This is a genomic window from Streptococcus equinus (genome assembly GCF_049393805.1).
In the GTDB taxonomy this organism is placed as follows: domain Bacteria; phylum Bacillota; class Bacilli; order Lactobacillales; family Streptococcaceae; genus Streptococcus; species Streptococcus equinus.
In genome coordinates, this window is record NZ_CP185763.1 from 1,511,374 (window position 1) to 1,626,716 (window position 115,343).

Annotated in this window: 107 protein-coding genes and 4 riboswitches (2 of these 111 only partly in view); of the genes, 94 read left to right on the forward strand and 13 right to left on the reverse strand. The window is 37.7% G+C overall.

Going from position 1 to position 115,343, the window contains the following annotated elements:
- From ACN0NP_RS07590 to ACN0NP_RS07690, 21 genes are all read left to right on the forward strand, one after another.
- A protein-coding gene (locus ACN0NP_RS07590; RefSeq protein ID WP_021141871.1) for an amino acid ABC transporter permease crosses the window boundary here: on the forward strand, positions 1-377 show its 3' portion. It extends 310 nt beyond the left edge of the window; only the last 377 of its 687 coding nucleotides appear in the window; its start codon lies beyond the left edge, outside the window; its stop codon occupies positions 375-377.
- Positions 377-1,111: an amino acid ABC transporter ATP-binding protein gene (locus tag ACN0NP_RS07595; protein ID WP_004230766.1), complete on the forward strand. Its 735-nt coding sequence runs from the start codon at positions 377-379 to the stop codon at positions 1,109-1,111. The genes ACN0NP_RS07590 and ACN0NP_RS07595 overlap by 1 nt, the downstream gene beginning before the upstream one ends.
- Positions 1,112-1,471: 360 nt before the next feature.
- Positions 1,472-1,948 carry a FeoA family protein gene (locus ACN0NP_RS07600; RefSeq protein WP_045798142.1) on the forward strand — a complete coding sequence of 159 codons (477 nt, stop codon included), beginning with the start codon at positions 1,472-1,474 and terminating at the stop codon, positions 1,946-1,948.
- The gene (gene feoB, locus ACN0NP_RS07605) at positions 1,945-4,083 is read left to right on the forward strand and encodes a ferrous iron transport protein B (RefSeq protein ID WP_074669129.1); all 2,139 of its coding nucleotides are present in this window, start codon (positions 1,945-1,947) and stop codon (positions 4,081-4,083) included. Before ACN0NP_RS07600 ends, feoB begins: the two co-directional genes overlap by 4 nt.
- A gap of 4 nt (positions 4,084-4,087) precedes the next feature.
- Positions 4,088-4,219 (forward strand): FeoB-associated Cys-rich membrane protein, encoded by a 132-nt coding sequence (locus ACN0NP_RS07610; RefSeq protein ID WP_004230772.1) that lies wholly within the window; start codon positions 4,088-4,090, stop codon positions 4,217-4,219.
- 143 nt (positions 4,220-4,362) lie between these two features.
- Positions 4,363-5,217, forward strand: a complete 855-nt coding sequence (locus ACN0NP_RS07615) for a bifunctional methylenetetrahydrofolate dehydrogenase/methenyltetrahydrofolate cyclohydrolase (RefSeq protein ID WP_423217077.1) — start codon at positions 4,363-4,365, stop codon at positions 5,215-5,217.
- Entirely contained in the window at positions 5,214-6,047 is an 834-nt protein-coding gene (locus ACN0NP_RS07620) for an NAD(P)H-hydrate dehydratase (RefSeq protein ID WP_423217078.1), read from the forward strand. Before ACN0NP_RS07615 ends, ACN0NP_RS07620 begins: the two co-directional genes overlap by 4 nt.
- A 234-nt stretch (positions 6,048-6,281) precedes the next feature.
- A complete protein-coding gene (locus tag ACN0NP_RS07625; RefSeq protein ID WP_423217079.1) occupies positions 6,282-6,902 on the forward strand; it encodes a DUF6287 domain-containing protein in 621 nt (206 codons plus the stop codon).
- 210 nt (positions 6,903-7,112) lie between these two features.
- Positions 7,113-7,682, forward strand: coding sequence for a L,D-transpeptidase (locus ACN0NP_RS07630; protein WP_134775016.1), 570 nt, complete (start codon positions 7,113-7,115; stop codon positions 7,680-7,682).
- A gap of 189 nt (positions 7,683-7,871) precedes the next feature.
- The gene (xseA, locus tag ACN0NP_RS07635; protein ID WP_423217080.1) at positions 7,872-9,200 is read left to right on the forward strand and encodes an exodeoxyribonuclease VII large subunit; all 1,329 of its coding nucleotides are present in this window, start codon (positions 7,872-7,874) and stop codon (positions 9,198-9,200) included.
- Positions 9,190-9,405 carry an exodeoxyribonuclease VII small subunit gene (locus tag ACN0NP_RS07640; protein ID WP_021141880.1) on the forward strand — a complete coding sequence of 72 codons (216 nt, stop codon included), beginning with the start codon at positions 9,190-9,192 and terminating at the stop codon, positions 9,403-9,405. Before xseA ends, ACN0NP_RS07640 begins: the two co-directional genes overlap by 11 nt.
- Positions 9,405-10,274 carry a polyprenyl synthetase family protein gene (locus tag ACN0NP_RS07645; protein WP_423217081.1) on the forward strand — a complete coding sequence of 290 codons (870 nt, stop codon included), beginning with the start codon at positions 9,405-9,407 and terminating at the stop codon, positions 10,272-10,274. The genes ACN0NP_RS07640 and ACN0NP_RS07645 overlap by 1 nt, the downstream gene beginning before the upstream one ends.
- A complete protein-coding gene (locus ACN0NP_RS07650; RefSeq protein WP_021141883.1) occupies positions 10,267-11,091 on the forward strand; it encodes a TlyA family RNA methyltransferase in 825 nt (274 codons plus the stop codon). Before ACN0NP_RS07645 ends, ACN0NP_RS07650 begins: the two co-directional genes overlap by 8 nt.
- Positions 11,078-11,548, forward strand: a complete 471-nt coding sequence (locus ACN0NP_RS07655; protein WP_021141884.1) for an arginine repressor — start codon at positions 11,078-11,080, stop codon at positions 11,546-11,548. Before ACN0NP_RS07650 ends, ACN0NP_RS07655 begins: the two co-directional genes overlap by 14 nt.
- A 12-nt stretch (positions 11,549-11,560) precedes the next feature.
- Positions 11,561-13,219, forward strand: coding sequence for a DNA repair protein RecN (gene recN / locus ACN0NP_RS07660; RefSeq protein ID WP_423217082.1), 1,659 nt, complete (start codon positions 11,561-11,563; stop codon positions 13,217-13,219).
- A 124-nt stretch (positions 13,220-13,343) separates the two neighbouring features.
- The gene (locus tag ACN0NP_RS07665; RefSeq protein WP_004230806.1) at positions 13,344-14,186 is read left to right on the forward strand and encodes a DegV family protein; all 843 of its coding nucleotides are present in this window, start codon (positions 13,344-13,346) and stop codon (positions 14,184-14,186) included.
- The gene (locus ACN0NP_RS07670) at positions 14,179-15,027 is read left to right on the forward strand and encodes an SGNH/GDSL hydrolase family protein (RefSeq protein ID WP_074629783.1); all 849 of its coding nucleotides are present in this window, start codon (positions 14,179-14,181) and stop codon (positions 15,025-15,027) included. Before ACN0NP_RS07665 ends, ACN0NP_RS07670 begins: the two co-directional genes overlap by 8 nt.
- Positions 14,996-15,598: a YpmS family protein gene (locus ACN0NP_RS07675; protein WP_021141888.1), complete on the forward strand. Its 603-nt coding sequence runs from the start codon at positions 14,996-14,998 to the stop codon at positions 15,596-15,598. Before ACN0NP_RS07670 ends, ACN0NP_RS07675 begins: the two co-directional genes overlap by 32 nt.
- 94 nt (positions 15,599-15,692) lie before the next feature.
- Entirely contained in the window at positions 15,693-15,968 is a 276-nt protein-coding gene (locus ACN0NP_RS07680; RefSeq protein ID WP_009853724.1) for an HU family DNA-binding protein, read from the forward strand.
- A 149-nt stretch (positions 15,969-16,117) separates the two neighbouring features.
- On the forward strand, positions 16,118-16,318 hold the full coding sequence (locus ACN0NP_RS07685; RefSeq protein WP_423217083.1) for a hypothetical protein: 201 nt from the start codon (positions 16,118-16,120) through the stop codon (positions 16,316-16,318).
- 343 nt (positions 16,319-16,661) lie between these two features.
- Positions 16,662-18,152 carry a peptide MFS transporter gene (locus tag ACN0NP_RS07690; protein ID WP_074669167.1) on the forward strand — a complete coding sequence of 497 codons (1,491 nt, stop codon included), beginning with the start codon at positions 16,662-16,664 and terminating at the stop codon, positions 18,150-18,152.
- Between the two features lie 148 nt (positions 18,153-18,300).
- On the opposite strand, the gene ACN0NP_RS07695 is transcribed toward ACN0NP_RS07690, so the two are convergent.
- Positions 18,301-19,236 (reverse strand): dihydroorotate oxidase, encoded by a 936-nt coding sequence (locus tag ACN0NP_RS07695; protein ID WP_423217084.1) that lies wholly within the window; start codon positions 19,234-19,236, stop codon positions 18,301-18,303.
- Positions 19,237-19,551: 315 nt separating this feature from the next.
- On the opposite strand from ACN0NP_RS07695, the gene ACN0NP_RS07700 reads away from it, so the two are divergent.
- The 9 genes from ACN0NP_RS07700 to ACN0NP_RS07740 all read left to right on the forward strand — a co-directional run bounded on the left by ACN0NP_RS07700 (position 19,552) and on the right by ACN0NP_RS07740 (position 29,927).
- A complete protein-coding gene (locus ACN0NP_RS07700; RefSeq protein ID WP_074566264.1) occupies positions 19,552-19,866 on the forward strand; it encodes an ArsR/SmtB family transcription factor in 315 nt (104 codons plus the stop codon).
- Positions 19,867-19,868: 2 nt separating this feature from the next.
- Positions 19,869-21,752 carry a heavy metal translocating P-type ATPase gene (locus ACN0NP_RS07705; protein WP_423217085.1) on the forward strand — a complete coding sequence of 628 codons (1,884 nt, stop codon included), beginning with the start codon at positions 19,869-19,871 and terminating at the stop codon, positions 21,750-21,752.
- Positions 21,753-22,110: 358 nt separating this feature from the next.
- Positions 22,111-22,803, forward strand: a complete 693-nt coding sequence (locus tag ACN0NP_RS07710) for a phosphoglycerate mutase (RefSeq protein ID WP_021141894.1) — start codon at positions 22,111-22,113, stop codon at positions 22,801-22,803.
- Positions 22,804-22,991: 188 nt separating this feature from the next.
- Positions 22,992-23,513: a transcription repressor NadR gene (locus ACN0NP_RS07715; RefSeq protein WP_423217086.1), complete on the forward strand. Its 522-nt coding sequence runs from the start codon at positions 22,992-22,994 to the stop codon at positions 23,511-23,513.
- 180 nt (positions 23,514-23,693) lie between these two features.
- On the forward strand, positions 23,694-24,242 hold the full coding sequence (locus tag ACN0NP_RS07720; RefSeq protein ID WP_243603160.1) for a hypothetical protein: 549 nt from the start codon (positions 23,694-23,696) through the stop codon (positions 24,240-24,242).
- A gap of 171 nt (positions 24,243-24,413) precedes the next feature.
- Positions 24,414-26,492 carry a penicillin-binding protein PBP2B gene (gene pbp2b, locus ACN0NP_RS07725; RefSeq protein WP_423217087.1) on the forward strand — a complete coding sequence of 693 codons (2,079 nt, stop codon included), beginning with the start codon at positions 24,414-24,416 and terminating at the stop codon, positions 26,490-26,492.
- A gap of 60 nt (positions 26,493-26,552) precedes the next feature.
- Positions 26,553-27,149, forward strand: a complete 597-nt coding sequence (gene recR / locus ACN0NP_RS07730; RefSeq protein WP_021141898.1) for a recombination mediator RecR — start codon at positions 26,553-26,555, stop codon at positions 27,147-27,149.
- Between the two features lie 117 nt (positions 27,150-27,266).
- Entirely contained in the window at positions 27,267-28,613 is a 1,347-nt protein-coding gene (locus ACN0NP_RS07735; protein WP_423217088.1) for a DUF3329 domain-containing protein, read from the forward strand.
- A 267-nt stretch (positions 28,614-28,880) separates the two neighbouring features.
- A complete protein-coding gene (locus tag ACN0NP_RS07740) occupies positions 28,881-29,927 on the forward strand; it encodes a D-alanine--D-alanine ligase (RefSeq protein WP_423217089.1) in 1,047 nt (348 codons plus the stop codon).
- Between the two features lie 79 nt (positions 29,928-30,006).
- On the opposite strand, the gene ACN0NP_RS07745 is transcribed toward ACN0NP_RS07740, so the two are convergent.
- Positions 30,007-30,564 (reverse strand): folate family ECF transporter S component, encoded by a 558-nt coding sequence (locus ACN0NP_RS07745; RefSeq protein ID WP_024344263.1) that lies wholly within the window; start codon positions 30,562-30,564, stop codon positions 30,007-30,009.
- 41 nt (positions 30,565-30,605) lie between these two features.
- Positions 30,606-30,696, reverse strand: a riboswitch (THF riboswitch).
- Positions 30,697-30,810: 114 nt separating this feature from the next.
- Here ACN0NP_RS07745 and ACN0NP_RS07750 point away from each other — a divergent pair.
- The 4 genes from ACN0NP_RS07750 to ACN0NP_RS07765 all read left to right on the forward strand — a co-directional run bounded on the left by ACN0NP_RS07750 (position 30,811) and on the right by ACN0NP_RS07765 (position 36,957).
- Complete coding sequence (locus tag ACN0NP_RS07750; RefSeq protein WP_423217090.1) at positions 30,811-32,175, forward strand: UDP-N-acetylmuramoyl-tripeptide--D-alanyl-D-alanine ligase; 1,365 nt, start codon at positions 30,811-30,813, stop codon at positions 32,173-32,175.
- Positions 32,176-32,186: 11 nt separating this feature from the next.
- Positions 32,187-33,335 (forward strand): polymerase, encoded by a 1,149-nt coding sequence (locus tag ACN0NP_RS07755; RefSeq protein ID WP_423217091.1) that lies wholly within the window; start codon positions 32,187-32,189, stop codon positions 33,333-33,335.
- Positions 33,336-33,483: 148 nt separating this feature from the next.
- On the forward strand, positions 33,484-35,028 hold the full coding sequence (locus ACN0NP_RS07760; protein WP_024344266.1) for a peptide chain release factor 3: 1,545 nt from the start codon (positions 33,484-33,486) through the stop codon (positions 35,026-35,028).
- A 354-nt stretch (positions 35,029-35,382) separates the two neighbouring features.
- On the forward strand, positions 35,383-36,957 hold the full coding sequence (locus tag ACN0NP_RS07765) for a DEAD/DEAH box helicase (protein WP_423217092.1): 1,575 nt from the start codon (positions 35,383-35,385) through the stop codon (positions 36,955-36,957).
- Positions 36,958-37,033: 76 nt separating this feature from the next.
- Here ACN0NP_RS07765 and ACN0NP_RS07770 read toward each other — a convergent pair whose 3' ends face one another.
- Positions 37,034-37,924 (reverse strand): alpha/beta hydrolase, encoded by an 891-nt coding sequence (locus tag ACN0NP_RS07770; RefSeq protein ID WP_423217093.1) that lies wholly within the window; start codon positions 37,922-37,924, stop codon positions 37,034-37,036.
- Between the two features lie 260 nt (positions 37,925-38,184).
- On the opposite strand from ACN0NP_RS07770, the gene ACN0NP_RS07775 reads away from it, so the two are divergent.
- The 3 genes from ACN0NP_RS07775 to ACN0NP_RS07785 are packed head-to-tail and all read left to right on the forward strand — an operon-like array spanning position 38,185 to position 41,180.
- Positions 38,185-39,384: an MFS transporter gene (locus tag ACN0NP_RS07775; RefSeq protein WP_423217094.1), complete on the forward strand. Its 1,200-nt coding sequence runs from the start codon at positions 38,185-38,187 to the stop codon at positions 39,382-39,384.
- 29 nt (positions 39,385-39,413) lie between these two features.
- Positions 39,414-40,280, forward strand: coding sequence for a helix-turn-helix domain-containing protein (locus tag ACN0NP_RS07780; protein ID WP_423217095.1), 867 nt, complete (start codon positions 39,414-39,416; stop codon positions 40,278-40,280).
- A gap of 9 nt (positions 40,281-40,289) precedes the next feature.
- Positions 40,290-41,180 (forward strand): ROK family protein, encoded by an 891-nt coding sequence (locus ACN0NP_RS07785; RefSeq protein WP_423217096.1) that lies wholly within the window; start codon positions 40,290-40,292, stop codon positions 41,178-41,180.
- A gap of 13 nt (positions 41,181-41,193) precedes the next feature.
- On the opposite strand, the gene ACN0NP_RS07790 is transcribed toward ACN0NP_RS07785, so the two are convergent.
- Both ACN0NP_RS07790 and ACN0NP_RS07795 read right to left on the reverse strand, forming a co-directional pair.
- Positions 41,194-41,469 carry a GIY-YIG nuclease family protein gene (locus ACN0NP_RS07790; RefSeq protein ID WP_024344272.1) on the reverse strand — a complete coding sequence of 92 codons (276 nt, stop codon included), beginning with the start codon at positions 41,467-41,469 and terminating at the stop codon, positions 41,194-41,196.
- On the reverse strand, positions 41,444-42,205 hold the full coding sequence (locus ACN0NP_RS07795) for a tRNA1(Val) (adenine(37)-N6)-methyltransferase (protein WP_287181464.1): 762 nt from the start codon (positions 42,203-42,205) through the stop codon (positions 41,444-41,446). Before ACN0NP_RS07795 ends, ACN0NP_RS07790 begins: the two co-directional genes overlap by 26 nt.
- Positions 42,206-42,323: 118 nt before the next feature.
- On the opposite strand from ACN0NP_RS07795, the gene ACN0NP_RS07800 reads away from it, so the two are divergent.
- The 6 genes from ACN0NP_RS07800 (at position 42,324) to ACN0NP_RS07825 (ending at position 48,713) form a co-directional block, all read left to right on the forward strand.
- Complete coding sequence (locus ACN0NP_RS07800) at positions 42,324-43,070, forward strand: lysophospholipid acyltransferase family protein (RefSeq protein WP_024344274.1); 747 nt, start codon at positions 42,324-42,326, stop codon at positions 43,068-43,070.
- A 94-nt stretch (positions 43,071-43,164) separates the two neighbouring features.
- Entirely contained in the window at positions 43,165-43,845 is a 681-nt protein-coding gene (locus ACN0NP_RS07805; protein ID WP_423217097.1) for a helix-hairpin-helix domain-containing protein, read from the forward strand.
- Positions 43,838-46,069, forward strand: a complete 2,232-nt coding sequence (locus tag ACN0NP_RS07810; protein WP_423217098.1) for a DNA internalization-related competence protein ComEC/Rec2 — start codon at positions 43,838-43,840, stop codon at positions 46,067-46,069. Before ACN0NP_RS07805 ends, ACN0NP_RS07810 begins: the two co-directional genes overlap by 8 nt.
- 67 nt (positions 46,070-46,136) lie before the next feature.
- On the forward strand, positions 46,137-47,174 hold the full coding sequence (gene holA / locus ACN0NP_RS07815) for a DNA polymerase III subunit delta (protein ID WP_423217099.1): 1,038 nt from the start codon (positions 46,137-46,139) through the stop codon (positions 47,172-47,174).
- Between the two features lie 96 nt (positions 47,175-47,270).
- Positions 47,271-47,882, forward strand: a complete 612-nt coding sequence (sodA, locus tag ACN0NP_RS07820; RefSeq protein WP_423217100.1) for a superoxide dismutase SodA — start codon at positions 47,271-47,273, stop codon at positions 47,880-47,882.
- Positions 47,883-47,987: 105 nt separating this feature from the next.
- Positions 47,988-48,713 carry a YebC/PmpR family DNA-binding transcriptional regulator gene (locus ACN0NP_RS07825; RefSeq protein WP_423217101.1) on the forward strand — a complete coding sequence of 242 codons (726 nt, stop codon included), beginning with the start codon at positions 47,988-47,990 and terminating at the stop codon, positions 48,711-48,713.
- 47 nt (positions 48,714-48,760) lie between these two features.
- Here the strand turns inward: ACN0NP_RS07825 and queA are convergent, their stop codons facing one another.
- Positions 48,761-49,789: a tRNA preQ1(34) S-adenosylmethionine ribosyltransferase-isomerase QueA gene (gene queA / locus ACN0NP_RS07830; protein WP_423217102.1), complete on the reverse strand. Its 1,029-nt coding sequence runs from the start codon at positions 49,787-49,789 to the stop codon at positions 48,761-48,763.
- 159 nt (positions 49,790-49,948) lie between these two features.
- Between queA and ACN0NP_RS07835 the strand changes: the two genes are divergently transcribed.
- From ACN0NP_RS07835 to ribE, 24 genes are all read left to right on the forward strand, one after another.
- Positions 49,949-50,455 carry a VIT1/CCC1 transporter family protein gene (locus ACN0NP_RS07835; protein WP_033152227.1) on the forward strand — a complete coding sequence of 169 codons (507 nt, stop codon included), beginning with the start codon at positions 49,949-49,951 and terminating at the stop codon, positions 50,453-50,455.
- 134 nt (positions 50,456-50,589) lie between these two features.
- Positions 50,590-51,294, forward strand: a complete 705-nt coding sequence (nagB, locus tag ACN0NP_RS07840) for a glucosamine-6-phosphate deaminase (protein ID WP_423217103.1) — start codon at positions 50,590-50,592, stop codon at positions 51,292-51,294.
- 32 nt (positions 51,295-51,326) lie between these two features.
- Positions 51,327-52,043, forward strand: coding sequence for a pseudouridine synthase (locus ACN0NP_RS07845; protein WP_074566237.1), 717 nt, complete (start codon positions 51,327-51,329; stop codon positions 52,041-52,043).
- 49 nt (positions 52,044-52,092) lie between these two features.
- Positions 52,093-53,055 (forward strand): competence protein CoiA, encoded by a 963-nt coding sequence (locus ACN0NP_RS07850; protein ID WP_423217104.1) that lies wholly within the window; start codon positions 52,093-52,095, stop codon positions 53,053-53,055.
- The gene (gene pepF / locus ACN0NP_RS07855) at positions 53,055-54,857 is read left to right on the forward strand and encodes an oligoendopeptidase F (protein WP_423217105.1); all 1,803 of its coding nucleotides are present in this window, start codon (positions 53,055-53,057) and stop codon (positions 54,855-54,857) included. Before ACN0NP_RS07850 ends, pepF begins: the two co-directional genes overlap by 1 nt.
- A 69-nt stretch (positions 54,858-54,926) precedes the next feature.
- Entirely contained in the window at positions 54,927-55,442 is a 516-nt protein-coding gene (locus tag ACN0NP_RS07860) for a GNAT family N-acetyltransferase (RefSeq protein ID WP_423217106.1), read from the forward strand.
- Position 55,443: 1 nt separating this feature from the next.
- Positions 55,444-56,055 (forward strand): HAD-IA family hydrolase, encoded by a 612-nt coding sequence (locus ACN0NP_RS07865; RefSeq protein ID WP_423217107.1) that lies wholly within the window; start codon positions 55,444-55,446, stop codon positions 56,053-56,055.
- A gap of 51 nt (positions 56,056-56,106) precedes the next feature.
- Complete coding sequence (locus ACN0NP_RS07870; protein WP_004230901.1) at positions 56,107-56,808, forward strand: O-methyltransferase; 702 nt, start codon at positions 56,107-56,109, stop codon at positions 56,806-56,808.
- 68 nt (positions 56,809-56,876) lie between these two features.
- Positions 56,877-57,938, forward strand: coding sequence for a peptidyl-prolyl cis-trans isomerase (locus ACN0NP_RS07875; RefSeq protein ID WP_423217108.1), 1,062 nt, complete (start codon positions 56,877-56,879; stop codon positions 57,936-57,938).
- A 349-nt stretch (positions 57,939-58,287) separates the two neighbouring features.
- The gene (alaS, locus tag ACN0NP_RS07880) at positions 58,288-60,906 is read left to right on the forward strand and encodes an alanine--tRNA ligase (RefSeq protein WP_423217109.1); all 2,619 of its coding nucleotides are present in this window, start codon (positions 58,288-58,290) and stop codon (positions 60,904-60,906) included.
- A gap of 285 nt (positions 60,907-61,191) precedes the next feature.
- Positions 61,192-62,172, forward strand: a complete 981-nt coding sequence (locus ACN0NP_RS07885; RefSeq protein WP_423217110.1) for a hypothetical protein — start codon at positions 61,192-61,194, stop codon at positions 62,170-62,172.
- A gap of 156 nt (positions 62,173-62,328) precedes the next feature.
- Positions 62,329-63,111, forward strand: coding sequence for a carbon-nitrogen family hydrolase (locus ACN0NP_RS07890; protein ID WP_423217111.1), 783 nt, complete (start codon positions 62,329-62,331; stop codon positions 63,109-63,111).
- A gap of 12 nt (positions 63,112-63,123) precedes the next feature.
- The gene (locus tag ACN0NP_RS07895) at positions 63,124-64,296 is read left to right on the forward strand and encodes a pyridoxal phosphate-dependent aminotransferase (protein ID WP_423217112.1); all 1,173 of its coding nucleotides are present in this window, start codon (positions 63,124-63,126) and stop codon (positions 64,294-64,296) included.
- A 119-nt stretch (positions 64,297-64,415) separates the two neighbouring features.
- On the forward strand, positions 64,416-65,438 hold the full coding sequence (gene argC, locus ACN0NP_RS07900) for an N-acetyl-gamma-glutamyl-phosphate reductase (RefSeq protein WP_423217113.1): 1,023 nt from the start codon (positions 64,416-64,418) through the stop codon (positions 65,436-65,438).
- Between the two features lie 50 nt (positions 65,439-65,488).
- Complete coding sequence (argJ, locus tag ACN0NP_RS07905) at positions 65,489-66,682, forward strand: bifunctional ornithine acetyltransferase/N-acetylglutamate synthase (protein WP_287180731.1); 1,194 nt, start codon at positions 65,489-65,491, stop codon at positions 66,680-66,682.
- Between the two features lie 12 nt (positions 66,683-66,694).
- The gene (argB, locus tag ACN0NP_RS07910; RefSeq protein WP_074566218.1) at positions 66,695-67,429 is read left to right on the forward strand and encodes an acetylglutamate kinase; all 735 of its coding nucleotides are present in this window, start codon (positions 66,695-66,697) and stop codon (positions 67,427-67,429) included.
- Positions 67,430-67,445: 16 nt separating this feature from the next.
- Entirely contained in the window at positions 67,446-68,576 is a 1,131-nt protein-coding gene (locus ACN0NP_RS07915; RefSeq protein ID WP_423217114.1) for an acetylornithine transaminase, read from the forward strand.
- 94 nt (positions 68,577-68,670) lie between these two features.
- Entirely contained in the window at positions 68,671-69,228 is a 558-nt protein-coding gene (locus tag ACN0NP_RS07920) for an NAD(P)H-dependent oxidoreductase (RefSeq protein ID WP_423217115.1), read from the forward strand.
- A 124-nt stretch (positions 69,229-69,352) separates the two neighbouring features.
- Positions 69,353-69,718 carry a helix-turn-helix transcriptional regulator gene (locus tag ACN0NP_RS07925; RefSeq protein WP_423217116.1) on the forward strand — a complete coding sequence of 122 codons (366 nt, stop codon included), beginning with the start codon at positions 69,353-69,355 and terminating at the stop codon, positions 69,716-69,718.
- Positions 69,718-70,488, forward strand: a complete 771-nt coding sequence (locus ACN0NP_RS07930) for a DUF3169 family protein (protein WP_423217117.1) — start codon at positions 69,718-69,720, stop codon at positions 70,486-70,488. Before ACN0NP_RS07925 ends, ACN0NP_RS07930 begins: the two co-directional genes overlap by 1 nt.
- A gap of 52 nt (positions 70,489-70,540) precedes the next feature.
- Positions 70,541-70,758: riboswitch (FMN riboswitch) on the forward strand.
- A gap of 214 nt (positions 70,759-70,972) precedes the next feature.
- Positions 70,973-72,028 (forward strand): bifunctional diaminohydroxyphosphoribosylaminopyrimidine deaminase/5-amino-6-(5-phosphoribosylamino)uracil reductase RibD, encoded by a 1,056-nt coding sequence (gene ribD, locus ACN0NP_RS07935; RefSeq protein ID WP_423217118.1) that lies wholly within the window; start codon positions 70,973-70,975, stop codon positions 72,026-72,028.
- Positions 72,028-72,630 (forward strand): riboflavin synthase, encoded by a 603-nt coding sequence (locus ACN0NP_RS07940; RefSeq protein ID WP_423217119.1) that lies wholly within the window; start codon positions 72,028-72,030, stop codon positions 72,628-72,630. The genes ribD and ACN0NP_RS07940 overlap by 1 nt, the downstream gene beginning before the upstream one ends.
- A complete protein-coding gene (gene ribA, locus ACN0NP_RS07945; protein ID WP_423217120.1) occupies positions 72,631-73,809 on the forward strand; it encodes a GTP cyclohydrolase II in 1,179 nt (392 codons plus the stop codon).
- Positions 73,810-73,821: 12 nt separating this feature from the next.
- Entirely contained in the window at positions 73,822-74,283 is a 462-nt protein-coding gene (ribE, locus tag ACN0NP_RS07950) for a 6,7-dimethyl-8-ribityllumazine synthase (RefSeq protein WP_423217121.1), read from the forward strand.
- A gap of 63 nt (positions 74,284-74,346) precedes the next feature.
- Here the strand turns inward: ribE and thiT are convergent, their stop codons facing one another.
- The 4 genes from thiT to nrdH all read right to left on the reverse strand — a co-directional run bounded on the left by thiT (position 74,347) and on the right by nrdH (position 78,793).
- Complete coding sequence (thiT, locus tag ACN0NP_RS07955) at positions 74,347-74,913, reverse strand: energy-coupled thiamine transporter ThiT (RefSeq protein ID WP_074479802.1); 567 nt, start codon at positions 74,911-74,913, stop codon at positions 74,347-74,349.
- 76 nt (positions 74,914-74,989) lie between these two features.
- Positions 74,990-75,088, reverse strand: a riboswitch (TPP riboswitch).
- A 68-nt stretch (positions 75,089-75,156) separates the two neighbouring features.
- A complete protein-coding gene (nrdF, locus tag ACN0NP_RS07960) occupies positions 75,157-76,119 on the reverse strand; it encodes a class 1b ribonucleoside-diphosphate reductase subunit beta (protein ID WP_423217122.1) in 963 nt (320 codons plus the stop codon).
- Positions 76,120-76,345: 226 nt separating this feature from the next.
- Positions 76,346-78,505 carry a class 1b ribonucleoside-diphosphate reductase subunit alpha gene (nrdE, locus tag ACN0NP_RS07965; RefSeq protein WP_423217123.1) on the reverse strand — a complete coding sequence of 720 codons (2,160 nt, stop codon included), beginning with the start codon at positions 78,503-78,505 and terminating at the stop codon, positions 76,346-76,348.
- A gap of 60 nt (positions 78,506-78,565) precedes the next feature.
- Positions 78,566-78,793 (reverse strand): glutaredoxin-like protein NrdH, encoded by a 228-nt coding sequence (gene nrdH / locus ACN0NP_RS07970; RefSeq protein WP_024344308.1) that lies wholly within the window; start codon positions 78,791-78,793, stop codon positions 78,566-78,568.
- Positions 78,794-79,076: 283 nt separating this feature from the next.
- Here nrdH and acnA point away from each other — a divergent pair, with 283 nt between their 5' ends.
- From acnA to ACN0NP_RS08015, 9 genes are all read left to right on the forward strand, one after another.
- Positions 79,077-81,740 carry an aconitate hydratase AcnA gene (gene acnA / locus ACN0NP_RS07975; protein WP_423217124.1) on the forward strand — a complete coding sequence of 888 codons (2,664 nt, stop codon included), beginning with the start codon at positions 79,077-79,079 and terminating at the stop codon, positions 81,738-81,740.
- Between the two features lie 3 nt (positions 81,741-81,743).
- The gene (locus ACN0NP_RS07980) at positions 81,744-82,862 is read left to right on the forward strand and encodes a citrate synthase (RefSeq protein ID WP_074628835.1); all 1,119 of its coding nucleotides are present in this window, start codon (positions 81,744-81,746) and stop codon (positions 82,860-82,862) included.
- A gap of 23 nt (positions 82,863-82,885) precedes the next feature.
- On the forward strand, positions 82,886-84,061 hold the full coding sequence (gene icd / locus ACN0NP_RS07985) for an NADP-dependent isocitrate dehydrogenase (RefSeq protein ID WP_027967982.1): 1,176 nt from the start codon (positions 82,886-82,888) through the stop codon (positions 84,059-84,061).
- A 78-nt stretch (positions 84,062-84,139) separates the two neighbouring features.
- A complete protein-coding gene (locus ACN0NP_RS07990) occupies positions 84,140-84,943 on the forward strand; it encodes a putative ABC transporter permease (protein ID WP_423217125.1) in 804 nt (267 codons plus the stop codon).
- Between the two features lie 276 nt (positions 84,944-85,219).
- A complete protein-coding gene (locus ACN0NP_RS07995; protein WP_003064009.1) occupies positions 85,220-85,483 on the forward strand; it encodes a phosphocarrier protein HPr in 264 nt (87 codons plus the stop codon).
- A gap of 4 nt (positions 85,484-85,487) precedes the next feature.
- A complete protein-coding gene (gene ptsP / locus ACN0NP_RS08000; RefSeq protein WP_021141960.1) occupies positions 85,488-87,221 on the forward strand; it encodes a phosphoenolpyruvate--protein phosphotransferase in 1,734 nt (577 codons plus the stop codon).
- A 273-nt stretch (positions 87,222-87,494) separates the two neighbouring features.
- Positions 87,495-88,925, forward strand: coding sequence for an NADP-dependent glyceraldehyde-3-phosphate dehydrogenase (locus ACN0NP_RS08005; protein ID WP_021141961.1), 1,431 nt, complete (start codon positions 87,495-87,497; stop codon positions 88,923-88,925).
- A 174-nt stretch (positions 88,926-89,099) separates the two neighbouring features.
- On the forward strand, positions 89,100-90,743 hold the full coding sequence (locus ACN0NP_RS08010; protein ID WP_423217126.1) for a phosphoenolpyruvate carboxykinase (ATP): 1,644 nt from the start codon (positions 89,100-89,102) through the stop codon (positions 90,741-90,743).
- 203 nt (positions 90,744-90,946) lie between these two features.
- Positions 90,947-95,521, forward strand: a complete 4,575-nt coding sequence (locus ACN0NP_RS08015; protein WP_423217127.1) for a S8 family serine peptidase — start codon at positions 90,947-90,949, stop codon at positions 95,519-95,521.
- A 40-nt stretch (positions 95,522-95,561) separates the two neighbouring features.
- Here the strand turns inward: ACN0NP_RS08015 and ACN0NP_RS08020 are convergent, their stop codons facing one another.
- On the reverse strand, positions 95,562-96,647 hold the full coding sequence (locus ACN0NP_RS08020; RefSeq protein ID WP_423217128.1) for a DEAD/DEAH box helicase: 1,086 nt from the start codon (positions 96,645-96,647) through the stop codon (positions 95,562-95,564).
- Positions 96,648-96,801: 154 nt separating this feature from the next.
- Here ACN0NP_RS08020 and udk point away from each other — a divergent pair, with 154 nt between their 5' ends.
- The 9 genes from udk (at position 96,802) to ACN0NP_RS08065 (ending at position 105,256) form a co-directional block, all read left to right on the forward strand.
- Positions 96,802-97,434 carry a uridine kinase gene (udk, locus tag ACN0NP_RS08025; protein ID WP_004230980.1) on the forward strand — a complete coding sequence of 211 codons (633 nt, stop codon included), beginning with the start codon at positions 96,802-96,804 and terminating at the stop codon, positions 97,432-97,434.
- A gap of 305 nt (positions 97,435-97,739) precedes the next feature.
- Positions 97,740-99,305, forward strand: a complete 1,566-nt coding sequence (locus ACN0NP_RS08030; protein WP_074629692.1) for a 2-isopropylmalate synthase — start codon at positions 97,740-97,742, stop codon at positions 99,303-99,305.
- 47 nt (positions 99,306-99,352) lie between these two features.
- Positions 99,353-100,390, forward strand: a complete 1,038-nt coding sequence (leuB, locus tag ACN0NP_RS08035) for a 3-isopropylmalate dehydrogenase (protein WP_423217129.1) — start codon at positions 99,353-99,355, stop codon at positions 100,388-100,390.
- Positions 100,387-100,665, forward strand: coding sequence for a DUF1294 domain-containing protein (locus tag ACN0NP_RS08040; protein ID WP_039690982.1), 279 nt, complete (start codon positions 100,387-100,389; stop codon positions 100,663-100,665). The genes leuB and ACN0NP_RS08040 overlap by 4 nt, the downstream gene beginning before the upstream one ends.
- A 23-nt stretch (positions 100,666-100,688) precedes the next feature.
- Entirely contained in the window at positions 100,689-102,077 is a 1,389-nt protein-coding gene (gene leuC / locus ACN0NP_RS08045) for a 3-isopropylmalate dehydratase large subunit (RefSeq protein WP_024344318.1), read from the forward strand.
- Positions 102,078-102,089: 12 nt separating this feature from the next.
- Entirely contained in the window at positions 102,090-102,680 is a 591-nt protein-coding gene (leuD, locus tag ACN0NP_RS08050) for a 3-isopropylmalate dehydratase small subunit (protein ID WP_004230992.1), read from the forward strand.
- 119 nt (positions 102,681-102,799) lie between these two features.
- Positions 102,800-103,297, forward strand: coding sequence for a GAF domain-containing protein (locus ACN0NP_RS08055; protein WP_027967989.1), 498 nt, complete (start codon positions 102,800-102,802; stop codon positions 103,295-103,297).
- A complete protein-coding gene (gene dnaX, locus ACN0NP_RS08060) occupies positions 103,297-104,976 on the forward strand; it encodes a DNA polymerase III subunit gamma/tau (protein ID WP_423217130.1) in 1,680 nt (559 codons plus the stop codon). The genes ACN0NP_RS08055 and dnaX overlap by 1 nt, the downstream gene beginning before the upstream one ends.
- Positions 104,977-105,061: 85 nt before the next feature.
- Positions 105,062-105,256 (forward strand): DUF3272 family protein, encoded by a 195-nt coding sequence (locus ACN0NP_RS08065; protein ID WP_024344321.1) that lies wholly within the window; start codon positions 105,062-105,064, stop codon positions 105,254-105,256.
- On the opposite strand, the gene birA is transcribed toward ACN0NP_RS08065, so the two are convergent.
- Positions 105,234-106,169 (reverse strand): bifunctional biotin--[acetyl-CoA-carboxylase] ligase/biotin operon repressor BirA, encoded by a 936-nt coding sequence (gene birA, locus ACN0NP_RS08070; protein WP_423217131.1) that lies wholly within the window; start codon positions 106,167-106,169, stop codon positions 105,234-105,236. The genes ACN0NP_RS08065 and birA overlap by 23 nt on opposite strands.
- 446 nt (positions 106,170-106,615) lie before the next feature.
- Between birA and metK the strand changes: the two genes are divergently transcribed.
- The 7 genes from metK (at position 106,616) to ACN0NP_RS08105 (ending at position 114,139) form a co-directional block, all read left to right on the forward strand.
- A complete protein-coding gene (metK, locus tag ACN0NP_RS08075) occupies positions 106,616-107,806 on the forward strand; it encodes a methionine adenosyltransferase (protein WP_021141977.1) in 1,191 nt (396 codons plus the stop codon).
- A 122-nt stretch (positions 107,807-107,928) separates the two neighbouring features.
- Positions 107,929-108,768 (forward strand): AraC family transcriptional regulator, encoded by an 840-nt coding sequence (locus tag ACN0NP_RS08080; protein WP_423217132.1) that lies wholly within the window; start codon positions 107,929-107,931, stop codon positions 108,766-108,768.
- Between the two features lie 282 nt (positions 108,769-109,050).
- Positions 109,051-110,310, forward strand: coding sequence for a UDP-N-acetylglucosamine 1-carboxyvinyltransferase (locus ACN0NP_RS08085; RefSeq protein WP_024344324.1), 1,260 nt, complete (start codon positions 109,051-109,053; stop codon positions 110,308-110,310).
- Between the two features lie 88 nt (positions 110,311-110,398).
- The gene (locus ACN0NP_RS08090; protein WP_074533893.1) at positions 110,399-110,953 is read left to right on the forward strand and encodes a GNAT family N-acetyltransferase; all 555 of its coding nucleotides are present in this window, start codon (positions 110,399-110,401) and stop codon (positions 110,951-110,953) included.
- On the forward strand, positions 110,946-112,232 hold the full coding sequence (gene spxR, locus ACN0NP_RS08095) for a CBS-HotDog domain-containing transcription factor SpxR (protein WP_027967994.1): 1,287 nt from the start codon (positions 110,946-110,948) through the stop codon (positions 112,230-112,232). Before ACN0NP_RS08090 ends, spxR begins: the two co-directional genes overlap by 8 nt.
- Positions 112,233-112,357: 125 nt before the next feature.
- The gene (locus ACN0NP_RS08100; protein ID WP_134775075.1) at positions 112,358-113,218 is read left to right on the forward strand and encodes a methionyl aminopeptidase; all 861 of its coding nucleotides are present in this window, start codon (positions 112,358-112,360) and stop codon (positions 113,216-113,218) included.
- 3 nt (positions 113,219-113,221) lie between these two features.
- Positions 113,222-114,139: a YihY/virulence factor BrkB family protein gene (locus ACN0NP_RS08105; protein WP_074566175.1), complete on the forward strand. Its 918-nt coding sequence runs from the start codon at positions 113,222-113,224 to the stop codon at positions 114,137-114,139.
- A 12-nt stretch (positions 114,140-114,151) separates the two neighbouring features.
- Here the strand turns inward: ACN0NP_RS08105 and ACN0NP_RS08110 are convergent, their stop codons facing one another.
- Positions 114,152-114,577: a GtrA family protein gene (locus ACN0NP_RS08110; protein WP_024344328.1), complete on the reverse strand. Its 426-nt coding sequence runs from the start codon at positions 114,575-114,577 to the stop codon at positions 114,152-114,154.
- Positions 114,578-114,605: 28 nt separating this feature from the next.
- Positions 114,606-114,717: riboswitch (PreQ1 riboswitch) on the forward strand.
- Positions 114,718-114,720: 3 nt separating this feature from the next.
- Between ACN0NP_RS08110 and ACN0NP_RS08115 the strand changes: the two genes are divergently transcribed.
- Both ACN0NP_RS08115 and ligA read left to right on the forward strand, forming a co-directional pair.
- Entirely contained in the window at positions 114,721-115,230 is a 510-nt protein-coding gene (locus tag ACN0NP_RS08115) for a QueT transporter family protein (RefSeq protein WP_021141988.1), read from the forward strand.
- Between the two features lie 103 nt (positions 115,231-115,333).
- Positions 115,334-115,343: the beginning of an NAD-dependent DNA ligase LigA gene (gene ligA / locus ACN0NP_RS08120; protein ID WP_021141989.1), read on the forward strand. It continues 1,949 nt past the right edge of the window; the window shows 10 of its 1,959 coding nt (coding positions 1-10); it begins with the start codon at positions 115,334-115,336; its stop codon lies off the right edge, out of view.

Genomic DNA, 115,343 nt, shown 5'->3' on the forward strand with positions numbered 1-115,343 from the left:
CACTAAATAGCGGAGCCTATATTTCTGAAATTGTCAGAGCAGGTATTGAAGCAGTGCCAAAAGGTCAGCTTGAAGCAGCTTATTCATTAGGGATTCGTCCTGTGAATGCTATGCGCTACGTCATTTTGCCACAAGCACTTAAAAATATTTTGCCAGCCCTTGGGAATGAATTTATTACAATTATCAAAGATAGCTCACTTCTTCAAACAATTGGTGTTATGGAATTGTGGAATGGTGCTCAATCAGTTGTAACAGCAACTTACCTACCAATCACACCATTGCTATTTGCAGCTTTCTATTACTTAATGGTTACTACAGTTTTGTCATTTTTACTTAAAAAACTTGAAACTCGTATGGGAAATGGAGGCAATAACTAATGTCAGAAACACTAATTTCAATTAAGGGCCTTCATAAGTATTTCGGAAAAAATGAAGTTCTAAAAGGTATTGATCTTGATATAAAAGCAGGAGAAGTGGTTGTTATTATTGGACCTTCTGGTTCAGGGAAATCAACATTCCTTCGTACAATGAACTTGCTTGAAACACCAACAAAAGGTGTGATTACTTTTGAAGGTGTCGATATTACTGATAAGAAAAATGATATTTTCAAAATGCGTGAAAAAATGGGAATGGTTTTCCAACAATTTAACCTTTTCCCTAATATGACAGTCCTTGAAAATATTACTCTATCACCGATTAAGACTAAAGGTGTTCCGAAAGCAGAGGCAGAAGCTAAGGCTTATGATTTGCTTGATAAAGTTGGTCTTCGTGATAAAGCCAATGCTTATCCAACAAGTCTTTCTGGTGGTCAACAACAACGTATTGCTATTGCACGTGGACTTGCTATGGATCCAGATGTTCTTCTCTTTGATGAACCAACATCAGCTCTTGACCCAGAAATGGTTGGAGAAGTTCTTGGTGTTATGCAAGATTTGGCAAAATCAGGTATGACAATGGCTATTGTAACTCACGAAATGGGATTTGCGCGCGAAGTCGCTGACCGTGTTATTTTCATGGACGGTGGTGTCATTGTTGAGCAAGGTTCACCAAAAGACGTTTTTGAAAATACTAAAGAAGCTCGTACAAAAGATTTCTTGAGTAAGGTATTGTAATATTAAAAAATCTCAGTTGATTTTGAATTCAGCTGAGTTTTTTATATATAGTAGAAAAGTTAAATGTGGTTAAAAATAATAAGTATATTAGCAAAAAATGAGTCTATTTTATACATTAAGCACACTTAATTATTATAATTTAGTCATCTTTTTAAGGGTGCTTAAAAAGAAAACGATAGTGAAAACAGCTAGATTATAACGATTCTAAAATTAAGTATGCTTTATTTAGAATGATTACAATCAATGCATAAATAGAGAAAAAAATTAATTTTTATAGGTTTATCTGCTCATTTTTATGATATAATGAATCGGACGGAAGGTCAAATATTTTACCAAAAAAATTTGAGGAGGTCAAGAAATTTGATTTTGCAGAATGCTAAAGTTGGTATTCCTTATACTATTGTCAGTGTTGACTTGCCCGATGATAGTGCTAGACACTTGTCTGATTTGGGGTTAAAAGTCGGTGCTTCAGTTAAAGTTGTTTCGAAAACACCAACTAGTGCGATTGTTATGCTTAAATCAAGTCGTTTGGCTTTTGATCAATCGATTTTAAGCCAGATTGATGTCACAGAAGAAGAAGGTGCTCTTTTATCACTTCCTCTTTCAGAATTAAAAGTAGGTGACTACGCTTATGTTGATAGTATTTATGCTGTTAATGAAGCAAAACGCCGTCTCATGGATATGGGATTAACGCGTCACACAAAAGTTTACCTACGAAAAGTTGCTCCGTTAGGAGACCCAATTGAAATTAGCTTACGCGGTTACGAATTGACACTTCGTAAGTCTGAAGCGCAAATGATTAGTGTCGTAAAAGTAGATAGCGAGGAGGAAAAATGACAGAGATAGCCTTAATCGGTAATCCGAATAGTGGTAAAACAAGTCTTTTTAACTTATTGACTGGTACAAGTCAACGTGTTGGTAACTGGCCAGGTGTTACGGTTGAACGTAAAAGTGGTACGGTAAAAAAACATGCTGACTGGAAAGTTCAGGATTTACCAGGTATTTATTCAATGTCACCTTATACGCCTGAAGAAAAAGTTGCGCGTGATTATTTATTGAGTAATGACGCCGACAGCATTCTTAATGTTGTTGATGCGACAAACTTGGAACGTAACCTTTACTTGACAACTCAATTGATTGAAACTGGTATTCCAGTAACTGTTGCGCTTAATATGAGTGATGCGCTTAAAGCTCAAGGAAAAACAATCAATGTTGATAAATTGTCTTATCAATTAGGTGTTCCAGTTGTTTCAACAAGTGCTGTTAAAAATACTGGTGTTGATAAAGCTATCAAAAAAGTTGCTAACACAACAAAAGCTGATGTTGATTTGATTCAATACCCAACATATAGCAATCAATTTGAAGCAGCGATTAAACAAATCATTGACATCTTGGGGGATGTTGTCCCAGAACGTTCTGCACGTTTTTATGCTATTAAACTCTTTGAACGAGATGCCCTTGTTAAAGAAGAACTTGATTTGTCTGATTTCCAAAAAGGTGAAATTAACCAAGTCATTAAAATCACAGAAGAAATCTTCACAGAAGATTCAGAGTCAATTGTGATTAATGAGCGTTATGCCTTTATTGAAAAAGTTGCTAAAATGGCTCAAAACCAAACTAGCGACTTCAAGATGACAGTTTCTGATAAGATTGACCGAATTGTTACAAACCGTATCTTGGCTTTGCCAATTTTTGCAGTAGCTATGTTCTTGGTTTACTATCTTTCAATTCAAACTGTTGGTACAATGGGGACTGACTGGGTTAATGATGTGCTCTTTGGCGAATTGGTGCCTGGTTGGGTTCAATCTGGACTTGATGCTCTTCATGTTTCTGGTTGGCTTGAATCTCTTATCATTGATGGTATCGTGGCTGGTGTTGGTACAGTTCTTGGATTTTTGCCACAAATCTTTGTTCTATTCATCTGTTTAGGAATTTTGGAAGATATTGGTTACATGAGTCGTATCGCTTTTGTCATGGACCGTGTCTTCAGACGTTTTGGTTTGTCAGGTAAATCATTCATTCCAATGTTGATTGCTACTGGATGTGGTGTGCCAGCGGTTATGGCGAGTCGTACCATTGAAAATGAACGTGACCGTCGTATCACAATCATGACAGCGACATTTATGCCATGTTCTGCTAAGTTAGCTATTATCGCCTTGATTGCAGGTGCTTTCTTCCCAGATAATCCATTTGTTGCGCCATCAACATACTTCATCGGCGTTATTACTATTATTCTTTCAGGTATTGCTCTTAAGAAAACAAAATTACTTGGAAGTTATGTTAGTCCGTTTATCATGGAATTACCAGCTTATCACATGCCAAAAATCGCAAGTGTTCTTCGCTACGCTTTTGGTAAAGCCCTTAGCTTTGTGAAACGTGCTGGTACAGTTATCTTTAGCTTGACAGTTATCATTTGGTTCATGTCAACTTACAATTTTGCTTTCCAAGCAGTTGATACAGACAATTCAATCTTGGCTTCATTTGGTAAATTGATTTCTTGGATTTTTGCACCACTTGGATTTGGTAACTGGAAGGCGACTGTGGCTGCTGCAACAGGTCTTGCTGCCAAAGAAGCTGTTGTCGGAACATTTGGTATCTTGTACAACGACAGTACAACACGTGGCTTGTATCACGCATTGCAACTTGATTATTCAGCTCTTGCAGGATATTCATTCTTAATCTTTAACCTTCTTTGTGCACCATGTTTTGCAGCTATGGGAGCTATTAAACGTGAAATGGGTGACGCTAAGTGGACACTTGGTGCTATTGGATTCCAAACAGGTCTTGCTTACGTCGTTAGTTTGATTATTTATCAATTAGGTCTTGTTGTTTTATACGGTAAAGGTATCACTTTCTGGACAATCGTTGCAGTAGCGCTATTGATTGCAATTATTTACTTTATCGTTAGAAAACCAGCTCAAGAACCTGAAAAAGTGATTACTTTAGATAATCTAGGAGAAGTTGGAGAATAAGCCTATGGCTACAATTATAATTGCATTGTTGATTGCAGTTGGTGTTGTTATGGGATTGCGCAGCTATATCAAGGGCAAAGGCTCTTGTGGCGACTGCAATTGCTCATGCCCAGTCAAAGACAATCAACGTAAATAACAGTTTTCCCTTGCTTATGTGAGCAAGGGATTTTTGTTTTTTGAATATTTTTACAGAATATTCAGAAACTTACTTCAAAAATATTTTATTATGGAGTCGCTTTCTGATATAATAAAAGAAATATATTTTTTTTGGAGAGTAATATGGCAACACTTATAGATGGAAAAGCTTTAGCAGCTAAAATGCAAAGTCAACTAGTTGAGAAGGTTGAAAAATTAAAAGTTGAAGCTGGTATTGTGCCTGGACTTGTGGTGATTTTAGTTGGTGATGACCCAGCAAGCCAAGTCTATGTAAGAAATAAAGAACGCTCTGCTAAGAAAGCTGGTTTCTTGAGTGAAACAGTTCGTTTGTCAGAGTCAACAAGTGAAGAAGAGTTGATTCAAGTCATTGAACAATATAATAACGATGATCGTTTTCATGGTATTTTGGTGCAATTGCCATTGCCATCTCATATCAATGACAAACGTGTCATTTTAGCAATTGATCCTAAGAAAGACGTCGATGGTTTCCACCCAATTAACACAGGACACTTGTGGAATGGTCGCCCTATTATGGTGCCATGTACACCAGCTGGTATCATGGAGTTATTGGCTGAATATGATATCGAATTGGAAGGAAAAACTGCGGTTATCATTGGTCGTTCAAATATTGTCGGAAAACCAATGGCGCAATTGTTGCTTGATAAAAATGCTACAGTGACTTTGGCACACTCACGTACCCGTGATTTGGCGCGTGTGACAAAACAAGCAGATGTTTTGATTGTTGCAATCGGACAAGGTCACTTTGTAACCAAAGAATTCGTCAAAGAAGGCGCTGTGGTTATTGATGTCGGCATGAATCGTGATGAAAATGGCAAACTTATCGGAGATGTCAAGTTTGACGAAGTTGAACCATTAGCAAGTTATATCACCCCGGTTCCTGGTGGTGTTGGTCCAATGACGATTACGATGCTTTTGGAACAAACTTATCAATCTGCACTTAGAAGCGTGAAAGCATGATTATCGACGATAAATTAGCCAGAAAAGTTGTGACAAAGCGCAAGGCAGATTCTCATAAAGGAACCTACGGACGTGTGCTTTTGATTGGAGGATTTTATCCTTATGGAGGAGCAATCATCATGTCAGCTCTAGCAACAGTAAAAAGCGGTGCTGGTTTGGTGACAGTGGCGACAGAGCGTGACAATATCCCTGCCCTTCATGCACATCTCCCAGAAGCTATGGCGTTTGACTATGAGGATGAAGAATTACTGGCAGAAAATCTGGCTAAAGCAGATGTGGTTTTGATTGGCCCGGGTTTAGGGGAAAATAGCAAAGCTAAACATGTGTTTGATTTTGTACTTTCAGAAGTAGCTGAAAAGCAGATCTTGATTGTTGATGGCTCTGCTTTAAATTTACTTGCAAAAGCTATGCCGATTTCTATTAAGACGCGTCACCTTATTTTGACACCACACCAGAAAGAGTGGGAACGATTGTCTGGACTAGCAATTGCTGATCAAAGCCTAGAGAAAACTCAAACGGCGCTTGAAAAATTTTTAAACGGAACAATTTTAGTGGCTAAAAGTCATCACACAAAAATTTTACAAGGTAGCCAAGTTGCTGAACTAGCAGTTGGAGGTCCTTATCAAGCAACTGGTGGCATGGGAGATACTCTTTGTGGCATGATTGCAGGCTTTGTCGCTCAGTTCAAGGATAATCTTTTTGATACGGTTGCTGTAGCCACTTATTTGCACTCTGCAATTGCAGAGAAACTTAGCCAAGAGGCTTATGTTGTTTTGCCAACGACCATTAGTGCAGAATTGCCAAAAGTCATGAAACAATTATCAGAATAATGTCGTAAGGTACACTTTTCTTCTGGAAAAGTGTACCTTTTTAGTTCAAAGATCATGTATAAAATAAAATGTTTCAAAAATGTTACAAATATTACATTTTTGTGTTGACTTAACTGAAAAACTACTCTATAATATTTTCAGAATTGGCCGATTCTAAAAAAAAATAAAGTCAGATAAACGTTGAAAAATAAACGTTTATCTGATAAAAATATTTAATTGTCTGGGAGAATTTTTATGAAAAAGGGATGTAAAACAACTGTAATATTACTATCTTCACTCTTTTTACTAGGAGCATGTTCAAAAACTGAAAAAGAAACATCAGCAAGTAGTAGTCATGCTAAGGTGATTCAAACAAGTAATAGTACTGCTGCAAAGAAAGTTGTAAAATCTAGTGCTTCAAGCTATCAAGAATCAGTAGTCTCAACATCTTTTGTTACAGAAATCGAGCCTACAGTAGGTGTAGCTGAAGTGGTAGAGACTACACAAACATTGCCTAGTCAAAGTCAGTCAAGTTCAAATGAAGATAGGCTTGATTTAGAACAAATTGCATATGGTGATTTTTCTAGCCTTTCAGGTGCTTGGACAAACGATTTGGGAGAATCAATAACGCTAACACAAGATGGGCAAGTAAGTCTTTCGCAAAGTCAGGCGCTGTATCAAATCACGACAAACATCGTTAAAGATGATGTTTATTTTGGAACTATTTATAATCCTGACTCGATGACTGATAGCGCAGCATTTATTGCAGTTCCAAGGGGAGTTGCTGATCCGTTTCTAGGCGAGGTTGGAACGAATGATAGACTTATTGTTGGACAATGTGGGTCTGCATCTGAGCATCCATTTTTCAAACATTAAATTGGGATTTTAAGGGAGAGAAATTTTGAAAAAAGTATATTAAATTTGGGAGACTGCTAAGTAAAATGACATTTCATGAAGTTCACTATAATATGGGAAAATTTCGTATATTAGTTATGGTGGCATAAGACGTTATGTATTGTTAGATTAAAAGGAGAAGGGGCTTCTGCCAAGGGTTAAACTGGCAGAGGTAGGTTTTAGAAAAGGGAAATGCGAAAGAAGTTTTCAAAAAAAGTTCTTATCTTACTTTTGACTTTTGCTAACCTAGTGGTTGGCTATAGTCTTTGTCGACAATTAATGGTTATTCGTCAGGAATCTGATGTTAAGATTGATGTATATGCTTTTGGTAAAAATGTTAAAAAATCTCAGAAGAAAATTTATCCTGATTTGTCAGAGCTTGATCATTTGAGTATCTTGGTGTCTATTTCTCAACAAAAAATGATTGTATACTCAGGGAATAAAGTGATTTTTAAAACCAAGGTTTCGACTGGCGCCAAAGAGACGCCAACACCGACAGGCAAATTTGCTATTGAAGCAGAACGTGGTGAATTTTTGTATGATGATAGTTTGAATCGAGGTGCGTGTGATTGGGTATCTTTTAAAGATCATGGCGGTTATCGATTTGAAAGTCTTCCAACAGATTGGAAGGGGAAAATCTTAAAGGGAGAATCTAAAAAAATTGGAACGGCTTGTACAGATGGCAATGTCAGACTTTCAAAAGAAGATGCAAAATGGCTTTTTGAAAACATGCCAGAGGGAGTGATTGTGAGCATTCACTAGAACTGTCCACTGGACCTAACTCGCTTTTAGATTTCTGTGCTCGTGAAAAAACTGTCCACTGGACCTAACTCGCTTTTAGATTTCTGTGCTCGTGAAAAAACTGTCCACTGGACAGTTTTTTTCTGTTATAATAATAAGTGATATGCAAAATTTGTGTAAGGCAAGAAAAAACAAGGAAAGGGGCCTGTGATGTCAGATTATTTAAGTGTGTCAACCTTGACAAAATACCTTAAATTGAAGTTTGATCGCGATCCTTATTTGGAACGGGTTTATTTGGCTGGTCAGGTTTCTAATTTTCGTCGTCGTCCGACGCATCAATATTTTTCTTTAAAAGATGAAAATGCGGTAATTCAGGCGACTATGTGGGCTGGAACGTTTAAAAAACTTGGTTTTGAGCTGGAAGAAGGTATGAAAATCAACGTTGTGGGCCGTGTCCAACTCTATGAGCCTAGTGGGTCATATTCAATTATTATTGAAAAAGCAGAGCCAGACGGTATTGGGGCTTTAGCGGTTCAATTTGAACAGTTGAAGAAAAAACTAGCTGAGGCTGGGTATTTTGATGACCGTCATAAACGTCAATTGCCACAATTTGTTAAGAAAATTGGTGTGGTAACGAGCCCAAGTGGAGCGGTTATTCGAGATATTATCACAACCGTATCGCGTCGTTTCCCAGGTGTCGAGATTCTACTTTTCCCAACTAAGGTTCAGGGTGAGGGTGCTAGTCAAGAAGTAGCAGATAATATTGCGAAGGCAAATGAACGTGATGATTTAGACCTTCTGATTGTTGGTCGTGGTGGTGGTTCTATTGAAGACCTTTGGGCATTTAACGAAGAGATTGTTGTCCAAGCAATCTTTGAATCACGTTTGCCAGTTATTTCTAGTGTCGGACACGAGACAGATACGACATTAGCAGATTATGTTGCTGACCACAGAGCTGCTACCCCTACGGCAGCGGCTGAACTTGCAACGCCTGTAACAAAAGCTGATATTATTTCTTGGATTGCTGAGCGTGAAAATCGTATGTATCAAGCGAGTCTTCGTCGCATTAAACAAAATCAAGAACGTCTTGACAAGTTGGCAAATTCAGTTATTTTTAGGCAGCCAGAACGCTTGTACGATGGTTACGTTCAGAAGTTAGATCGTTTGACGATGTCTTTGACAAATACGATGCAAAATCAGTTTAGTCAAGCTAAGCAAAGTCATGCACTCTTGCATCAACGTTTGCTTGCGCTTGATTTTGAAAGTCAGATCAAGCACTATCAGGATAAATTGCAGAGTCTAGAGCGTTTGCTACTTTCAAATATGACTAGTCAGTATGATAGTAAGTTAGCACGATTTGAAAAAGCACAAGATGCGTTACTTTCTCTTGATACGAGCCGAATTATTGCCAGAGGCTATGCTATGGTGCAAAAAAATGAAAAAGTCATCTCAAGCGTGAGTGATGTAAAAGTGGGAGACCAGTTAACGATTCAATTGAAAGATGGTCAACTTGAAGCGGAGGTAAAAGATGCCAAGTAAGAAAACATTTGAAGAAAATTTACAAGATTTAGAAGCGATTGTGACAAAACTTGAAAACGGAGATGTGGCTTTAGAAGATGCCATCTCTGAATTCCAAAAAGGAATGGTTTTGTCAAAAGAACTGCAAAAAACATTGGATCAAGCAGAAAAAACACTTGTTAAAGTCATGCAAGATGATGGAGTAGAAACGGAATTAGATGCCTAATGGATAAAGTTAAAAAAATTGGTCAAGCCATTCATCGTTATTATGAACAAAAAGATATTGTGTCACCAGATTTAATTGAAGCTATTTTGTATTCGGTTGATGCAGGTGGTAAACGTGTTCGTCCTCTGATTTTCCTAGAATTGCTTGAAGGATTTGGAGTAGCACTGACAGATGCTCACTATGATGTGGCTGCTGCCCTTGAAATGATTCACACAGGAAGCTTGATTCACGATGATTTACCAGCTATGGATAATGATGACTATCGTCGTGGACGTTTGACAAACCACAAAAAATTTAATGAAGCGACGGCTATTCTAGCTGGAGATAGTCTCTTTTTAGACCCTTATGATTTGGTGGCAAATGCTGAGCTATCAGCTGAAGTGAAAGTTGCTTTGATTGCTGAATTGGCACATGCTTCAGGGACATATGGCATGGTCGGTGGCCAAATGCTCGATATGGAAGGTGAAGAGCGCAAGCTCAGCCTCTCAGAGTTACAATTGATTCACGCCAACAAAACAGGAAAATTACTGACTTTCCCTGTAGTTGCAGCTGGAATTGTTGCTGGACTAGCAGGCGAGGATATTAATAATTTACGTAAAGCAGGTAGTTTGATTGGAATTGCTTTCCAAGTGCGTGATGACATTTTAGATGTGACAGCAAGCTTTGAAGAAATCGGAAAAACACCGAAAAAAGACTTGTTGGCTGATAAAGCAACCTATCCAAGCTTGCTTGGTTTAGATAAATCTTATGATATTTTAAATGAGTCATTGGATGAAGCGTTAGCTATTTTCCAAAAACTCTCAGAGACTCAAGGATTACAGACAGAAAAAATTGCAGAAATGATAGAAAGGTTACGACTAAATGCCTAAGGAAAGAGTTGATGTACTTGCCTATAAACAAGGGCTTTTTGAAACACGCGAGCAGGCAAAGCGTGGTGTCATGGCAGGTTTGGTTGTTAATGTGATTAACGGCGAACGCTATGATAAACCAGGTGAAAAGATTGATGATGGAACAGAATTAAAACTAAAAGGCGAAAAATTGAAGTATGTTAGCCGAGGAGGGCTAAAACTTGAAAAAGCCTTGCAAGTTTTTGAGATTTCTGTTGATGGTCAAACAACAATTGACATCGGTGCCTCAACCGGTGGATTTACGGATGTTATGCTACAAAATGGTGCCAAATTGGTTTATGCTGTTGATGTTGGTACAAATCAATTGGTTTGGAAACTTCGCCAAGACGAACGTGTTCGTAGTATGGAACAATACAATTTCCGTTACGCTGAATTGGCTGATTTTACAGAAGGTCAACCAACTTTTGCTAGTATTGATGTGAGTTTTATTTCATTGAATCTCATTTTGCCAGCTCTTCACAATATTTTAGCTGAAAATGGTCAAGTCGTAGCTCTTATCAAGCCGCAATTTGAAGCTGGTCGTGACCAAATTGGTAAAAATGGAATTATTCGAGATAAAGCAGTTCATCAAAAAGTTTTGGAAACTGTGACAAGTTTTGCTGTCGATTACGGATTTACAGTTAAGGGGCTTGATTTTTCACCAATTCAAGGTGGACATGGTAACATTGAGTTTTTAGCACACTTGGAAAAATCAGCTAACGCTCAGAATTTGGTAGCGACTCTTATCCCAGAAATTGTAGAAAAAGCGCATAAGGAATTTAAAGATGAAAAAGAGTGAACGTTTAGAATTAATTAAAAAGATTGTTGCTGAAAATGCTGTTGAAACTCAGCATGATTTGTTGAAATTACTCGAAGCTGAAGGTTTGACTTTGACTCAAGCTACCATTTCACGTGACATGAATGAAATTGGTATCATCAAAGTTCCATCAGTTGATGGTCCGTATATTTACGGTCTTTCAAAAGATAAAACTAAAAAAGTGGGACAAGTTTCTGTTCCTATTAAAAGCACAGTCCTTGCGATTTCAGAGGAAACAGCAGGACTTGAAAATATGATTAATCTTGATGTTATTCCAGGAAATAGTCGCTTGATTAAACGTTATTTGCTAGAAGATTTCAAAGATAGTCTTTTTAGTGTTATTGCTGATGATGATAGTTTGTTAGTGGTCGCAAAGACAGCTGAAGCTGCTAATGCCATTCGCCAAGAAGTTCGTAAATGGATGACAGACCACAAATAAGAAAGGTCGCCTATGCTTTTAGAAATTTCCATTAAAAATTTTGCTATTATTGAGGAAATCTCCCTAACTTTTGAAAATGGTATGACTGTTTTGACTGGTGAAACAGGTGCCGGAAAATCGATTATTATTGATGCTATGAACCTTATGTTAGGAGCGCGCGCTAGTCTCGATGTTATTCGACATGGTGCCAAAAAAGCTGAGATTGAAGGACTTTTTTCGGTCGGTGAAAATGCTGCGCTGACACACATCTTGGAAGAAAATGGTATTGATATTTCTGATGAATTGATTATTCGTCGTGAGATTTTGCAAAATGGTCGTTCTATTAGCCGTATCAACGGTCAAATGGTTAATCTGACAACCCTTCGTGCGGTTGGACAGTACTTGGTTGATATTCACGGTCAACATGACCAAGAAGAATTAATGAAGCCAAACATGCACATCCGTATGCTTGATGAATTTGGGAATGAACATTTTTCAGCTGTCAAAAAACACTATCGAGAAATTTTTGAAAGTTACCGCACATTGCGTAAGCGTGTTTTGACTAAGCAAAAAAATGAACAAGAGCATAAAGCACGTATTGAAATGCTTGAATTTCAAATTGCTGAAATTGAGGCAGCGGCTCTAAAATCAGGCGAAGACCAAGCACTCAATCAAAAACGTGATAAGTTACTTAATCACAAACATATTGCTGACACTTTAACAAATGCTTACGTTATGCTTGATGATGAAGAGTTTTCTAGTCTGTCAAATATCCGCTCAGCTATGAATGATTTAATGAGTCTTGAAGAATTTGATCAAGATTATAAAGAAATGTCTGCCAATGTTTCGGAAGCTTATTATATCTTAGAGGAAGTTACCAAACATTTGGGTGATGTTATTGATGATCTTGATTTTGATGCGGGTAGTCTTCAACAAATTGAAGCTCGTTTAGAAGTGATTTACAGCATCACTCGTAAATATGGTGGCAGTGTCGATGACGTGTTAGACTACTATGAAAACATTACGAAAGAATATAATCTTTTAACTGGTAGTGATGAGTCATCTGACGATATGGAAAAAGAGCTTAAACATCTGGAAAAAGAATTAATTTTAGCTGCAGATGAGCTTGCTCAAGAACGTCACAAACTTGCCAAAGATTTAGAAGCAGAAATCAAGCAAGAATTAGCTGATTTGTATATGGAAAAAGCAGATTTTCAAGTGCAATTCACCAAAGGAAAATTTAACCGAGACGGAAATGAAGTTGTCGAATTTTACATTTCGACAAACCCTGGTGAAGGATTTAAACCGCTTGTTAAAGTAGCATCTGGTGGTGAAATTTCACGTCTTATGCTTGCCATTAAATCAGCCTTTTCACGCAAGGAAGATAAGACAAGTATCGTCTTTGACGAGGTTGATACAGGGGTTTCTGGTCGTGTGGCGCAAGCTATTGCCCAAAAAATCTACAAAATTGGAAGTCACGGACAGGTCCTTGCAATTTCACACTTGCCTCAAGTCATTGCGATTGCTGATTACCAATTCTTTATTGAAAAACGCAGTGATGAAAATACAACCGTATCAACAGTCCGTCTGTTGACTGAAGAAGAACGTGTCGAAGAAATTGCTAAAATGCTTGCAGGTAGTGATATTACTGAGATGGCGCGTGAACAAGCGCGTGAACTTTTGAAAAAATAAGAAGAAGCCAAAGTGGCTTCTTTTTGCTTGTTTAAGAAAATATCCCCGAACTGCTAAAAATTTGGTATAATGAATGTTAGAATAAAATTTGAAATAAAGTTTTGAAAGTATGATAGGATAAAAAATGAGTAAAATTAAAATTGTTACAGATTCATCTTTAACGATTGAACCAGAATTAGTTGAAAAATATGATATTACAGTAGTGCCATTGTCAGTTATGATTGACGGTGTTGTTTATTCTGATAACGACATGAAAGAAGAAGGTAAATTCCTTAATTTGATGCGTAATAGCAAGGAATTACCAAAAACAAGTCAACCGCCTGTAGGTGTTTTTGCAGAAGTTTATGAAAACTTGATGAAAGATGGTGCTGAGCATATTGTTTCTATCCATATTACTCACACTCTTTCAGGAACAGTTGAAGCAGCTCGTCAAGGAGCAAATCTTGCTGGTGCTGACGTGACTGTCATTGATTCAACATTCACTGACCAATGTCAAAAATTCCAAGTTGTCCAAGCTGCGAAATTAGCACAAGAAGGTGCAAGTCTTGAGGAAGTTATCGCTAAAGTTGAAGAAGTTCGCCAAAAATCTGAACTTTTTATCGGTGTGTCTACACTTGAAAATCTTGTTAAAGGCGGACGTATTGGACGTGTAACAGGTCTTCTTAGCTCATTACTTAATATTCGAGTAGTGATGGAAATGATTGATTGTGAGCTTAACACAGTTATCAAAGGGCGCGGTGTTAAGACATTTAACAAGTGGCTTGATAGCTTTATCGAACACGCTCAAGCTTCAGGTAAAAAAGTTGCTGAAATCGGTATTTCATACTGTGGAACTGCTGATATGGCAAATGGCTTTAAAGAAAAATTGGAAGTTTTGGGTGCTCCAATTGCTGTTTTAGAGACAGGTTCAATCATCCAAACGCATACTGGAGAAGACGCTTTTGCGGTTATGGTACGCTATGAGTAAAAAAAAGAATTTTTTAATCGGGTTTGCTTTCTTTTTAGCAAGCCTTCTTCTGTTTATCGTCGCTTTTAATCTCTTGATTCCAAAATCAGATCAAGAATTAACTAAAAAGGATTTTCTAGCTCAAGAAGCTAAGCATTTCAATTATGTAGCTGTTGGGGATTCTTTGACAGAAGGTGTTGGAGATACGACCAATCAAGGTGGTTTTGTTCCACTTTTGTCCCAAGCTATGACAGATACCTATAATTACCAAGTAACCTATAGCAATTATGGAATTTCTGGTAATACCAGCCAGCAAATCTTGTCACGCATGACAAAGCAAGAAGCTATTCAAAAATCTCTTGCTAAAGCTGATATGATGACGCTTACTGTCGGTGGTAACGATGTTATGGCGGTGATTCGAAAACATTTAACAAAACTATCTGTTTCAACTTTTAAAAAGCCAGCAACGGCTTATCAGAAACGCCTACGTCAGATTATTGAATTAGCTCGCTCAGAAAATGAAGACTTGCCAATTTATGTCTTGGGAATTTATAACCCTTTCTACTTGAATTTTCCAGAAATGACTGAAATGCAGGAAATCATTGACAATTGGAATGAATCGACTGAAAGTGTCACAGATGAGTATGACAATGTTTATTTCGTGCCAATTAATGATCAACTTTACAAAGGAATTGATGGCGAAGAAGGAATAGTGTCAACGTCTGGTGACCAAACGACAGTCATCAACGATGCTTTATTCAGTGGAGACCATTTTCACCCAAATAATATTGGCTATCAAATTATGTCAGATGTAACAATGGAGAAAATTAATGAAACTAAACAAGAATGGAACAAAGATTAATTGGTGGAAGTGGGGATTCCTTCTCATTTTAGCCATTAATGTTGCTTTTGTAGGAGTGATTGCCAGTCGCCTGATTCAAGTTAGAGAGCCTGCAGCTCAAAGTATAAGCTCTAAAAAGGCTGATAATGTCAAAGTTGGTACCATTTCAACCACACGTGAGCAATTAAATGATACGGTGGCATCATACTTGAAGGAGTACCAGACTAAAAAAACGTCTTACAGTGTTTATGCGACATCTTCAGCGATTATGTTTGAAGGAACGTATACATTTTTAGGGTATGAAGTGCCCTTGTACATTTATTTTCAACCAAGTCGCTTGGAATCAGGTGCTATTCAGTTGAAGATTACGTCGTTTTCAGTTGGAACTCTTACATTACCAGAATCTGAAGTTTTGAAGTATCTAAAATCAAGTATCAATCTGCCAGATTTTGTGGAAGTTTTGCCAAAAGAGTCTGTTATTAACATCAATATTCAGGACATAAAAAATGATGCAGATATCTTTTTGAAAGCGACAACAATTGACCTTGTCGGCGACCAATTTAACTTTGATATTTACAAGAAAAACAGCTAAAAAAACGTTTAATACTTGACCAGAATAGTATTTTTGGGTATCATAGAATTTGTTAAAGTGTTAACGCTTAGAAATTAATTGGAGGATTTGTTAAATGGCTAACAAACAAGATTTAATCGCTAAAGTTGCAGAAGCAACTGAGCTTACTAAAAAAGATTCAGCAGCAGCTGTAGATGCAGTATTCTCAGCAATCGAAAGCTTCCTTTCTGAAGGCGAAAAAGTTCAATTAATCGGTTTTGGTAACTTTGAAGTTCGCGAACGCGCAGCTCGTAAAGGTCGTAACCCACAAACTGGTGAAGAAATTGAAATTGCAGCTTCAAAAGTACCTGCATTCAAAGCTGGTAAAGCACTTAAAGACGCTGTAAAATAATTAAATAGAAAAGAACCTTGTCTATTGACTTCTGTTGATGTGACAGGGTTCTTTTTGCCATATAAGACAAATTTCGAGTGCTGACAAAAGTGTTTTGATGATTTATGTTATAATCAATTTACTGATGAAAAATAGAAAGAATTATAATTATGGATAAATCACTTTTGCTTGTTGTCATTTTTTTAGGAGCCTTTTCTTTATTCAAAGCCGCTATGTTAATTATGGTTGGCATGGCAATGAAACCAAAAGTTGGTGAAAATGGCAACATTGTGAAACCAGTGGAGGAAGAAGGCGAAGAGAAACAACCTTCAATTAACGAGGATGACAGCGATTTTTGGGATAATTGGTGATGAAAAAAAACGTCCAGAGGACGTTTTTTTCATGAGCCAAGAAATTCGAAAGCGAGTTGAGTCCAGTGGACGTTTTTTTCATGAGCTAAAATCGGGGTGCAATTGTATCCAGCTAACTTTTTACGCAATTCTAAGGCGATTGAAGAAAGTTAGTGATAAAATGCACGTTTGTGAAATTTTTCAAAACTTGTTTAATTATGCAGTAAGAAAAAAATGAATAGTTGATTACACTGGCAAAAAGGGCGAAAAATTGGGGATTTTCGGACCTTATTAATATAAAAATTTCAAATTATGTGAAAATTTTGTATTGCTAAACTAAACAAAGACCATTATAATGGATAGTATGGAAAATAATAAAATAGAACAAACTTTTTTTGGACAACCTAAAGCTTTGTTTACACTATTCCAAACAGAACTTTGGGAACGTTTTTCTTACTATGGCATGCGTGCCATCTTGATTTACTACTTGTATGCATCAGTTACTGCGCCGAACGCAGGTTTGGGACTTCCTAAACCACAAGCGATGGCGATTGTTAGTATCTATGGTGCATTAGTATATCTTTCAGGTATTATTGGTGGATGGTTCGCAGACCGTGTTCTGGGAGCATCTCAAACAATCTTCATCGGTGGTATTCTTATCACTCTTGGTCACATTGTTTTAGCCGTTCCTTTTGGATTAACATCTCTGTTTATCTCCCTTTTCTTCATTATCTTGGGAACTGGGATGTTGAAACCAAACATTTCAAATATGGTCGGTCACTTGTATGCTGCAGATGACCCACGTCGTGATACAGGATTTAACATCTTTGTTATTGGTATTAATATTGGTTCATTGCTTGCGCCGATTGTAGTAGGTACAGTTGGTCAAAGTATCAACTACCACCTAGGTTTCTCACTTGCTGCTATTGGTATGGTGCTTGCATTGTTCGTTTACTGGTTTGGTCGTATGAAACAATTCCCAGAATTGGGAAATAAACCATCAAACCCAATGACTTCAGCAGAAAAACGAGGATTATTAGTAAAATTAGCTATCGGTCTTGTTATCTGTGCTGTTGGTGGAACTTTCCTTTACCGAGCAAACCCATCTAATTTTGTTAATAATCTAGTAAATATTCTTTCAATGGCTGGTATTTTCATCCCATTCATTTACTTTGTCATGATGTTTACTTCTAAGAAAGTATCAAGCACTGAACGTAAACAATTGATGGCATACCTTCCATTGTTCTTATCTTCAATCATCTTCTGGTTGGTCGAAGAACAAAGTGCAACAGTTATCGCTGTTTGGGGTGAAACTCGTTCAAACTTACATCCAACTATCTTTGGAATGAACTTGTACATTGATCCATCATGGTATCAATTGCTTAACCCATTGTTCATCGTTGCTTTAACACCTGCCTTTGTATGGCTTTGGAACAAAATGGGTGAACGTCAACCTTCTCCAGTAATTAAATTTGGACTTGGTCTTTTGTTAACTGGTGTTTCATACTTGATTATGGCGTTGCCAGGTATCTTATACGGAACTGATAAACGTGTAAGCTTCATGTGGTTGGTTATCATGTTTGCTGTTCAAATGGCTGGTGAATTGCTTGTTTCTCCAGTTGGTCTATCTGTTTCAACTCGCCTTGCACCACTTGCTTTCCAATCTCAAATGGTTGCTCTTTGGTTCTTGGCAGACTCAACTTCACAAGCTGTGAACGCTTTGATTACACCATACTTCGCTAAAGAAACAGAAGTTGCATTCTTCGGTATTTTAGGTTTGGTTTGTCTTGCTGTAGGTGTTATGCTACTCTTCATCAACAAACCTGTATTGAAATTAATGCGTAACGATAAATAATAAAATAAAACAAAGAGGTTTTTGTCAATTAATAGGAGGTGACAATCAAAACCTCGAGCGAGAACAATTGTTCTCGCTTTTTTTATTGCTCGAAGTTAAGAATGTTCACTAAAACAGGTAGTACAAAATCTTTATGGCCTGTTTTTTATTAATCAATGTAATGTAATTTTCCGCGGAAGTCATCTAGTGTTTCATAGCCTTTTTCTTCCATGATAGCTTTCAATTCGTCAGTAATACGTGCAAAAGCAACAGGCCCTTCTTGGTGTAGAATTGTTCCGAGTTGAACCATGCTTGCTCCGCAAAGAATATGTTCAAATGCGTCTCGACCAGATTTGACACCACCAGTTCCGATGATTTGGATAGACGGATTTAAACGTTTGTAGAATGCATGAACGTTAGCTAGTGCAGTTGGTTTAACATAATCACCACCGATTCCACCAAAACCATTTTTAGGCTTGATAACAACAGTCTCGTCGTCAATGACTAAGCCGTTTCCAACTGAGTTAATGCAGTTAACAAAAGTAAGTGGGAATTTGTTAAAAATGGTAGCTGCTCGGTCAAAATGAGCAATATCAAAGTAAGGTGGAAGTTTGACACCAAGTGGTTTTGTAAAGTATGTGAAGATATCTGTTAAGATTCTTTCAGTGGTTTCAAAGTCGTAGGCGATTTGTGGTTTGCCAGGGACATTTGGACAAGAAAGGTTTAATTCAACTAGTCCTTGATAATCAGAAGCTTGGACAGCTTTCAAAATAGTATGAGTTTCTTCTTCTGACATACCAACAAGTGACAAAAAGTGATTTTTGCTTTCTGGGTTATTTTGGAGTTCTGTGACATAATCAAGATAATATTGATAGCCATGGTTTGGTAAGCCCATAGAATTAATTGAACCAAGTGCAGTATCAGCGTAACGTGGTTCAGGATTTCCTGGTCGTGCAACGAGCGTTCCTGTTTTTGTCACAAAAGAACCAGCAGCTGAATCTTCAATCTCAGCCAATTCTTCACGTGTCATACAATAAACGCCAGCGGCATTCATAAGGCAGTTATCAAAATCGAATGAACCGATTTTAGTAGCAGTTGAAACCATAAAGTCCTCCAAGATATATTAATGAAAGTGACAAATGTCCTAAATTATTACTGCAACTATTGTACTATTTTATAAATGTGAATTCAAGTGTTTTCCGAACGATATTTTGTAATATGCGTAAAAACAGAAAGATTTAGCGAACTGAATAGAATAAAAGATACTTTTATAGCAGAAAAATGGCATAAAAAAGGAATGAATAGAATTTTTGATGATATGAATGTAAGGACTTGCTAGCATTTTATAAAAGTGGTATATTAAATTTACTAGAACAATTGAGCAAATGTTCAAACGTTCTAGTGATAGAGGAGAAGAATAATGAAAGATAATAATAAATCACAAAACTTGCTACAGGGTGAATTGTTAAACAATGTTTCTAGTTTTTTTAAAGCACTTGGAAATACTACGCGTTTGCAAATCATTTGTTGCTTGAGTAAGGGAGAGCTGAAATCTAGCGAATTAGCAGAAATTCTTGGAATGACACCGTCAGCTGTTTCGCATCAGTTGAGTCTGCTTAAAAATCTCAAGATTGTTTCTGTTCGTCGTGATGGAAAAAATCAGATTTATGCCCTTGCTGATAGGCATATCAGTCAAGTTTTGGAGTCTGTTGTAGAGCATTATCAGGAGGACTAAAGATGTCAGATAAACATAAAAAATCCCTTTATCGGATTTTGCTAGCAACGCTAGTTTTTATTGTCGTTTTTATCATTGTGAAGGTTAGCCGTGCTAATCTAGTATTGCAGGCATTTCTGTATGCTATTCCATTTTTGATGGCTAGCTATGATGTTTTGAAAAAGGCTGTGCTGAAAATCAGTCAAGGTAAAGTTTTTAGTGAGCATTTTTTGATGTCTCTAGCGACGCTTGGGGCATTTGCACTTAGTTTTATGACGGGTGAGTCAGAATTTGCAGAAGCAGTATTTGTTATGATTTTCTATCAAGTCGGTGAATTCTTTGAGCACATCGCAGAAGGAAGTAGCGAGAAATCAATTTCAGAATTGTTAAACTTGCGACCAGATTTGGTTCATTTAGAAGTGGATGGCAATATCAGTGATGTTGAACCAAAAGGTGTACAAGAAGGTCAAGTAATTGTCATTCGACCTGGTGAAAAGGTGGCGATTGATGGTATTTTGATTTCGGGTGAATCATCTGTTGATACTGCAGCACTGACTGGAGAAAGTTTACCTCAAAGTGTTCAAGTTGGCGACCAAGTTCTTTCGGGGATGATTAACATGACTGGAGTCATTCGGGTCAAAGTTCTTCATACCGTTGAAAATTCAACCTTGAGCAAAATTTTGGACTTACTTGAAAATTCATCTGCCAATAAGTCAAAAAGTGAACGTTTCATGAGCAAGTTCGCAGCGATTTACACGCCGACGGTTGTGATTGCAGCTCTTGTTTTAGCATTTTTGCCACCATTATTGTCAGGAAATTTCTTGGCTAATTTTCCAGAGTGGCTAAGCCGAGCATTGACTTTCCTTGTGATTTCTTGTCCATGTGCTTTGGTGATTTCGATTCCACTAAGTTTCTTTGGAGGACTCGGAGCAAGTTCGAAGGCTGGTGTTTTAATTAAAGGGTCAAATTATCTTGAAAGTTTGGCTAATCTTGAAACTTTGTTGCTTGATAAAACAGGAACATTGACAGAAGGTGTTTTTGAAGTGACAGCTCTTCACCCAAATGACATCAAGAAAGAACACTTGTTGCATCTTGCAAGCCATGTTGAACGTTTTTCAAGTCATCCAATTGCTCAATCATTGCGTGAAGCTTATGAAAAAGAAGCTGATGATTGTTCGATTACTGATGTGGCTGAAAAATCTGGCTACGGTATTACTGCCAAAGTTAATGGACACGATGTTGCAGTTGGTAATACTAAGTTTATGGATAGCCTAGGTGCTGATTGGAAGACTTGTCATAAAGTAGGGACAATTGTCCATGTTGCTATTGATGGTAAATACGCTGGGCACATTGTTATTTCAGATTGTATCAAATCAGATACGAAAGAAGCTTTAGAGCATCTTCGAAAAGCTGGTGTTAAGAATTTAGTCATGTTGACAGGAGACCGTCACGAAGTTGCTGAGAAGGTGGCTGGTGAGCTTTCTATGACTGACTACAAAGCTGAGCTATTGCCAGCTGATAAAGTGACTGAACTTGAAAATTATTTAGCTCAAAAACATTCACGTTCGACAGTTGGTTTTGTTGGTGATGGGATTAATGATGCTCCAGTTTTGGCGCGTGCTGATGTTGGTATTGCAATGGGAGGACTTGGTAGTGATGTTGCCATTGAGGCAGCAGATGTTGTTGTGATGAATGACCGTTTATCAAAAATCGCGCAAGCTATTAAAATTGCACGAAGAACAATCACTATTGCTCGAGAAAATATTGTCTTTTCAATTGGAATTAAAGTTCTTGTCTTAATCCTAGCAAGTCTTGGCTTAGCTAATATGTGGGTTGCCATCTTTGCTGATGTTGGTGTAACAGTACTTGCTACGCTTAATGCTATGCGAACAATGAAATTGACATAAAAAATAATTTGAACTATAATAGCTTTAATCATATAGAAAGCTACACTTTCTTTTGAAAGTGGGAATGGCGATGACATCTTTTTCAGAATATCCTTTTTGGGATGAGAAATTGATGTTATCGTCGTTTTTTATTTAAAAGTAGTAGGACTCTTTAGAGAAAATTAGCAATAATACTAGCTTTTTTACAGCTTTTTGGGTAGAATAGTAAAGGTAAACGACTTATCGGTCGTAATAAAAATTGGTTAAAATGCTGAGCCAAAAATAGTTTAATTATGTATCTGTTTTCAGAAAAAGGTTAATATCTATTTTTCGCTGTGTATTTATAGCCTTTGGACTATTTTAAAGGAGACTTTATCTAATGGTAAAATTAGTGTTTGCACGCCACGGTCAATCTGAATGGAACAAAGCTAACCTTTTCACTGGTTGGGCTGACGTTGACCTTACAGAAGAAGGAACTAAACAAGCTACTGAAGCTGGTAAATTGATCAAAGAAGCAGGAATCGAATTCGATGTTGCTTTCACTTCAGTTCTTAAACGTGCTATCAAAACAACTAACCTTGCTCTTGAAGCTTCTGACCAACTTTGGGTTCCAGTTGAAAAATCATGGCGCTTGAACGAACGTCACTACGGTGGTTTGACTGGTCAAAACAAAGCTGATGCAGCTGAAAAATGGGGTGACGAACAAGTTCACATCTGGCGTCGTTCTTACGATGTATTGCCACCAGCTATGGCTAAAGATGACCAATACTCAGCACACACTGACCGTCGTTACGCTAACCTTGACGACAAAGTTGTTCCAGATGCTGAAAACTTGAAAGTTACTTTGGAACGCGCTCTTCCATTCTGGGAAGATAAAATCGCTCCAGCTCTTAAAGATGGTAAAAACGTCTTTGTAGGTGCTCACGGTAATTCAATCCGCGCTCTTGTAAAACACATCAAACAATTGTCAGATGACGAAATTATGGATGTTGAAATCCCTAACTTCCCACCACTTGTATTCGAATTCGACGAAAAATTGAACGTTACTAACGAATACTTCTTGGGTAAATAATCTGATATAAGATTATAAGGCTTAAAACCCTTGATATGAAAGCATTCTAGGCTATCCCCTAGAGTGCTTTTTTTGAATTTGTTTAGATTTTTATTACGAAAATATTTTATTAAGTCATACCCCTTCTATATTTTTAAGGTTTTATGGTATGATTAATAGTAAGTATTAAATTATTAAAGGGGGCTTTTATGAAAGCAGCAGAGCGCCGTCAAAAAATTATTGATATTTTAAGTCAGACACAAGTTCCCATTTCAGCCAGTACTTTAGCAAGCCAGCTTGGTGTTAGTCGTCAAATCATCGTTGGAGATGTTGCTTTACTTCGAGCAGCAAATCACGATGTGATTTCAACACCTAAAGGATATGTTTTGTCACAAGCACTTTATTCGCATCAATTTATTGGAAAGATTGCTTGTCAACACGGTCCAGAAAGAACGAAAGAAGAATTGGATTGTGTGGTTTCTAAAGGTGGTATTATGGTTGATGTGGAGGTTGAGCATCCGGTTTACGGGATGTTAACGGCACCACTTAATATTAAAAGCAAAGAAGATATTGATAATTTTGTAGACAAGGTTGAGCATTCTAATGCGACACTTTTATCATCTTTAACAGAAGGTATTCATACACATACATTGTCATGTTATTCAAAAGATGAATTTGAAGAAATCAAAGCACTTTTATCTGACAAAGGCATTCTTTTAAAATCAAATTAGAACAACTACAGGTGTCTTGACACCTGTTCTTTTTTTATTTATAATAGGCAAGGTCAATTAACTAATTTCAAAAAAACGTCAAATTGCCTTTGGTTAATTGATTAAAGCTATCTTCAGTACCTGGGTGATAATTGGGGATCATGCCAGGTATTATCATATATAAATAAAAGGAGTTACCATATGAGACGTCATCAAACTAAGTCTCTTGCTTTTACAGCAATTTTAGTTGCTTTTGGGATTTTGATTCCAATGATTATGCCTGTTAAGGTCGTTATTGGTCCAGCATCATTTACTTTGGCTAGTCATGTTCCAGTGTTTATGGCTATGTTTATTTCACCACAAGTAGCAGTATTAGTTGCACTTGGAACAAGTCTTGGATTCTTGTTAGCAGGTTTTCCGATTGTCATTGTTTTGCGAGCAGTGTCACACTTACTTTTTGCATTAGTTGGTGCAATTTTGGTCAAAAAACGTCCAGCTTTGCTTGAAAAACCAGCTTTGACATTTGGTTTAGCTTTGTTTCTAAATATTTTACACGGTTTAGCTGAATTTATTGTTGTTTTGGTCTTGACTGCTGGCGCACATACAGGAGCAGCCTATGTTTGGTCATTAGTTGGATTGATTGGTGTTGGTTCTCTTGTTCACGGTGCTATTGATTTTTATATTGCATACTTCCTTTGGAAATTCTTGCGTGATAAAGTTGGCGTTGATTTTTCAGTTGACGCAAAATAATTTTAAGTTGGTGAGGAATGGAATAATTCCTCACTTTTTTATATCTAAAATGAGCTGATTTTTTCTTGAAAAAAGGATATGTAAAAAAGTGAAACTTTTACATTTTGAGCCGCTCTCTTTTAAGTAAATTGTGATAAAATATAAAACGAAGCTTTTAATTGTGAGGAAAGAATGTCAGTTAAGAAGAGATTGGGCAAGATTAAAATTGTCAAAAAAAGAACTAGTATCACAAAGCGTATTTATTTGATTTTTGCGGTTATTGTTGTTTTATTTTCAATTATCGTTTTAAGATTAGCTCAGATGCAAATTTTGAATAAATCATTTTATGACACTAAGTTGAATTCATCAACTACCTACAAAGTAACTTCGTCAAGTCCGCGTGGACAGATTTTTGATGCGGCGGGAAACCTATTGGTTTCTAATAATGTTAAACAGGTCGTTGCTTTCACACGTAGCAATACCATTACCGCTGAAGAAATGAAAAAACTTGCTAAGACTTTGTCAACTTTGGTAGATTTCACAGAGACAAACGTTACTACTCGTCAGAAAAAAGACTATTATCTAGCTGATTCTGATACTTATGCTAAAGTGGTTAAGAGTTTGCCAGATAAAGAAAAATATGATAATTACGGTAATAATTTAACGGAATCTAAAGTCTATGCGAATGCTGTAAAAGCAGTGACCGATGATGAGATTAATTACTCTGAAGATGAATTGAAATTGGTATACATTTTTAGTCAAATGAACGCTGCCTCAACATTTAGCACGGTTAATTTGACAACAGGTGATTTAACAGACGAGCAAATTGCTTATATTACAGCAAATCGTTCAAAATTATCAGGTATTTCAATTGCGACTGATTGGGATCGTCAAACATCAGAAAGTTCATTGTCATCAGTCATTGGTACGGTTTCTTCAAAACAAGCAGGTTTACCAGCTGAAGAAGCAGAAGAATACCTTGCTAAAGGTTACTCTATGAATGACCGTGTCGGAACATCTTATCTTGAAAAAGCCTATGAAGACGAGCTTCAAGGTACACACACCGTTCGTAAAATTACTACAGATAAGACTGGTAGTGTGGTTTCAGATGATGTGACTAGCGAGGGAAAAGCTGGTAAAAACTTGAAATTGACGGTTAATTCAGAATTCCAATCTGGCGTTGAAAATATTTTAAATCAATATTATAGCGCTGAGATTGCTGCGGGCTATGCAACTTATTCAGAAGGTGCTTATGCGGTCGCTTTGAATCCTCAAACAGGTGCTATTCTAGCTATGGCTGGTCTTTCGCATGAGACAGGAGAAACAACAACAACATTAAATGCTCTTGGTGCTATTAATAGTATGTTTGTACCAGGGTCTGTTGTTAAAGCTGCGACAATTAGTTCAGGTTGGGAAAATAATGCTATTTCTGGAAATCAGGTTATTGCAGACCAATCAATCAACCTAGCTGGTTCACCAGCCATCAAATCTTGGTTCACTGGTAGTGGTGCAACGAATATTACTGCTGTCCAAGCACTTGAGTACTCTTCAAATACTTACATGGTTCAAGTTGCTCTTAAGATGATGGGACAAGAGTATTATTCTGGTATGGCACTTTCAACTGATGGTATGAAAGATGCGATGGAAGAACTTCGTGCGACATATGCTGAGTATGGTCTTGGTACAAGTACTGGTATCGACCTTCCTGAAACAACTACAGGTTACATTTCAGATGATTACTCTGCTGGTAATGTTTTGACAGAAGCTTTTGGTCAGTATGATTCATATACACCAATGCAATTGGCTCAGTATGCTGCAACAGTAGCAAATGGTGGTAAGCGTGTTGCCCCACACTTAGTTGATAGTATTTATGACAACGATGGAACAACAGGTCTAGGAACATTGTCTAAAACTATTGAAACTAATGTATTGAATAAAGTTAACATTTCAAATAGTGAGATGGCGCTTCTTCAACAAGGTTTCTACCAAGTAGTTAATAGTACAAGTGGTTATGCAACCGGTACTCACATGAGAGGAAATGTGACTATTGCTGGTAAAACTGGTACAGCCGAAACTTATGCGGTTGATAATGGTAACGTCATTACAACTGTTAACTTAAGTGTCCTTGCTTATGATTATTCAACAAATGATGATTCTAAAATTGCGGTAGCCGTAATCATTCCTCACTTGACAAGTGATGAAAGTCACCCTAACCAATTAATTGCGCGTGACATTATTAATCTATACATGTCAACTTACGCAAATCAATAATAAAATAAGTGCGAGTCGGCCTATGTCGGTCGGCTCGTGACTTTATCGAAAGGAGAAGTTATGCTTTATCCAGCACCTATTGCAAAATTAATTGATAGTTTTACAAAACTACCTGGAATCGGGATTAAAACGGCAACTCGCTTAGCTTTCTATACTATTGGAATGTCTGATGAAGATGTGAATGAATTTGCTAAAAATTTGTTATCAGCTAAGCGTGAATTGACTTATTGTTCTGTCTGTGGCAATCTAACTGATGACGACCCTTGCAGTATTTGTACTGATAAAACACGAAAACGTTCAGTGATTTTGGTCGTTGAAGATTCAAAAGATGTTTCTGCCATGGAAAAAATTCAAGAATATCATGGGCTTTACCACGTTTTACATGGATTGATTTCACCGATGAACGGCGTTGGACCTGATGATATTAATTTGAAATCATTAATCACACGTTTGATGGACAGTGAAGTGAGCGAAGTCATCATTGCAACTAATGCAACAGCAGACGGCGAAGCAACAGCTATGTATATTTCGCGTGTCTTAAAACCAGCAGGTATTAAAGTGACACGCTTAGCACGTGGGCTAGCTGTTGGGTCTGATATTGAATACGCCGATGAAGTTACCCTACTTCGTGCCATCGAAAACCGAACAGAATTGTAAACTAAGAAAGCAGCGATTTGCTGCTTTTTTTGATAATAGTTAGTTTCAAGTTTGAATGAATGTGCTATAATAAAAAACGTGAGAAGCTTTTATTAGAAAGGTATTGGGCTAGCGATTTTGAATAATGGTGATAGTCAGCCAAAGTTGAATTCTAAAAGAAATCGATATTTTTGGTTTTTAGGGCTTAGTGCTATTTTTGCATTACTAATTTTCCACTTAAATCGTCTGACATTATTTACATCGGATGATTATACATATCATTTTGTTTATCAGGGGTATTTGCCAACCGCTCATCCTAAGCGTATTAACGGGTTGTTTTCAATTGTGAAATCTCAAATTAATCATTGGCAATTGTGGAATGGTCGTTTTGTAGCGCACTCAATAGTGCAATTCTTTTTACAATTTAAAAAAGTATACTTTGATGTTTTTAATACATTGGCTTATTTAACACTGATGTTCCTCTTGCTTTCTATCAGTAAAGTAAAAGAAGTTGTTAAAATCACTCCAGTTTCCTACCTATTGTTATTTATATTTTTATGGTTTTATCTTCCAGAAATAGGGAAATCTGTTCTATGGGTTTCTGGTTCAGGAAATTATTTATGGACTAGTGTTATTTATCTCACTTACTTTAAATGTATTATATCAATAGCTAATAGAGAAATTTCCAATTTAAAAGGAATTGGAATTATGATTTTGGGATTTTTAGCTGGAGCGTGCAATGAAAATTCATCGCCGGCAATTTTATTAATGGCATTTCTGTACTTGATTATTCACTATCCTTATAAAAGTAAAGGAACAATATTTGGATTAGGAAGCTTATTTACTGGTGGATTAGGATTCTTATTGATGATAAAATCTCCGGGGTCACAGAAACGTGGTGGAATGGCACTGAATTTTGATGTCTTAAAAAATAATTTTAGACTAATTTTAGATAGCTTAATTCAGAATTATTGGTTAATTTATATTTTAATAATTATTTTACTTATTATATTAGTTATTAAAAAAGTACAGCTCTCTATAGAAACTGTCAGCTTATTAAGTATATTAGTTATTGGGCATTTTGCATCGACTTTTGCATTAGTCTTATCTCCAGAAACCCCAAAAAGAACATTTTTTGGTGCGGTATTATTTATTGGAATTGTTTTATTTAGCTTAATAAATATCTTAAATCAGAGAATTAGGAAATCTGTATTTGTTATTTCACTACTTTTGACGATTCTATTTGTTCAAAGTTACTTGAGTGTGAATAATGATTTAACAAAATCATTTAAGGAAGTATCCAATCAGTATAGTATATTATATGGTGCGTCCCAAAATAGTGATGTAATGCTGCCCTTGTTAAGTACTCCTAAAACAGATTATAATGCTTATCAATTAACGTCCAATGTAAAAACAGATCCAAATGATTGGTTCAATAGATGGATGGCAGTTTATTTTGAGAAAAAGACTATTACTGGATATTGATGATTCAGAGTATATATTGGTCAATAATTAAGGTTTAGAAAGCAGCGATTTGCTGCTTTTTTGTTTGTCAAATTTTCTATCATCAAAACACTTAAGGTGATTTGAAAGGTGGCTTTATTTGTGGTATCATAAGTAGGAAATTGTAATAGAAAAGGAATTGAACTTGAACCGAGTTTTAGCTTATTTGGTGGAGTTGCTCGGTTTGATGAGAAATGTATTGAGCGTTGGTCAAGCTTGGTATGTTTTCTGTTCAGGTAGTTAAAGTTTATGGCAAAAGAAACGCTTGTTTTACTTTATGGTGGACGTTCTGCAGAACGTGAAGTATCTGTTTTATCAGCTGAAAGCGTCATGCATGCGATTAATTATGACAAATTTTTTGTGAAAACTTATTTCATCACAAAATCTGGTGATTTTATCAAAACACAAGAATTTTCAAGCAAACCTGCTGACGATGAAAAATTGATGACTAACGACACTGTTGTTGAAAGTCAAAAAATTAAACCGAGTGATATTTATGAAGAAGGAGCAGTTGTTTTCCCTGTTCTTCACGGTCCAATGGGAGAAGATGGTTCTGTTCAAGGTTTCTTAGAAGTTCTTAAAATGCCTTATGTTGGAACTAACATTTTGTCATCAAGTGTTGCAATGGATAAGATTGCTACAAAACACGTTCTTGAATCTGCTGGTGTGCCACTTGTTCCTTACGTGACATATGTTGAAGGTTCAGATCTTGATGCAGCTGTAGCAGAAGTAAATGACAAATTAACTTACCCAGTCTTTGTTAAACCAGCTAACATGGGTTCTTCAGTAGGTATCTCAAAAGCTGAAGATGATGCAGCACTTCGCTCTGCAATTGACTTTGCCCTTAAATATGATAGCCGTATTCTTATTGAAACTGGTGTCAATGCCCGTGAAATCGAAGTTGGTATTTTAGGAAATACTGACGTGAAAACAACTCTTCCAGGTGAAGTTGTTAAAGACGTTGCTTTCTACGATTACGACGCTAAATACATCGATAACAAAATTACTATGGATATTCCAGCGCATATTGATAGCAAAATTATGGAAGAAATGCGTGGCTACGCTGAAACAGCTTTCCGTGCTATTGGTGGCTGTGGTTTGTCACGTTGTGATTTCTTTTTGACAGAAGATGGACATGTTTACCTCAACGAATTGAATACAATGCCTGGTTTCACACAATGGTCAATGTATCCACTTCTTTGGGAAAACATGGGGCTTGCTTACACAGATCTAGTTGAAAAACTAGTTGAGCTTGCTAAAGAAATGTTTGAAAAACGTGAAAGTCATTTGATTTAAAAAAGAAAGCACCCTTGAGGTGCTTTTTTACTGTACAAAAATAACCTCAGAGATGGGATAACTCTCTGAGATTTTTTGTTTATAGATTTGCAAGCTTGCGTAGTTCTGGGATGCGCTGCAGTCTCGGAACAACAAGCATTGTAATGATAATACGAAGTGGAATTTCAAAGATTTTTAACCAACGTCCAGCGACATATTGTGCCCAAAATGGAACACCAAAATAAATCTGAATGAGCAGTGGTGTAAAAATAAAGGTTCCAATTAGCATGGTTATAAGTGTCGCGATTGTGACATGAAGCCAATCTTTTTTGCTTGACCAGCGTAATTCTCTACCATAAAAGAAAAATCCATAGAAAAATCCCTGTACAGCTTCCATCAATGTCCACCAAATGATGAAGTTTCCTTCGCCACTTGAGAGATTATCAACGACATCAAGAATTGCCAAACTGATAAATCCCCAAATAGGACCTGCAATCATTCCGATAATGGTATTGACGATAAATGTCAAACTAACCACTAATTGTTGTGGAATGATTGGAATTGAAAATTTTCCAACAATGAAAGCAAGCGCAATCAGCATAGCTAAGCTGACTAAACGCTTAGGGGTAGGTTTAGGTGTTTGAAAAATGTTTTTCATGATTGCTCCTTTTAAACATAAAACTGGAGCTGTTAAAAAATAACAGCGGATGCAACGATTCACCGCGCAAATAGCTTCGTTGTGTGACGACATCCCATTCACACACACTTAACGCGAATCATCTACTCTGTGCAAAACAAGCTTTGCAGTTACATTGTATCATAAAAATCGCTGCATGATTAACAAAATGTGGTATAATAAAAAGCGTTAACACTAGATTTTTTAAAAAATTAAAAAGGATTGAAAATGAAATTAACATTGCATGAAGTCGCCAAAGTTGTTGGCGCTAAAAATACTATTTCGGAGTTTGATGACGTTCCCCTGCGACAAATTGAGTTTGACAGTCGCAAGATTGAAAAAGGCGATTTGTTCTTACCTCTAAAGGGTGCGCGTGATGGACATGACTTTATTGAAACAGCTTTTGAAAATGGTGCTGTTGCTACTTTCTCAGAACGCAAAGTAGAAGGTCATCCTTATATTTTAGTTGATGATTGTTTGCAGGCTTTCCAAGAGTTAGCAAGCTATTATCTTGAAAAACAACGTGTTGATGTCATCGCAGTTACTGGTTCAAACGGTAAAACAACAACAAAAGATATGATTGCGGCTGTTTTATCAACAGAATACAAAACTTACAAGACTCAAGGAAACTATAACAATGAGATTGGTTTGCCTTACACAGCTCTTCACATGCCTGACGATACTGAGAAGATTGTCCTTGAAATGGGACAAGATCACATGGGCGATATTCATCTTCTATCAGAACTTGCTAAACCACATATCGGTGTTGTGACATTGATTGGTGAAGCTCACTTAGAGTTTTTCGGTAGTCGTGATAAGATTGCAAAAGGTAAACTTCAAATCGTTGATGGTATGGATTCAGATGGTATTTTGATTGCACCGGCAGATTCAATTGTAGATCCTTACTTGCCAGAAGGTCAAATGGTTATTCGATTTGGTGATGGTGCAGAGATTTCTGTGAATGACTTGCAAGAAAGAAAGGATTCTTTGACTTTTACAACAAATGTCATCAATCGACCAATTACACTTCCTGTACCAGGAAAATACAACGCTACAAATGCAATGGTAGCAGCCTATGTTGGTAAATTACTAGCGATTTCTGACGATGATATCGTTGAGGCTCTTGAAAATATCGAATTGACTCGTAACCGTACGGAATGGAAAAAAGCAGCAAATGGAGCTGACATTCTTTCAGATGTGTACAATGCCAACCCGACAGCTATGCGTTTGATTTTAGAAACATTTTCTAAAATTCCTGCTAATGAAGGTGGTAAAAAAATTGCTGTACTTGCTGATATGAAAGAACTTGGTGAACAATCTGTTGAACTTCATAAGCGTATGATTATGAGCTTGTCACCAGATGTACTTGATACGCTCATTTTCTACGGAGAAGATATTGCAGAGCTTGCTCAACTAGCTAGTCAAATGTTCCCACTTGGAAAAGTTTATTACTTCAAGAAAACAGCTGACGAAGACCAATTTGACGACATGCTAAAAACGGTTCAAACAGTTTTGCAACCGGCTGACCAAATCTTACTAAAAGGAAGTAATTCAATGCATCTTGCTAAAGTAGTCGAAGCATTGGAGAAATAGGATAGTAGGAGATGGTAAAGAAAGTATTTAGGGAAAAAAATGAAGAGTGGCTTCTCGCTTATCGAGTGCTGTACTTCATCGAATATTGTATCTTATTTCTAGCGTGGTTTTTAAAACGTTATCCGTTTCCACAACCGTTTTTCTTGTTTTTGTCTAGCGTGTCAATTATCGGTGGTTTTGCAATTTATTTATGGAATCTACGTCGAACAGGCTTTTCAATTGAGAAAATTTTAGCTGGAATTTTTGCACTTGCTTTTCTGATTTTATTGCCAACATCAGACTATCTCGACACGGCAGTAGATGATTTGAATATGATTCTCTTCTTTTTACTGTCCGTAAGTGTTGATAGAGATGACGATAAGTTAATCAAAGCGCTATTTTATTTCAAGATGGTTGTAGGTATCTTGGTATTGTTTGCTTATAATGGGCATGTTATTCAGGATGTTTCTGGAATAAGACCTCATACAGATATTGTAAGACATTCTTATGGCTTTATGCATCCAAATTCTCTGGGCATGTTTTTCATTGGTTTAGTTTTTGATTTTTCATTGATTAAGAAATCATATAACTTTACGGGTGGATTAGTCATGTTGCTAGCGGCCTTGCTTGTTTTTGCAGTCACTGATTCAAGAACCTCATTCTTTATTGCTTTAGCAATTATTTTGTGCTATTTCTTGAAGCCGATTTTATCAAATGTCAAGGTTTCAGGTTATGCTATTATGCCATTTGTGGTAGGAATGTTTGCGCTTGGTCTTGCTTTGCCACGATATTTTACGCCAGATAATCCTATCTTTGTTACATTAAATCACTTATTTACCGGACGAACAGGAATTGGGCATGCGTATTTGGAACAATTCGGTTTGAATTGGATGCCAAGAAATATTCCAACTTTTACAGAAATTAATGGTATTCCAATGTACGATGATAGTTTCTATGTCGATTCACTTTTGCGTCAAGGTATTATACTGTTTTGTTTGTATCCAATCTTTTTATTGGTTCAGTTAAAGGGTAAAAAATTCACGCTTTTCCATAGCTTACTTTTCTTGTTAACGTTCTTTATCAATACGATGGAACATTATGGTGCAACTGTTCAAATTTGTAGCATCTTATTGCTAAATTATTTTGCGCTTTCTGAGGATAAGCTAGAGGACAAATATTGAAATAGCGGCTAATTTTCGTTATAATAATAGAGTTATGGAGTCCCATGACTCTATTTTTCTATTGCAAAAAGGAGTGGACCAATGTAGCCACTAATTAAAACTGTGATATCGTAATTTAAGAATTTACTAAAAGTGATAAGGAAATAAAATGACAATTCAAGATGACATTAAAAAACGTCGTACATTTGCCATCATCAGTCACCCGGATGCTGGTAAAACGACAATTACAGAACAATTACTTTATTTTGGTGGAGAAATCCGTGAAGCTGGTACTGTTAAAGGTAAAAAAACAGGTAACTTCGCGAAATCTGACTGGATGGATATCGAAAAACAACGTGGTATCTCTGTAACATCATCAGTGATGCAATTTGACTACGCTGGTAAACGTGTTAATATCCTTGATACGCCAGGGCACGAGGACTTCTCTGAAGATACTTACCGTACACTTATGGCCGTCGATGCCGCAGTCATGGTTGTTGACTCTGCCAAAGGTATCGAAGCACAAACGAAAAAACTTTTCGAAGTTGTAAAACACCGCAATATTCCAGTTTTCACTTTCATCAACAAACTTGACCGTGATGGTCGTGAACCACTTGATCTTTTGGAAGAATTGGAAGAAGTGCTTGGTATCGCAAGTTATCCAATGAACTGGCCAATTGGTATGGGGAAATCATTTGAAGGGCTTTATGATTTGTACAACAAACGTTTGGAACTTTACAAAGGTGATGAACGTTTTGCAGCGCTTGAAGATGGTGACAAATTATTTGCTAACAACCCATTCTACCAACAAGTCTTGGAAGATGTTGAGTTGCTAGAAGAAGCAGGAAATGAATTCTCAGAAGAAGCTATTTTATCAGGTGATTTGACACCAGTTTTCTTCGGTTCTGCCCTTACAAACTTTGGTGTGCAAACTTTCCTTGATACATTCTTGCAATTTGCACCAGAACCTCATGGTCACAAAACAACTGAAGGTAATGAAATCGATCCTTATGATAAAGATTTCTCAGGATTTGTTTTCAAAATCCAAGCTAACATGGACCCTCGTCACCGTGACCGTATTGCCTTTGTGCGTATCGTCTCAGGTGAATTTGAACGTGGTATGAGCGTGAATCTTGCTCGTACGAAAAAATCAGTTAAATTGTCAAACGTGACACAGTTTATGGCAGAATCACGTGAAAATGTTGAAAATGCCGTTGCTGGTGATATTATCGGTGTTTACGATACAGGAACTTACCAAGTAGGTGATACATTGACAGTTGGTAAAAATAAATTTGAATTTGAACCACTACCAACCTTCACACCAGAATTGTTCATGAAAGTTGCTGCTAAAAACGTCATGAAACAAAAATCATTCCACAAAGGTATCGAACAATTGGTGCAAGAAGGAGCAATCCAATTGTACAAGAACTATCAAACTGGTGATTACATGCTTGGTGCTGTTGGTCAGTTGCAGTTTGAAGTGTTCAAACACCGTATGGAAAATGAATACAATTCTGAAGTTATCATGACTCCAATGGGTAAAAAGACTGTTCGTTGGATTAAACCAGAAGATCTTGACGAACGCATGTCATCAAGCCGAAATATTTTGGCTAAAGACCGCTTTGATCAACCTGTTTTCCTTTTCGAAAATGATTTTGCTCTTCGTTGGTTCGCAGATAAATACCCTGAAGTTGAACTAGAAGAAAAAATGTAATAAATAAAAAAGTCTGAGTCTAGCTCAGGCTTTTTTCTAGTTAAGATTTGACATAAAAAAACAGCCCTGACGAATCAGAACTGTTTTCTTGAGATTATGAAAAAGAAAAGTTTTAGGATGTTTATATTGTATCTATCAATCCTTAAAGAAACCTTAAAATTCTTTCAAAAACTGTCAAAAACATTTTTTACAGAAAATTTAAAATTGTTAGATTTATGAAAGCGTGTTAATGATTTAAATGGACCTGTTTCCTATCTTTTTGTTCTAGAATATGTTACACTAGAAAAGTTGTTAAACAACGAAATTAAAGTTTAATAAGGCAGCTTCGCACTGCCTTTTAGAAAAGAGAAAAATTTGAAATTTACAGAACTTAACTTATCGGAAGCAATCCTTGCTGCTGTTGAAAAAGCAGGCTTTGTTGAGCCATCACCAATCCAAGAGTTGACAATCCCTTTGGCATTGGAAGGTAAGGATGTTATCGGACAAGCGCAAACTGGTACTGGGAAGACAGCAGCTTTTGGTCTTCCAACTTTAGATAAAATCGATACAAGTCGCAATCTTGTTCAAGCTTTGGTGATTGCGCCAACACGTGAATTAGCGGTTCAAGGTCAAGAAGAATTGTTCCGTTTTGGTCGTGAAAAAGGAGTTAAAGTCCGTTCAGTTTACGGCGGTTCAAGCATTGAAAAACAAATTAAAGCCCTTCGCTCAGGTGCACATATCGTTGTTGGTACACCAGGACGTTTGCTTGATTTGATTAAACGTAAAGCTTTGAAACTTGAACATGTTGAAACATTGATTCTTGATGAAGCAGATGAAATGCTTAACATGGGATTCTTAGAAGATATTGAAGCTATTATCAGCCGTGTACCAGAAACACGTCAGACGCTTCTTTTCTCAGCTACAATGCCAGAAGCAATCAAACGTATCGGGGTTAAATTCATGCAAAATCCTGAACACGTTAAAGTGGCTGCTAAAGAATTAACAACTGACCTTGTTGATCAGTACTATATCCGTGTTAAAGAACAAGATAAATTTGATACTATGACTCGTCTTATGGACGTTGACCAACCAGAATTGTCAATTGTCTTTGGACGTACAAAACGTCGTGTCGATGAATTGACACGTGGTTTGAAATTGCGTGGCTACCGTGCTGAAGGAATTCACGGTGACCTTGACCAAGGTAAACGTCTTCGTGTCCTTCGTGATTTTAAAAACGATAATATCGACATCTTGGTTGCGACTGACGTTGCAGCTCGTGGACTTGATATTTCAGGTGTGACACACGTTTATAACTACGATATTCCACAAGACCCAGAAAGCTATGTTCACCGTATTGGACGTACTGGACGTGCAGGTAAACATGGTCAATCTATCACTTTTGTAGCACCAAACGAAATGGGTTACTTGTCAATTATCGAAAAATTGACGAAAAAACGCATGAAAGGTTTGAAACCAGCTACAGCTGACGAAGCCTTTAAAGCTAAGAAAAAAGTTGCTCTTAAGAAAATTGAACGTGATTTTTCTGATGAAAAAATCCGTAATAGCTTTGATAAATTCAAAGGTGATGCGGTTAAATTGGCAGCAGAATTCACACCAGAAGAGTTAGCTCTTTACATTTTGAGCTTAACAGTGAAAGACCCTGAAACTCTTCCAAAAGTTGAAATTGCGCGTGAAAAACCATTACCATTTAAACCTTCAGGTGGTGGATTTAACAACCGTAAAGGTGGACGCAATAACGGTCGTGGTCGTGATAATCGTCGTGGTGGACGTGACCATAAACGTGATGACCGTGATAACGGCTACCGCGATTTCAAACGTACATCATCTAAGAACAAACGTGATTTTCAAAATAAAGATAACAAACGCCCACACCGCACATCAAGTGAAAAGAAACCTGGATTTGTTATCCGAAATAAAGGTGAAAGATAATAACTGAGACACTCTGCTTAAGCAGGGTGTTTTTTGTATGAAAAAAGCTTCTGCAAATCAGCAGAAGCGGTTGATATTAAGCAAGATATTGCTTGAAGAAGTCTAAAATTTCTAAGTTACATTTTGTTGCTACAGGGTCTTTGACATTGTAGTTAAAGACATGAGCTTTAGGTTCTTCGGGTGTACCATAACTACGAAAAACATGATTGATGCGCTTAGCAGTTAAGAAACCATCTAGTCGAACAGTACAATCACGAATGAAATCTTGGTTTGCTGTTGTGAGCAGAAGCGGTGGAATATCTTGTGTGATATATTCTTCTGTTTCAAGCATATCCTTTTTAGTTTCTAACACATTGTCTGTAAAGTAAGCTTGCGGTGCTCCTTCAATCATACCTGGAAGATTAAGGAAAGCTGCGCCACAATTGATTGCAGCAGCTCGAACGATAAAGTTAGGCTTTTCATATCCAAATTTTTGACGGAAGTCATCATTTGTAAGGATTGTTAAGTATTGCATAGCCATCTGTCCACCAGCGCTATCTCCAATGATAAAAATATTATCTAAATCCAAATGATACTCACTGCCGTGTTTTGCTACCCAGTGCATGGCACGGTTGACATCATCGAGTTCACCAGGAAATTCAACTTCGGGAGCTAGCTGATAGTTAAAGTTAACAAAAGCAAATCCGTTTTTAGCTAAACTGAGTCCAAAGAATTGGTAGGTTTCTTTTATTCCATAAACCCAACCTCCACCGTGGATACTGATAATGGTTGGAACTTTTTCACCTCTTTTTCTAGGAAGGTAGACATCCAACAAGTTCCATTTTTCCTTTGGACCATAAGCAATATCATCAAAACGTTCCACTTCAGGAATATCATGTGGCAAGCCTGCGTCACGTTTGTCATCGTTTTCTTTGCACATAGCATTCATAGCTTTAGCAGCTTTTAAAATATTTTCTTTAACTACCATTTTGAGGCCTCGTTTCTATTTTTATAATTTGATTTTAAGTTAAAAAAGGTGGAAAATCTAGTACTATCTTATCTAAAAATAGGCGCCTAGTGACCTAATTATTAAATGAATGTGTTTAAAAAGGTTACTGAGCGCCTTTTTATGGTAACTATTGCTATTTTAACAAAAGCTTTAAGCGACTATAATAAAACTGTAAATCATTTAATAGCGCTTGCAAGGCTCTTGAATAAGGAAGATTTGTACTTTAGGAGGATTTTGCTATGAAACCAGTGAAAGATCGATTATCTTTTAAAATATCTTTGCTTTCTATTTCTCTCTTTTTGATGATAGCACCGCAGATTTCAGCGGCTTTGCCACTAATGTATAATGCGTTTCCGGGAGTTAGCCAGAGCGGTGTTGAAACTTTGGCGACCGTTCCGAATTTTGGAATCATGGTTGGTTTGTTTATCAGCCCATTTTTGATTCGCATTTTAGGGCAAAAATCGACAGTTTTGGCAGGTTTGGTAATTACTTTACTAGCTGGAACTTTTCCAATGTACGCAACAGCTTTTACGCCGATTTTGATTTCACGTTTTTTACTTGGGGCAGGGATTGGTTTGTTTAATTCTTTGGCAGTTAGTTTGATTCCTCAATTTTACGATGACAATGAAGAAGAGCGCGCAACCATGCTTGGTTTTCAAAATGTTATGAGTAGTATTGGTGCAGCAATTTCTTCTTTCTTGGTAGGATACCTAGTCACAATTAGTTGGCATGCTGCTTTTGTGATTTATTTCCTTGTTATTCCAGCTTTGATTCTGTTCACTTTGTTTGTACCATTGAAAAAAGAAAGTGGGCAAGCAGTACAAAATGATAGCACTCAAAAACAATCTGTTAATGGTAAGGTAATTCTTATAGCCGTTTTGATGTTCTTTATTTTCATGTTTTATTTGCCAATGAGCTATAAATTGCCAAACATGATTATCGAAAATGGTATCGGGACAAGTTCGACAGCAGCCATGGTCGCAGGTTTTTCAACTTTAGTCGGAATTCCAATTGGGGCATCATTTGGATATTTCTTTAAGAAATTGCGAGATAAAATTTTTCCAATTGGCTTTTTGCTAGTGACTTTAGGATTCTTTTTGACAGCGATTTCTCATAATCTCGTTGTTTTGCTTCTGTCTATGGTTATTAGTGGTATTGGTTTTGGATTTGCGGTACCATATATGTATAATTGGCTTGGTTGGGCAGCTCCTCAAAATTCTGTTAACTTGGCAACAACAATTGTTCTTGTCATGGTAAATGTTGGTTGTTTCTTGTCACCAAGTATTATGGGACTTCTTTCAAGTTTTTTAGGCACAGCAGCAAGCAATACTTTGCTGATTTCAGCAATTGGTTTTGCATTTATTACAATTTATGCTGTCGCTCATTACGTGAGAGTGCATAAACTTCACGTTAGTAATGTCAAAGAAGAAAAAATCTGAGAGTGAATTCTTTTATCAGGAGGTATTTTTTGGAACAAAGTCAGCATGAAGTTATCAATCCCAACCAAGGACTACTTTCTTTTTTAATCGTTCATGATAATCAGGATTCAACTTATATTTCGCCACATTGGCATAGGGCAGTTGAGCTGAGTTATACCTTAAAAGGTTCGATTGACCAGTTTTATGTTGCAGGTGAAAATTTTCAAACGCATTCTGGTCAGATTTTAGTGATTAACACGCAAGAGGCTCATAGTATCCGTGTTTTAAAGCACAAGGAAGAGTCTAATTTGGCTCTGACAATAACTTATCCTTATCCTTTTTTGATTGGGCAGTGTGAAAAAATTGCTTATAGTCGTTTTGATATTAATCATCCAGAACAATTTTCAGCAGAACAAAAAAGGGCGTATAAGGAACTTCAAGAGATTCTAGAAAAAATAGTTTTAGATTGTCATTCTGACAGGTCTGATAAAAATTTAAAATTAAATCTTGGAATTTTAAAAGCCTTAGAAATATTAATCGACTTTTTCTTGGTGGAGGATTTTTCTGCGACTCGTAGGGATAATCGACTGCAAGTTGCTGAGCGCACTAAAGAGATTGACGAATATTTGCAGCAGCATTACCAAGACGATATCCATTTGGAAGATTTGGCAGCATATTGCCATCTTTCACGTTCTTATATGGCTCGATTTTTAAAAAAACATCTTGGAGTCACTTTAGGAGAATATTTGAGAAATATTCGTGCTCAGCGGGCGCGTGATAGTTTGATAGAAACGAATGATAGTTTTACAAGTATTGCTTTAGAGCATGGATTTAGTGGCTTAAGGTCGATGAATCGCGCTTTGGAAGCAAGTTTTGGGCAAAATGCTAGACAAATTCGAAATAATACAAATAGTTGAGGAGAGAAAATGGCTACATTTTTGAGCTTTGATGTTGGTGGAACACGCATAAAATACGCATTGATTACTGATAAAAGAGACATAATAGAAAAGAATTCTACGCACACACCTGACAACGGCCAAGAGTTTTGGCAAAAGATTGATGAAATTATTGAATCTTATAAGTCTACTATCAGTGGCATAGCCTTTAGTGTCCCTGGTCGTGTCGATACCGAAAAAGGAATTATTTATATCGGCGGTGCTTTACCTTATCTGAAAGATATTCATATCAAAGACGTGTTCTTTGAAAAGTACGACTTGCCTGTAGCAGTTGTTAATGATGCAAAAGCAGCAGCTCTTGCCGAAGTGTGGCATGGCAGTCTAAAAGGAATCAGAGATGGTGCAGTTATTGTTCTAGGAACTGGTGTTGGTGGCGGTTTGATTTTAGATGGCAAACTCCGAAATGGTTCACATTTTCAAGCTGGCGAGTTGAGTTTTTTGGCACTAAATCTCACAAACAAAGGCTTTGAGCGTACTAGTGGTTGCTTGGGCTCGGCAGTCAGAATGGTTTCTGCTGTTAACAAAGCAATTGGGAATCCTGATGAAAAAGACGGCAAGAAAGCTTTCTCTGCTATCAATGACAATCATCCGAAGGCTCGGGTGATTTTTGAAAGTTACTGTCGAACAATTGCTCAGATTATCTTGAATGTCCACACGACGTTGGATTTAGAATGTTTTGCAATTGGAGGTGGTATCAGTTCCCAACCAATTCTTGTTGATGAAATTAATCGTCAGTATGATTTACTTTTAGATGAGGACGAAGTGACTAAACACGTTTTGACACGTCCTAAAATTGTGCCGACAACCTTTAAAAATGACGCCAATCTTCTTGGGGCTCTTTACCAATTATTACATTCATAAAAAAGCACACTTTTTATAAAGTGTGTTCTTTTATATACTCTAATTTTTGTTTTCGTGTTTTCTGTTTGAAATAACTTTCGGCAGACATGGCGGCTTCTTTGCTATCAAAACTTTCTTGATAAATGAGCTTTACTGGTCGTCTAGCTCGAGTGTACTTGGCACCTTTGCCGCTATTATGAGTCTTTATACGATGCTCGACATCTGTTGTATAACCAGTGTAAAGAGTGCCATCTGAACACTCAACCACATACATGTAAGCTTTTTTAGTCTTTTTTGCCGTTTTTTCCATAATAAATTTCAAAAATTTCGTCAGTGTAGTCGCCGTTTTCTTTGTGAACAAAGAGTGGCGGAAGAATTTTAAGTCCGTCAGTTGAGCCATCTTTTATAGCTTCAACGAGGAGTAAGTTGGCATCTTTTCCAACTTTTGGGTAAACAAATTGAATGCGTTTTGGAGCCAGATTGTATTGACGTAGTGTGTCAATGATGTCTAAAAATCTATCAGGGCGGTGTACGAGTGCTAGACGTCCATTTGATTTGAGAGCATGGCGTGCAATGTCACAAATTTCTTCAAGGTTGGTTGTGATTTCATGCCTTGCAAGCAAGTAATGTTCAGAGAGATTCTTCTTTGATGTCTCTGAAACTTTGAAATACGGCGGGTTGCACAGAATCAAATCAACACCAGTTCGTGGCACATGATTAAGAAGATTTTTCAAGTCATCGTTAATCATCTGAACTTGTTTACCGAGGTCATTTAACTGGATTGAACGCTCTGCCATGTCTGCTAAACGCTCTTGAATCTCTACCTCAATGATAGGCGCTTTGGTACGAGTACTGGCAAAAAGTCCAACGGCACCGTTACCAGAACAAAGGTCAACGATTAAGCCGCGTGATGGGATTTTTGGAAATCGTGACAAAAGCACGCTATCGATAGAATAACTGAATACTTCTCTATTTTGAATAATTTTTACGTCTGTCGAAAAGAGCTGATCAATACGCTCGCCTTCTTTTAAAATTGATTTAGTCATGACAATTATTATAGCAGATTTTGCTTGTTCTCACTAGCGAGCCAGCTAATTTTTACTTTCTAAAACCGCTTAAGAATGGTACAATGTTATGGAATGATTGAAAAAAAGGAGTAAATCTGTGTTTTATACTTATTTACGCGGGCTAGTGGTTTTCCTACTTTGGATTATCAACGGTAATGCTCACTATCACAATGAAGACAAAATCTTGAGTAAAGATGAAAATTATATTTTGGTTGCCCCTCACCGTACATGGTGGGATCCCGTTTACATGGCATTTGCTGCGCGACCAAAACAATTTATTTTTATGGCTAAAAAAGAATTGTTTGAAAATCGTATTTTTGGTTGGTGGATTCGCATGTGTGGTGCCTTCCCAATCGACCGTGAAAATCCTGGTCAAAAAGCCATTAAATACCCTATCAATATGTTACGAAAAAGCAATCGCTCACTTGTCATGTTTCCAAGTGGTAGCCGCCATTCTACAGACGTTAAAGGTGGCGTAGCTGTTATTGCTAAAATGGCTAAGGTTAAAATCATGCCTGTTGTTTACGCAGGACCAATGCAATTAAAAGGTCTTTTGACTGGTGAACGTGTGGATATGAACTTCGGTAATCCAATCGATATTTCTGATATCAAACGCATGAACGATGAAGGTATCGAAGAAGTAGCTAACCGCATTCAAACTGAATTTGACCGTTTGGATGCTGAAAATGCAACTTTCCACATCAATAAAAAACCAAATCCACTAACTTATATTTATCGTATCCCACTTGGGCTAGTTGCTATTGTTGTTGTGCTTTTGACACTTCTCTTTAGTTACATTGCAAGTTTTGTTTGGGATCCAGATAAACATCGTAAAATGAAATAATTTATAAAAGCTCAGCGATTTTGCTGGGCTTTTTCGAATAAATAAGTAAAGGCTCACATGAGTCTTTTTTAGTGCCAAAAAGTGAGGTAGTGAGATGATTGAAGAGATGAAAGAAAAAATTTTAGAGCATAAAACTGTGGCATCAGTTTTGGGGACAGTTCTTGTTATGCTAGTGATGTTTTTGGCTTGGTCTAGTATGGAAAGTCACAAAGCTGAAGTGCAAAATGATTTACCAGCATTGAGCACTAGCTTTTCAACAAGTAGGGCAGAAACATCTCAGCCAAAAACAGTAGCATCTGCTTCAAAGTCGGAATCAGATAAGATTTTCGTTGATATTAAAGGTGCCGTCAGAAAAGAAGGCGTTTATGAATTGACATCAGGTAGTCGTGTGACAGATGTGGTTAAATTAGCTGGCGGATTTACAGATGATGCGGATAAGAAATCTGTTAATTTAGCTGAAAAAGTAGCGGACGAAGCAGTGATTTACGTGGCAAGAGTTGGTGAAGAGGTCACACCAGCAAGTACCCTGTCTCAAACTAAAAATACAGCAGCAAGTGGAGCGCAGCAAGATGCAGACTCAGCACAAATCAATCTTAATACTGCGACTTTAGAAGAACTTCAGACGATTTCTGGCATCGGTGCCAAACGTGCTCAAGACATTATCGATTATCGTGATAACAACGGTGGATTTTCGTCAGTTGATGATTTGAAAAATGTGTCAGGTATTGGTGAGAAGACCTTAGAAAAACTAAAAGCTGAGGTGACAGTTGATTAAACATTTTCCCATTAAGCCAATTCAATTGGCTTTTTTGCTCACTCTCGTTTATTATTTTTGCTTATTGAAGGTCCTTTGGTGCATAGTCCTCCTTTTATTGGCCCTCGTCTGCTTATGGAAAAACTACGGTTCTAAAAAATTGTGTCAAACCTTGATAGTGCTGATGTGCTTTGCCAGTTTTTTTAGTCTTAAAAATCAGCAAGCAGAGCAAGCTGACAAAGTAGCGCCAGCTCATTTATCAAAAATCCAGATGATTCCAGACACGATTTCGGTCAATGGTGACTTGCTGTCTTTTCGAGGAAAGGAGGCTGGACAGACTTATCAGGTCTTTTATACTTTGAAGTCAGAAAAGGAGCAGCAATTTTTTAAAAGTCTTAATCAAACGCTTGTCTTGTCTGGTGAGATTGACTTGGAGAAAGCAACGCCTCAGCGTAATTTTGGTGGATTTGACTATCGGACTTACTTGAAACATGAAGGTATTTATCGCATTGGGAATCTTTCTTCAATTGTTGGGATGAGACGTCAAACTTCTTTGACTTTGGTTGAGCGACTGCATGATTTGCGACGAAAAGCAATTGTTAGCATCCAGCAAAACTTTCCAGCACCCATGCAGCATTATATGACGGGGCTTTTGTTTGGTTATCTGGATAAATCTTTTGATGAGATGAGCGATATTTACACGAGTTTAGGAATTATTCATCTCTTTGCTCTTTCCGGTATGCAGGTTGGCTTTTTTGTCGGTGTTTTTCGCTATTTCTTTTTGCGACTAGGCTTAAGGCGTGATTATGTTGACATTCTTCAAATCCCTTTTTCGCTTGTCTATGCTGGTTTGACAGGATTTTCAGTGTCTGTTGTCCGAAGTCTCATTCAGTCAGGTTTAGGCAATATTGGCGTTAAGCGACTTGATAATTTTGCTTTGACCATGATGATTCTTTTCTGCATTATGCCTAATTTCCTGCTGACAACGGGAGGCATTTTGTCATTTACTTATGCCTTTATTCTAAGTTTTATTGATTTTGAGGAACTTGAAAGTTATCAGAAGGAAATTGTAGAATGTTTGGCAATTTCATTAGGTAGCTTACCAATTTTGATTTACTTTTTTTCAGTTTTTCAACCGATGTCCATTCTTTTGACAGCTATTTTTTCATTAGCATTTGATACGCTTATGTTGCCAGTTCTGTCAGTGGTTTTCTTGATTTCGCCACTCGTGAGATTATCAATTTTTAATAGCTTTTTTATCGTTTTAGAAGATGTGATAAAGCTGACTATGAATTTCCTTGGTGGTCCGATTGTTTTTGGCAAACAAAGTATTGGTATTTTGGTATTCCTATTATTTAGCTTGGGTGTTCTTTATGATTACAGGCAGAAAAGGAAAGTTGTGATTTTTCTTGTCAGCTTAGTAGCTCTGCTATTTTTCCAAATCAAGCATCCGCTGGAAAACGAAGTGACGGTGGTTGACATTGGGCAGGGAGATAGTATTTTTGTGCGTGATGTTAAAGGGCATACGCTGTTAATTGATGTCGGAGGAAAAGTAAGTTTTAGCCAAAAAGAAGGCTGGCAGGAGCGTTTGTCTGACAGCAATGCAGATCGAACCTTGATTCCTTATCTCAATAGCCGTGGCGTTGGAAAAATTGACCAGTTAGTTCTGACGCACACGGATACTGACCACATGGGAGATATGCTGGAAGTAGCAAAGCAGGTGAAAATTGGTGAAGTTTTGGTTAGTCAAGGAAGTTTGACAAAGCCAGATTTTGTGGCAAAATTACAAGCCATGAAAACCAAGGTTCGCACAGTTTCTGCTGGAGATAGTCTGCCGATTATGGGAAGTAGCTTGCAGGTGCTGTATCCTATTAGAGTTGGCGATGGTTCTAATAATGATTCGGTGGTGTTGTATGGCAAGCTTCTTGGTAAAAATTTTCTGTTTACAGGAGATTTGGAAGAAGAAGGTGAGCGTGAGGTGATGGCGGCTTATCCTAATCTGCCAGTTGATGTTTTAAAAGCAGGACACCATGGTTCAAAAGGGTCATCAAGCTCGGCATTTCTAGCTCATATTTCACCGCAAATTGCTTTGATTTCTGCTGGACAAAATAACCGCTACAAACATCCTCACCAAGAAACGCTTGAACGCTTCCGAGCACAAAACATGACCATTTACCGCACAGACGAACAAGGCGCCATCCGCTTTCGAGGCTTAAACCACTGGAAAATTGAGACGGTGAGGTGAGCTTGTTTTTTGCAAACTTTCTTTGGTGATTGTGTTAAAAAGAAAGCAGTTTTGGTATAATATTCCTATGATTGCAATCGAAGAAATTGATAAATTACGAAAAGAAAATCTTAGCTTGATTACGGTGGTGACGGGTGAGGATTTGGGACAATTTTCTCAGCTGAAAGAACGCATGGTGGAGCGTGTTGGCTATGATAAGGATGATTTGACTTATTCTTACTTTGATATGGCTGAGGTTGATTATCAGGATGCGGAAATGGACCTTGAAAGTCTGCCGTTTTTTGCTGACCAAAAGGTAGTTATTTTTGATAATCTACTCGACATCACGACAGCTAAGAAGTCTTATTTGGATGAAAAGGCGCTTAAACGTTTTGAGGCATATCTTGAAAATCCTTTGGACACGACACGTTTGATTATTTTTGCACCAGGTAAATTAGATGGTAAACGTCGTTTGGTCAAAATTCTTAAGCGAGATGCCAAGATTTTTGAAGCGAGTGAATTAAAAGAAGCAGAGCTAAAAACATATTTCCAAAAATTAGCACACAAAGAAAATCTTACCTTTGATTCAGGTGTTTTTGAGGCTTTGCTTTTAAAATCAAATTATGATTTCAGCGAGATTTTGAAAAACATTGCCTTTTTGAAATCTTATAAAAAAGACGGACACATCACAGCAGAAGACATCAATCAAGCCATTCCAAAAACACTTCAAGATAATATTTTTGATTTAACACAGTTTGTTTTGAGTGGCAAAATCGATGAGGCGCGTGAGCTGATTCGCGATTTACGTCTTCAAGGTGAAGATGAAATCAAGCTCATTGCCATTATGCTTGGTCAATTCCGCACATTTTTACAAGTCAGCATTTTAGCCAGCCAAGGAAAAACAGAACAGCAGATGGTTGTTAGCCTGTCTGATTATCTTGGACGCCGTGTCAATCCTTATCAAGTTAAGTTCGCTGTGCGTGATTCGCGGACTCTTTCTATGACTTTCTTGAAAAATGCTATTGCTATTTTGATTGAGACGGACTATGCTATAAAAACTGGAACTTACGATAAAGATTATCTCTTTGATGTGGCTATTTTAAAAATCGCTCACGAGCATCGCTAAAGGAATTAAAAAAATAACGGTCAAATAATTTGCTAGCTTTGCCATTTTTCTATAGAATGATGATAACAAATAACAAAGAGAAAGAAGGTAACTAGCATGGCTATTATTTTACCAGAACTACCATACGCATACGATGCTCTTGAACCATATATCGATGCAGAAACAATGACATTACACCATGATAAACATCACGCAACTTACGTAGCAAACGCTAATGCGGCTCTTGAAAAGCATCCTGAACTTGGAGATGATTTGGAAGTTATCTTGGCAGATGTTGACAAGATTCCAGCCGATATTCGTCAAGCAGTGATTAACAACGGTGGAGGTGCTCTCAACCACTCACTTTTCTGGGAATTCTTATCTCCAGAAAAACAAGAACCAACAGCAGATGTCCTAGCCGCGATTGAGGCTACATTTGGTTCATTTGATAATTTTAAAGCTGAGTTTACAAAAGCTGCAACAACACGTTTTGGTTCAGGTTGGGCTTGGCTTGTGGTTAACAAAGAAGGCAAACTTGAAGTGACTTCAACAGCTAACCAAGATAACCCAATCTCAGAAGGTAAGAAACCAATTCTTGCTCTTGATGTTTGGGAACATGCTTACTATCTCAAATACCGCAACGTTCGTCCAGATTATATCAAAGCTTTCTTTGACATTATTAACTGGACAAAAGTTGCTGAATTGTATCAAGCAGCAGTTGCTGATTAAGTATCATTATTATAGCACTCTCTAATCTACGAGGATAGGCACAGCTCTATCCTCTTTTTATGTCGCAAATATGATATAATAGCAAGGAATAGGGAGGAATTTTGCATGTCAGGACATAATAAATGGAGCAAAATTAAAAACAAAAAAGGTGAAGCAGATGCTAAACGCGGAGCAATTTTCAATAAATTGTCACGTGAAATTTTTGTAGCTGCTAAAGCTGGTGGTGGCGATCCATCAATGAACGCTAGCCTTCGCATGGTTTTGGATAAAGCGCGTGCGGCTAACATGCCAAAAGACAACATTAATCGTGCTATCAAAAAGGCAACTGATGTTGGCGATACAACAAACTATGATGAAATCACTTATGAAGGCTATGGACCTGGTGGAGTAGCTATTCTCGTTCACACACTAACTGACAATAAAAAACGTACAGATGCGAACATGCACACTATTTTCACACGTAATGGTGGTAACATGGGTTCAACTGGTTCAGTTGCTTACATGTTTGACCGTAAAGGTTACATTGTCATTGACCGTGAAAATTTGGACTTGGACGAAGACAGCATGCTTGAGTTGATTTTGGATGCCGGGGCAGAAGATTTGAAAACATCAGATGATGCCTTTGAAATCTTCACTGAATCAAAAGAATTTCCAGCTGTTAAAGAAGCTTTGCAAGCACAAAATCTTGAATTTGCACAAGCTCAACTTAGCATGATTCCACAAAACTACGTTAGCCTTGATGCAGAACAAGCAGACATTTTGGAAACTCTCGTTGATAAACTTGAAGATGATGATGACGTCCAAGATGTTTACACAAACATGGCAGATTAAGAGTAAAAAAAGAACTTCGAAAAATCGAAGTTCTTTTTTTACAGTTATTATTTTACAAACATAGCATCGCCGAAACTAAAGAAACGATAGCGTTCGTCGATAGCGTGTTGGTAAGCTTCAAGGACAAATTCACGTCCTGCAAATGCTGAAACAAGCATGACAAGAGTTGATTTTGGTAAGTGGAAGTTTGTTGAAAAGGCATCAACTACTTTGAATTCGTAACCAGGTTTGATGAAGATGTTTGTCCAACCGCTGTCAGCTTTAATTTCGCCGTTGAATTTTGAACCAATTGTTTCAAGTGTACGGATAGAAGTTGTTCCGACAGCAACGATACGACCGCCAGCAGCTTTTACGTCGCGAAGGGTTTGGGCAGCTTCTTCAGACAGACGATAGAATTCTGAATGCATTTCGTGTTCTTCAACATTGTCAACAGAAACTGGACGGAATGTTCCAAGTCCGACGTGCAAAGTGACGTAGACAAGTTTTACACCTTTTGCTTGAATTTTTTCAAGCAATTCTTTGGTGAAGTGAAGTCCAGCAGTTGGGGCAGCAGCAGAGCCATTTTCTTTGGCATAAACAGTTTGGTAACGATCTGGGTCATCCAATTTTTCGTGAATGTACGGTGGAAGTGGCATTTCACCAAGGCTTTCCAAAACTTCAAGGAAGATGCCGTCGTAATCAAACTCAACAATACGACCACCGTGATCCAATTCTTCGATGACAGTAGCAGTCAAACGTCCATCACCGAAAGAAACTTTAGCTCCGACACGAAGACGCTTTGCTGGTTTTGCAAGAACTTCCCATTTATCCCCTTCAGTATTTTTCAAAAGAAGAAGTTCAACGTGTCCGTGTGTTTCAGGTTTTTCACCATAAAGACGAGCTGGAAGTACGCGAGTATTGTTCATGACAAGTGCATCACCTGGGTTTAGCTCATCAAGAATGTGGTCAAAATGCGCATCGACCATTTCGTGAGTATTGCGGTCAATAACCAAAAGTTTAGAACTGTCTCGTTTTTCAAGAGGAGTTTGTGCGATTAACTCCTCTGGTAAATTAAAATCAAAATCGTTGGTATTCATAATATGTCCTTAATAATTATATTCTCAACTTTACATTATAACACGAGAAATCTTTTCCGTCATCTGGTCGAGTTTTAATTGTAACTATTCTAAAGAGATGTTATAATGAAAGCAATTAGGGAAAACGCTTAAAAATTTATGGAAAGTGATGAAAAATAGATGAAAGAAAAATTTGGAGATTACGCAAAATCCATCGTCTATGGTGGTATGGATGGTATTGTAACAACCTTTGCGGTTGTTGCTGGTGCGGTCGGTGGAAATCTTGGTATCACACCAATTGTTATACTTGGTTTTTCAAATCTACTAGCTGATGGTTTTTCAATGGCTGTTGGTGATTATCTGAGCTCGACGACTGAAGAATCAGTGGTTAAGGGTAAAGCCATAAAAAATGCAGGTGCAACATTTGTTTCATTTATCTTTTTTGGTTTGATTCCTCTTTTGTCTTATCTTTTGATTAACGTCTTTAGTATTTTCAAAGTTCACACTTTCATGATGGCTTGTATTTTAGTATCGCTAGCGCTAACCTTACTTGGATTTGTCAAAGCTTTGATAACAAAGAAAAGCAAATTCAAAGAAATTTTTAGAACGCTACTGATTGGCTTAATTGCTGCGCTGTTTGCTTATTATGTTGGTGACTTTTTAGGGCAGTTAGCTGGAACTAGATAAAAAATCAAAGTCTGAGATTTGTTCTCAGGCTTTTTTTAGAACATTTTTCTTGACAACAATTGGTATATACCATATAATAGTTTTAGATAAGTGGTATATACCAAAAAAACAAAAAGTAAGAATGGGGAAGTGTCATGAAAGTAATTCGTGTTAATAATCAAGTTGAAGGTGGAAAAAAAGCTTTTGAACTGTTGAAAGCGGAAATGGAAAATGGTATTAAGACACTTGGTCTTGCGACTGGTAGCACACCTTTGTCATTTTATAATGAGCTAGCAAATAGTGGCCTTGATTTTTCAGAAATGACAAGCATTAATCTTGATGAATATGTCGGCTTAGCAGCAGATAACGCACAAAGTTATCACCATTTTATGCAGGAAAATCTTTTCCAATATAAACCTTTCAAGGAAAGTTTTTTGCCAAATGGTTTAGCTACAGACTTGCAAGCAGAAGCTAAGCATTATGACCAAATTATTGCTGAGCATCCGATTGATTTTCAAATTTTAGGAATTGGGCGAAATGGTCATATTGGATTTAACGAGCCAGGGACTCCGTTTGACATGACAACACATATCGTTGATTTAACGCAGGATACGATTGAAGCAAATAGTCGTTTCTTTGACAGCATGGAAGAAGTGCCAAAACAAGCTATTTCAATGGGAATTCACTCAATCATGCAATCCAAAATGGTTGTTTTAATGGCTTATGGCAAGGATAAAGCTGACGCTATCAATCAAATGATTAATGGTCCAATCAGCGCAGATTTGCCAGCAAGCGTTCTTCAAAATCATCCAAATGTTGTAGTAATTGTTGATGAGGCTGCAGCGAGTGAATTAGACTAAAAAATTGCTTCAGAACATGGTAAAATAGGAGCATGCGTTTAGATAAATTATTAGGACAAGCGGGATTTGGCTCTCGAAATCAAGTCAAAAAGCTCATCAGAAGTCGTCAAGTTTATGTGGATGGCAGGCTAGCTGAGGCAGACAATTTGAATGTTGAGCCAAGTCTGCAAGAGATAACTGTTTCGGGCAAACAGGTTACACTATCTACAGAAAAATATTTCATTTTAAATAAGCCAGCGGGTGTTGTTTCTGCGGTTTCTGATAAGGAACATCAGACGGTGATTGATTTGATTGCAGAATCCGACCGAGTGCCAAAACTCTATCCAGTTGGAAGATTAGACCGCGACACGGAAGGCTTTCTTCTGATTACTAATAACGGTCCACTTGGCTACCGCATGCTTCATCCAAAATACCATGTCACAAAGACTTATTACGTCGAAGTTAATGGACGCTTAGCAGATGATGCGCCAGCATTTTTTGAAAATGGGGTTACCTTTAATGATGGAACGATTTGTAAACCTGCTAAACTTGAGATTACCGAATCAAGTTCTGAAAAAAGCTCTGCTTATATCACGATTGCAGAAGGAAAATTTCATCAGGTTAAGAAAATGTTTTTAGCTTATGGCGTCAAGGTGACCTACCTCAAACGAATGACCTTTGGTGAATTTGAACTTGGCGATTTACCAACAGGAAACTATCGTGAACTAACTATAAATGAAAAAGAAATCCTGAAAAATTATTTGGATTAATCCAAAGTTTTTCAGGATTTTTTTCGAATAGTAAAATAGGAGGTTTACTATGCTGTCTGCGCTTGATGAAAATGGAAAATTAGTGTTTTCGTTAGATGAAGTCCCAAAACAGCAAGATTTTTGCTGTCCAGCTTGTTACTCACCAGTTCGTCTCAAAAATGGTACGGTCATGCGGGCTCATTTTGCTCATGTCTCTTTAGAAAATTGTGATTTTTACAGTGAAAATGAAAGCAGCGAGCACCTAGGGTTAAAAGCGGAGCTGTATCGCAGTATTTCTCGAACAGATGAAGTTGTTATTGAAAAGATTTTGCCTGAACTAGGGCAGGTGGCAGATTTATTTGTGAATGATAAGCTAGCTCTTGAGGTGCAGTGCTCACGTTTATCCGAAAAACGACTTAGACAACGAACGATTTCATATCAAAATGCAGGCTATTCTGTCCTCTGGCTTTTAGGTGAGAAATTATGGCTTCGTCATCATTTAACGCCGTTACATCGCCAGTTCCTTTATTTTTCGCAGAATATGGGCTTTCACATGTGGGAATTAGATTTAAAGAAATCGGAGATACGGCTTAATTATCTTATTTATGAGGATTTGCATGGGCAGGTTCATTATTTGACAAAGTCGTGTGCTTTTTCGGCTGATGTCATGGCATTTTTACGACTTCCTTATCAAAGACAAACTTTGTCTGCATATCAAGTCACTCAAGATTCAAAGATAACGTCTTACATTCAAAAGCAGCTCATCGCTCGAAATTCTCGTTGGTTAAAACGTCAAGAAGAGGCTTATCTAAAGGGAAAAAATCTCCTTACTCAATCTTTGTCGGAATTTTATCCGCAAGTGAAACCACCTGAATTTAAGGAAGGATTTTGTCAGATTAAGCAAGATTTGACAGCATTTTACAAGACTTTTGAGACTTATTATCAAAATCAAGGACAAAAACGAATTCAAACGCTTTACCCACCAGCATATTATGGTAGAATGGTTAATAATGCCCAGAAAAGGAGAAAATGATGTCAGATAATCGTAGTCATATTGATGAAAAGTATAAATGGGATTTGAGTACTGTCTTTGCAACAGATGATGCTTGGGAAGAAGCACTAGCTGAGCTTGATTCAGATTTAGAAGATGCTAAAAAATTTAAAGGGCACTTGATTGAATCAAGTAAGACTTTGCTCGATATCACTGAAAGTTATCTTGAATTGTCACGCCGCTTGGAAAAAGTTTATGTCTATGCGTCAATGAAAAATGACCAAGATACAACAGTTGCTAAATACCAAGAATTTGAAGCAAAGGCAACAACACTTTATGCCAAATACAGCGAAGTTTTTGCATTTTATGAACCAGAATTGATGCAATTATCTCAAGATGATTTCGCCAAATTCGTGGCTGAAACACCAGAGCTTTCAGCTTATGCTCATTTCTTTGAAAAACTTTTCAAACGTCAAGAACACGTTTTGTCACAAAAAGAAGAAGAGCTGCTAGCAGGTGCTCACGAAATCTTTGGTGCAGCTGGAGAGACTTTTGAAATTTTAGATAATGCTGACATTGTCTTTCCTGTTGTTTTGGATGATGAGGGCAATGAAGTTCAACTAACACATGGTAACTTCATCAGTCTTTTGGAATCAAAAAATCGCGATGTTCGAAAAGCGGCTTACGAGGCTATGTATGCTACGTATGAACAATATCAACATACTTATGCCAAAACACTTCAAACAAATGTAAAAGTTCATAACTTTGATGCTCGTGTTCACCATTTCAAATCAGCGCGTGAAGCAGCACTTTCAGCAAACTTCATTCCTGAATCTGTCTACGATACTTTGATTGAACGCGTGAATGCACACTTGCCATTGCTTCATCGTTATGTGGAACTTCGTAAGAAAGTTCTTAAACTTGATGATTTGAAAATGTATGATATTCACACACCTTTGTCTGAAATGGATATGAGTTTCACTTACGAGGAAGCTTTAAAAAAAGCAGAAGAGGTTTTGTCTGTCTTTGGTAAAGATTATTCAGAACGTGTTCATCGAGCTTTCACAGAACGTTGGATTGACGTTCATGTCAACAAAGGAAAACGTTCAGGAGCTTATTCTGGTGGGGCTTATGATACAAATGCCTTTATGCTATTGAACTGGCAAGATACACTTGATAATCTTTTCACTTTGGTACACGAAACAGGGCACAGCCTTCATTCGACTTTTACGCGTGAAACTCAGCCATACGTTTACGGTGATTACAGTATTTTCTTGGCTGAAATTGCTTCAACGACGAATGAAAATATCTTAACAGAAACACTCTTAAAAGAAGTTGATGATGACAAAGCACGCTTTGCAATTTTGAATCACTACTTGGATGGTTTCAAAGGGACTATTTTCCGTCAAGCACAATTCGCTGAATTTGAAGATATTATCCATAAAGCTGACCAAAATGGTGAAGTCTTGACGAGTGAATACCTCAATGGCATTTATGCTGACTTAAATGAAAAATACTACGGACTCAGCAAAGAAGATAATCCAGAAATTCAATACGAATGGGCACGCATTCCGCATTTCTACTATAATTACTATGTTTATCAATATGCGACAGGTTTTGCGGCAGCAAGTTATCTAGCTGACAAAGTAGTTCACGGTACATCAGATGACATTAACCGCTATCTTGACTATCTCAAGGCTGGTAATTCTGATTATCCGTTAAATGTGATTAAAAAAGCTGGTGTGGACATGACAAGCAGTGATTATTTGGATGCTGCATTCAAGATTTTTGAAGAACGTCTAAATGAATTAGAAACTTTGGTTGAAAAAGGTCTACATTTATAAAAAGACTGATGAGGTTGGATAAAATCCAACCTCATTATGTTATAATGGAAAAAATTTGGAGGTGCTGTTATGGAAATTCGACCAATTGACTTTTGTGATGAAGAAACTTATCGTTCTTTTCTAGCGTCTTTTAAAAATGATGATAATCCTTTTGTCTCTCCTGAGACAACGCGCGAAGTTACTGATTTTAAGGCGTTTGTGGAAAATAGCAGAGTTCAAGAAAGAAAAGCAGCTCACCCAGATTATTCGACAGTGACCACTTATTATGCGTTTGTAGATGGTAGCATTGCTGCGCGAATTGCTTGTCGTTGGCAACTTGAAAAAGGAAATCTATCGACTGTTGGTGGACATATCGGCTATCAAACCTCACCAAAATTTAGACGACAAGGTATTATGACAAAACTTCTTAACTTTGCCCTTGAAGAATATGCTAAACGTGGCATCAGTTCGGTACTCATCACAGCACGAGAGGACAATACTGCCAGTCGCAAAACCATTGAAAAAGCTGGTGGCATTTTAGAAAAAGTGATTGATTTAGAAAATGGGCATCGTTTGGCTCGTTATTGGATTAGATTGGAGAAATAGTTTGACAACATTTATTTGGGACTTTGATGGGACTTTGGTTGATTCTTATGAGGCAATCGGCGAGGCTCTGAAGGTTACTTATGCGCATTATGGCTTAACTTTTGATGAAGAATGGGTGATGGATTTTATTATCAAAGAATCTGTAAAAGCTCTCTTGTATCAAGTGGCAGCACAGGAGCAGTTGAATTTTGAAGAGTTATCAAGTTTCTTTAAAAAAGAACAAGAAGCGCGTGACCATATGATTAAGCCTATGCCTAACTTAGCTTGTGTGCTTGAGACAACGTGGGAAAAAGGAATTCAGCATTTTGTTTACACGCATAAGGGTATAACGGCAAATAATGTTTTAGAGAGACTAGGTGTTCGAAAATATTTCACAGAAGTAGTGACCTCAGCAAATGGCTTTGCTCGCAAACCACAGCCAGAAGCGATTGATTATCTTGTGGAAAAATATGGTTTAGACAAAGCAAGTACTTATTATGTCGGCGACCGCCGTATTGATGTGGAAGCAGCTGAAAATGCAGGTGTCAAGTCAATCAATCTTGGTCAGCCAGATTCAAAAAATAATCAGAAGATAGCTAACCTATCAGAACTTACCACACTTTTTAAGGCGTAAAAGAAAAGCTAAGTATTCACATCGACTTTATTTTGCTATATAATAAGAGTTATGGTTAAATCATATTCAAAAACAGCAAATCACAATATGCGACGCCCCGTTGTTAAAGAGGGAATTTTGCGTTACATGCGAACACGTCAAAAACAAAACGATGGCTTTTTAGCTGAATTAGAAGCTTTTGCGCATCAAGAAAATATTCCAATTATTCAGCACGAAGTTGTGGCTTATTTCCGATTTTTAATGCAAACAATGCAACCTAAGAATATTTTGGAAATCGGTACAGCAATTGGATTTTCAGCATTATTGATGGCAGAAAATGCACCAGAAGCTAAAATTACTACTCTAGACCGCAACCCAGAAATGATTGCTTTTGCGAAAGAAAATTTTGCAAAATACGATACACGTAATCAGATTACTTTGGTTGAAGGGGACGCGGTTGACACATTGTCAACACTTGAAGATGAGTACGATTTTGTTTTCATGGATTCAGCAAAATCAAAATATATCGTTTTCTTGCCAGAAGTATTAAAACGCTTAAAAGTTGGTGGTGTCGTCGTCTTTGATGATGTCTTCCAAGGTGGAGACATTGTCAAACCTATCGAAGAAGTGCGCCGCGGTCAGCGAACAATTTATCGTGGTCTTCAACATCTTTTTGATTCAACATTAGACAATCCAAACTTGACAGCAACCTTGTTGCCACTTAGCGATGGTTTGCTAATGCTTCGAAAAAATGCAGAAGACGTAGAACTGTAAAATTAAGCAATATTTAAGTTAATGTGATATACTAATGGGGTTAAAGACAAATTAAGGAGTTAATATCAATGGCCAACAAAGAAAAATCAGGATTTACAAAAATGATCCAAAGCAAGGCTTTTAAAGGTGTTTCTATTGCCGTAGCATCAGCTCTTATCGGTGCAGGCGTTACTTACCTTGCTACAAACAGCAACTCTGAAACAAAAGCTCTAGTTACAATGAAAGGTAACACAATCACTGTATCAGACTTTTACAGTGCTGCAAAAAGTTCAACATCTTCACAACAAACAATGTTGAATTTGATTTTGGCACGTGTATTTGAAGACCAATATGGAAGCAAAGTTTCAGATAAAGAAGTGACTGAAGCTTACAACAAAACTGCTTCATCATATGGTTCATCATTCTCAAGTGCACTTCAAGCTGCTGGTTTGACAACAGATACTTACAAACAACAAATTCGCACTTCAATGTTAGTGGAATATGCTGTTAAAGAAGCTGCCAAAGATAAATTGACAACTAAAAACTACAAAGAAGCTTACAAAGATTACACCCCTGACACAACAGCTACAGTTATTGCTTTGAGCGACGAAGACAAAGCTAACTCAGTTCACGACCAAGCAACTGCAGATGGCGCTGATTTTGATAAAATCGCTAAAGAAAACACAACAGCTAAGAAAACTGAATACACATTTGACTCAGCAGATACAAAACTTCCAACAGATGTTATGGATGCTGCATTCAAACAAGATGAAGGTTCAGTTTCAGATGTTATCAAAGTAATGAATTCTTCAACATATTCATACACTTACTACATCGTTAAGACAACTAAGAAAACAGATAAAAACTCTGATTGGAAGACATACAAAAAACGTTTGAAGAAAGCTATCATGGCTAAATATCAAAACGACACAAACTTCCAAAATCAAGTTATTGCTAAAGCTCTTGATAAAGCTAACGTGAAGATTAAAGATAACAGCTTTGCAAGCATTCTTTCACAATATGCAACAAGCTCATCATCAAGTTCTTCAGCTTCATCATCAAAAGCTTCATCAACTTCTTCTGAAGCAAGCTCATCAAGTTCAACAGAAGAATCATCAACAACTGAATCATCTACAGATTCAGCTGAATAAGCTACTTGACCAGAAGCTTAAAATACAGTACAATTAAAAAGATTGAGAATCGTTTTTAAAAATTCAGATTCAGAAAAGTGGCGGTTGCTGCGAGCCATGGATGAAGTTAAAAATGTGCTACTCATGATTTCTGATTGTAAGTTTGTAACGTGGTTTATAAACGTTGATTTAAGAAAAACAATTTAACAGATAAATGAAGAATGACAGGTTCATTGAAAAGAGGTGGTACCGTGGCTAACGTCACCCTCTATGAGATGAACTTGTCGTTTTTTGTTAAATTGCAGTAGTAAAAATGATGTCAATCTATGGCAAGCGATTATCGCTTAGTAACAAGAAAAGGAAAGATGTAATGAAACAATTAACTAGTGCGCAAGTCCGCCAAATGTGGTTAGACTTTTGGAAATCAAAAGGTCACTCTGTTGAGCCTTCAGCAAACTTGGTTCCTGTAAACGACCCAACTCTTCTTTGGATTAACTCAGGTGTTGCCACACTTAAAAAATATTTCGATGGTTCAGTAGTTCCTGAAAATCCACGTATTACAAATGCTCAAAAAGCTATTCGTACAAACGATATTGAAAACGTTGGTAAGACTGCACGTCACCACACAATGTTTGAAATGTTGGGTAACTTCTCAGTTGGTGATTACTTCCGTGATGAAGCTATCACTTGGGGATTTGAACTTTTGACAAGTCCAGAATGGTTTGATTTCCCTAAAGACAAACTTTACATGACTTACTACCCAGATGATAAAGATACTTACAACCGTTGGATTTCACTTGGTGTTGAACCAAGTCACTTGATTCCAATCGAAGATAACTTCTGGGAAATTGGTGCTGGACCTTCGGGACCAGATACTGAAATCTTCTTTGACCGAGGTGAAGAATTCGACCCAGATCACGTTGGTATTAAACTTCTTGCTGAAGATATCGAAAACGATCGTTATATCGAAATTTGGAACATCGTATTGTCACAATTTAACGCTGACCCAGCTGTTCCACGTTCAGAATACAAAGAACTTCCACACAAAAACATTGATACTGGTGCTGGTTTGGAACGTTTGGTTGCTGTTATGCAAGGGGCTAAAACAAACTTTGAAACTGACCTCTTCATGCCAATCATTCGTGAAATCGAAAAATTATCTGGTAAAACTTATGATCCAGATGGCGACAACATGAGCTTTAAAGTCATCGCTGACCACATCCGTTCACTTTCATTTGCAATCGGTGATGGTGCTCTTCCAGGTAACGAAGGTCGCGGATACGTTCTTCGTCGTTTGCTTCGCCGTGCTGTTATGCATGGTCGTCGCCTTGGTATCAATGAAACATTCTTGTACAAATTGGTTCCAACTGTTGGTAAAATTATGGAATCATACTACCCAGAAGTACTTGAAAAACGTGAATTTATCGAAAAAATTGTCAAACGTGAAGAAGAAACTTTTGCACGTACAATTGATGCTGGTTCAAACATGCTTGACCAATTGTTGGCTGATTTGAAAGCTGCAGGTAAAGACACTGTTGAAGGTAAAGATATCTTCAAATTGTATGATACATACGGATTCCCAGTTGAATTGACTGAAGAATTGGCTGAAGATAAAGGATTCAAGATTGACCACGCTGGCTTTGAAGCTGCCATGAAAGAACAACAAGAACGCGCTCGCGCAAGCGTTGTTAAAGGTGGTTCAATGGGGATGCAAAATGAAACATTGTCAAACATCACTGAAGAATCAGTCTTTAGCTACGAAGAAGAAGTTCTTGACTCTACATTGTCAGTAATCATTGCTGATAACGAACGTACTGAAGCTGTTTCAGAAGGTCAAGCATTGCTTGTCTTTGCTAAAACACCATTCTACGCTGAAATGGGTGGACAAGTGGCTGACCACGGTGTTATCAAAAACGATAAAGGTGACATCGTTGCTCGTGTGACTGATGTTCAAAAAGCACCAAACGGTCAAGCACTTCACACAGTTGAAGTTCTTGCAAGCTTGTCTGTTGGTACAACATATACACTTGAAATTGATAGCAAACGTCGTCACAGTGTTATTAAAAACCACACAGCTACTCACTTGCTTCACGCTGCACTTCACAACGTTATCGGTGAACACGCTACTCAAGCTGGTTCTCTTAACGAAGAAGGCTTCTTGCGTTTTGACTTCACTCACTTTGAAGCTGTAACTGCTGATGAATTGCGTCAAATCGAAGAAGAAGTTAACCAACAAATCTGGAATGCTATCCCAGTTGTTACTGTTGAAACTGATATTGATACAGCTAAATCAATGGGTGCTATGGCATTGTTCGGTGAAAAATATGGTAAAAACGTACGTGTTGTAACAATCGGTGACTATTCAATCGAACTTTGTGGTGGTACACACGTTTCAAATACAGCTGAAATCGGAATCTTCAAGATTGTTAAAGAAGAAGGTATCGGTTCAGGAACTCGTCGTATCCTTGCTGTAACTGGTAAAGAAGCCTTTGAAGCATACCGTCAAGAAGAAGAAGACCTTAAAGCAATCGCTGAAACTCTTAAAGTACCTCAACTTAAAGAAGTTACTAAGAAAGTTGTAAGCTTGCAAGAACAATTGCACAAATTGCAAAAAGAAAATGCTGAGTTGAAGGAAAAAGCAGCAGCAGCTCAAGCTGGTGACGTCTTCAAAGATGTTAAAGAATCAAATGGTCTTCGCTTTATTGCTAGCCAAGTAACTGTTTCTGACGCTGGAGCTCTTCGTACATTTGCTGATAACTGGAAACAAAAAGATTACTCTGATGTTCTTGTATTGGCAGCAGCTATCGGCGAAAAAGTAAATGTCCTTGTTGCAAGCAAATCTAAAGATGTTCATGCTGGTAACTTGATTAAAGCTTTGGCACCAATCGTATCAGGTCGTGGTGGTGGTAAACCAGACATGGCTATGGCCGGTGGTTCAGACGCTGCTAAAATCGCTGACCTTCTTGCAGCAGTAGCAGAAAATCTATAAGATGACATCAAAAAATATCTTTCTAAAACTTGCAATTGCCCTAATCAGTGCAACTATAGTCATTCTAACTTGCGTACTTATTTTAAATAGCATTCAAGGAAGAGTAAATTGGGTACTTATTGTCATTCTCTTTGCAGAAGCAAGCCTACTCAGTAGCCTGATTAAAACCTTGCAAGAAAGAAAATAATGAAAGCTCACCAAACGGTGGGCTTTTTGTTATAGTTTTATAATCTTGTGGTAGAATATTAGTATATTTTCAGGAATTTGGGAAATGGAGATTTAGGAATGAAAAAACTATTTTCACCGGCTTGTGGAACAATTTTAGGTTTATTTTTGGTGATGATAATATTTCCAGCAGCACGAGAGACGTTTGTACTAGGTTATCTCGGTATTATGCTGGCGGTTGGCACTCACGAGTTTGGTCATTTTTTAGCTGGTTATGTTAACGGTATAAAGCCATTGTACCTTATTGTTGGTTTTATCAAGTTTAATTTTGAAAATGGTTTTCATATTCAGTTTAATAATGATTGGATGTACTATGGTGGTATTTATCGTTATAAGATAGCAAATTATCTAGGCAAGGCAGTGCTAAGCTTGCTGGTTGGAGGTCCTTTAATCAGCTTATTTGGTTCATTTGCCTTGCTTTTTAAAATTGATTTTTTCACAATATTTGGTTATTCTAGTTTATTGTTGTTTGTAGCAACAGTAATTCCAGTGAATTTTTTTGGCTTATGCAGTGATGGTTTTAAAATATATAAATTGTTAGTGAAAGATGAATTATTTCTTTTATGGCAAAAGATGTCCAATCAATTGTTACAAGATTATAATGAAATGACTTTTGAGGATGTTTCACGAATTTGTGATACTATAGAATGTCAAGTAGTTCCTAGCTATATGATAAATACTTGTTTGCTATATTTGATTTATGCCTGTGTTATTGAAGGAGAAATACGAAAAGTTAGAAATAGTTATCAAAAATTAACTAGGATGATACCAATTGATAGTTTTAATAAAAATTACTACTATAGTCTATTGATTACTTTAGAAGTAGTATTGTATAAAAGGATGTCTAGCGACTTATTTGCTAAAGTTAATTTGAAAAAATTGGATAAAATTAGTCAAAAACGTTTAGAGTATTTATCCTGCCTTTATTTGAAAAATGGACAGCATGTGGTAGCAAGTAGGTCTGCTTTTCAAAATGTTTTATCATCATATGGCGATAAAACGTCACTTTTAGTTCAAGCCGAAAAACAATTTTTAGTATAAAGCATGCAAAGCTCACCAAACGGTGGGCTTTTTGTTATAGTTTTTAACTATTGACTTTATTTAAAATAACTATTTTACGGGGAAAGTTCAGGCTGCTATAATAGAAAATAAGATTTCAGAAAATTTTCACAGTTTAGAGATAGAATGGAGAAAATGATGAAAAATTCACTTATTCAGATGTCAATTCGCGAAGCGGAGCCAGATAAAAATGCAAGGAAAGTTCTTGCTTTGTTAGAAAAAGCGATGCTTGATAAACCTGATGTAATTGTATTGCCTGAGATGTGGAACACTGGCTATGCTTTGGAGCAAATGGCTGAGCTTTCTGATAAGGATGGTCAGCAAACGAAAGATTTGTTAGGAAAGTTTGCCAAAGAAAATCAGGTTAATATTGTAGCTGGTTCGGTCGCGACAGCAAAGAAAAATCAATTTTTTAATACTACTTATGTTTTTAATCGAGCTGGTCAGGTGATTGCAGATTATGATAAAGTTCATCTTTTTGGCTTGATGGGAGAAGATCGTTTTTTGCAGGGTGGGCATCGTGAAAGTACTTTTGAGCTTGATGGTGTCAAGGCAGCTAGTGCCATTTGCTATGATATTCGATTTCCAGAATGGGTGAGAACCTTGATGGCGACTGGGGGTAAGGTTTTATTTGTCGTAGCTGAGTGGCCAAAAAAACGTGTGCCACAGTGGGAGATTTTGCTGCGTGCGCGTGCAGTTGAAAATCAAGCTTTTGTAGTGGCTGTCAACCGTGTTGGTCAAGGAGTGTTGGACGATTTTTCTGGGCATTCATTGGTTATTGACCCGCTAGGAAATGTTATTTTGCAAGCGCCAGATAATCAAGAAGGTGTTTTTTCGGTAGATATTGACTTATCAGAGGTTGAAAAAGTTCGTGGGCATATTCCTGTTTTTGCTGACCGAAAGCCAGAGTTGTATCATTAAGGGGGAGTTAGGATGTTTTCACAATCAGATATTTTACAAACATTACCAAAACAATTTTTTGCAAATCTTGTTGCTAAGGTCAATGCTAAAGTGACACAAGGTTATGATGTGATAAATCTTGGGCAGGGAAATCCTGATCAGCCGACCTACGATTATATCGTTGATGCCTTGATTGAATCTGCTAAAAATCCTGCTTCGCATAAATACTCGCAATTTCGTGGAAATGCTAATTTTAAAGAGGCAGCAAGTCAATTTTATAAGGACAATTATCAAGTAGACCTTGATAGCGAGAAAGAGATTTGTGTCCTTGGTGGTGCAAAGATTGGTCTGGTAGAATTTCCAGTAGCCACCATGAATCCTGGTGATTTGCTTTTGCTGCCTGACCCTGGTTATCCAGATTATTTATCAAGCGTTTCTCTTGGAAAAATTGAGTTTGAAACTTTTCCTTTAAAAGCAGAAAATGATTTTTTGCCTGATTTGTCAGCGATTCCTGAAGATGTGGCGAAGCGCGCAAAATTTATCTATATCAATTACCCTAACAATCCTACCGGAGCAGTGGCAACGGCAGCATTTTATGAAGAATTAGTTGCTTGGGCGAAAAAATTTGACGTTGGTGTGGTCAGTGACTTTGCCTATGGTGCCTTGGGAGCGGATGGTTTTAAAAATCCAAGTTTTCTATCAACGCCAGGTGCAAAAGAAGTTGGCATTGAACTCTATACATTTTCTAAAACTTTTAACATGGCAGGTTGGCGTTTGGCTTTTGCGGCGGGAAATGCGGAGTTGATTGAGGCGCTTAACTTATTACAAGACCACCTTTTTGTCAGCATTTTCCCAGCTATCCAAGACGCTGGCGCAGTAGCTCTTTTAGATGAGCGCGCTAAAGCGGCAATCGCAGAGCTAAATCACAAATATGACGAGCGACGCCACGCTTTTGTCAAAGCTGCTGCTAAAATCGGTTGGCACGCCTTTGAGTCAAAAGGTTCGTTTTATGCTTGGATGCCGGTGCCAGAAGGTTATAACAGTGAAAGCTTCGCTGATTTACTCTTAAATGAAGCTCACGTCGCAGTCGCACCGGGAAAAGGATTTGGGGAACAAGGTGGCAGTTACGTCAGAATTGGACTCTTGGTCGAACCAGAGCGTTTGATTGAGGCGGTCGAGAGAATAGGAAAATTAGGGGTGTTTTAAAAAATACCGAAAGTACGAATGAAAATTCGTACTTTTTTAATAATTTATGCAAAAAATGCTTGACTTATGAATAAATATACTATAAAATTGAATACATATTTATTCAAGAGGTGTATATTATGAGAGTGTCGATTGTTGGTATCACTGGATACAGCGGGCTAGAATTAGTTAAATTATTGAATAATCATAAAAAAGTTACGATTGCTTCGATTCACGCTACTAAGGAAATCGGTCGACGATTGTCAGAGTTATACCCTTACTTAGTTGGTGTGTGTGACTTGGTCATCGAAGAGTTTGACGCAGAGAAAATCATGGCAAAATCAGACTTGGTCTTCTTTGCGACACCAAGTGGTGTAGCTAGCAAATTAGCAGAGCCATTTGTTGAAGCTGATTTTCCTGTGATTGACTTATCAGGTGACCATCGCTTACCAGCCTATCTTTATGAAAAATGGTATAAAAAAACACCAGCTAGTGATAAGATTTTGAATAAATTTACATATTCTTTGGCTGAATTTACGGATGTTAAGGACAAAAAATTCATTTCTAACCCAGGTTGCTATGCGACAGCGACAGAGTTAGCTTTGATTCCTTTACTAAAAGCTGATGTTGTTGAAGAAGATTCTATCATTGTTGATGCTAAAAGTGGTTTGACAGGTGCTGGTAAAGCTCTTTCTGAATCAAGTCATTTCGTTAACGTGCATGATAATTACGTGACTTACAAATTGAATCGTCACCAGCATATTCCAGAAATTGTACAAGAGTTGAAACTTTTCAATGACCAGGTTCATCATATTCAATTTTCAACATCACTTTTGCCAGTTAATCGTGGCATCATGTCAACGGTTTATGTGAAATTGAAAAAGCCCCTAACAGCAGCAAATCTCTTTGCCATTTATGAAGATTCTTACAAGGACACACCGTTTGTTCGTGTGCAGGATGATTTGCCAGAGTTGCACAATGTGATTGGGTCAAATTTTACAGATATCGGTTTTCTATACAACAAGGTGACAAATGTTTTAACGATTGTCTCGGTTATTGATAATTTGATTAAAGGTGCTGCTGGTCAAGCCATCCAAAATCTCAATCTGATGAACGGCTGGGATGAGACAGAAGGATTATTGATTTCACCAAATTATTTGTAATTTAGAAAGGGAATAGCACTTAAAAGATTTAAGTGTTTCAGGTATGAGATATGAAAGTAATTAAAGGAAATGTTGCCAGTCCGCTTGGTTTTTCAGCTGATGGCTTGCATGCAGGATTTAAGAAAAGAAAACTTGATTTTGGTTGGATTGTCTCAGAAGTTCCAGCTAGCGTAGCGGGAGTTTATACGACAAATAAAGTTATTGCAGCGCCATTGATTGTGACGCGTCAGTCAGTCAAAAAAGCACAAAAAATGAAAGCTATCGTTGTCAATTCTGGTGTTGCCAATTCTTGTACAGGTGTGCAAGGGATGGAAGATGCCTACACTATGCAAAAGTGGACAGCTGAAAAGCTTGGCGTCGAACCTGATTTGGTCGGCGTTGCCTCAACTGGTGTCATTGGTGATTTATTACCAATGGATACTTTAAAAACAGGTCTTTCTAAACTTGTGGTTAATGGCAATTCAGATGATTTTTCAAAAGCAATTTTGACAACTGATACCATGGTTAAAACTGTTGCAGTGACAGAAAAATTTGGTCGTGACGAGGTAACCATGGCGGGTGTTGCAAAGGGGTCAGGCATGATTCACCCAAATATGGCGACAATGCTAGCTTTTATCACTTGTGATGCTAATATTTCAAGTGAAACCTTGCAACTTGCGTTAAGTCAGAACGTTGAAACGACTTTCAATCAAATCACGGTTGATGGTGATACTTCAACGAATGATATGGTTCTTGTCATGTCAAATGGTTGCACTTTGAATGAAGAAATTTTGCCAAATACACCTGAATTTGATAAATTCTCAAGCATGCTTAACTATGTCATGCAAGAATTAGCTAAAATGATTGCAAAAGACGGTGAAGGTGCAAGCAAACTTATTGAAGTCAATGTCAAAAATGCTCCAAATGCACTTGATGCGCGTATGATGGCAAAAAGTGTTGTCGGGTCAAGTCTTGTTAAGACAGCGATTTTTGGTGAAGACCCTAATTGGGGACGCATTTTAGCAGCTGTAGGCTATGCAGGTGTCGATGTACCAGTTGATAATATTGATATTTTCCTTGGAGATGTTCCAGTGATGTTGAAATCAAGTCCAGTTGATTTTGAAACAGAAGAAATGCAAGACGTCATGCATGAAGATGAGATTACCATTACAGTTGATTTGCACGCGGGGGAAGCGCAAGGAAAAGCATGGGGCTGCGATTTGTCATATGATTATGTCAAAATCAATGCTCTTTATCGTACGTAAAGGGATAAGATAATGAAAGATACAATTGTGATTAAAATCGGAGGCGTTGCTAGTCAAAACCTCACACAACAGTTTATTAATCAAGTCAAAATTTGGAAAGAATCTGGAAAAAAACTTGTGATTGTGCACGGCGGAGGCTTTGCTATTAATAAACTAATGGAAGACAATCATGTTCCTGTTAAAAAAATCAATGGTCTTCGTGTGACAAATAAATCTGACATGCGATTAGTCAGCTACGCTCTTTTAAACATGGTCGGTCACAATCTGACTAAAAAGTTGAATCAGTCGTCAGTCGATAGTATCCAGCTTTTGTCAGGTTTAAAAAGGGTGGTCAAAGCAGATTTCCTTGATAAAGGAACTTACGGTTACGTTGGTGATGTGGCGCAAATTCAAACACCAGTTTTGGAGCAAATGCTTGATAATAACATGTTGCCAGTTCTTGCATCGCTCGGCTATTCTAAAGATGGTGAGCTTTTAAACATCAACGCAGATTATTTGGCAACAGCGGTCGCTGTCGCTTTAGAGGCTGAAAAGTTAGTCCTAATGACTGATGTTAAAGGCGTTTTGGAAAATGGAGCTGTGCTTGATAGCTTAACATCGACAGAATTTCAAGAGAAAATTGATCAAGGAATTATCACTGGCGGCATGATTCCAAAAATCGAATCAGCAGTGAACACTGTTTTAGCAGGTGTGGGTGAAGTATTGATTGGCGACAATCTTGTAACAGGAACTTCAATCATCTGCTAACGTAAAGGAGCGACGAATGACAAAACTATTTCAAAATTATAAACGTGCAGCTATCGAATTTGTTAAAGCGGAAGGTAATTATCTTTTTGACCAGGACGGCAAAAAATACCTTGATTTTTCATCTGGTATTGGTGTAACTAATCTTGGTTTTCACCCACAAGTCAAAGCAGCTTTGCTTAAGCAGGCTGAGGAGATTTGGCACATGCCAAATTTGTACCACAATTCCTTGCAAGAAGAAGTAGCAGGTAAATTAATCGGGGATAAAGATTATCTTGCTTTCTTTGCAAATAGCGGTGCGGAAGCTAATGAAGCTGCGATTAAGATTGCTCGTAAGGCGACTGGCAAGCAAGAAATTATCACTTTTGTGAATTCTTTTCACGGTCGTACCTTTGGGTCAATGTCTGCGACTGGTCAGGACAAAATTAAAGCTGGTTTTGGTGATGTTGTCCCACATTTTAGCTATGCGACATATAATGATTTGGATAGTGTTAAAGCCTTGGTGACTGCGGATACTGCAGCGGTCATGTTAGAATTGGTTCAAGGGGAGTCAGGAGTTCGCCCAGCAGATAAAACTTTTGTAACAGCCTTGAGCGAATTTTGTCAAAATACAGGGATTTTGCTTATTGTCGATGAAGTCCAAACAGGTATGGGACGTACTGGGAAACTCTTTTCATTTGAACATTATGGCATTGAGCCAGACATTTTTACTTTAGCAAAAGGTCTTGGAAATGGCGTACCAGTTGGTGCAATGATTGCAAAAGAAAAACTTGGTTCAGCTTTTTCTTACGGCAGTCATGGGTCAACCTTTGGTGGCAATAAACTTGTCATGTCAGCAGCCTCAAGCGTACTAGATATTATGCTTACTGACGGTTTCTTGCCCCAAGCTCTTGACAATGGTAATTATTTGCAAACAGAGTTGAAAAAAGCTTTAGCTGGTAATCCAAAAGTAACTGAAGTTCGTGGGCTTGGTTACATGATTGGTATTGAAACAACTGAAAATCTTGTTGACTTGGTTGAGAAGGCGCGTGCCAAAGGTCTTGTTGTTTTAACTGCAGGAACAAATGTTATTCGTCTCTTGCCACCATTGACTTTGACAAAAGAGCAAATCGATCAAGGCGTTGCTATTTTGAAAGACGTTTTTGCCTAAGATAAAAGGACTTCTCTAGCGAGAGGTTCTTTTTCAAGTTGACAAATTGCCTTTAATTGTATAGAATTTTCTAAAAATAGGAGGAGTGACAAAATTGGCTAAAAAAGTTCTTGTTGTTTCAGGGCATCCTGATTTGAAAAATGATTCACTTGCAAATAAAACGATTTTAAAGGAAATTAAAAAGCTTTATCCAGAAGTTGAATTGGATATTTTGAGTAATTTATATCCTGATTATCAGATTAATGTGGCAGCTGAGCAGGAAAAATTACGTCGAGCTGATGTTATTGTTTTTCAGTATCCACTTTACTGGTACATGACACCATCTTTGATGAATAAATGGATTGAAAAAGTTTTTGTGCATGGTTTTTCACACGGTTCAAATGGTAATGCCTTGAAAAATAAAGTTTTGATTGCTTCTTTGACGACTGGCGCAGGAGAAGCAGCTTATAGCGCAGAAACAGGCACAACGATTGACGAGCTTTTGGCACCGATTCGTTTGACAGCAAAATTGACTCAGCTGAATTTTGCAGGCCATGTTGTGACACACGGCGTTTCTTATTCACTTCGAAACGACGCTGAAAAAGCCCAAGAAATGATTGCAAAATCACAAACCCATGCCAAGAAATTGGTTGAAATGATTGAAAGATTGTAGGAAATAAAGACTCGGTTTTATTAACCGGGTCTTTTTTTGACAAAAATTATGTTCTTTTTGACAAATATAATTGTCATTTTTAGAAGGTAGTGCTATAATCAATTCATCGAAGGGAGGAGATTAGATGTCTTCTAAAGATGATTGGATTTTTATTTTTCTTGCTATCTTTGGTGCTTATCTTACATCAGAAACTCCCAATCCTAGGAGAGATGAATTATTAAGAAGACGTTTTTTGAAAAAGAAACATCTTTTATCAATTACTAGAATGGAGGAAAATTTGGTATTAAAAAATCGTCTGAAAGAATTACGTGCGCGTGATGGTTTGAATCAGACACAGTTAGCCAAATTGGCGAAAGTTTCTAGACAAACGATTAGTCTTTTGGAACGTAATGAGTATACGCCATCGGTGATTATTGCGCTGCGCATCGCACACATATTTAATGAACCTGTCGAAAATGTTTTTAGTCTTGATGAAGAGGGAGAAGAATAATGAATAAGACAAAACAATTAACAACAAAACAACGTGTTTTATTTTATCTAGGAATTGTTATTGTTAGTGCTCTTGTCGGAGGAGTAACTGGTGTCTTAGGTTTAGGATTTGATGGCAAGATTTTAAAATTTAATTTTGATAGTCTAGTCTTTTTAGTTCGTGGACTTGCAATAATTTCTGTTCTGCTTAACTTGTGGTTCATATACCAAGCAAATCATTATTATAATCGCAAGGAACAGTTGGATGATAATCTTGATGAAGAGGTAAGTTATGATACTTATCGTAAAACGTTTAAGAACTTAGAATTTGCGAATATTTTTTATAATATTTCTTCTGCTTTGGTTCTTTTTCTATTGCTTGGATGTTTGCTTAAATTTCACGATGCTATTGTAAGTGAAGGGCATATGTTTTGGAAAATTCAAATTGTTGATATTGCCTTATTTATTTTGATGGTAGTTCTTCAAATTATTATTTTTAAACTGAATCAAAAAATTCGTCGCTATAAGATTTCGACATTCCCAACCATTGCTGAAGTAAAAGAATTTTTATATTCTTACGATGAAGGTGAGTTGCAAGCTAATTATGAACAATCTTTCTTGATTGTTTTCAATCTCAATTATCGCATCATTCCAGCTATTTACGTTATTTTGTATTTATTAGCTTTCTTCACATCATTGAATGTTGTGTCAGGAATTATAGTCGTAGTGGCACTTCATATCTATATCAACCTTGCTAACATTCATTTTGTGAATAAATATTTCAGAAAATAATAAAAAAATTGACAGCTTTTTCAATTCGTGATAATCTTAAGAAGAATTGAATAGTTTTCTTCGGGGCAGGGTGAAATTCCCGACCGACGGTGTTGTTGTCTCGTTGATTGTTACTTGCTTTTATTTCTCGCTGATATTTCGCTATGTCTGTGAGGAGAAGCAATTACTAATCAACTTTATTTGAAAAATGAGAGAGCTAAGTCCGTGAGCGTAAGCTGATCTGGTGTGATTCCAGAGCCGACAGTAGAGTCTGGATGGGAGAAGAATTGATAGAGTGTCAAAAAGCATACTCTTGCTTTTTGAATTACTTTTTTAGTTGTCTTTAATCGCCTCGTAGTGTAATGCTACGGGGATTTTTGTTTTTGGTATATTTTATGTGTCAGAAAATTCAGATAACTACAGTGGTACCCGATGAAAATGACTGATTAGTGCAAGCTAGTCGGATAATTTTTGTCGGGATTTTTTTATTTGAAAGGAGGAAGATATGGATAAAAACTATATGTTGCAAGCGATAGAAGAAGCTAAGCGTGGCTTTAGGCAAACTTACACCAATCCTTTAGTTGGTGCGGTGATTGTCAAAGGTAATCATGTAATTGCTCGTGGTGCACACCTGCAGTATGGTCATGAGCATGCTGAAAAGAACGCGATTTTACATTGTCAAACTCCGGAAGAACTATTTAATTCAACTCTTTATGTGACCTTGGAACCTTGTCATCATAGGGGAAAACAGCCACCCTGTACCCAAGCGATTGTTGAGGCAGGTATCAAAAAGGTAGTTGTTGGCCAGCTTGACCCCAATCCTTTAGTAGCAGGAAAAGGTGTGGCTTTCTTAAAAGAGCAAGGAATAGAAGTAGTCACTCATGTTTTGGAAGAAGAGGCACGCGCACTCAACAAGCACTACAATGTTTACTATGAGCGCAAGCGTCCTTATGTTGTTTTGAAACAAGCAGTTAGTCTGGATGGAAAGATTGCTGTGCTTGGCAAACGAACGGCTTTGACTGATGACGAGACAAATCGTTTTGTTCACGATGAACGTGATGATTTTCATGCGATATTGGTTGGTGCTGATACGGTCTTGATTGACAATCCACGTTTGCTGGGTAGTGGGACAAGCTTTTGTCCGCCAGTGCGTGTGATTTTGGATGAAAAGGGGCGTGTTTTTGACCAGTTAGATTTACAGATTTTTAAAGATAATTCGGCTCCAGTTTATATTTTTAGTGGTCGGAAGGTTTCGGATTTACCAAAGCATGTCACAGTAATTGATTTGCCAGAGTTTTCGATTGCTAATATTTTGCAGGTGCTTTATGAGAAGAAGTTGCAGTCTGTTTATGTTGAGGGCGGAGCTGGTGTTCATGATGCTTTTCTGGAGAGTGGGCTTTGGGATGAAATCATTTCTTATGTGACTCCTAAGCTTATTGGTGGTAATAGCAAAGCAGCCATGTCGAGTTTTCGTCTGGTTAGTCAAGCCTTAGAATTAGACGATTTTGCTTGCCAGAAAATCGGAAATAATATTAGGCTTTCGGCTAGAAGGAGGGTGTGATGTTTACCGGATTAATTCAAGAACAAGGTCGTATTAGCCGGATTGTCAAACACCAGCACAATATCAAATTAACTTGCAAGGCTTCACGAAAGTTGTTAGCTGATTATAAAATTGGCGATAGTATGGCAATCAATGGTATCTGCTTGACTTGCGTGGCTAAAGCAGGGGATGCATTTACAGTGGATGTCATGCCAGAAACCTTTAGGCGAACGATTTTTTCAGAGAGTCGTGTCGGTGATTTGGTGAATCTTGAGTTAGCTATGTTAGCCCATGCTCGCTTTGAAGGGCATCTTGTGACTGGGCACGTGGATAGTGTGGCAAGGCTTGTCAAAAAAGAAAGTGATGAAAATGCACTTGTACTTAGCTTTGCTTTTCCAAAAGAACTTGAAGGGCAGATTGTTGGGCAAGGCTCAATCGCGGTCAACGGTGTTAGTCTGACGGTGGTATCCGCTGAGAAGGGGCAATTTAGCGTGTCGTTGATTCCACATACGGCAAAAGAGACTAACCTGGCAAGGCTCAAAACAGGTGACAAAGTCAATATTGAGACGGATATTTTAGCAAAATACATGCAAAAACAGCTAAGAATGATGAAAGGAGACTAGATGTTTAAGGATGTTGAAAAGGCAATTTCTGATTTGAAAGCAGGAAAATTAATCGTAGTTGTCGACGATGATGACCGTGAGGCAGAAGGAGATTTGGTTGGTCTTGCGGAGTTAGCGAGTCCTGAAAATGTGAATTTCATGACTAAATACGCGCGTGGTTTGATTTGTGCGCCAGTGTCTGAGAAAATCGCAGAACGTTTGGAACTTGTTCCTATGTCAGAAGAAAATACAGATGCACATGGCACAGCATTTACTATTAGTGTAGACCACAAGACGACTTCAACAGGTATTTCAGCATTTGACCGTGCTAAAACCATTCAAGAATTAGCCTCACAAAGTAGTAAAGCAAGTGATTTTCATTGTCCAGGTCATATGTTTCCTTTGGTTGGACGAAGTGGTGGCGTTCTTAAACGTCGTGGACATACAGAAGCAAGTCTTGAATTGGCACGCTTGGCGGGGAGTCGAGAAGCAACTTATATTTGTGAGATTTTAAAAAATGACGGCACAATGGCACGAAAAAGTGATCTCAGGGAATTTGCTCAAAAATGGGATTTGACCATGATTGAAGTTGGTGATATCGCACGTTACGTCAGTTTTCAAGATAGTCCCAAGGTGAAATTGCCATCGAGTTATGGTGATTTTGACCTTCGTTTATTTGAAGATGAGTTTCATCGTGAGCACATCTTGTTGTCAAAAGGTGAGTTGACATCTGCTGAACCGCTTTTGCTTCGTCTGCATTCAGAATGTTTGACAGGGGATATTTTTGGGTCATATCGTTGTGATTGTGGGGAACAGCTGCACGCTGCCATGAAGAAAATCAATGAAATTGGTCGTGGAGCAATTTTGTATCTTCGCCAAGAAGGACGTGGCATCGGACTAAAGAACAAGCTCAAAGCTTATCAGCTGCAAGAAAATGGTTTTGATACTTATGATGCCAATGTTGAGTTGGGTTTTGCACCTGATGAGCGTGATTATCAGATTGCTGCAGATATTTTATCATTTTTGAAAATCCAACAAATCAGGCTTTTGACAAATAATCCTGATAAGCTGGAACAACTTACGGCTGCTGGCATTGAGATTGTTGAACGCTTGCCTTTACAGGTGCCGGCTCACCAAGAAAATCGAGCTTACCTACAAACCAAACAAGAAAAATTTCATCATTTATTACACATTATTTAAGGAGTGACTATCATGACAACATTTGAAGGAAAATTTATTGGAAAAAATGTCAAAATTGCTATCGTCGTCGCACGTTTTAACGAATTTATCACCTCAAAATTATTGGGTGGAGCAATGGACGGCTTGATTCGTAATGAAGTGTCTGAAGAAGACATTGATGTTTACTGGGTTCCAGGTGCTTTTGAAATTCCATTTATGACGAAAAAAATTGTGGCGAGTGGAAAATATGACGGTGTCATCACACTTGGTAGTGTCATCCGTGGGTCAACCAGCCACTACGACCTTGTCTGTAACGAAGTGGCTAAGGGTGTTGGTCAGATTAATCTTACTAGTGACATTCCAGTTATGTTTGGCGTGATTACGACTGAAGATATTGAGCAAGCTATCGAACGTTCAGGCTCAAAAGCTGGAAATAAAGGCAGCGAATGTGCGCAAGGTGTGCTTGAAATGATTGACTTAGCAAGACAACTTTAAGTTGAAAACGAGAAAAAGCTAGGAAGTTGTCCTAGCTTTTTAGTATTAAACAAAAAGAAGAGATTATCTCTTAACTAAAAACATTTTTCCTTGTGTCGGAATGATAATGGCTAGTGCTAAAATGACGAAAACCAAAGTTAGAAGACCAGCTGTGCCATTGACCGTAAACGAATATAAGTAAGGTGACATACCTTTTGGAGCGTAGCTTCCCCAGAAGATAAAACCAGCTACAAAGTGCCAAAAATAGCGGACAAAGACAGCTAATAGAGCACCACCTGTTGCGTAAAATAAAGCGCGTCCTTTATTGTCTTTTGAAAGAGCATTTTGAAACGGAACTGACAAAAATCCTGCTAACCCCATTGAGACAAAAGCGATGATGTATTCGATGATAACTTGCGATAAAGCCAAATACCAAACTTTACCTAAAATGAAATGAAGTAATCCCCAGATAAGTCCGGCTAAAGTACCATATTTTGGACCACGGCGAAGTGCAAAGAGTACTAGGGGGATAGCTCCAAACGAAGGTGTGAACCAGCTAGCAAAATCTGGAATATAAGATAAAGCCATGGCTAGTGCAGCAACAAGGGCAGTCTCAATCAAAGCAGACAGTTGAGAATTTTTCGACGACATAAAAAGCTCCTTCTAATACAAAGGAGCTTTCTTTTTATCTGATAATTGTACAAGGCGATTTCAAATCATCGTTTTAAAAAAGTCATGTCACAATCCCTACGCTCGTACTAACGAGATCAGGTTATCAGGATTTCGCGTCATGCGATCTCAGCCAGAAGCACTCCTTTGTGAAATTTTAATTACCTATAGTCTAGCACTTTTAAAAATGACTTGTCAAGAACTTTTTAATCGCTTTCAAGAAAATTAAAGCCCGTAATTGTAGTCACCGTCTTTCATGGCTTCAACCGAACCAAGAAGATAACCATTCCCGACCTGACTAAAGAAGTCGTGGTTGGAAGTTCCAGTTGAAATACCATTCATGACAATTGGATTAACATCATTAGCGGTGTCTGGGAAAAGAGGGTCTTGTCCCAAATTCATAAGAGCTTTGTTGGCATTGTAGCGTAAGAAGGTCATGACTTCTTCAGTCCAGCCAACTTCATCGTAAAGTGATTTGGTATAATTTTCTTCATTTTCATAAAGCTGGTAAAGTAAATCGTACATCCAATCACGCAGCTCATCTTGCTTGTCTTCTGGTAATTCATTAAAGCCTAGCTGGAATTTATAACCAATGTAAGTTCCGTGGACAGACTCATCGCGGATAATCAGTTTAATGATTTCAGCGACGTTAGCTAGTTTGTTATTGCCAAGGTAATAAAGCGGGGTAAAAAAGCCTGAATAGAAGAGAAAGGTTTCTAGAAAAGTTGAGGCAACTTTCTTTTGCAGGGCATCGCCGTTTTCATAAATATCGTTGATGATTTTTGCTTTTTTCTGTAAAAATTCATTCTTGTTTGTCCATTCGAAAATGGCTTCAATTTCTGATTTGGTGTTAAGCGTTGAAAAAATTGAAGAATAAGATTTGGCGTGGACAGATTCCATGAATTGAATATTGTTAAGAACAGCTTCCTCATGCGGTGTACGGACGTCAGCGCGAATAGCTTCAACGCCGGATTCTGATTGCATGGTATCAAGCAGCGTCAAACCGCCGAAGACTTTGCCAACCAGGTCTTTTTCCTGGTCAGAGAGTTTGCGCCAGTCATCGAGGTCGTTCGACAGTGGAATACGAGTATCAAGCCAAAATTGTTCAGTCAACTTTTCCCAAGTTGACTTATCGATGACATCCTCAATCTCGTTCCAATTGATGGCTTTATAATATATTTGTGACATCTATTTTCTCCTAATGGATTTGAGTAAAGTTAATAAATGAATAACATAGTGTTTAACGTCTTGTTATTAGGTCCTTTAGGACCAAAGTAAGTTTGCAAGAGTTACGACACGTAATCAATCGGCTCGATACTAGTCGATTGATGAAGTTAGTAAGTGAACTAGGCAAGCCGCCCTAGCGGTTGCCGTCTCGTTATTAGGTCCTTTAGGACCAATAACAAGTGTTCAGTTAGATTACACAGCTTTCGCATTGGTTTGAGCCGACTTCGTCCCCGTCATCTGTAAAGGTACGAATGTAGTAGATTGATTTAATACCTTTGTTAAAAGCATAGTGACGAAGGATTGATAAATCTCGTGTGGTTTGCTTGCTTTGCGTTTTCCATTCGTAGAGCCCTTCTGGAATATCGCTGCGTAAAAACAATGTGAGTGACAAACCTTGGTCAACGTGTTCAGTTGCTGCTGCGTAGACGTCGATGACTTTTCGCATATCCATGTCATAGGCAGAAGTGTAATACGGGATAGTCTCAGTTGAAAGCCCTGCCGCTGGGTAGTAAATTTTTCCGATTTTCTTTTCTTGACGCTCTTCGATACGTTGCGTAATTGGGTGCAGCGAAGCAGACACATCATTGATGTAAGAAATTGACCCGTTTGGAGCAACAGCTAATCGGTTTTGATGATAAAGCCCATCTCTCATGACAGCATCACGAAGCACAAGCCAGTCTTTTCCGCTTGGAATGAAATGCTTAGCAAATAATTCTTTGATTCGGTCTGATTTTGGAACATAATCACCCGTAATATATTTATCAAAATATGAGCCATCAGCGTAGCTTGATTTTTCAAATCCAACAAAAGTTTGTTTGCGTTCACGAGCGATATTATTTGACTCCACCAAAGTCCAGTAATTCAATAACATGAAATAAATATTGGTAAATTCAATGGATTCAGGACCGCCGTACTGAATATGATTTTGGGCTAAGAAGGTGTGAAGTCCCATAGCACCAAGTCCAAAAGTGTGAGCTTGCTCATTACCGTGCTTGATTGTTGGAACGGATTCGATAGAAGATGTATCAGACACGAATGTCAAGGCACGTGTCATAGCCTTGATAGAGCGACCAAAATCAGGTGAAGTCATCATGTTAACAACGTTTGTTGAACCAAGATTACATGAGATATCTGTTCCCATTTTGGTGAATTCCTGAGCATCGTTAATTACGCTAGGTGTCTGTACTTGTAATACTTCTGAACAAAGGTTTGACATGATGATTTTGCCATCGATAGGATTTGTACGATTTGCAGTGTCGATATTTACCACATAAGGATAACCAGATTCTTGTTGTAATTTTGAAATCTCAGTTTCCAAATCACGCGCTTTAATCTTCGTTTTAACGATATTTGGATTGGCTACCATGTTGTCGTATTCAGCTGTGATGTCGACATAGCTGTAAGGAACACCGTACTCACGTTCAACACTAAACGGGCTAAAGAGATACATGTCTTCGTTGTTACGAGTCAATTCGTAAAATTTATCGGGAACGGTAATACCAAGTGAGAGTGTTTTGACGCGGACTTTCTCATCGGCGTTTTCTTTTTTTGTTGATAAGAAAGCTAGGATATCTGGGTGAAAGACATCAAGATAAACGGCACCGGCTCCCTGACGTTGTCCAAGTTGATTTGAATATGAAAAGCTGTCTTCAAATAACTTCATAACTGGAACAACACCTGATGCTGCGCCTTCGTATCCTTTGATTGGAGCGCCAGCTTCGCGAAGATTTGACAAATTAATGCCGACCCCTCCACCAATACGAGACAATTGTAGTGCTGAGTTGATTGAACGACCGATTGAATTCATATCATCTGTCATGGAAATCAAGAAACATGACACAAATTCGCCACGTCGACTGCGACCAGCATTTAAAAACGAAGGAGTAGCAGGCTGATATCGCTGATTAATCATTTCAGTAGCTAAATCTTTTGCCAAGTCTTCATTGCCGTCAGCAAAATAAAGGGCATTAAATAATATTCGGTCCTCGATGCTTTCAAGATACTGGCTCCCGTCGTTAGTCTTTAAGGCGTATTGCTGGTAAAACTTGTAGGCTGCCATGAAAGATTTGAAACGAAAACGGTGAGCGTGTAGGTCTCTTGATAAGCTTTCGATAAATTTAGGGGAGTAGCTACGAATGAAAGCTTCTTCGAGGTAATCATGTTCAATCAGATAGTTGATTTTATCGGTGATGGAATCAAAGGTCATCGTATTTGGAATAACATTTTCTAAAAAGAAAGCCTGAAGCGCTTCTTTGTCTTTATTTAGAGGGATTTGACCATTGATTGGACGGTTAATTTCGTTATTTAGGCGAAAGTATGAAACGTCGCCGAGATTATTGAGGCTCATAAAGTTAGTTACCACTTTATTATCGATGTGGTAATTCCTTTCTAATTTTGAATTTTTTATCTAGATAATCTCTTTTAGTTTGCTTGGTTGAAAACCTGAAAAAGAAATGTCGCCAGCCTTAATAACTGGAGCAGAAGTAAAGCCGAGGCTTTTAACGTAGTCGACCATATCAGGCTGCTCATCGATATTAATTTCTTGGTAATTGGCACCTTCTTTGTCTAAAAGTTTTTTGGTCATTTTACATTGCATGCAATTATTTTTTGAAAAAAGTGTAATTTTATTAGTCATGAGGATTTCCTCCATAATTCGTTATATTTTTTTAAATCAATGTTTAATTAGAATATCCAAAAAATACTAAAAAGGCAAATGATATAGCTTACAAAACCACAACATCTTGTACCAAAGTACTTAAAACTGCACAAAATATAGTGTTTGCGTACTTTTCGCTAGCTCAATTAGCGACGTCACATGACATGTTATATAATCTGACACAGAACTGTAAATTAATGTTGACATAATTTTCTGAATTTTGTATAATTAAAACACTAAAATTATATTCGGGGGTCCGTACATGACAGAATTTTTATCAAAATTTTCTTTCAAAGAGAATGACTATTCTTATTTCAATCTTGAAGAAGTCGTTTCTCATTATGGAGGAAATATCAAAAGAATCCCTTATACAATTCGTATATTACTTGAAAGTTTACTCAGAAAGTATGATGGCGTAGATGTTACAAAAAGTAACATTGAAAATTTAGCAACTTATAATCCTAAAAAAATCCATGGCGAAGTACCATTCAAACCAAGTCGTGTTATTTTGCAAGACTTTACTGGTGTGCCAGTTGTCGTTGATTTGGCATCAATGCGTGATGCGATTGTTGCAAACGGTGGAGATGCTGAATTGATTAACCCTGAAATTCCGGTTGATTTGGTAATCGACCATAGTGTTCAAGTTGATTTCTTTGGCTGTGACACAGCTCTAGAAGACAACATTAACATGGAGTTTAAACGTAATAATGAGCGCTACGAATTCTTGAAATGGGCTGAAAAATCATTTGATAATTATCGTGCGGTCCCACCAGCAACAGGAATTATTCACCAAGTTAATATCGAGTATCTCAGTGATGTGGTCATTGAAAAAGACGGTGTTCTTTATCCTGATTCAATGTTTGGTACAGATAGTCACACAACAATGATTAATGGTATTGGTGTTCTTGGTTGGGGCGTTGGAGGAATCGAAGCAGAAGCTGCTATGCTTGGTGAGGCTTCGTTCTTCCCAATTCCAGAAGTTATTGGTGTTCGTTTGACTGGTAAATTACCTAAGATTGCGACGGCAACTGACTTGGCACTTAAAGTGACACAGGTGCTTCGTCAAGAAAAAGTTGTCGGCAAATTCGTTGAGTACTTTGGTGATGGTCTTTCAAACCTTAGTCTTGCTGAACGTGCAACTATTGCTAATATGGCACCTGAGTACGGGGCAACATGCGGATATTTCCCAATCGATGACGAAACGCTTAATTACATGCGCTTGACTAATCGTGATGAAGACCATATTGCGCTAACAAAAGAATATGCTAAACACAATAATCTTTTCTACGATCCAGAGCACCAAGCAGAATACACTAAAGTGGTTGAAATTGATTTATCTACCATTTCGCCAAGCATTTCTGGGCCAAAACGTCCGCAAGATTTGATTGATTTGACACAAGCTAAGCAAACCTTCCAAGAAAGTTTAACACGTGAAGCCGGTGTTCAAGGATTTGGCTTGGGGGCTGATGAGATTAACAAAACAGCAACCGTTCATTTTGAAGACAAAGATGTCGAAATCAAGACTGGACATGTTGCTATTGCAGCTATCACATCATGTACGAATACTTCAAATCCTTACGTGCTCATGTCAGCTGGACTACTTGCTAAAAAAGCTGTTGAAAAAGGGCTGCGCGTAGCTCCAACGGTCAAAACGTCGCTTGCTCCAGGTTCAAAAGTAGTAACAGGCTATCTTCGTAATTCTGGTTTGCAAGATTATCTTGATACGCTTGGCTTTAACATTGTTGGATATGGTTGTACGACATGTATCGGTAACTCAGGTAGCCTTCGTCCAGAAGTTGCAAAAGCTATTACTGACACTGACTTGCTAGCATCAGCTGTTTTGTCAGGTAACCGTAACTTTGAAGGTCGTGTTAATCCACTCGTCAAAGCAAACTTCCTTGCTAGTCCACCGCTAGTTGTGGCTTATGCGCTTGCTGGAAATACGAATATTGATTTGACAACTGAGCCGCTTGGTTTCGACCAAAATAATGAGCCTGTGTACCTTAAAGACATCATGCCAACAAATGACGAAGTTGCCAAATACGTTGATAAATTTGTCACTCGTGAATTGTTTGAACATGAGTATGAACATGTCTTTACTGATAGTGAAAAATGGAATCAAATTCCAACTGAAGAAAGCCAGATTTATCACTGGAATGAAGCGTCAACTTACATTCAAAATCCGCCATATTTTGACCATTTAGGTGATGATTTGGTTATCAAACCGCTTAAAAATTTGAAACCTTTAGCAAAATTTGGTGATAGTGTGACAACAGACCACATTTCTCCAGCAGGTAACATTGCTAGAAATAGCCCTGCTGCTAACTATTTGACAGAACACGGTGTTGATTATCTTGATTTCAACTCATATGGTAGCCGTCGCGGTAATCACGAAGTCATGATGCGAGGCACATTTGCGAATATTCGTATCCAAAACCAATTGGCTGATGGAAAAATTGGTGGATACACAAAATATAAAGGCGAGCTTATGCCAATTTACGATGCAGCTATGCATTATAAGGAAGATAATGTTGGCACATTAGTGATTGCTGGTAAAGATTATGGTATGGGGTCAAGTCGTGACTGGGCAGCAAAAGGTTCAAACCTTCTTGGTGTCAAAGCTGTGCTTGCTGAAAGTTTTGAACGTATTCATCGCTCAAACCTTGTAATGATGGGCGTTTTGCCGCTTCAATTATTAGAAGGAGATACCGCTGTAAGTCTTGGCTTAACAGGCTACGAAACTTATGATATTAACCTTTCAGAAAATCCTGGCATTCACGATATTGTTGATATCGTTGCACGTGATGAGTCAGGTGAAAAACACTTTAAAGCCATGGTACGTTTTGATGCTGATGCTGACATCCGCTATTACAAAAACGGTGGTATTCTACCAATGGTTGTTAGAAAGAAATTAGGGGGTGCTTAATATATGACAGGAGCAAGTGGATTAAAAGATTTAATTGCCTGCAATACCCGTATTAGTTCAATTATTGATGATAATTTATCTTATGCAGGTTACAATATTTCAGAATTAATGGATAACGATGCTAGCTTTGAAGAAGTCATTTACCTTCTTTGGAATTTGCATTTGCCAAATAAAACAGAACTTGATGATTTTGTAAAATTGCTACGCGATAACTATGAAATCAGCGATGCCGTTGTGCAATGTATTATGATTCAATCACGTAATCATTTGCATCCAATGAGTGTACTTCGCTCAACTGTCAGTCTCCTTGGTGTTTATAATATCAATGCCGAAGATAACTCTGAAGAAGCAACATACGAACAATCTATTCAATTGATGGCAAAGATGCCAACAATTATCGCTACTTTTGCACGCTTACGTGAAGGCAAAACACCAGTGGCACCGCGTAAAGATTTGTGCTTTGCAGCTAATTTCCTTTACATGTTAAATGGAGAAGAACCAACCGATTTACAAGTTAAAGCCCTTAATCGTGCTTTGGTTTTACATGCTGACCATGAATTAAATGCTTCAACATTTGCAGCGCGCGTGTGTGCCTCAACTTTAGCTGATATTTATTCTTGTGTGACGACAGCGATTGGTACACTAAAAGGACCACTTCATGGTGGAGCTAATGAACGTGTCTTTGACATGCTCAAAGAAATTCGTGAAATGGGTGATACCAAAGCTTATCTTAAGGAAAAACTTGATTCACAAGAAAAAATCATGGGATTTGGTCACCGTGTTTATAAAACACAAGACCCTCGTGAAAAATACCTTCGTGAAATGGCAAAGGCTTTGACAGAAGGCACAGAAAACGAAGTTTGGTATAACTTGTCACGCGAAATTGAAGACTACATGAAGCATACCAAGGGTCTTATTCCAAATGTCGATTTTTATTCAGCAACGGTTTATCATGTGCTTGGCATTGATAGTTCAATCTTCACACTTATCTTTGCGATGAGTCGTGTGTCAGGTTGGATTGCTCACATCCAAGAACAACAAAAACACAACAAACTTATTCGACCTCGTTCACGTTACAAAGGTGAACTTGGTTTGAAGTATGTACCGCTTGACGAACGTTAAAAGATAGGAAAGGAAAATGAATTATGGCAGATAAAATCACTTTAGAAAATGGTCAGTTGGCTGTTTCTAATCATCCGATTATCCCTTTCATCGAAGGTGATGGTGTAGGTCGTGATATTTGGAAAAATGCGCGTGCAGTCTTTGATGCAGCGGTTGAAAAAGCTTATCAAGGTGAGAAAAAAGTTGCGTGGCATGAGCTTTTAGCTGGTAAAAAAGCACATGAAGTAACTGGTGAATGGTTGCCTAAAGAAACACTTGATACTATTAAAGAAGATTTGATTGCTATCAAAGGACCTCTTGAAACGCCTGTTGGTGGTGGGATTCGCTCACTTAATGTGACCCTTCGTCAAGAATTAGATTTATATGCATGTGTTCGTCCAGTTCGCTATTTTAAAGGAATTGAAAGTCCGCTTAAAGAACCTGAAAAGACAAGTATTACTATTTTCCGTGAAAATACTGAAGATATTTACGCTGGTATTGAATGGGAAGCCGGCACAGCAGAAGTGAAAAAAGTCATTGAGTTCTTGCAAAATGAAATGTCTGTCAAGAAGATTCGTTTCCCTGAAACAAGTAGTATCGGTATTAAACCCATTTCAAAAGAAGGTAGCGAACGTCTTATCCGTTCCGCTATCGAGTATGCTTTAACAAACGGTTTGACTCATGTGACAATCGTTCATAAAGGAAATATTCAAAAATTCACTGAAGGTGGTTTCCGTAAATGGGGTTATGAACTTGCTGAACGTGAATACGCTGATGAGTTGGCAAATGGAAAATTAATTATCAACGATATTATTGCTGATAATTTCCTTCAACAAATTCTGCTTAATCCTGAAAAATTTGACGTTGTTGCTTTGACAAACTTAAATGGAGATTATGCCAGTGATGCGCTTGCTGCTCAAGTTGGAGGTATCGGTATCTCGCCAGGTGCTAATATCAACTATGTTACTGGTCATGCGATTTTCGAAGCGACACACGGAACGGCTCCTGACATTGCTGGTAAAGACATTGCAAATCCATGTTCTGTTCTTTTGTCAGGTTGTATGTTGTTTGATTATATCGGATGGACAGAAGTAGCTTCGCTGATTACAAAAGCTATTGAAACAACTTTTGCTAAGGGGCAATTTACTGCTGATTTAGCACAAGGAAAACAAGCGTATTCAACAAGTGATTTTGCAGCAAAACTAATCGAAAATATGTAAAAGCTAACCTAGAACAAGTCTTGTTCTAGGTTTTTTGTTATAATAAAAATAGTTTTTATTTTTAGAGGTTGGAATGTTATGGGGTATTCAGTAACGGATATTGTATTCCTTTTTTTTATTTACTCATTTGTCGGATGGCTTTGGGAGACAGTTTACTGTTCGATTAGGGATAAAAAATTTGCTTATCGTGGTTTTTTGGTCGGACCTTATTGTCCTGTTTATGGGTTTGCGGTCACGACCGTTTTACTAGCAACGGAGCCGTTTCAAAGTAATCTTTTATGGCTGTTCTTAAGCGGCATGCTCATTGCGACCCTTTTTGAGTTTATTGCTGGCTGGTTTTTAGAGTACTTTTTCCATATGAAACTTTGGGATTATAGTCACTTATGGGGAAATATCAGAGGATGGATTGCTCCGAAGATTTCGTTATTCTGGGGCTTTAGTATTCTTATCTTGGTAAAATGGGTTCAGCCAGTTGTCATGTCAATCATTGAGCGGTTAAATATCTGGTATGCTCTTGGAATTGTCAGCATGATGACGGCTGACTTGATTTGGACTGTCATGGATACCGTAAAATTCCAACAAGCAGCAGCAACGTTTGAAAACTATGTTCGAACAGAGCAAGCAAAAATGTTAAAATCTGTCAGAGAAGAATTCAATGATTGGACAAAACAAAAAGAAGTATTCGCTAAGCGTTTGGAAAATCTTCGTTTGCGTTTAAATGAAAATTTAAAAATCAAGGGTGTTCAACCTTTTCGTTTCAACCAACGTCGTATGCTTAGAAACTATAGTCAATTTAGTTTGACAACAGCGCCATTCTTCAATGAAATTCGAAAACAAACACAAGCTTTGAAGAAGAAAAAGGCAGAAAAGAAAAACCATTAATTAATTCATCAAAAGTCTGAAATCAAATTGTTTCAGGCTTGTTTTATTTACAAAATAATGTTATGTTGAATTATTTAAACCTATTTGCAAATTTATTTTCCAGAAAAACAAAAAATTTGCATGTTAAAAGTGCTGATTTTCCTTATTTTTTCAAAAATGAAAGCACATACAGAGCGTGAAACTATTGAAATAAAAAAGTGTTTATGCTATAATTATGGCTTGTAAGGGTTATCATAAGATAATCCGAAAAAACACAAATAAAAGGAGAACCATAATATGGCTTCAAAAGATTTTCACATTGTTGCAGAAACAGGTATTCACGCACGTCCAGCTACTTTGCTTGTTCAAACAGCTAGCAAATTTGCTTCAGACATCACTCTTGACTACAAAGGTAAAGCAGTAAACCTTAAATCAATCATGGGTGTTATGAGCCTTGGTGTTGGTCAAGGTGCTGACGTTACTATCTCAGCTGAAGGTGCAGACGCTGATGACGCACTTGCAGCAATCGAAGAAACAATGACAAAAGAAGGATTGGCTTAAGAAAATGACAGAAATGCTTAAAGGAATTGCCGCATCTGATGGTGTTGCTGTTGCTAAAGCGTATCTACTCGTTCAACCTGATTTGTCATTTGAAACTGTTACAGTTGAAGATACAAGTGCAGAGGAAGCTCGCCTAGATGCAGCATTGAAAGCATCTCAAGACGAGCTTTCTATTATACGTGAAAAAGCAGTAGAAACACTTGGCGAAGAAGCAGCTGCCGTATTTGACGCACATTTAATGGTTCTTGCTGACCCAGAAATGATCAGCCAAATTAAAGAAACTATTCGTGCAAAACAAGTTAACGCAGAAGCAGGACTTAAAGAAGTGACTGACATGTTCATCACTATCTTTGAAGGAATGGAAGACAACCCATACATGCAAGAACGTGCCGCAGATATCCGCGACGTTGCTAAACGTGTATTGGCTCACCTTATCGGTGCTAAACTTCCAAACCCTGCAACAATTGATGAAGAATCAATCGTTATTGCACACGATTTGACACCTTCTGATACTGCCCAATTGAACAAACAATTTGTTAAAGCCTTTGTTACTAACATTGGTGGACGTACAAGTCACTCAGCTATCATGGCTCGTACTCTTGAAATTGCCGCTGTTCTTGGTACAAATGATATCACTAGCCGTGTTAAAGATGGCGATATCGTTGCTGTAAACGGTATCACAGGTGATGTTATCATTAACCCAACAGATGAAGAAATTGCTGAATTTAAAGCTGCTGGTGAAGCATATGCTAAACAAAAAGCTGAATGGGCTCTTCTTAAAGACGCTGAAACAGTGACAGCAGATGGTAAACACTTCGAATTGGCAGCTAACATTGGTACACCTAAAGACGTTGAAGGTGTAAACGCTAATGGTGCTGAAGCAGTTGGTCTTTACCGTACAGAATTCTTGTACATGGATTCACAAGATTTCCCAACTGAAGATGAACAATATGAAGCATACAAAGCAGTTCTTGAAGGCATGAACGGTAAACCAGTTGTCGTTCGTACAATGGATATCGGTGGAGACAAAGAACTTCCATACTTTGATCTTCCAAACGAAATGAACCCATTCCTTGGATTCCGTGCACTTCGTATTTCTATCTCAGAAACAGGAAATGCAATGTTCCGTACACAAATCCGTGCACTTCTTCGTGCATCTGTACACGGACAACTTCGTATCATGTTCCCAATGGTTGCACTTCTTAAAGAATTCCGTGCTGCTAAAGCAATCTTTGATGAAGAAAAAGCTAACCTTAAAGCTGAAGGTGTTGCCGTTTCAGATGATATCCAAGTTGGTATCATGATTGAAATCCCAGCTGCAGCTATGCTTGCTGACCAATTTGCGAAAGAAGTTGACTTCTTCTCAATCGGAACAAACGACCTTATCCAATACACAATGGCTGCTGACCGTATGAACGAACAAGTTTCATACCTTTACCAACCATATAACCCATCAATCCTTCGTTTGATTAACAACGTTATCAAAGCAGCTCACGCTGAAGGTAAATGGGCTGGTATGTGTGGTGAAATGGCTGGTGACCAAAAAGCTGTTCCACTTCTTGTCGGAATGGGACTTGACGAGTTCTCTATGTCAGCTACATCAATTCTTCGTACTCGTAGCTTGATGAAGAAACTTGACACAGCTAAAATGCAAGAATACGCTAACCGTGCTCTTACAGAATGTTCAACAATGGAAGAAGTTCTTGAACTTAGCAAAGAATACGTTAACGTTGACTAATAACATATAAAGAATCTGAGAATTATCTCAGGTTCTTTTTTATAATTGTTATAAAAGTGTTAAAAAATACTTGACTTGGAGTCGACTTTAAGGTGTATTATTTTTTTGGAAGAAGGTTTTATCGCTAGTAAACTTTATTCAGTAATTTTATAAATATGAAAATTTGAAGGTACAAAGTATTTGTCAAAATTTTCAGAATTTTTTTGTGTTAAAATATTGAAAAAAGTTAAAAAAGTGATAAAATGGAATTATCACATTTAAAGGAGATATCACTTGACTAAACAGTATAAAAATTACGTCAACGGTGAGTGGAAACTTTCTAAAGAAGAAATTAAAATTTACGCTCCCGCAACTGGTGAAGAGCTTGGTTCTGTTCCTTCAATGAGCCACGAAGAAGTTGATTACGTTTATGCTTCTGCAAAAGCAGCTCAAAAAGCATGGCGTGCACTTTCATATGTAGAACGTGCAGAATACCTTCACAAAGCAGCAGATATTTTGATGCGTGATGCTGAAAAAATCGGTGCAGTACTTTCAAAAGAAATTGCGAAAGGTTACAAATCAGCTGTAGGTGAAGTTATCCGTACTGCTGAAATCATCAACTACGCAGCTGAAGAAGGAGTTCGTCTTGAAGGTGAAGTCCTTGAAGGTGGCAGCTTTGACCCAGCAAGCAAGAAAAAAATCGCTATTGTTCGTCGCGAACCAGTAGGTTTGGTACTTGCTATCTCACCATTTAACTATCCAATTAACCTTGCAGGTTCTAAGATTGCTCCTGCCCTTATTTCAGGGAACGTAGTTGCCCTTAAACCACCTACGCAAGGTTCAATCTCAGGTCTTCTTTTGGCTGAAGCATTTGCTGAAGCTGGACTTCCTGCAGGTGTATTTAACACAATCACTGGACGTGGTTCAGTAATTGGTGACTACATTGTAGAACACGAAGCTGTTAACTACATCAACTTTACAGGTTCAACTCCAGTTGGTGAACACATTGGTCGCTTGGCTGGTATGCGTCCAATCATGCTTGAACTTGGTGGTAAAGACTCAGCTATCATTCTTGAAGATGCTGACCTTGACTTGGCTGCTAAAAATATCGTAGCTGGTGCTTACGGTTATTCAGGTCAACGTTGTACTGCCGTAAAACGTGTTCTTGTTATGGATAGCATTGCTGATAAATTGGTTGAAAAAGTTTCTGCTCTTGTTAAAAACTTGACTGTTGGTATGCCAGAAGACAATGCCGACATTACACCACTTATCGATACAAAAGCTGCTGATTATGTTGAAGGCCTTATCAAAGACGCTCAAGATAAAGGAGCAACAGAAGTTATCTCATTCAAACGCGAAGGTAACCTTATCAGCCCAGTATTGTTTGACAATGTAACAACTGATATGCGTTTGGCTTGGGAAGAACCATTTGGTCCAGTCCTTCCATTTATCCGTGTAAACTCAGTTGAAGAAGCAATTGAAATCTCAAACAAATCTGAATACGGTCTTCAAGCTTCTGTATTTACAAATAACTTCCCATTGGCATTCAAGATTGCTGAACAACTTGAAGTGGGTACTGTTCACATCAACAACAAAACTCAACGTGGTACAGATAACTTCCCATTCCTTGGTGCTAAGAAATCTGGTGCTGGAACACAAGGTGTGAAATACTCTATTGAAGCTATGACAACTGTTAAATCTACTGTATTTGACATTGCCAAATAATAGATATTAATAGAAAGGTTGGAACATTTGTTCTGACCTTTTTTTTGTTTTTTAAAATGCGATTTATTGAATTTTTAGAAAATATATTTATTTTCTAATGTTTTTACGTTTTTGATTATGAAAACGCATACTTTTTTGGTAGAATGAAAGTAACCATAAAATAGGAGGTAGAAAATGGTAACACGTAATCAATTTTCAACGTCAGAAATGCGAAAAAGTAGTCCGTATTTCTCTCCATTAAAAACGATTGTCGAAACTGCATTTTATGAAAATCAGGTTCATCCAATAAAAACTTTAGAAGAGGCCTATCAATTAGCTTCAGTGGCAGCTGGAACTGTGATTTTGGACATGCCAGTTATCCATACTAAGGAGCTTGGTTTGCCTTCTTATGCTCGAGTTTTATTGACAAATTCGGGTGCTATAGTTGGACGTACAGCAAAAGCCCGTCGTATTTACGGACAGGATGACGAGGAAGATGAGCGTTTGTTATCCATTGTCAGAAGTGCTATTTATCAGGCACACCGTCGCCAATTTTACAAAGCAGATGCTATTGTAGGTTTGGACGAAAAATTTATGGTTCGAGCACATCTGATGGTGCCAGAAGAAGAAATCAATAATCTCTATTCATGGTTGCTAAATTTCCAAATTTTGGACGAAGAGTTTAAGAATCGTTTGAAAGAGTCTAAAGCTTACGACGAAGATGATATCTTTGTTTTCTTTAATCCTAGATGGTCTCACCCTGACTATCCAGATGGACTTGTTTATTTTGATACAAATCACAATTGTGTGGCTATTTTAGGGCTTAATTATTTTGGTGAATTGAAGAAGGCAACTTTGACGCTTGCTTGGGGTACAGCAGCTCGTAATGGTTATGTATCTTGTCATGGTGGATTGAAAATCTTCCAAGGTAAAGGTGACCGAAATGATTTTGTTGCCTCATTCTTCGGTCTTTCAGGTTCTGGAAAATCAACGCTTACTCACGCTAAGCATAATGGAAAATATGATATCAAAGTTTTGCACGATGATGCCTTTGTCATTTCTGAAAAGGACGGTTCATCAATTGCACTTGAACCATCATATTTTGATAAAACAAATGATTACCCAACAGGTCATCCTGAACAAGATTTCTTTGTGACAGTTCAAAACTGTGGTGTGACTTTGGACGAAAATGGTCGTAAGAAATTGATGACTGAAGATATCCGAAATGGAAATGGTCGTACAGTTAAATCACGTTTTGCCACACCAAATCGTGTTGATCACATTGAAGAGCCTATCAATGCCATTTTCTGGATTATGAAAGATGATTCCCTACCTCCATTGATTAAGGTAAATGACCCATTAATGGCAGCGACAATGGGTTGTACTTTGATGACAAAACGTTCAAGCGCTGAAAATATCGAAGGTAATAAACAAACACTTGTTATCGAACCGTTTGCAAATCCATTTAGGGTCTACCCATTAGTTGAAGATTATCAAAAATTCCGTTCTTTATTTGAAGGCGATGTTGATTGTTACATCATCAATACTGGTACTTACATGGGACAAAGAATTCCGAAAGAAGTTTCTTTAGGTATTATTGAAAAGTTAGTTGATGGTGATGCTGAGTTTAAAGATTTTGGACCAATCGAAGGTTTCCAATATTTGGATTTGGCAGAATACCCTGTTCATTATTTTGACAGCAAGTATAAACAACTGATTCGTTCTCGCATGCAGTTCCGTTTGAATTATCTATTGTCATTTAACCAAAATAATCCAAAACTTGCTTTGCCAGTTGAAGCTATTTCACGTTTGGAAAAAGTCATTAATAATTTGAAATAATTTTTAAATCCTTGAGAGAAATCTCAAGGATTTTTTATGTTTTTGAGTGAGGTATAGAACTTACTTATATATACTTATAACAATAAAAAATATCATAAGATATAGAATTTTCAGAAAATATCTTGAATTTATTTTTTGTTTGTGCTTTAATGTGTTTTATATTGGTTGAACCAGTATGCAAAACTTTTTTTGGAGGTTTATTTATGGGTAAAAAAGAACGTTTCTCGTTGAGAAAGTACAAGGTCGGATTGGTTTCTGTGTTGATTGGAGCAGTCTTCTTAGCGGGGCATGTAGCAGCTGATGAGGTTAATTCTACGGTACAACTTAATCAGGTGGGAACAGAGCAAGTTGTTCAAGTAGTTGATAGCAGTCAGGCGGTAGATGAAACTCAAGTTGGGCTTGCTACAGAACAAACATCAGAAGTTTCGTCTCAGACTGTTAATCAAGGTGATGTCACTTTGTCTGACAATCAAGAAGCAAGTCTTCCTGCAGAAAATGAAGTGACTGACAACACTCAAGATAAAATCAGTACTGTCAGCAATCAAACACTTGACACGACACCACAGCAAGAAGAAAGTCAAGCTAAACAACCAGAAACTCCACAAAGTATTGATACAGATGAGCAAATCAAAGTTCCAGAGGTTTGGGAGAGCGGCTATAAAGGTCAAGGAACTGTTGTAGCAATCATTGATTCAGGTTTGGATGTTGATCATGATGTTTTGCACATCACAGATCCATCAAAAGCAAAATACAAGAGTCAAGAGGAAATGGATGCGGCTAAGGCTGCTGCAGGCATTACTTACGGAAAATGGTTTAATGACAAGGTTATTTTCGGTTATAACTACGTTGATGGAAATACCAATTTGAAAGAGGGAATTGAAGATTCTCATGGTATGCACGTTACAGGGATTGCAACTGGTAACCCAACTCAAAAAGCTGGAGATGAGTATATCTATGGTGTGGCACCAGAAGCTCAAGTCATTTTCTTGCGAGTCTTTTCAGATTTGAAAAATACAACTGGTCCGGCATTGTATGTTAGAGCAATCGAAGACGCTGTTAAGCTTGGAGCTGATTCTATTAATCTAAGCCTCGGTAGTACCACGGGTTCAACAGCAAATATTGAAGAGAGCCTGCTTGAGGCTATTGAAGCAGCCCAACGAGCAGGTGTAACGGTTGTTATTTCAGCAGGGAACGATGGGGCATTTGGTGATGGTCAAAAACCTTTTGCTGAAAATATTGATTATGGCTTAGTTGGCAATCCTTCAACAGCAAAAGGAGCCATTTCTGTTGCGTCTTATAATAGCGATTATACCAGAGGTCAAGCCATTACATTTGTTGGAATGGAGAATAATGCGGACTTAAACTACGGAAGATGCCCATTTTCTGACCCAAATAAAAGTGAAAAGAAATTTGAAATTGGCAGAGATTATGACTATGTCTACGTAGGCACAGGTACATCAGAAGAAGTGCAAGGGGTTGATTTAACAGGAAAAATCGCTCTTATTAAGCGTGGTGGTTTAACCTTTTCTGAAAAAATTGCTAACGCTATTGCTCAAGGAGCCGAAGGTGTTGTTATTTTTAATAACGACCCTCAAGGAGCAAACATCAGTATGTCTCTTGATGATACAGCTGTTGCTATTCCAGCCGTATTTATTCCATATAAATTTGGTAATGCTCTTGCAAACGGTAATTATAAAATTCGTTTCAATGGTAATCTTGAAAAATTTGATAATATTGAAGCTGGGCGTTTTTCAAGCTTTAGTAGCTGGGGATTGACGAGTGATGGTGAGTTAAAACCTGATGTTTCAGCACCCGGAGGAAGCATTTATTCATCGTTTAATGATGGTCAATACGGTTTGATGAGTGGTACAAGTATGGCTGCTCCTCACGTAACAGGTGTTGTAGCTTTGGTTAAGCAGTACCTCAAGGAAAAATACCCAGAAAAATCAGATGCTGAAATAGCTTACTTGGTAAAAGCTTTGATTATGAGCAATGCTAAGGCGCATTATGATGAACAAGCAGGTGAATTTAGTTCGCCACGCCAACAAGGAGCAGGGCTAGTTGATACAGCATCAGCTATTAGTTCTGGTTTATATCTGACAGGTGATGACGGTTACGGCAGTATCACTCTAGGAAATGTTGGAGATACTTTTAATTTTGATGTAACTATTCATAACATTAGCGATCAAGATAAGACATTAACCTATGAAACAAATCTTCAAACAGATGCTGTCGAGGATGGTAAGATTACTTTATCACCACGACACTTGGCAACTATCGCTGGTAGAACCGTTACTGTGAAGGCTAATAGTTCTGAGAAAGTAACGATTACTGTTGATGCACGTCAGTTTGCTGAGCTATTAACAAAAGAAATGCCAAATGGTTATTATCTTGAAGGTTTTGTTCGTTTCTTGGATTCGGTTGATTTTGCTGAAGTTGTCAGCCTTCCGTTTGTTGGATTTAGAGGTGATTTCCAAAATCTAGCTGTTGTGGAAGATCCTGTCTACAAATTGGTAGCAGATGGTAAAGAAGGATTTTATCTAGAAATTGATGGTGACCATATTGTTTCTGGTTCTGATAATACGACTGCTTTGCTAACAAATTCGACTGATAGTTCAAAACCAATCGTTCTCGGTACTTATGCCAACAATGCTGGAGACTTTGTCTTGCACGTGGATGAAAATGGCACAACGCGACTTGCTATCTCACCAAATAATGACGGCAAGCAAGATTTCGTAGCTTTCAAAGGTGTCTTTTTAAGAAATTATACTGATGCTAGCGCTGCGGTGTATGCAGCAGATGATGTCAATTTTGAGCATCCTTTATGGCAAAGTGAGACTTTTTCTGGAGTTAAAAATTATAAGAGCGAAAAAGGTTCAACAGCTCTTTCATCAACGATTTGGTATGGTGATAATCTGGACGGTAAGGACTTGTCAGATGGTTCATACAAGTATGTCTTGACTTACTATCCAACCGTTATTGGTGCACAAGCTCAACATTTAGCATTTGATATTATTGTCGATCGTAAAAATCCAGTTATCACAACTGCAACTTATGATGCAGCTAGCAAAAACTTTAATCCTAGAAAAGCTTTAGATGATGGTTCAGGCGTTTTACGTGGACGTGTTTATTATATTGATGACCATTACACCCCTGTTTATCTTAAACAAAATCCAGATGGCTCGTTTACTTTGCCGCTTGATGCTGCTTCGCTAGAAGATTTTTACTATGTGGTAGAAGATTTTGCTGGCAATACGGAAACGGCTAAAGTTAGTGATTTGGTCAATGTCGGAAATGAAAGTGGGCGCGTTACAATCAACCTTCTTGATGGTCAGACAAATGTTGCAAGTTATGTTGATTATACGTTTATTGTCAAAGATCATGATGGTAATGTTATCACTGATTTGAAGTATTATGGCAATGATTTATCTACAGTTAATTTGCCATTTGGTGATTATACTGTAGAACTTGCACTTTATGATACAGATGCTGCCGAATTAGCTGGTCCAACTAGCCAAATTATTAAGCTTTCAGATGCGGATAGTTACAAAACGGTGAATTTCTATGTTCATACGCGTAATCAGGCAGCATTGGTACTTGATTTTGATAAGGAACTTCCAAAAGGTACAACAGTTTCTATTTCAAATAAAAATGGCAAACTGACAGTTATTCCAGCAGCAAGATATGCTAAAAAAGATTATGGTAAAAACGTATATGTTGGAGACTACACATTAGAATTGCCACTTCCAGTTGGTTATGAGCTTTATGAGGATCCACATTTCACAGTTGTTTATGGAAAACAAAATCATATTGCTTTTAGTATTATTGATAAAACTGCTTTGATTGCGGCGACACAAGCAACAAATGGTATTGAAAATGAAGCGCGTTATTATAATGCCTCACTAGAAAAACTCTTAGCTTATCGAGATGCATTGACAAGCGCGCAAGCCATTTTGTTAGGAAAATACACACAAGTAGAAGTTGATGCAGCACTTCAAGTATTACAAGACGCTATTGAAGCTTTAGATGGCAAAACGACAGACTTTAAGGCATTGACTGAAGAAGATAGTCAGTTTCAAGCAGAACAAGAAGACCCAGCTTATTACAATGCTGGAGTCGCAGCCCGTACCACTTATGACACTCAGCATCGTAAAGCGAATTTAGTGCTTGTAAAAGGTTCAGCAACCCAAGAAGAAGTTGATGCGACATTGGGAAATTTGAAATCTGCGCGTGAAGCTCTTGACGGAAAGGCAACAGATTTCCGAGCACTTTCAAATCTTTCAAACAAATCAAAAGTCTTGAAAGTCACATCAGCTAAATATAAAAATGCAAGTGAACCAGCAAAAACAGCCTATAATCAAGCTTTAGTCGAAGCGCAAGCTGTTTTGAGCAACTCAGAAGCAACTCAAGGTGAGGTCGATGCTGCCTTAGCTAACCTAAAAGCGGCAGAAGCTGAGCTTGATGGAAAAGAAAATCAAACCACATCTACTCAAACTGAGCTTAATGATTTCATTCCAAAAGAGGTTATTAAGAGTGAAACACCACCACAATCGATGAGAACTCAAAGTGCCAGTGAGAAAGGAGGAGAGGTAGTAGCCCTAGGGGTGAATAAACGAGGTTTAGCAGGAAAGTCTGCTTTGCCACTTAAACAATCCAAAGAGACTGCTTATCTTCCTACGACATCTAGTCAATCAGAATCATTCTTAGTTTCATTAGGATTTATAATCTTAGCAGGTGTTTCTCTTATCTGGAAAAAACGAAAACACGTACAAGAATAAAAAATAATGCATAGCCTAGATGGCTATGCATTTTTAGATATTATTTTTTCAAATGAAGTTCTTGTTTTTTAAGATAAACTTCTGAGACATCAGCGAATTTTTTTAGTTTTTTCAAGTCTTCTTTGTGGCTGACAAATGTGATAACAACACCAGATTTGCCCATGCGTCCAGTTCGTCCAGCACGGTGTGTGTAGGTTTCCTTATCACGAGCAACTTCAAAATTGATGACATATTCAAGGTTATCAATATCAATACCACGTGCCACCAAATCTGTTCCTAAAAGAAGTGAGATATCATGATTCTTGAATTTTTCAAGGATGACTTTACGGAATTTTACGTTGATATCTGAGGCTAAAGAAATAGCAGATGCACGGTTGAACTGTAAGCGTTCCTCAGCTGCACCGAGGTCTGAAAGACTATTGAAGAAGACGAGACCACGAAAATCAGGAATGTTTGCGAATTTACGAAGCAATTCAACACGGTCACGCTTGTCAACTGAAATGTAGTAGTGAGCAATCTGGTCAAGTTTTTGGTCAGAAAGATCGATAGTAATCGTATTTTCAGCTAAAACTTCAGGATCAACTTTATCTGTTGCGCTCATGTAAATCATTTGATGGTCGCGCGGAACACGGTGAATGATATTTTCAACAAAATGATATTGAGAGTCACTTAATAATTCATCAAATTCATCTAGGATGATAGTGTCAACATTCATCATTTTGATTTTCTTGAGTTTGACAAGTTCAAAGACACGACCTGGTGTTCCAATTAAAATTTCAGGACCTTTTTTCAAACGTTCGATTTGGCGTTTTTGGCTAGAACCTGAAATGAAAAGTTGTGTTGATAGATTTAAAGGCTCAGCCCATGTTTTGGTAACGTCAAAGATTTGTCCAGCTAGCTCAGTATTTGGCGCTAAAATAAGTAATTGTTGTGATTTTTTAGGTTTTAATTTTAGCAATGCTGGAAATAGGTAAGCTAATGTTTTACCTGTACCTGTTGGGCTAATACCAAGAAGGTTATCTCCTTGTGAAATTGGTTCAAAGACTTGTTTTTGAATGTCTGTTAGTTCAGAAAAGCCTGCTTCTTTTAGTTGGTCTTGCCATACTTGTGGAAATTGTGAAATCATAGTTTTCCTTTTCTTTGTATAAGTTCTTTACCCCATTATAACATATAAAAAGTCAACTTTTTTCAAATAAAAGACAAGTAAGGGATTACAATATTTGAAAAATTTAAAAAAAGTAGTAGAATAGATAGGAAATATTTTTTATTTGGAGTAATAAATGCGTAAAAAACCTATTATTATTGGTGTTACTGGTGGATCTGGTGGCGGAAAAACCAGCGTTTCTAAAGCAATTTTGGCTAACTTCCAAGATCAAAAAATTGCAATGATTCAACACGATTCTTACTACAAAGATCAAAGTCATTTGACTTTTGAAGAACGTGCTACAACTAACTATGACCACCCACTTGCTTTTGATACTGATTTGATGATTGAACACATCAACGAATTGATTGCAGGTCGTCCAGTTGATATTCCAATTTATGACTACACATTGCACACACGTAGTGATAAAACATACCGTCAAGAACCTCAAGACGTTATTATCGTTGAAGGTATCATGGTTCTTGAAGACAAACGTCTTCGTGACTTGATGGATATCAAACTTTTCGTTGACACTGATGATGATATTCGTATTATCCGTCGTATTAAACGCGATATGGAAGAACGTGGACGTAGCCTTGATAGTGTTATTGAACAATACACTTCAGTGGTTAAACCAATGTTCCACCAATTTATCGAACCAACAAAACGTTATGCTGACATCATCATTCCTGAGGGTGCTTCAAACGTTGTTGCGATTGACCTTATCAACACTAAGATTGCAGCGATTTTGAAAGAAAACGAAGAATAAGAGGGGGCTGGTTGCACCAGCTCTTTTACTTTTTGCAACTATTTTCAGAAAATTTATTTTATTTTGATTATTCTGTTGACTTTTAATTAATAAAAGAGTATTATGTAAAAAAACGAAAAACATCGAAGGGAAAAAAAGTCAATGACATTCACAACAATGACAGTCTTGCTATTGCGTGATGAGGGCTAGTGCATAAGAGCATTAGTCCTGTTTGGCTTACCAAGCGGGATGAAAACATCTCGCTTAACCGTGAGATGTTTTTATTTTTATCTTAATGTTTTTGCTAGAATTAGAAAGAGGTTACTATGCGTAAAGTTGAATTTCTTGATACCACTCTTCGTGACGGTGAACAGACCCCAGGCGTGAATTTTTCTGTGAAAGAAAAAGTTGCTATTGCTAAGCAGCTTGAAAAATGGGGAATCGCATCTATTGAAGCTGGTTTTCCAGCAGCAAGTCCAGATTCATTTGAAGCAGTTCGTCAAATTTCAGAAGCAATGACAACAACTGCAGTGTCTGGTTTAGCACGTTCTGTTAAGTCAGATATTGATGCGTGTTATGAAGCATTGAAAGATGCCAAATACCCACAATGTCATGTCTTCATTGCTACAAGTCCTATTCACCGCGAATATAAATTGAAAAAGACAAAAGAAGAAATTCTTGATATCATCAAAGAGCATGTAACTTATGCGCGTAGTAAATTTGATGTGGTTGAATTTTCACCAGAAGATGCTACACGTACTGAACTTGATTATCTGCTTGAGGTAGTTCAAACAGCAGTTGATGCAGGTGCTACTTACATCAATATTCCTGATACTGTTGGCTTTACGACACCAGAAGAGTTCGGAAATATCTTTAAATACCTTATTGAAAATGTAACATCTGACCATGAGATTATTTTTAGTCCGCACTGCCACGATGACCTTGGTATGGCAACAGCTAATACGCTAGCAGCTATTAAAAATGGAGCTGGTCGTGTTGAAGGTACGGTAAATGGAATCGGAGAACGAGCTGGTAACGTAGCACTCGAAGAAATTGCTGTTGCTCTTAACATTCGCGAAGACTACTACCAAGCAACCTCTGATATTGTTCTTAACGAAACGGTTAACACTTCAGAATTGATTTCTCGCTTTTCAGGAATTCCAATTCCTAAAAATAAAGCAGTGGTCGGAGGCAATGCCTTCTCACACGAATCAGGTATTCACCAAGATGGTGTGCTTAAAAATCCTCTTACCTATGAAATCATTACACCAGAACTTGTCGGTGTTAAGCATAACTCACTTCCTCTTGGAAAACTTTCAGGACGACATGCCTTTGTTGAAAAATTAAAAGAACTAGAGCTTGCTTTTGAAGAAACAGAAATCAAACCACTCTTTAGCAAATTCAAAAAATTGGCTGATAAGAAAACAGAAATCACAGATGCTGATATCAGAGCTTTGGTTGCTGGTACAGAGATTGAAAATCCAGAAGGCTTCCATTTTGGAGATTTGAAACTCACATCTAACGCTGATGAAACCGTCACTGCAGAAGTTAGCATGGTGAATGCTGAGGGAGAAGAGGTTGAAGTTCTAGCTGATGGTAAAGGTTCTGTTGAAGCAGTCTACAATGCGGTTGATAAATTCTTTAATCAAAAAGTTCGTCTTCTCAGCTATACAATGGATGCTGTGACTGATGGCATTGATTCTCAAGCTCGCGTGTCTGTTTCAGTTGAAAACAGTGATTCAGGTACGATTTTTAATGCTTCAGGTATTGATTTTGATGTGTTAAAAGCTGGTGCGATTGCTTACGTGAATGCAAATGCGCTTGTTCAAAAAGAAAATGCGGGAGAAATTGGCAAATCTGTTTCATTTCGTGATGTGCCAACAAATGACTAAGAAAGGAAGTCGCGTGAGAATTTGACTATTTCACGCAAGGGATAAAGATGACTAAAAAAATTGTAACGTTAGCAGGAGACGGAATTGGTCCAGAGATTATGGCAGCAGGTCTTGAAGTTCTCGAAGCTGTCGCTAATAAAATTGGTTTTGATTATGATATTGATGCTAAACCTTTTGGTGGTGCGGGAATTGATGCTAGTGGGCATCCTCTGCCAAAAGACACTTTAGATGCTGCTAAAGCAGCGGATGCTATTTTGTTGGCAGCAATCGGTGGACCAAAATATGACAATGCGACAGTTCGACCAGAACAAGGTCTTCTTGCCATCCGTAAAGAATTGAATCTTTTTGCCAATATTCGTCCTGTTCGAATTTTTGATGCGCTAAAACACTTGTCACCATTAAAACCTGAACGCATTGAAGGTGTCGATTTTGTGGTAGTGCGTGAATTGACAGGAGGCATTTATTTTGGTGAACACAAATTAGAAGATGAAGCTGCGCGTGACATCAACGATTATTCGGCCCAAGAAATCCGTCGTATCATCCGTAAAGCTTTTGAACTAGCCCAAGTCCGTGACAAGAAAGTCACTAGCATCGATAAACAAAATGTTTTGGCAACGTCAAAATTATGGCGTAAAGTTGCTGAAGAAGTTGCTCTAGAATTTCCTGATGTGACTTTGGAGCATCAATTGGTTGATAGCGCGGCTATGATTATGATCACTAACCCAGCTCGTTTTGATGTTATCGTCACTGAGAACTTATTCGGTGATATTTTGTCAGATGAGTCAAGTGTCCTTCCTGGTACGCTTGGTGTGATGCCATCGGCTAGCCATTCAGAAAATGGTCCAAGCCTTTATGAGCCTATCCATGGTTCTGCCCCAGATATTGCTGGAAAAGGCATTGCAAACCCAGTCAGCATGATTTTGTCTGTAGCGATGATGCTTCGTGAAAGTTTTGGAGAATTAGCTGGTGCTGAAATGATTGAAGAAGCAGTTGATAAGACTTTTAACCAAGGCATTTTGACACGAGATTTAGGAGGTCAGGCAACTACAGCTGAAATGACAGCAGCCATTATTGCAAATCTATGAGTATAAAACAGTATGTCGTCTTTGTTTTCATTTTATGGAATGTTTTTGTCTTTATCACATATGGTGTTGATAAGATTAAGGCTATCAAGGGAAAATGGCGAATTCCAGAGAAAACCTTATTATGGGAGAGCATCTTATTTGGCGGTTTAGGTGCTTTTCTGGGCGGTAATTTTTTCCATCATAAAACCTTAAAATGGTATTTTAGAGCTTGTTGGTATCTTGGAATTATCATCAATGTTGTTTTTGCCTATTGGTGTTTCATGATGTGGAAATGATGACAAGGACAGTGGAGGAAAATATGAGCGGAAAATCGATTTTTGATAAGCTTTGGGAGCGTCATGTGATTACAGGTGAAGAAGGCGAACCTCAGCTTATGTATGTTGACCAGCATTATATTCATGAAGTGACAAGTCCACAAGCCTTTCAAGGCCTTCGTGATGCTGGACGAAAGGTACGTCGACCTGAGTTAACATTTGGTACAACAGACCACAATGTGCCGACGGTAGATATTTTTAATATCCGTGATTTGATTTCTAAAAATCAAATTGATACGCTTGCTAGAAATGTCGAAGAATTTGGCATTGATGCTGCAACGCATGGGACTGAGCGTCAAGGAATTGTTCATATGGTTGGTCCAGAAACAGGACGCAGTCAACCTGGAAAATTTATTGTCTGCGGGGACAGCCATACAGCAACACACGGTGCTTTTGGGGCGATTGCCTTTGGTATCGGTACTTCAGAAGTTGAGCATGTGTTTGCGACACAATGTATCTGGCAAGTGAAACCTAAAAAAATGAAAGTTGAATTTGTTGGGAAACCACAAAAAGGTGTGTATTCAAAAGACTTTATCCTTGCTTTGATTGCCAAATACGGTGTTGATGCTGGTGTCGGATATGCGGTCGAATATTGTGGTGAAGCTATTGATGCTCTTTCAATGGATGAGCGTATGACCATTGCTAATATGTCTATCGAATTTGGGGCAAAAATGGGCTTGATGAACCCAGACCAAAAAACATTTGATTATGTTAAAGGTCGTGAAGCAGCACCTAAAGGTGAGAAATTTGACCAAGCAGTAGAAGACTGGAAGACGTTAGTTTCTGACCCTGATGCCAAATACGACAAAGTCATCACTATCGACGTATCGGAACTGGCGCCAATGGTGACTTGGGGAACCAACCCTGAAATGGGCGTTGAATTTGGTCAACCATTCCCAGAAATTAAAGACATGAATGATGAACGTGCTTATCACTACATGGACATTAAACCTGGTGATAAAGCTGAAGATATCGACCTTGGTTATGTCTTCATCGGTTCTTGTACCAATGCTCGATTGTCAGATCTTCAATTGGCGGCGAAGATTGTTAAAGGAAAACATATCTCGCCAAAATTGACAGCAATTGTCGTGCCAGGGTCTCGTCCAGTTAAGAAAGAAGCAGAGCGTCTTGGACTTGATAAAATTTTCACGGATGCTGGTTTTGAGTGGCGTGAGCCTGGTTGCTCAATGTGTCTTGGTATGAATCCAGACCATGTACCAGAAGGTGTTCATTGTGCTTCAACAAGTAATCGTAATTTTGAAGGTCGCCAAGGATTTGGAGCTCGTACTCACCTTTGTAGTCCAGCCATGGCGGCGGCGGCAGCGATTGCCGGAAAATTTGTCGATGTGCGTCAACTATCAGAAATTCAGTAAAGGAGAGAAATGATGGAAAAATTTACAGTTTATACCGGGAAATCTGTTCCTTTGATGAATGATAACATTGATACTGATCAGCTTATTCCCAAGCAATTTTTAAAGGCAGTTGACAAAAAAGGGTTTGGGAAAAATCTTTTGTTCGAGTGGCGTTATTTGAATGATAATTACGATGAAAATCCAGATTTTATCTTTAATAAACCTGAGTACAGAGATGCCACAATCTTGATTTCAGGTGATAATTTTGGTTCAGGGTCATCACGCGAACACGCTGCTTGGGCGCTGGAAGACTATGGCTTTCGTTGTGTGATTGCAGGTTCATTTTCAGATATTCATTATAACAATGAGTTGAAAAATGGGATGCTTCCGATTGTTCAGCCGCTGGAAGTTCGTCAGAAACTAGCGGCACTTCCTGCAGGTGAAGAAATTACTATTGATTTACCAAATCAAGTTATCAAATCTTCAGCAGGTGAATTTCCATTTGATATTGATGGTGAGTGGAAACGTAAGTTAGTTCTAGGTCTGGATGATATTGGCATCACTCTTCAGTATGAAGACTTGATTTCAACGTACGAGAAAAATCGTCCAAGTTATTGGCAATAATAGATTGTCGCAGTCATTTAATCATATAAAAAATCTGGGATAAAATTGTCTCAGATTTTTTAGTGAATTAGCTTTCAAGACAAATGACGTTGCCTCATTTTTTTGATATAATTAACCTTATGGAAAATACTAAGAAAATTGAGAATTATGAAATCATGTTAGCGCAAGCAAATGCTTTATTTGCTAACGAAAAAAACTTGTTGTCAAACCTTTCGAATGCTAGCGCACTTTTGAAGATGACCTTGCCAAATTCTGTTTTTACTGGCTTTTACCTTTTCAATGGTGAAGAATTGCTTCTTGGACCATTTCAAGGTGGGGTATCTTGTGTTCACATCAAACTTGGTAAGGGTGTATGCGGTGAATCAGCTCAAAATCGTGAAACAATGATTGTCGCTGACGTTACAAAACACGCAAACTATATCGCTTGTGATTCAGCTGCCATGAGTGAAATTGTAGTGCCAATGGTTAAAGATGGAAAATTAGTTGGTGTCTTAGACCTAGATTCACGCTTGACAGATGACTATGATGCGATTGACCAAGAATATCTTGAAAAATTTGTGGCTGTACTTATCGAAAAATCATATTGGAATCTAGATATGTTTGGAGTTGAAAAATAATGTATCAAGCCCTTTATCGAAAGTACCGTAGTCAGACCTTTGATGAAATGGTCGGGCAAACGGTTATTTCAACGACTCTGAAACAAGCAGTGTCTTCTGGAAAAATTAGTCACGCCTATTTGTTTTCAGGTCCACGAGGTACGGGTAAAACCAGTGCCGCTAAAATTTTTGCAAAGGCAATGAACTGTCCTCACCAAGTCAATGGTGAACCTTGTAACCAGTGTGATATCTGTCGTGATATTACAAATGGTAGTCTTGAAGATGTCATTGAAATCGATGCTGCTTCAAACAATGGTGTTGATGAAATTCGTGACATCCGTGATAAATCAACTTACGCACCAAGTCGTGCGACTTACAAAGTTTATATCATCGATGAAGTGCACATGTTGTCGACTGGAGCTTTTAATGCGCTTTTGAAAACTCTAGAAGAACCGACTGCAAATGTTGTCTTTATTTTAGCAACGACAGAGTTGCACAAAATTCCAGCAACAATTCTTTCTCGTGTTCAACGTTTTGAGTTTAAGGCAATTAAGCTAGCAGCAATTCGTGAGCATTTGGGTCACATTCTTGATAAAGAAGGTATCTCTTATGACGAAGACGCTCTAACACTTATTGCGCGTCGTGCAGAAGGTGGTATGCGTGATGCGCTATCAATCCTCGATCAAGCTCTCAGCTTAACAACTGACAATCATGTCTCGCTTGCGATTGCTGAAGAAATTACAGGCAGTATTTCAATGGCTGCTTTGGATGATTTTGTGGCAAATGTTTTGGCGCAAGAAACAAGCAAGGCTTTGGAAAATCTGGAAACGATTTTTGACAGTGGTAAGAGTATGAGTCGCTTTGCGACGGATTTATTGAATTATCTTCGTGATTTGTTGGTTGTTCAAAGCGGTGGTGAAAATACTCACACCAGCCAAGCCTTCCAAGAAAATTTATCAGGCGTTCAGCAGGATCGAATTTTTGAAATGATTAATCTGGTGACTAAGATTTTACCTGAAATCAAAAATGGTGTTCAACCTAAAATCTACGCTGAAATGCTTGCAATTCAACTATCTGAGTCTGGTAAGCCAGTTGTAAGTGCTCAAGTGCCAGAAGGTTTATCAGATGAGTTGGCAAGACTTAAAGTAGAAATCAAAGATTTGAAAGAACAGTTAGCTAATCTTGATAGCTCAGCTATTTCTCAAAAATCAACCAAACGACAAAAATCAAACTCAAGTTATCAGTACAAGGTTGATCGCACGAAGATTTTGACCATCATGCAAGAAACAATCGTTGATAGTCAAAAATCGCGCGAGTATCTTGAAGCGCTTAAAGGTGCTTGGAACGAAATCTTGGATAGCATCTCTGCTCAAGACCGTGCCTTGTTGCTTGGATCGGAGCCTGTTCTTGCAAACAGTGAGAATGCTATTTTAGCTTTTGATGCTGCTTTTAATGCAGAGCAAGCCATGAAACGAACTGATCTTAATGACATGTTTGGAAATATCATGAGTAAGGCTGCAGGTTTTTCACCGAATATTTTGGCAGTTCCTCGTAAAGATTTCAACAGCATTCGTACAGAATTTGCTCAAAGTCTGAAAAAGAAAAAACAAACCCCAGCCCAAGAAGAAGTAAAAGATGATTCTTTCATTCCAGAGGGATTTGATTTTCTAGCAGACAAGATTAACAAAATCGAAGACTAAAAAGAGGTATTCATTTGAATACCTCTTGTGTTTTAAAATAATGATATTATCTGATAAAAATAACTAACTATGTTATAATAAACCTATGACTATAAGACGTTTTTTATTAATGGCATTGGTATGTGCCTTTGAGACTTATTTTTTTAATGAATGTATATTAGATGGTGATTATTTCTTTGCTATCTTTTGGGGTTTGTTGTTGTTGCGCGATATTCAACGTGTCTACACACTTGATAAATTGCTTCAAACCTTGACATCTACTCCCAAGAAGAAAGACTAATTTCACCACTGCGTAATAATTTTTCTTGACCATTGTCAAGTTTAACTAGCAGGTGCCCTTGATTGGTAATGTCGATGGCAAGTCCTGAAAATTCGATATCATTTTCGCTGAAAGTCACTTGTTTGTTCAAAACGAGTGATTTTTCTTTGTAGACTTTTACCAAATCTTTTTCTGGAATCGTCAAGAAAAGTTTCCAAATTTCTGTAATCAGTTCATTGCGCGTGATAGTTGGTTGGGATGAAAAGAGTGAACCAGCTTTTTGCGAAATAGCTTTTGGAAAATCAGTGATATAAAAATTGATACCGACACCGATGATAACATCTGTAATAAGCCCGGTTTCAACTGATGAGATTGCCTCAGTTAGAATACCAGCAATTTTTTTACCATTGTAATAAATATCGTTAACCCATTTGATGTCTGTTTCAATACCTGTCAAGCGAGAAATAGCTTTTACAATACTTGAAGCAACCATAAGAGTGTATGGCTTGATTTCTTCAAAAGGTACATTTGGTTTAAGGTGGAGAGACATGTAAATGCCTCCTTGTTTTGAAGCAAAAAACTGTCTGCCAAAACGTCCTTTTGCCTTTTCTTGGCTAGGGGCAAGGTAAAGGTGAGATTGTTTGTCAAATTCCATGTTATTCTTAGCATCAAGCTGAGTTGATTCACTTTTTTCGTTGATAGTAACTGGAATTTTAAGCTCTTTAGCAATGACTTCGGGAAGCAGAAGGTCGCCTGAGATAATTTTATAGCCACGTTTTTTAACAGAGTCAATTTTGATTCCCTTTTCTTCTAAAGTTTTGATTGCTTTCCAAATCGCTGTGCGAGAAAGTTCGAATTCTTTGGCGAGAGTTTCTCCGCTGATATAATCGTCTTTGTTTTGAAGATAGTCGTAGATTTTTTCGTAGGTTTTCATAACTATTAGTATAATATATTTTTTCTAAATCTTCTTAGTTAAAAGTGAATTTGTTACAAAATGGTAAGAAATTTACTATAGGCATTTGTGATGAAACGTGGTACAATATTCTAGTTAATGAGTCCCGATAAGACAATCTGGCGGTTTATAACGTGTTACTCTTCGTTAGCCTATCTTGATAGACTTCAGTGTTATCTGCGATTTTGCTGCCTTGACTAACTCGCCATTAATCGCGCCATCTCCTATTGGGAAGATGCAGATTGGTACTTTGTAACTCTCTTTGTTTTTTGATGAGTAAAGTCATTCATAAAACAATGAAAATCCTATGGAATCTTCGTGATAGGCTAAGTAAGTTGATTTGGGAAGAAACTATGGAATTTTTAACAAAATGCTTTTTATGGTAACGTAATAAGCAATTTTTAAAATTTTTAAGGGGGGACATTTTTATGTCAGAACGTAAACTTTTCACGTCTGAATCTGTTTCTGAGGGGCATCCAGATAAGATTGCAGACCAAATTTCAGATGCTATTTTAGATGCTGTGTTGGAACAAGATCCTGATGCGCACGTTGCAGCAGAAACTGCTGTATACACTGGATCAGTCCATGTTTTTGGTGAAATTTCAACTACAGCATATGTTGATATTAACCGCATTGTTCGCGATACGATCGCAGAAATCGGTTATACAAATGCTGAGTATGGCTTTGCTGCTGAATCAGTTGGGGTTCATCCATCATTGGTTGAACAATCACCTGATATTGCACAAGGGGTTAACGAAGCTTTGGAAGTCCGTGGTAACGCAGACCAAGATCCACTTGATTTGATTGGTGCTGGTGACCAAGGTTTGATGTTCGGTTTTGCAGTCAATGAAACACCTGAGTTGATGCCACTACCAATTTCACTTTCTCACAAATTGGTTAAAAAATTGGCAGATTTGCGTAAATCAGGTGAAATTTCATATCTTCGCCCAGATGCTAAATCTCAGGTAACTGTTGAATATGACGAAAATGACAAACCAGTTCGTGTAGATACTGTCGTTATCTCAACTCAACATGACCCAGAAGCAACAAACGAACAAATTCACAACGATGTGATTGAAAAAGTCATCAAAGCTGTTATTCCAGAAAAATATCTTGATGATAAGACAAAATTCTTTATCAACCCAACTGGTCGTTTCGTAATCGGTGGTCCTCAAGGGGATTCTGGTTTGACTGGTCGTAAGATTATCGTTGATACTTACGGTGGTTATGCACGTCACGGTGGTGGTGCTTTCTCTGGTAAAGATGCTACAAAAGTTGACCGTTCTGCATCATATGCTGCACGTTACATCGCTAAAAATATTGTCGCTGCTGGTTTTGCAACTAAAGCAGAAGTACAATTGGCTTACGCTATCGGTGTAGCACACCCAGTTTCAGTTCGTGTTGATACATTTGGCACAAACACTGTAGCAGAAAGTAAATTGGAAGCAGCTGTTCGTGAAGTCTTTGACCTTCGTCCAGCTGGTATCATTAAAATGCTTGATTTGAAACGCCCAATTTACCGTCAAACAGCTGCATATGGACACATGGGACGTACAGATATTGACCTTCCATGGGAAAAACTTGATAAAGTAGATGCTTTGAAAGAAGCAGTAAAATAAAAATATAAATCGTTGTACCTTCGGTGCAGCGATTTTTTAAATCCCATAAAATTTGTTCAAAGATTCTAGGGAACCTTTGTCTTTCTTTTGATAAACTATATATAGATAGGGAGGTGCTTGAAATGATTTATCGTTTTAATCAGACAATGATTTACATTGAAAGTGTACTTGATTCTGGAATTGATAAGAAGAAAATTCAACAACTTTCAGGGTATTCATATTTAATGTTTTCTCGTTTGTTTTCTATCTTAGCTGAGATGACTTTGTCAGAGTATATACGCAAACGTAGATTATCTGAAGCAGTTAATGATTTGAAAACAACATCTCAAAAAATTGTTGATATAGCTATAAAATATGGTTATGATTCAGCGGATAGTTTTAGTGCAGCTTTTAAAAAATTTCATGGTGTAACACCTTCTGAAGTTCGTCGAGGGATGACTTATAAAGTCTTTCCAAGATTACAGCTATCTTTAAAAGTAATGGGAGGACGAGATATGAACATTACGATTGAGAAAAAACAAGCTTTTGCTGTTGCTGGTGTGTTGGCTTCTGGTATTGGAAGCAAAGATTGCCCGAAAGTTTGGGACAAGTTGTATGCTACTTATGACTGTGATAGTCTAAAAAAACTGGGCAATGCAACCATGATTGGAGTTTGCTCAGAGACCATTGAAAATACAAGAGTTAATTATTTAGCTGGCTATGATGTAGCTGATAAAAAAGTGGCGCAAGAATTAGGATTAGATGTTTTGGAGGTGGATGAGGCAGAATATGCTGTTGTGCCAGTGAAAGGAAATGTTCCTGATTCTATTCATGAAGCTTGGAAATACGTTCTCGAGGTGTTCTTTCCAGAAAACGGCTATAGACATTCAGGTGCCCCAGATTTTGAAGTTTATAAAGAAGGTAATATACACGCTGATGATTATGAAATGGCCTTATGGATACCAATTATAAAAGAGAAGTGATATAAAATATAAATCGTTGTACCGTCGGTGCAGCGATTTTTAACATAATTCCTTCGTCCTGTTACATTTGCAATGGAATGGTCATTATAAAGCGGTTAATATGACATTTTAAAAATGAAATTTGAGGATTCAAAATAGAAGTTTTATGATATACTATTAAAACGAGAGGAAATATTACAAAACCTTTACAAATTGTCAAAATATTCTTCGTAATCTGTTTGTAAAATTGAATAATCTATGATAAAATGAAAAGGTTGAATTCTAGCAGAAAGTTTTGAATGTATGCGTAAAATTGTTATTAATGGTGGCAAACCTTTAAAGGGAGAGGTTGCTATTTCAGGTGCTAAGAATAGTGTTGTGGCTTTGATTCCAGCAGCTATTCTATCTGATGATATTGTTATTTTGGATGGCGTTCCTGCCATTTCCGATGTTGATAGTTTAATCGAGATTATGGAAGTGATGGGAGCTAAGATTAAGAGAGAAGGCGAAACGCTTGAAATTGACCCACGTGGTGTTAAAAATCAACCAATGCCATATGGAAAAATCAATAGCTTGCGTGCTTCTTACTATTTTTATGGTAGTCTTCTTAGCCGTTTTGGCGAAGCAACTGTAGGGCTTCCTGGTGGATGTGACCTTGGACCTCGTCCGATTGACCTCCACTTGAAAGCTTTTGAAGCTATGGGTGCAAGTGTATCTTATGAAGGCGAAGCAATGCGCTTGGCAACAGATGGTCAACCAATTCATGGTGCTCACATCTACATGGATACTGTTAGTGTTGGTGCGACAATCAATACCATGCTTGCTGCGACAAAAGCAAATGGTCGTACAATCATTGAAAATGCAGCTCGTGAACCAGAAATCATCGATGTAGCTACTTTGTTGAATAACATGGGTGCTCACATTCGTGGTGCAGGTACTGATGTTATCACAATTGAAGGTGTTGAGAGTCTTCACGGAACACGTCATCAAGTTATTCCAGACCGTATTGAAGCAGGTACTTACATTGCTATGGCGGCAGCGATTGGTGAAGGTGTTCGCGTTACTAATGTTCTTTATGAACACTTAGAGAGCTATATTGCTAAACTTGAAGAGATGGGTGTTCGTATGACAGTCGAAGAAGATGCCATCTTTGTTGAAAAACAATCAGGTCTAAAAGCTGTGTCAGTTAAAACATCACCATATCCTGGTTTTGCAACTGACTTGCAACAGCCTATCACTCCATTGTTATTGACAGCTGAAGGTCGCGGAACTATCTTAGATACTATTTACGAAAAACGTACTAACCACGTTGCCGAATTGGTTCGTATGGGTGCTGACATTTCTATTGTTGGTGGTCGTATTGCTTACCAAGGCCCTAATAAATTAACCGGTGCTCCAGTTAAAGCCTCAGACTTGCGTGCAGGTGCTGCACTTGTAACAGCAGGTTTGATGGCTGAAGGAACAACAGAGATTACTAATGTTGAGTTTATCTTACGTGGTTACTCAAATATTATCGAAAAATTAACAGCTCTTGGTGCTGATATTAAATTAATCGAAGAATAAGAAGAAGCCTGTGAAGGCTTTTTCTTTTGCCTTTTTTACGCTAAAGTGCAACGATTCATTTTTTGACATCGTATGTTATAATAGAATTATGGATATTTGGACGCGTTTAGGACGTTATGCTTTTGTTGAGACAGAACGCATGTATTTACGTCCTTTTGCATATACGGATAGTCAGGATTTTTTTGAGATTTGTCATAATCCAGACAATCTTCGTTTTATTTTTCCTAGCCGTGCGACACGTGAGGAAAGTGATTTTCTCATGGTTCATTATTTTATGAAAGAACCACTTGGAGTGTGGGCGATTGAAGATAAAAAAACTCGTAAAATGATTGGCTGTATACGTTTTGAAAAAATTGATGTCAATCATTCGTCTGCGGAGATTGGTTATTTTATAAATCAAGCATTCTGGGGAAATGGTTTGATGACTGAGTGTTTAAAGACAATTGCTTTTTTGAGTTTCCAAGAAATTGGCTTAAAAGAGCTGCATGTTATTGCTCACGCAGAAAATCTTGCTAGTCAGCGAGTTGCGCAGAAATCAGGTTTTACCTTGAAACATCAATTTAAGGGAAGTGATCGATACACTCGAAAGATGCGTGATTATGTCGATTATCAGTTGAAAAAAGGTGACTATCGTTATGAGTAAACATCAGAAAATATTAGAGTATCTTGAAAATCTAGCTGTTGGAAAGCGCGTGAGTGTGCGTAGTATTTCTAACCATTTGAATGTTAGTGATGGTACAGCTTACCGTGCAATTAAAGAGGCTGAAAATAGAGGAATTGTTGAGACAAGACCGAGAAGTGGTACGGTCAGAATTGAAAAGAAAGCTACTGTTCGTATTGAACGATTGACTTATTCTGAAATTGCTAGAATCAGTGATTCTGAAGTGTTAGCTGGAAAATCAGGGCTAACACGAGAGTTTAGCAAGTTTTCTATCGGTGCCATGACTCAGGAAAATATTTCACGTTACCTAGTTAAAGGTGGCTTGTTAATTGTCGGAGACCGTGAAAATATTCAATTGCTGGCGCTTGAAAATCACAATGCCATTTTGGTTACGGGTGGTTTTTCTGTGTCAGAAGCCGTTATTCGCTTAGCAGATGAACTCGGAATCCCTGTCATGGTGACTAACTACGACACATTTACCGTTGCGACGATGATTAATCACGCTTTATCAAACGTCCGAATCAAAACGGATTTAACAACAGTTGATCAAGTTTATCAAGTGAAAGCAGAATACGGTTTCCTGCGTGAAGGTGATACGATTCGTGATTTCAATACCTTGATGAAGCAAACCAAAAATGTTCGTTTTCCTGTTGTTAATAACAAAAATATTGTTATTGGTGTTGTTAGTATGCTTGATGTGGTCGGTCAAGAAAATAGTGTTGACATAAAAAGCATCATGTCTCGTAATTTGATTGTCGCAAAACCTCAAGCCAGTCTTGCTAATATCAGTCAAAAGATGATTTTTGAAGACCTTAATATGTTACCTGTTGTGGCAGATGACTTGACTTTACTAGGTGTGATTACACGACGTCAAGCTGTTGAGAACTTGCAAAATTTGCAACACTCTAGTCTTTATACATACAGTGAGCAGATGTTGTCAAATTTGAAGCATGAAGATGGTGTCTATCAATTTGTCGTTGAGCCTGCGATGATTGACCACGCAGGAAATTTTGCTCAAGGTGTTTTAACTGAATTTATCAAAGAAATCAGTGTTCGTGTTTTAACTAAAAAACATCAAAAGAACATTATTATTGAGCAATTGATGCTTTACTTTTTACAAGCTGTTCAGATTGATGACCGCTTGGTTATTCAACCAAGGATTATTACTGAAAAACGTCGTAGTTCGGTGATTGATTTTGAAATTCTTTTAGACGACCAAATCGTTGCCAAAGCCTTGGTAACAACAAAAATTAACTATTAATTTCCATATCTTATAGAAATAAAGTGTCAAACACGTGACATTTTTGACAGTTTAGTAACTATCAGTGTATAATTAAGGTTACCAATACACTTTTTATAGATATTATTATAGGAGTATACATTTATATGATTACATTAAAATCAGCTCGTGAAATCGAAGCAATGGACCGTGCAGGGGATTTCCTTGCTTCTATTCACATCGGTCTTCGCGACCTTATCAAACCAGGCGTTGATATGTGGGAAGTTGAAGAATATGTTCGCCGTCGTTGTAAAGAAGAAAATGTTCTTCCACTTCAAATCGGTGTCGATGGCTCTATCATGGACTATCCATACGCTGTTTGTTGTAGTTTAAATGATGAAGTTGCACACGCATTTCCACGTCACTACATCTTAAAAGAAGGCGATTTGCTTAAAGTTGATACTGTTTTGTCTGAACCACTTGATAAATCAGTTGTTGACGTATCAAAATTGAACTTTGACAATGTTGAACAAGTTAAAAAATACACTGAATCATACACTGGCGGATTGGCTGACTCATGTTGGGCATACGCTGTTGGTGAAGTGTCACAAGAAGTAAAAGACCTTATGGATGTAACCAAAGAGTGTCTTTATATCGGTATTGAAAAGGCAGTTGTTGGAAACCGTATTGGTGATATCGGTGCAGCAATCCAAGAATATGCTGAAAGCCGTGGATACGGTGTTGTTCGTGACCTAGTAGGTCATGGTGTTGGTCCTACAATGCACGAAGAACCAATGGTTCCTCACTATGGTAGAGCAGGTCGTGGTCTTCGCTTACGTGAAGGTATGGTTATCACTGTTGAACCAATGATTACTACAGGAACTTGGGAAATTGATACTGACATGAAAACTGGCTGGGCTCACAAAACACTTGATGGTAGCTTATCATGTCAATACGAACACCAATTTGTGATTACAAAAGATGGTCCTGTAATTCTAACAAGCCAAGGAGAAGAAAGAACGTACTAAGAGATGAAGCGAAAGCAGTTCTTAGACAAATTATGGTCTAAACTAGAGTGGCAACCGCTGCAGGTTTATTTAAAACACTATCGTAGTGCTGAAATTGACTTATCGGCAATCGCAGTTGCTTACTACTTGTTGCTGACAGCTTTCCCGCTGATTGTTATCGCAGCAAATATTTTCCCTTACCTGAATATTGATGTTAATATTTTGTTAGCTTTCATGAAAAAGAATTTGCCAACAAATTTATATCCGTCTGTATCGGCTATTACGATTGATATTTTTTCAAAACCTTCAGGTAGTATTTTGGGAGTTGCCACTTTAACGGCATTTTGGACCATGTCTAAATCGTTGACCTCTCTTCAAAAAGCAATTAATAAAGCATATGGTGTAGCGCAACACAGAGATGTTGTCATTGGCCGATTAGTTGGTGTTATTGGGAGTCTTTTGATTCTTTTCTTACTAACTTTCGTTTTACTATTTTCGACTTTTTTAAAAGTCGTTTTGCAAATTATCAATTCGAATTATGATTTGAGTGATACGATGGCAACTGTTATATTGCATTTATCACAGCCAGTGACAGTTATAACGATTGTTATTGGGCTAATGTTACTGTATTTTATTCTGCCTAACGTAAAAATCAAACGTCTACGCTATATTTTACCAGGGACGATATTCACATCCGTTGTTATTGTGTTCTTGAATAACTTGTTTAGTAGTTATATTTTGAGAACTTTTGAACGAATGGTGGACATTAAAACGTTTGGATCTGTCGTGATTTTTGTTTTGATGTTGTGGTTTATCTTTCTTGCACATATCTTGATTTTAGGAGCTATCTTTAATGCGACTTATCAAGAAGTACGTCAAGGGAAAATGGAAAGCCGTCGAGGCGATTTGTTGTCTATCTTGACACAACGAGGAAAAAAATAACACCCAAGGGTGTTATTTTTTATCTTTAAAAACAAGTAATTTACTGAGAACGTAATTTAAAACGATGACTAAAACTTGAGCAAAGAGAGTCTCGATAGCATTTACCATCGACAGATTGTCACCGACAAATTGTCCGATAATATGTGGAAATTTTGTCACTAAAAGGTAAGCTAAGACTAAGTCAAGAATCAGTGTTGATAGACGAGCAACAGCAAACTTGATTAAACGTTTGAACCAACCTTTTCTAGCTTGGTTGAAAACAAAATAATCATTGGTAAAGAAAGCAAATACAATAGCTGTAACGTTTGCGATAACGGCAGAAAGAGTTGCTGATTCAGCGATTGAGAAGACGATTAAACGTGTCCCCATGTAGACAATAGTTGCCAGAACTCCGAAAAATAGATATTTAAAAACTTCGCTAGTAATTATTTTTTTCATAGGACTACTATATCAAATTTTTAGTATTTGTGCTATACTTTAAAGCGTTGTCTCTACAACCCTTGGCGCTTTTTCCCTTTCGCCAAGCATATTAGAAACGTAGAAGGGACTAACTTTCTAACGTTAAAGGAGAAGAATTTATAATGAAAAAATTCACTATTCGTGATTTTACTCAGGTTGCTCTTGTTGCAGCAATTTACGTCGTTTTAACGGTTACACCGCCTTTGAATGCTATTTCTTATGGTGCATACCAATTCCGAGTGTCAGAAATGCTTGTATTTTTGGCTTTTTATAATCGAAAATATATTGCTGGTATTACACTAGGATGTATGATTGCTAATCTTTATAGTTTTGGTTTGATTGATGTTATCGTTGGTGGCAGTCAAACATTTGTTTTCTTGACTTTAGGTGTTATCTTGTTTGACCGTTATAAAGACCAATATTTGTTTAACGGCTTGTTTAACAAAGCGTTCTTTTACTTTTCACTTTTATTTGCAGCATCAATGTTTACTATCGCTGCAGAATTGTATGTGGTTTCAAATGCGCCATTCTTGATGACTTGGTTCACATCAGCTGTAGGAGAATTTGCTTCCTTGCTAATTGGCTCACTTGTAATGGATAAATTAGGAAAACGCATTGAGTTGACAGCTTAATAGATAGAAAAGCTTCCAAAGTTGGGAGCTTTTTTCTTGTGAAATTTTAAAAAAACAAAGCTTTTGAGAAGTTTTTTTAATTAGATGTGTTAAAATAGTATGTATGAAAGAAC

Coding starts and splice junctions, on each gene's coding strand:
- ACN0NP_RS07595 (WP_004230766.1), top strand. CDS start 377: ATGTCAGAAACACTAATTTCAATTAAGGGCCTTCATAAGTATTTCGGA.
- feoB (WP_074669129.1), top strand. CDS start 1,945: ATGACAGAGATAGCCTTAATCGGTAATCCGAATAGTGGTAAAACAAGT.
- ACN0NP_RS07610 (WP_004230772.1), top strand. CDS start 4,088: ATGGCTACAATTATAATTGCATTGTTGATTGCAGTTGGTGTTGTTATG.
- ACN0NP_RS07615 (WP_423217077.1), top strand. CDS start 4,363: ATGGCAACACTTATAGATGGAAAAGCTTTAGCAGCTAAAATGCAAAGT.
- ACN0NP_RS07620 (WP_423217078.1), top strand. CDS start 5,214: ATGATTATCGACGATAAATTAGCCAGAAAAGTTGTGACAAAGCGCAAG.
- ACN0NP_RS07625 (WP_423217079.1), top strand. CDS start 6,282: ATGAAAAAGGGATGTAAAACAACTGTAATATTACTATCTTCACTCTTT.
- ACN0NP_RS07630 (WP_134775016.1), top strand. CDS start 7,113: ATGCGAAAGAAGTTTTCAAAAAAAGTTCTTATCTTACTTTTGACTTTT.
- xseA (WP_423217080.1), top strand. CDS start 7,872: ATGTCAGATTATTTAAGTGTGTCAACCTTGACAAAATACCTTAAATTG.
- ACN0NP_RS07640 (WP_021141880.1), top strand. CDS start 9,190: ATGCCAAGTAAGAAAACATTTGAAGAAAATTTACAAGATTTAGAAGCG.
- ACN0NP_RS07645 (WP_423217081.1), top strand. CDS start 9,405: ATGGATAAAGTTAAAAAAATTGGTCAAGCCATTCATCGTTATTATGAA.
- ACN0NP_RS07650 (WP_021141883.1), top strand. CDS start 10,267: ATGCCTAAGGAAAGAGTTGATGTACTTGCCTATAAACAAGGGCTTTTT.
- ACN0NP_RS07655 (WP_021141884.1), top strand. CDS start 11,078: ATGAAAAAGAGTGAACGTTTAGAATTAATTAAAAAGATTGTTGCTGAA.
- recN (WP_423217082.1), top strand. CDS start 11,561: ATGCTTTTAGAAATTTCCATTAAAAATTTTGCTATTATTGAGGAAATC.
- ACN0NP_RS07665 (WP_004230806.1), top strand. CDS start 13,344: ATGAGTAAAATTAAAATTGTTACAGATTCATCTTTAACGATTGAACCA.
- ACN0NP_RS07670 (WP_074629783.1), top strand. CDS start 14,179: ATGAGTAAAAAAAAGAATTTTTTAATCGGGTTTGCTTTCTTTTTAGCA.
- ACN0NP_RS07675 (WP_021141888.1), top strand. CDS start 14,996: ATGAAACTAAACAAGAATGGAACAAAGATTAATTGGTGGAAGTGGGGA.
- ACN0NP_RS07680 (WP_009853724.1), top strand. CDS start 15,693: ATGGCTAACAAACAAGATTTAATCGCTAAAGTTGCAGAAGCAACTGAG.
- ACN0NP_RS07685 (WP_423217083.1), top strand. CDS start 16,118: ATGGATAAATCACTTTTGCTTGTTGTCATTTTTTTAGGAGCCTTTTCT.
- ACN0NP_RS07690 (WP_074669167.1), top strand. CDS start 16,662: ATGGAAAATAATAAAATAGAACAAACTTTTTTTGGACAACCTAAAGCT.
- ACN0NP_RS07695 (WP_423217084.1), bottom strand. CDS start 19,236: ATGGTTTCAACTGCTACTAAAATCGGTTCATTCGATTTTGATAACTGC.
- ACN0NP_RS07700 (WP_074566264.1), top strand. CDS start 19,552: ATGAAAGATAATAATAAATCACAAAACTTGCTACAGGGTGAATTGTTA.
- ACN0NP_RS07705 (WP_423217085.1), top strand. CDS start 19,869: ATGTCAGATAAACATAAAAAATCCCTTTATCGGATTTTGCTAGCAACG.
- ACN0NP_RS07710 (WP_021141894.1), top strand. CDS start 22,111: ATGGTAAAATTAGTGTTTGCACGCCACGGTCAATCTGAATGGAACAAA.
- ACN0NP_RS07715 (WP_423217086.1), top strand. CDS start 22,992: ATGAAAGCAGCAGAGCGCCGTCAAAAAATTATTGATATTTTAAGTCAG.
- ACN0NP_RS07720 (WP_243603160.1), top strand. CDS start 23,694: ATGAGACGTCATCAAACTAAGTCTCTTGCTTTTACAGCAATTTTAGTT.
- pbp2b (WP_423217087.1), top strand. CDS start 24,414: ATGTCAGTTAAGAAGAGATTGGGCAAGATTAAAATTGTCAAAAAAAGA.
- recR (WP_021141898.1), top strand. CDS start 26,553: ATGCTTTATCCAGCACCTATTGCAAAATTAATTGATAGTTTTACAAAA.
- ACN0NP_RS07740 (WP_423217089.1), top strand. CDS start 28,881: ATGGCAAAAGAAACGCTTGTTTTACTTTATGGTGGACGTTCTGCAGAA.
- ACN0NP_RS07745 (WP_024344263.1), bottom strand. CDS start 30,564: ATGAAAAACATTTTTCAAACACCTAAACCTACCCCTAAGCGTTTAGTC.
- ACN0NP_RS07750 (WP_423217090.1), top strand. CDS start 30,811: ATGAAATTAACATTGCATGAAGTCGCCAAAGTTGTTGGCGCTAAAAAT.
- ACN0NP_RS07755 (WP_423217091.1), top strand. CDS start 32,187: ATGGTAAAGAAAGTATTTAGGGAAAAAAATGAAGAGTGGCTTCTCGCT.
- ACN0NP_RS07760 (WP_024344266.1), top strand. CDS start 33,484: ATGACAATTCAAGATGACATTAAAAAACGTCGTACATTTGCCATCATC.
- ACN0NP_RS07770 (WP_423217093.1), bottom strand. CDS start 37,924: ATGGTAGTTAAAGAAAATATTTTAAAAGCTGCTAAAGCTATGAATGCT.
- ACN0NP_RS07775 (WP_423217094.1), top strand. CDS start 38,185: ATGAAACCAGTGAAAGATCGATTATCTTTTAAAATATCTTTGCTTTCT.
- ACN0NP_RS07785 (WP_423217096.1), top strand. CDS start 40,290: ATGGCTACATTTTTGAGCTTTGATGTTGGTGGAACACGCATAAAATAC.
- ACN0NP_RS07790 (WP_024344272.1), bottom strand. CDS start 41,469: ATGGAAAAAACGGCAAAAAAGACTAAAAAAGCTTACATGTATGTGGTT.
- ACN0NP_RS07795 (WP_287181464.1), bottom strand. CDS start 42,205: ATGACTAAATCAATTTTAAAAGAAGGCGAGCGTATTGATCAGCTCTTT.
- ACN0NP_RS07805 (WP_423217097.1), top strand. CDS start 43,165: ATGATTGAAGAGATGAAAGAAAAAATTTTAGAGCATAAAACTGTGGCA.
- holA (WP_423217099.1), top strand. CDS start 46,137: ATGATTGCAATCGAAGAAATTGATAAATTACGAAAAGAAAATCTTAGC.
- sodA (WP_423217100.1), top strand. CDS start 47,271: ATGGCTATTATTTTACCAGAACTACCATACGCATACGATGCTCTTGAA.
- ACN0NP_RS07825 (WP_423217101.1), top strand. CDS start 47,988: ATGTCAGGACATAATAAATGGAGCAAAATTAAAAACAAAAAAGGTGAA.
- queA (WP_423217102.1), bottom strand. CDS start 49,789: ATGAATACCAACGATTTTGATTTTAATTTACCAGAGGAGTTAATCGCA.
- ACN0NP_RS07835 (WP_033152227.1), top strand. CDS start 49,949: ATGAAAGAAAAATTTGGAGATTACGCAAAATCCATCGTCTATGGTGGT.
- nagB (WP_423217103.1), top strand. CDS start 50,590: ATGAAAGTAATTCGTGTTAATAATCAAGTTGAAGGTGGAAAAAAAGCT.
- ACN0NP_RS07845 (WP_074566237.1), top strand. CDS start 51,327: ATGCGTTTAGATAAATTATTAGGACAAGCGGGATTTGGCTCTCGAAAT.
- ACN0NP_RS07850 (WP_423217104.1), top strand. CDS start 52,093: ATGCTGTCTGCGCTTGATGAAAATGGAAAATTAGTGTTTTCGTTAGAT.
- pepF (WP_423217105.1), top strand. CDS start 53,055: ATGTCAGATAATCGTAGTCATATTGATGAAAAGTATAAATGGGATTTG.
- ACN0NP_RS07860 (WP_423217106.1), top strand. CDS start 54,927: ATGGAAATTCGACCAATTGACTTTTGTGATGAAGAAACTTATCGTTCT.
- ACN0NP_RS07870 (WP_004230901.1), top strand. CDS start 56,107: ATGGTTAAATCATATTCAAAAACAGCAAATCACAATATGCGACGCCCC.
- ACN0NP_RS07875 (WP_423217108.1), top strand. CDS start 56,877: ATGGCCAACAAAGAAAAATCAGGATTTACAAAAATGATCCAAAGCAAG.
- alaS (WP_423217109.1), top strand. CDS start 58,288: ATGAAACAATTAACTAGTGCGCAAGTCCGCCAAATGTGGTTAGACTTT.
- ACN0NP_RS07885 (WP_423217110.1), top strand. CDS start 61,192: ATGAAAAAACTATTTTCACCGGCTTGTGGAACAATTTTAGGTTTATTT.
- ACN0NP_RS07890 (WP_423217111.1), top strand. CDS start 62,329: ATGAAAAATTCACTTATTCAGATGTCAATTCGCGAAGCGGAGCCAGAT.
- ACN0NP_RS07895 (WP_423217112.1), top strand. CDS start 63,124: ATGTTTTCACAATCAGATATTTTACAAACATTACCAAAACAATTTTTT.
- argC (WP_423217113.1), top strand. CDS start 64,416: ATGAGAGTGTCGATTGTTGGTATCACTGGATACAGCGGGCTAGAATTA.
- argJ (WP_287180731.1), top strand. CDS start 65,489: ATGAAAGTAATTAAAGGAAATGTTGCCAGTCCGCTTGGTTTTTCAGCT.
- argB (WP_074566218.1), top strand. CDS start 66,695: ATGAAAGATACAATTGTGATTAAAATCGGAGGCGTTGCTAGTCAAAAC.
- ACN0NP_RS07915 (WP_423217114.1), top strand. CDS start 67,446: ATGACAAAACTATTTCAAAATTATAAACGTGCAGCTATCGAATTTGTT.
- ACN0NP_RS07925 (WP_423217116.1), top strand. CDS start 69,353: ATGTCTTCTAAAGATGATTGGATTTTTATTTTTCTTGCTATCTTTGGT.
- ACN0NP_RS07930 (WP_423217117.1), top strand. CDS start 69,718: ATGAATAAGACAAAACAATTAACAACAAAACAACGTGTTTTATTTTAT.
- ribD (WP_423217118.1), top strand. CDS start 70,973: ATGGATAAAAACTATATGTTGCAAGCGATAGAAGAAGCTAAGCGTGGC.
- ACN0NP_RS07940 (WP_423217119.1), top strand. CDS start 72,028: ATGTTTACCGGATTAATTCAAGAACAAGGTCGTATTAGCCGGATTGTC.
- ribA (WP_423217120.1), top strand. CDS start 72,631: ATGTTTAAGGATGTTGAAAAGGCAATTTCTGATTTGAAAGCAGGAAAA.
- ribE (WP_423217121.1), top strand. CDS start 73,822: ATGACAACATTTGAAGGAAAATTTATTGGAAAAAATGTCAAAATTGCT.
- thiT (WP_074479802.1), bottom strand. CDS start 74,913: ATGTCGTCGAAAAATTCTCAACTGTCTGCTTTGATTGAGACTGCCCTT.
- nrdF (WP_423217122.1), bottom strand. CDS start 76,119: ATGTCACAAATATATTATAAAGCCATCAATTGGAACGAGATTGAGGAT.
- nrdE (WP_423217123.1), bottom strand. CDS start 78,505: ATGAGCCTCAATAATCTCGGCGACGTTTCATACTTTCGCCTAAATAAC.
- nrdH (WP_024344308.1), bottom strand. CDS start 78,793: ATGACTAATAAAATTACACTTTTTTCAAAAAATAATTGCATGCAATGT.
- acnA (WP_423217124.1), top strand. CDS start 79,077: ATGACAGAATTTTTATCAAAATTTTCTTTCAAAGAGAATGACTATTCT.
- ACN0NP_RS07980 (WP_074628835.1), top strand. CDS start 81,744: ATGACAGGAGCAAGTGGATTAAAAGATTTAATTGCCTGCAATACCCGT.
- icd (WP_027967982.1), top strand. CDS start 82,886: ATGGCAGATAAAATCACTTTAGAAAATGGTCAGTTGGCTGTTTCTAAT.
- ACN0NP_RS07990 (WP_423217125.1), top strand. CDS start 84,140: ATGGGGTATTCAGTAACGGATATTGTATTCCTTTTTTTTATTTACTCA.
- ACN0NP_RS07995 (WP_003064009.1), top strand. CDS start 85,220: ATGGCTTCAAAAGATTTTCACATTGTTGCAGAAACAGGTATTCACGCA.
- ptsP (WP_021141960.1), top strand. CDS start 85,488: ATGACAGAAATGCTTAAAGGAATTGCCGCATCTGATGGTGTTGCTGTT.
- ACN0NP_RS08010 (WP_423217126.1), top strand. CDS start 89,100: ATGGTAACACGTAATCAATTTTCAACGTCAGAAATGCGAAAAAGTAGT.
- ACN0NP_RS08015 (WP_423217127.1), top strand. CDS start 90,947: ATGGGTAAAAAAGAACGTTTCTCGTTGAGAAAGTACAAGGTCGGATTG.
- ACN0NP_RS08020 (WP_423217128.1), bottom strand. CDS start 96,647: ATGATTTCACAATTTCCACAAGTATGGCAAGACCAACTAAAAGAAGCA.
- udk (WP_004230980.1), top strand. CDS start 96,802: ATGCGTAAAAAACCTATTATTATTGGTGTTACTGGTGGATCTGGTGGC.
- ACN0NP_RS08030 (WP_074629692.1), top strand. CDS start 97,740: ATGCGTAAAGTTGAATTTCTTGATACCACTCTTCGTGACGGTGAACAG.
- leuB (WP_423217129.1), top strand. CDS start 99,353: ATGACTAAAAAAATTGTAACGTTAGCAGGAGACGGAATTGGTCCAGAG.
- ACN0NP_RS08040 (WP_039690982.1), top strand. CDS start 100,387: ATGAGTATAAAACAGTATGTCGTCTTTGTTTTCATTTTATGGAATGTT.
- leuC (WP_024344318.1), top strand. CDS start 100,689: ATGAGCGGAAAATCGATTTTTGATAAGCTTTGGGAGCGTCATGTGATT.
- leuD (WP_004230992.1), top strand. CDS start 102,090: ATGGAAAAATTTACAGTTTATACCGGGAAATCTGTTCCTTTGATGAAT.
- ACN0NP_RS08055 (WP_027967989.1), top strand. CDS start 102,800: ATGGAAAATACTAAGAAAATTGAGAATTATGAAATCATGTTAGCGCAA.
- dnaX (WP_423217130.1), top strand. CDS start 103,297: ATGTATCAAGCCCTTTATCGAAAGTACCGTAGTCAGACCTTTGATGAA.
- ACN0NP_RS08065 (WP_024344321.1), top strand. CDS start 105,062: ATGACTATAAGACGTTTTTTATTAATGGCATTGGTATGTGCCTTTGAG.
- birA (WP_423217131.1), bottom strand. CDS start 106,169: ATGAAAACCTACGAAAAAATCTACGACTATCTTCAAAACAAAGACGAT.
- metK (WP_021141977.1), top strand. CDS start 106,616: ATGTCAGAACGTAAACTTTTCACGTCTGAATCTGTTTCTGAGGGGCAT.
- ACN0NP_RS08080 (WP_423217132.1), top strand. CDS start 107,929: ATGATTTATCGTTTTAATCAGACAATGATTTACATTGAAAGTGTACTT.
- ACN0NP_RS08085 (WP_024344324.1), top strand. CDS start 109,051: ATGCGTAAAATTGTTATTAATGGTGGCAAACCTTTAAAGGGAGAGGTT.
- ACN0NP_RS08090 (WP_074533893.1), top strand. CDS start 110,399: ATGGATATTTGGACGCGTTTAGGACGTTATGCTTTTGTTGAGACAGAA.
- spxR (WP_027967994.1), top strand. CDS start 110,946: ATGAGTAAACATCAGAAAATATTAGAGTATCTTGAAAATCTAGCTGTT.
- ACN0NP_RS08100 (WP_134775075.1), top strand. CDS start 112,358: ATGATTACATTAAAATCAGCTCGTGAAATCGAAGCAATGGACCGTGCA.
- ACN0NP_RS08105 (WP_074566175.1), top strand. CDS start 113,222: ATGAAGCGAAAGCAGTTCTTAGACAAATTATGGTCTAAACTAGAGTGG.
- ACN0NP_RS08110 (WP_024344328.1), bottom strand. CDS start 114,577: ATGAAAAAAATAATTACTAGCGAAGTTTTTAAATATCTATTTTTCGGA.
- ACN0NP_RS08115 (WP_021141988.1), top strand. CDS start 114,721: ATGAAAAAATTCACTATTCGTGATTTTACTCAGGTTGCTCTTGTTGCA.